This is a genomic window from Sandaracinobacter sp. T42 (assembly GCF_059115405.1).
Map to the genome: position 1 here is coordinate 390,391 of NZ_CM181101.1, position 112,881 is coordinate 503,271.

Annotated in this window: 99 protein-coding genes, 1 tRNA gene and 1 pseudogene (2 of these 101 cut by a window edge); 49 read left to right on the top strand and 52 right to left on the bottom strand. The window is 68.1% G+C overall.

What is annotated here, in order from left to right; all coding sequences use genetic code 11:
• The 4 genes from tsaD to ACW9TV_RS01905 form a co-directional block, all read left to right on the top strand.
• Window positions 1-609, top strand: the 3' portion of a protein-coding gene (tsaD, locus tag ACW9TV_RS01890; RefSeq protein WP_494304175.1) for a tRNA (adenosine(37)-N6)-threonylcarbamoyltransferase complex transferase subunit TsaD. 426 nt of this gene lie to the left of the window's left edge; the window shows 609 of its 1,035 coding nt (coding positions 427-1,035); the start codon falls outside the window, past its left edge; it ends in the stop codon at window positions 607-609.
• Window positions 606-1,586, top strand: coding sequence for an NAD(P)H-dependent glycerol-3-phosphate dehydrogenase (locus tag ACW9TV_RS01895; RefSeq protein WP_494304176.1), 981 nt, complete (start codon window positions 606-608; stop codon window positions 1,584-1,586). Before tsaD ends, ACW9TV_RS01895 begins: the two co-directional genes overlap by 4 nt.
• 87 nt (window positions 1,587-1,673) lie before the next feature.
• Complete coding sequence (locus ACW9TV_RS01900) at window positions 1,674-2,591, top strand: UDP-2,3-diacylglucosamine diphosphatase (protein ID WP_494304177.1); 918 nt, start codon at window positions 1,674-1,676, stop codon at window positions 2,589-2,591.
• A complete protein-coding gene (locus ACW9TV_RS01905) occupies window positions 2,588-3,667 on the top strand; it encodes a glycosyltransferase family 4 protein (RefSeq protein ID WP_494304178.1) in 1,080 nt (359 codons plus the stop codon). The genes ACW9TV_RS01900 and ACW9TV_RS01905 overlap by 4 nt, the downstream gene beginning before the upstream one ends.
• 75 nt (window positions 3,668-3,742) lie before the next feature.
• On the opposite strand, the gene ACW9TV_RS01910 is transcribed toward ACW9TV_RS01905, so the two are convergent.
• The 4 genes from ACW9TV_RS01910 to ACW9TV_RS01925 all read right to left on the bottom strand — a co-directional run bounded on the left by ACW9TV_RS01910 (window position 3,743) and on the right by ACW9TV_RS01925 (window position 11,249).
• The gene (locus ACW9TV_RS01910; RefSeq protein ID WP_494304179.1) at window positions 3,743-6,436 is read right to left on the bottom strand and encodes a TonB-dependent receptor domain-containing protein; all 2,694 of its coding nucleotides are present in this window, start codon (window positions 6,434-6,436) and stop codon (window positions 3,743-3,745) included.
• A 65-nt stretch (window positions 6,437-6,501) separates the two neighbouring features.
• Window positions 6,502-8,049, bottom strand: coding sequence for a beta-helix domain-containing protein (locus ACW9TV_RS01915; protein WP_494304180.1), 1,548 nt, complete (start codon window positions 8,047-8,049; stop codon window positions 6,502-6,504).
• 143 nt (window positions 8,050-8,192) lie between these two features.
• Complete coding sequence (locus tag ACW9TV_RS01920; RefSeq protein WP_494304181.1) at window positions 8,193-10,589, bottom strand: ligase-associated DNA damage response DEXH box helicase; 2,397 nt, start codon at window positions 10,587-10,589, stop codon at window positions 8,193-8,195.
• 6 nt (window positions 10,590-10,595) lie between these two features.
• The gene (locus ACW9TV_RS01925) at window positions 10,596-11,249 is read right to left on the bottom strand and encodes a hypothetical protein (RefSeq protein WP_494304182.1); all 654 of its coding nucleotides are present in this window, start codon (window positions 11,247-11,249) and stop codon (window positions 10,596-10,598) included.
• 345 nt (window positions 11,250-11,594) lie between these two features.
• On the opposite strand from ACW9TV_RS01925, the gene ACW9TV_RS01930 reads away from it, so the two are divergent.
• Window positions 11,595-12,593: a helix-turn-helix transcriptional regulator gene (locus ACW9TV_RS01930; protein WP_494304183.1), complete on the top strand. Its 999-nt coding sequence runs from the start codon at window positions 11,595-11,597 to the stop codon at window positions 12,591-12,593.
• Between the two features lie 25 nt (window positions 12,594-12,618).
• On the opposite strand, the gene ACW9TV_RS01935 is transcribed toward ACW9TV_RS01930, so the two are convergent.
• Window positions 12,619-13,203 (bottom strand): GNAT family N-acetyltransferase, encoded by a 585-nt coding sequence (locus ACW9TV_RS01935; protein ID WP_494304184.1) that lies wholly within the window; start codon window positions 13,201-13,203, stop codon window positions 12,619-12,621.
• Between the two features lie 159 nt (window positions 13,204-13,362).
• On the opposite strand from ACW9TV_RS01935, the gene ACW9TV_RS01940 reads away from it, so the two are divergent.
• Together ACW9TV_RS01940 and ACW9TV_RS01945 are read left to right on the top strand one after the other, a co-directional pair.
• Window positions 13,363-14,148: a helix-turn-helix transcriptional regulator gene (locus ACW9TV_RS01940; protein WP_494304185.1), complete on the top strand. Its 786-nt coding sequence runs from the start codon at window positions 13,363-13,365 to the stop codon at window positions 14,146-14,148.
• Window positions 14,149-14,215: 67 nt separating this feature from the next.
• On the top strand, window positions 14,216-14,599 hold the full coding sequence (locus ACW9TV_RS01945; RefSeq protein ID WP_494304186.1) for a DUF4345 family protein: 384 nt from the start codon (window positions 14,216-14,218) through the stop codon (window positions 14,597-14,599).
• 12 nt (window positions 14,600-14,611) lie between these two features.
• On the opposite strand, the gene ACW9TV_RS01950 is transcribed toward ACW9TV_RS01945, so the two are convergent.
• Together ACW9TV_RS01950 and ACW9TV_RS01955 are read right to left on the bottom strand one after the other, a co-directional pair.
• Window positions 14,612-15,313, bottom strand: coding sequence for an alpha/beta hydrolase (locus ACW9TV_RS01950; RefSeq protein ID WP_494304187.1), 702 nt, complete (start codon window positions 15,311-15,313; stop codon window positions 14,612-14,614).
• Window positions 15,310-15,837, bottom strand: coding sequence for a hypothetical protein (locus ACW9TV_RS01955; protein ID WP_494304188.1), 528 nt, complete (start codon window positions 15,835-15,837; stop codon window positions 15,310-15,312). Before ACW9TV_RS01955 ends, ACW9TV_RS01950 begins: the two co-directional genes overlap by 4 nt.
• A gap of 47 nt (window positions 15,838-15,884) precedes the next feature.
• On the opposite strand from ACW9TV_RS01955, the gene hemB reads away from it, so the two are divergent.
• The 4 genes from hemB to dksA all read left to right on the top strand — a co-directional run bounded on the left by hemB (window position 15,885) and on the right by dksA (window position 19,922).
• A complete protein-coding gene (gene hemB, locus ACW9TV_RS01960) occupies window positions 15,885-16,880 on the top strand; it encodes a porphobilinogen synthase (protein ID WP_494304189.1) in 996 nt (331 codons plus the stop codon).
• Window positions 16,877-18,262, top strand: a complete 1,386-nt coding sequence (locus ACW9TV_RS01965; protein WP_494304190.1) for a leucyl aminopeptidase family protein — start codon at window positions 16,877-16,879, stop codon at window positions 18,260-18,262. Before hemB ends, ACW9TV_RS01965 begins: the two co-directional genes overlap by 4 nt.
• A 2-nt stretch (window positions 18,263-18,264) precedes the next feature.
• A complete protein-coding gene (locus ACW9TV_RS01970) occupies window positions 18,265-19,167 on the top strand; it encodes a C40 family peptidase (RefSeq protein WP_494304191.1) in 903 nt (300 codons plus the stop codon).
• A 305-nt stretch (window positions 19,168-19,472) separates the two neighbouring features.
• Entirely contained in the window at window positions 19,473-19,922 is a 450-nt protein-coding gene (gene dksA, locus ACW9TV_RS01975) for an RNA polymerase-binding protein DksA (RefSeq protein WP_494305016.1), read from the top strand.
• 42 nt (window positions 19,923-19,964) lie between these two features.
• Here the strand turns inward: dksA and ACW9TV_RS01980 are convergent, their stop codons facing one another.
• The gene (locus ACW9TV_RS01980; RefSeq protein WP_494304192.1) at window positions 19,965-20,126 is read right to left on the bottom strand and encodes a YdcH family protein; all 162 of its coding nucleotides are present in this window, start codon (window positions 20,124-20,126) and stop codon (window positions 19,965-19,967) included.
• Window positions 20,127-20,401: 275 nt separating this feature from the next.
• On the opposite strand from ACW9TV_RS01980, the gene ACW9TV_RS01985 reads away from it, so the two are divergent.
• Complete coding sequence (locus ACW9TV_RS01985; protein ID WP_494304193.1) at window positions 20,402-20,599, top strand: YdcH family protein; 198 nt, start codon at window positions 20,402-20,404, stop codon at window positions 20,597-20,599.
• A 121-nt stretch (window positions 20,600-20,720) separates the two neighbouring features.
• Here the strand turns inward: ACW9TV_RS01985 and ACW9TV_RS01990 are convergent, their stop codons facing one another.
• Window positions 20,721-21,956 carry an aromatic ring-hydroxylating oxygenase subunit alpha gene (locus ACW9TV_RS01990; RefSeq protein WP_494304194.1) on the bottom strand — a complete coding sequence of 412 codons (1,236 nt, stop codon included), beginning with the start codon at window positions 21,954-21,956 and terminating at the stop codon, window positions 20,721-20,723.
• A gap of 79 nt (window positions 21,957-22,035) precedes the next feature.
• On the opposite strand from ACW9TV_RS01990, the gene ACW9TV_RS01995 reads away from it, so the two are divergent.
• From ACW9TV_RS01995 to ACW9TV_RS02005, 3 genes are all read left to right on the top strand, one after another.
• Complete coding sequence (locus ACW9TV_RS01995; protein WP_494304195.1) at window positions 22,036-23,349, top strand: AmpG family muropeptide MFS transporter; 1,314 nt, start codon at window positions 22,036-22,038, stop codon at window positions 23,347-23,349.
• A gap of 78 nt (window positions 23,350-23,427) precedes the next feature.
• Window positions 23,428-24,261: a GNAT family N-acetyltransferase gene (locus tag ACW9TV_RS02000; protein ID WP_494304196.1), complete on the top strand. Its 834-nt coding sequence runs from the start codon at window positions 23,428-23,430 to the stop codon at window positions 24,259-24,261.
• Window positions 24,258-25,001, top strand: a complete 744-nt coding sequence (locus tag ACW9TV_RS02005) for a M48 family metallopeptidase (protein WP_494304197.1) — start codon at window positions 24,258-24,260, stop codon at window positions 24,999-25,001. The genes ACW9TV_RS02000 and ACW9TV_RS02005 overlap by 4 nt, the downstream gene beginning before the upstream one ends.
• Here ACW9TV_RS02005 and ACW9TV_RS02010 read toward each other — a convergent pair.
• The 9 genes from ACW9TV_RS02010 to fabD form a co-directional block, all read right to left on the bottom strand.
• Window positions 24,986-25,384 (bottom strand): MerC domain-containing protein, encoded by a 399-nt coding sequence (locus ACW9TV_RS02010; RefSeq protein WP_494304198.1) that lies wholly within the window; start codon window positions 25,382-25,384, stop codon window positions 24,986-24,988. The genes ACW9TV_RS02005 and ACW9TV_RS02010 overlap by 16 nt on opposite strands.
• Window positions 25,385-25,453: 69 nt before the next feature.
• Entirely contained in the window at window positions 25,454-27,061 is a 1,608-nt protein-coding gene (nadB, locus tag ACW9TV_RS02015; RefSeq protein ID WP_494304199.1) for an L-aspartate oxidase, read from the bottom strand.
• Between the two features lie 40 nt (window positions 27,062-27,101).
• A complete protein-coding gene (locus ACW9TV_RS02020) occupies window positions 27,102-28,022 on the bottom strand; it encodes an ABC transporter ATP-binding protein (protein WP_494304200.1) in 921 nt (306 codons plus the stop codon).
• A complete protein-coding gene (leuC, locus tag ACW9TV_RS02025) occupies window positions 28,019-29,428 on the bottom strand; it encodes a 3-isopropylmalate dehydratase large subunit (RefSeq protein ID WP_494305017.1) in 1,410 nt (469 codons plus the stop codon). Before leuC ends, ACW9TV_RS02020 begins: the two co-directional genes overlap by 4 nt.
• 76 nt (window positions 29,429-29,504) lie before the next feature.
• Complete coding sequence (mltG, locus tag ACW9TV_RS02030; protein ID WP_494304201.1) at window positions 29,505-30,503, bottom strand: endolytic transglycosylase MltG; 999 nt, start codon at window positions 30,501-30,503, stop codon at window positions 29,505-29,507.
• A complete protein-coding gene (gene fabF, locus ACW9TV_RS02035) occupies window positions 30,503-31,750 on the bottom strand; it encodes a beta-ketoacyl-ACP synthase II (protein WP_494304202.1) in 1,248 nt (415 codons plus the stop codon). Before fabF ends, mltG begins: the two co-directional genes overlap by 1 nt.
• 147 nt (window positions 31,751-31,897) lie before the next feature.
• On the bottom strand, window positions 31,898-32,134 hold the full coding sequence (locus ACW9TV_RS02040; RefSeq protein ID WP_374386471.1) for an acyl carrier protein: 237 nt from the start codon (window positions 32,132-32,134) through the stop codon (window positions 31,898-31,900).
• A gap of 104 nt (window positions 32,135-32,238) precedes the next feature.
• Window positions 32,239-32,973 (bottom strand): 3-oxoacyl-[acyl-carrier-protein] reductase, encoded by a 735-nt coding sequence (fabG, locus tag ACW9TV_RS02045; protein WP_494304203.1) that lies wholly within the window; start codon window positions 32,971-32,973, stop codon window positions 32,239-32,241.
• 62 nt (window positions 32,974-33,035) lie between these two features.
• Entirely contained in the window at window positions 33,036-33,989 is a 954-nt protein-coding gene (fabD, locus tag ACW9TV_RS02050) for an ACP S-malonyltransferase (RefSeq protein WP_494304204.1), read from the bottom strand.
• Between the two features lie 234 nt (window positions 33,990-34,223).
• On the opposite strand from fabD, the gene ACW9TV_RS02055 reads away from it, so the two are divergent.
• Complete coding sequence (locus ACW9TV_RS02055) at window positions 34,224-35,348, top strand: tetratricopeptide repeat protein (RefSeq protein WP_494304205.1); 1,125 nt, start codon at window positions 34,224-34,226, stop codon at window positions 35,346-35,348.
• 64 nt (window positions 35,349-35,412) lie between these two features.
• Here the strand turns inward: ACW9TV_RS02055 and pgeF are convergent, their stop codons facing one another.
• Genes pgeF through ACW9TV_RS02080 form a run of 5 tightly spaced genes read right to left on the bottom strand, consistent with a single transcriptional unit; the run spans window position 35,413 to window position 40,771 of the window.
• Window positions 35,413-36,168: a peptidoglycan editing factor PgeF gene (gene pgeF / locus ACW9TV_RS02060; protein ID WP_494304206.1), complete on the bottom strand. Its 756-nt coding sequence runs from the start codon at window positions 36,166-36,168 to the stop codon at window positions 35,413-35,415.
• Window positions 36,165-36,692 carry a GNAT family N-acetyltransferase gene (locus ACW9TV_RS02065; protein ID WP_494304207.1) on the bottom strand — a complete coding sequence of 176 codons (528 nt, stop codon included), beginning with the start codon at window positions 36,690-36,692 and terminating at the stop codon, window positions 36,165-36,167. Before ACW9TV_RS02065 ends, pgeF begins: the two co-directional genes overlap by 4 nt.
• A gap of 7 nt (window positions 36,693-36,699) precedes the next feature.
• Window positions 36,700-38,427 carry a class I adenylate-forming enzyme family protein gene (locus ACW9TV_RS02070; RefSeq protein WP_494304208.1) on the bottom strand — a complete coding sequence of 576 codons (1,728 nt, stop codon included), beginning with the start codon at window positions 38,425-38,427 and terminating at the stop codon, window positions 36,700-36,702.
• 9 nt (window positions 38,428-38,436) lie between these two features.
• Window positions 38,437-39,576 carry an acyl-CoA dehydrogenase family protein gene (locus ACW9TV_RS02075; protein WP_494304209.1) on the bottom strand — a complete coding sequence of 380 codons (1,140 nt, stop codon included), beginning with the start codon at window positions 39,574-39,576 and terminating at the stop codon, window positions 38,437-38,439.
• 4 nt (window positions 39,577-39,580) lie between these two features.
• Entirely contained in the window at window positions 39,581-40,771 is a 1,191-nt protein-coding gene (locus tag ACW9TV_RS02080; protein WP_494304210.1) for an acyl-CoA dehydrogenase family protein, read from the bottom strand.
• A gap of 63 nt (window positions 40,772-40,834) precedes the next feature.
• Here ACW9TV_RS02080 and lgt point away from each other — a divergent pair, with 63 nt between their 5' ends.
• The 5 genes from lgt to ACW9TV_RS02105 all read left to right on the top strand — a co-directional run bounded on the left by lgt (window position 40,835) and on the right by ACW9TV_RS02105 (window position 46,425).
• The gene (gene lgt / locus ACW9TV_RS02085; protein ID WP_494304211.1) at window positions 40,835-41,668 is read left to right on the top strand and encodes a prolipoprotein diacylglyceryl transferase; all 834 of its coding nucleotides are present in this window, start codon (window positions 40,835-40,837) and stop codon (window positions 41,666-41,668) included.
• The gene (locus ACW9TV_RS02090) at window positions 41,665-42,723 is read left to right on the top strand and encodes a class I SAM-dependent methyltransferase (protein WP_494304212.1); all 1,059 of its coding nucleotides are present in this window, start codon (window positions 41,665-41,667) and stop codon (window positions 42,721-42,723) included. Before lgt ends, ACW9TV_RS02090 begins: the two co-directional genes overlap by 4 nt.
• Window positions 42,720-44,549, top strand: coding sequence for an aminopeptidase P family protein (locus ACW9TV_RS02095; protein WP_494304213.1), 1,830 nt, complete (start codon window positions 42,720-42,722; stop codon window positions 44,547-44,549). Before ACW9TV_RS02090 ends, ACW9TV_RS02095 begins: the two co-directional genes overlap by 4 nt.
• Entirely contained in the window at window positions 44,546-45,664 is a 1,119-nt protein-coding gene (locus ACW9TV_RS02100; protein WP_494304214.1) for a calcium:cation antiporter, read from the top strand. Before ACW9TV_RS02095 ends, ACW9TV_RS02100 begins: the two co-directional genes overlap by 4 nt.
• A 92-nt stretch (window positions 45,665-45,756) precedes the next feature.
• Window positions 45,757-46,425 (top strand): superoxide dismutase, encoded by a 669-nt coding sequence (locus ACW9TV_RS02105; protein ID WP_494304215.1) that lies wholly within the window; start codon window positions 45,757-45,759, stop codon window positions 46,423-46,425.
• 22 nt (window positions 46,426-46,447) lie between these two features.
• On the opposite strand, the gene ACW9TV_RS02110 is transcribed toward ACW9TV_RS02105, so the two are convergent.
• Window positions 46,448-47,119 carry a potassium channel family protein gene (locus ACW9TV_RS02110; RefSeq protein WP_494304216.1) on the bottom strand — a complete coding sequence of 224 codons (672 nt, stop codon included), beginning with the start codon at window positions 47,117-47,119 and terminating at the stop codon, window positions 46,448-46,450.
• Window positions 47,109-48,458 carry a TrkH family potassium uptake protein gene (locus tag ACW9TV_RS02115; protein ID WP_494304217.1) on the bottom strand — a complete coding sequence of 450 codons (1,350 nt, stop codon included), beginning with the start codon at window positions 48,456-48,458 and terminating at the stop codon, window positions 47,109-47,111. Before ACW9TV_RS02115 ends, ACW9TV_RS02110 begins: the two co-directional genes overlap by 11 nt.
• A 132-nt stretch (window positions 48,459-48,590) precedes the next feature.
• On the opposite strand from ACW9TV_RS02115, the gene ACW9TV_RS02120 reads away from it, so the two are divergent.
• A complete protein-coding gene (locus ACW9TV_RS02120; protein WP_494304218.1) occupies window positions 48,591-51,209 on the top strand; it encodes a M1 family metallopeptidase in 2,619 nt (872 codons plus the stop codon).
• A 3-nt stretch (window positions 51,210-51,212) separates the two neighbouring features.
• On the opposite strand, the gene wrbA is transcribed toward ACW9TV_RS02120, so the two are convergent.
• Window positions 51,213-51,812 (bottom strand): NAD(P)H:quinone oxidoreductase, encoded by a 600-nt coding sequence (gene wrbA / locus ACW9TV_RS02125; protein WP_494304219.1) that lies wholly within the window; start codon window positions 51,810-51,812, stop codon window positions 51,213-51,215.
• Between the two features lie 61 nt (window positions 51,813-51,873).
• Window positions 51,874-52,572: a pirin family protein gene (locus ACW9TV_RS02130; protein WP_494304220.1), complete on the bottom strand. Its 699-nt coding sequence runs from the start codon at window positions 52,570-52,572 to the stop codon at window positions 51,874-51,876.
• A 97-nt stretch (window positions 52,573-52,669) separates the two neighbouring features.
• On the opposite strand from ACW9TV_RS02130, the gene ACW9TV_RS02135 reads away from it, so the two are divergent.
• Window positions 52,670-53,617: a LysR family transcriptional regulator gene (locus ACW9TV_RS02135; RefSeq protein ID WP_494304221.1), complete on the top strand. Its 948-nt coding sequence runs from the start codon at window positions 52,670-52,672 to the stop codon at window positions 53,615-53,617.
• A 91-nt stretch (window positions 53,618-53,708) separates the two neighbouring features.
• Here ACW9TV_RS02135 and mnmC2 read toward each other — a convergent pair.
• A pseudogene (mnmC2, locus tag ACW9TV_RS02140) lies at window positions 53,709-55,265 on the bottom strand (tRNA (5-methylaminomethyl-2-thiouridine)(34)-methyltransferase MnmC2); the annotation flags it as partial.
• On the bottom strand, window positions 55,262-55,918 hold the full coding sequence (locus tag ACW9TV_RS02145) for a peptidylprolyl isomerase (RefSeq protein ID WP_494304222.1): 657 nt from the start codon (window positions 55,916-55,918) through the stop codon (window positions 55,262-55,264). The gene ACW9TV_RS02145 and the pseudogene mnmC2, both read right to left, overlap by 4 nt.
• 47 nt (window positions 55,919-55,965) lie before the next feature.
• Here ACW9TV_RS02145 and phhA point away from each other — a divergent pair, with 47 nt between their 5' ends.
• Both phhA and ACW9TV_RS02155 read left to right on the top strand, forming a co-directional pair.
• Window positions 55,966-56,826, top strand: a complete 861-nt coding sequence (gene phhA / locus ACW9TV_RS02150; protein WP_494304223.1) for a phenylalanine 4-monooxygenase — start codon at window positions 55,966-55,968, stop codon at window positions 56,824-56,826.
• A 75-nt stretch (window positions 56,827-56,901) separates the two neighbouring features.
• Window positions 56,902-60,252, top strand: a complete 3,351-nt coding sequence (locus ACW9TV_RS02155; RefSeq protein ID WP_494304224.1) for a hybrid sensor histidine kinase/response regulator — start codon at window positions 56,902-56,904, stop codon at window positions 60,250-60,252.
• A 28-nt stretch (window positions 60,253-60,280) separates the two neighbouring features.
• Here ACW9TV_RS02155 and ACW9TV_RS02160 read toward each other — a convergent pair whose 3' ends face one another.
• Together ACW9TV_RS02160 and ACW9TV_RS02165 are read right to left on the bottom strand one after the other, a co-directional pair.
• The gene (locus ACW9TV_RS02160; RefSeq protein WP_494304225.1) at window positions 60,281-60,979 is read right to left on the bottom strand and encodes an NAD-dependent deacylase; all 699 of its coding nucleotides are present in this window, start codon (window positions 60,977-60,979) and stop codon (window positions 60,281-60,283) included.
• Window positions 60,980-60,998: 19 nt separating this feature from the next.
• Window positions 60,999-63,041 (bottom strand): amidohydrolase family protein, encoded by a 2,043-nt coding sequence (locus tag ACW9TV_RS02165; RefSeq protein WP_494304226.1) that lies wholly within the window; start codon window positions 63,039-63,041, stop codon window positions 60,999-61,001.
• Window positions 63,042-63,148: 107 nt separating this feature from the next.
• Between ACW9TV_RS02165 and dapB the strand changes: the two genes are divergently transcribed.
• Window positions 63,149-63,928, top strand: a complete 780-nt coding sequence (dapB, locus tag ACW9TV_RS02170) for a 4-hydroxy-tetrahydrodipicolinate reductase (protein ID WP_494304227.1) — start codon at window positions 63,149-63,151, stop codon at window positions 63,926-63,928.
• Between the two features lie 14 nt (window positions 63,929-63,942).
• Here the strand turns inward: dapB and ACW9TV_RS02175 are convergent, their stop codons facing one another.
• Window positions 63,943-64,119 carry a hypothetical protein gene (locus tag ACW9TV_RS02175; protein ID WP_494304228.1) on the bottom strand — a complete coding sequence of 59 codons (177 nt, stop codon included), beginning with the start codon at window positions 64,117-64,119 and terminating at the stop codon, window positions 63,943-63,945.
• Window positions 64,120-64,332: 213 nt separating this feature from the next.
• Between ACW9TV_RS02175 and infA the strand changes: the two genes are divergently transcribed.
• The 6 genes from infA to ACW9TV_RS02205 all read left to right on the top strand — a co-directional run bounded on the left by infA (window position 64,333) and on the right by ACW9TV_RS02205 (window position 67,405).
• A complete protein-coding gene (gene infA, locus ACW9TV_RS02180) occupies window positions 64,333-64,551 on the top strand; it encodes a translation initiation factor IF-1 (RefSeq protein ID WP_194744413.1) in 219 nt (72 codons plus the stop codon).
• Window positions 64,552-64,576: 25 nt separating this feature from the next.
• On the top strand, window positions 64,577-65,617 hold the full coding sequence (locus ACW9TV_RS02185; RefSeq protein WP_494304229.1) for a DUF2332 domain-containing protein: 1,041 nt from the start codon (window positions 64,577-64,579) through the stop codon (window positions 65,615-65,617).
• Window positions 65,614-66,195: a Maf family protein gene (locus ACW9TV_RS02190; protein ID WP_494304230.1), complete on the top strand. Its 582-nt coding sequence runs from the start codon at window positions 65,614-65,616 to the stop codon at window positions 66,193-66,195. Before ACW9TV_RS02185 ends, ACW9TV_RS02190 begins: the two co-directional genes overlap by 4 nt.
• Complete coding sequence (locus ACW9TV_RS02195) at window positions 66,188-67,129, top strand: ribonuclease (protein WP_494304231.1); 942 nt, start codon at window positions 66,188-66,190, stop codon at window positions 67,127-67,129. Before ACW9TV_RS02190 ends, ACW9TV_RS02195 begins: the two co-directional genes overlap by 8 nt.
• Window positions 67,116-67,280 (top strand): DNA gyrase inhibitor YacG, encoded by a 165-nt coding sequence (gene yacG / locus ACW9TV_RS02200; RefSeq protein ID WP_494304232.1) that lies wholly within the window; start codon window positions 67,116-67,118, stop codon window positions 67,278-67,280. The genes ACW9TV_RS02195 and yacG overlap by 14 nt, the downstream gene beginning before the upstream one ends.
• A gap of 49 nt (window positions 67,281-67,329) precedes the next feature.
• Window positions 67,330-67,405, top strand: a tRNA-Phe gene (locus ACW9TV_RS02205).
• Window positions 67,406-67,449: 44 nt separating this feature from the next.
• Here the strand turns inward: ACW9TV_RS02205 and ACW9TV_RS02210 are convergent.
• The gene (locus ACW9TV_RS02210; RefSeq protein WP_494304233.1) at window positions 67,450-68,019 is read right to left on the bottom strand and encodes a manganese efflux pump MntP; all 570 of its coding nucleotides are present in this window, start codon (window positions 68,017-68,019) and stop codon (window positions 67,450-67,452) included.
• A gap of 214 nt (window positions 68,020-68,233) precedes the next feature.
• Window positions 68,234-69,220, bottom strand: a complete 987-nt coding sequence (locus ACW9TV_RS02215; protein ID WP_494304234.1) for an NADPH:quinone oxidoreductase family protein — start codon at window positions 69,218-69,220, stop codon at window positions 68,234-68,236.
• 153 nt (window positions 69,221-69,373) lie between these two features.
• On the opposite strand from ACW9TV_RS02215, the gene ACW9TV_RS02220 reads away from it, so the two are divergent.
• Complete coding sequence (locus ACW9TV_RS02220) at window positions 69,374-69,979, top strand: murein L,D-transpeptidase catalytic domain family protein (protein WP_494304235.1); 606 nt, start codon at window positions 69,374-69,376, stop codon at window positions 69,977-69,979.
• A gap of 27 nt (window positions 69,980-70,006) precedes the next feature.
• Here the strand turns inward: ACW9TV_RS02220 and ACW9TV_RS02225 are convergent, their stop codons facing one another.
• Together ACW9TV_RS02225 and mutS are read right to left on the bottom strand one after the other, a co-directional pair.
• Window positions 70,007-71,245 (bottom strand): L,D-transpeptidase family protein, encoded by a 1,239-nt coding sequence (locus ACW9TV_RS02225; protein ID WP_494304236.1) that lies wholly within the window; start codon window positions 71,243-71,245, stop codon window positions 70,007-70,009.
• Window positions 71,246-71,249: 4 nt separating this feature from the next.
• Window positions 71,250-73,850, bottom strand: coding sequence for a DNA mismatch repair protein MutS (gene mutS / locus ACW9TV_RS02230; RefSeq protein WP_494304237.1), 2,601 nt, complete (start codon window positions 73,848-73,850; stop codon window positions 71,250-71,252).
• A gap of 56 nt (window positions 73,851-73,906) precedes the next feature.
• Here mutS and ACW9TV_RS02235 point away from each other — a divergent pair, with 56 nt between their 5' ends.
• The 3 genes from ACW9TV_RS02235 to ACW9TV_RS02245 all read left to right on the top strand — a co-directional run bounded on the left by ACW9TV_RS02235 (window position 73,907) and on the right by ACW9TV_RS02245 (window position 78,225).
• On the top strand, window positions 73,907-76,174 hold the full coding sequence (locus tag ACW9TV_RS02235) for an NADP-dependent malic enzyme (protein ID WP_494304238.1): 2,268 nt from the start codon (window positions 73,907-73,909) through the stop codon (window positions 76,172-76,174).
• An 11-nt stretch (window positions 76,175-76,185) separates the two neighbouring features.
• Complete coding sequence (locus ACW9TV_RS02240; RefSeq protein WP_494304239.1) at window positions 76,186-76,962, top strand: alpha/beta hydrolase; 777 nt, start codon at window positions 76,186-76,188, stop codon at window positions 76,960-76,962.
• A 138-nt stretch (window positions 76,963-77,100) separates the two neighbouring features.
• Entirely contained in the window at window positions 77,101-78,225 is a 1,125-nt protein-coding gene (locus ACW9TV_RS02245; RefSeq protein WP_494304240.1) for a pyridoxal phosphate-dependent aminotransferase, read from the top strand.
• Here ACW9TV_RS02245 and trmFO read toward each other — a convergent pair.
• Window positions 78,189-79,559, bottom strand: a complete 1,371-nt coding sequence (trmFO, locus tag ACW9TV_RS02250) for a methylenetetrahydrofolate--tRNA-(uracil(54)-C(5))-methyltransferase (FADH(2)-oxidizing) TrmFO (protein ID WP_494305018.1) — start codon at window positions 79,557-79,559, stop codon at window positions 78,189-78,191. The genes ACW9TV_RS02245 and trmFO overlap by 37 nt on opposite strands.
• A 255-nt stretch (window positions 79,560-79,814) precedes the next feature.
• Here trmFO and ACW9TV_RS02255 point away from each other — a divergent pair, with 255 nt between their 5' ends.
• Genes ACW9TV_RS02255 through ACW9TV_RS02280 form a run of 6 tightly spaced genes read left to right on the top strand, consistent with a single transcriptional unit; the run spans window position 79,815 to window position 89,665 of the window.
• Window positions 79,815-80,735: a sulfite exporter TauE/SafE family protein gene (locus ACW9TV_RS02255; protein WP_494304241.1), complete on the top strand. Its 921-nt coding sequence runs from the start codon at window positions 79,815-79,817 to the stop codon at window positions 80,733-80,735.
• Window positions 80,732-81,487, top strand: a complete 756-nt coding sequence (locus ACW9TV_RS02260) for a TIGR02186 family protein (protein ID WP_494304242.1) — start codon at window positions 80,732-80,734, stop codon at window positions 81,485-81,487. Before ACW9TV_RS02255 ends, ACW9TV_RS02260 begins: the two co-directional genes overlap by 4 nt.
• A gap of 59 nt (window positions 81,488-81,546) precedes the next feature.
• A complete protein-coding gene (gene pepN / locus ACW9TV_RS02265; RefSeq protein ID WP_494304243.1) occupies window positions 81,547-84,117 on the top strand; it encodes an aminopeptidase N in 2,571 nt (856 codons plus the stop codon).
• 10 nt (window positions 84,118-84,127) lie between these two features.
• Window positions 84,128-87,007, top strand: coding sequence for a M16 family metallopeptidase (locus tag ACW9TV_RS02270; protein WP_494304244.1), 2,880 nt, complete (start codon window positions 84,128-84,130; stop codon window positions 87,005-87,007).
• Between the two features lie 59 nt (window positions 87,008-87,066).
• Window positions 87,067-88,962: an NAD(P)-binding domain-containing protein gene (locus tag ACW9TV_RS02275; RefSeq protein ID WP_494304245.1), complete on the top strand. Its 1,896-nt coding sequence runs from the start codon at window positions 87,067-87,069 to the stop codon at window positions 88,960-88,962.
• A gap of 4 nt (window positions 88,963-88,966) precedes the next feature.
• A complete protein-coding gene (locus ACW9TV_RS02280) occupies window positions 88,967-89,665 on the top strand; it encodes a VIT1/CCC1 transporter family protein (RefSeq protein WP_494304246.1) in 699 nt (232 codons plus the stop codon).
• Window positions 89,666-89,724: 59 nt separating this feature from the next.
• On the opposite strand, the gene ACW9TV_RS02285 is transcribed toward ACW9TV_RS02280, so the two are convergent.
• Window positions 89,725-92,409, bottom strand: a complete 2,685-nt coding sequence (locus ACW9TV_RS02285) for a TonB-dependent receptor (RefSeq protein ID WP_494304247.1) — start codon at window positions 92,407-92,409, stop codon at window positions 89,725-89,727.
• 239 nt (window positions 92,410-92,648) lie between these two features.
• Between ACW9TV_RS02285 and ACW9TV_RS02290 the strand changes: the two genes are divergently transcribed.
• Window positions 92,649-93,425, top strand: a complete 777-nt coding sequence (locus ACW9TV_RS02290) for a glucose 1-dehydrogenase (protein ID WP_494304248.1) — start codon at window positions 92,649-92,651, stop codon at window positions 93,423-93,425.
• Here the strand turns inward: ACW9TV_RS02290 and ACW9TV_RS02295 are convergent.
• From ACW9TV_RS02295 to ACW9TV_RS02305, 3 genes are all read right to left on the bottom strand, one after another.
• On the bottom strand, window positions 93,350-94,711 hold the full coding sequence (locus ACW9TV_RS02295) for an amidohydrolase family protein (RefSeq protein WP_494304249.1): 1,362 nt from the start codon (window positions 94,709-94,711) through the stop codon (window positions 93,350-93,352). The two genes, ACW9TV_RS02290 and ACW9TV_RS02295, sit on opposite strands and share 76 nt — an antisense overlap.
• A 65-nt stretch (window positions 94,712-94,776) precedes the next feature.
• Window positions 94,777-96,468, bottom strand: a complete 1,692-nt coding sequence (locus ACW9TV_RS02300; RefSeq protein WP_494304250.1) for an MFS transporter — start codon at window positions 96,466-96,468, stop codon at window positions 94,777-94,779.
• Window positions 96,469-96,494: 26 nt separating this feature from the next.
• On the bottom strand, window positions 96,495-97,868 hold the full coding sequence (locus ACW9TV_RS02305) for a DcaP family trimeric outer membrane transporter (RefSeq protein ID WP_494304251.1): 1,374 nt from the start codon (window positions 97,866-97,868) through the stop codon (window positions 96,495-96,497).
• 231 nt (window positions 97,869-98,099) lie between these two features.
• Between ACW9TV_RS02305 and acs the strand changes: the two genes are divergently transcribed.
• Both acs and ACW9TV_RS02315 read left to right on the top strand, forming a co-directional pair.
• On the top strand, window positions 98,100-100,058 hold the full coding sequence (acs, locus tag ACW9TV_RS02310) for an acetate--CoA ligase (RefSeq protein WP_494304252.1): 1,959 nt from the start codon (window positions 98,100-98,102) through the stop codon (window positions 100,056-100,058).
• Window positions 100,055-100,687 carry a response regulator transcription factor gene (locus ACW9TV_RS02315; RefSeq protein WP_494304253.1) on the top strand — a complete coding sequence of 211 codons (633 nt, stop codon included), beginning with the start codon at window positions 100,055-100,057 and terminating at the stop codon, window positions 100,685-100,687. Before acs ends, ACW9TV_RS02315 begins: the two co-directional genes overlap by 4 nt.
• Window positions 100,688-100,710: 23 nt before the next feature.
• Here ACW9TV_RS02315 and ACW9TV_RS02320 read toward each other — a convergent pair whose 3' ends face one another.
• Window positions 100,711-101,403, bottom strand: coding sequence for a glutathione S-transferase family protein (locus ACW9TV_RS02320; protein WP_494304254.1), 693 nt, complete (start codon window positions 101,401-101,403; stop codon window positions 100,711-100,713).
• Window positions 101,404-101,458: 55 nt separating this feature from the next.
• Here ACW9TV_RS02320 and ACW9TV_RS02325 point away from each other — a divergent pair, with 55 nt between their 5' ends.
• Entirely contained in the window at window positions 101,459-102,778 is a 1,320-nt protein-coding gene (locus tag ACW9TV_RS02325) for an MFS transporter (RefSeq protein ID WP_494304255.1), read from the top strand.
• A gap of 7 nt (window positions 102,779-102,785) precedes the next feature.
• Here the strand turns inward: ACW9TV_RS02325 and ACW9TV_RS02330 are convergent, their stop codons facing one another.
• The 8 genes from ACW9TV_RS02330 to ACW9TV_RS02365 are packed head-to-tail and all read right to left on the bottom strand — an operon-like array spanning window position 102,786 to window position 108,119.
• Complete coding sequence (locus tag ACW9TV_RS02330) at window positions 102,786-103,103, bottom strand: hypothetical protein (RefSeq protein WP_494304256.1); 318 nt, start codon at window positions 103,101-103,103, stop codon at window positions 102,786-102,788.
• Window positions 103,085-103,834, bottom strand: a complete 750-nt coding sequence (locus ACW9TV_RS02335; RefSeq protein WP_494305019.1) for a HesA/MoeB/ThiF family protein — start codon at window positions 103,832-103,834, stop codon at window positions 103,085-103,087. Before ACW9TV_RS02335 ends, ACW9TV_RS02330 begins: the two co-directional genes overlap by 19 nt.
• Window positions 103,831-104,277 (bottom strand): dUTP diphosphatase, encoded by a 447-nt coding sequence (dut, locus tag ACW9TV_RS02340; protein ID WP_494304257.1) that lies wholly within the window; start codon window positions 104,275-104,277, stop codon window positions 103,831-103,833. Before dut ends, ACW9TV_RS02335 begins: the two co-directional genes overlap by 4 nt.
• On the bottom strand, window positions 104,270-105,454 hold the full coding sequence (coaBC, locus tag ACW9TV_RS02345; protein WP_494304258.1) for a bifunctional phosphopantothenoylcysteine decarboxylase/phosphopantothenate--cysteine ligase CoaBC: 1,185 nt from the start codon (window positions 105,452-105,454) through the stop codon (window positions 104,270-104,272). Before coaBC ends, dut begins: the two co-directional genes overlap by 8 nt.
• Window positions 105,455-105,463: 9 nt before the next feature.
• Window positions 105,464-105,592: a hypothetical protein gene (locus ACW9TV_RS02350; protein WP_494304259.1), complete on the bottom strand. Its 129-nt coding sequence runs from the start codon at window positions 105,590-105,592 to the stop codon at window positions 105,464-105,466.
• 20 nt (window positions 105,593-105,612) lie between these two features.
• The gene (locus tag ACW9TV_RS02355) at window positions 105,613-106,179 is read right to left on the bottom strand and encodes an ActR/PrrA/RegA family redox response regulator transcription factor (protein WP_494304260.1); all 567 of its coding nucleotides are present in this window, start codon (window positions 106,177-106,179) and stop codon (window positions 105,613-105,615) included.
• Between the two features lie 16 nt (window positions 106,180-106,195).
• A complete protein-coding gene (locus ACW9TV_RS02360) occupies window positions 106,196-107,500 on the bottom strand; it encodes an ActS/PrrB/RegB family redox-sensitive histidine kinase (RefSeq protein WP_494304261.1) in 1,305 nt (434 codons plus the stop codon).
• Between the two features lie 13 nt (window positions 107,501-107,513).
• Window positions 107,514-108,119 (bottom strand): ankyrin repeat domain-containing protein, encoded by a 606-nt coding sequence (locus ACW9TV_RS02365; RefSeq protein ID WP_494304262.1) that lies wholly within the window; start codon window positions 108,117-108,119, stop codon window positions 107,514-107,516.
• Window positions 108,120-108,180: 61 nt separating this feature from the next.
• On the opposite strand from ACW9TV_RS02365, the gene ACW9TV_RS02370 reads away from it, so the two are divergent.
• The 3 genes from ACW9TV_RS02370 to ACW9TV_RS02380 are packed head-to-tail and all read left to right on the top strand — an operon-like array spanning window position 108,181 to window position 109,716.
• Window positions 108,181-108,816 carry an SCO family protein gene (locus ACW9TV_RS02370; RefSeq protein ID WP_494304263.1) on the top strand — a complete coding sequence of 212 codons (636 nt, stop codon included), beginning with the start codon at window positions 108,181-108,183 and terminating at the stop codon, window positions 108,814-108,816.
• On the top strand, window positions 108,809-109,255 hold the full coding sequence (locus ACW9TV_RS02375; protein WP_494304264.1) for a YcgN family cysteine cluster protein: 447 nt from the start codon (window positions 108,809-108,811) through the stop codon (window positions 109,253-109,255). Before ACW9TV_RS02370 ends, ACW9TV_RS02375 begins: the two co-directional genes overlap by 8 nt.
• A 38-nt stretch (window positions 109,256-109,293) precedes the next feature.
• Complete coding sequence (locus ACW9TV_RS02380) at window positions 109,294-109,716, top strand: hypothetical protein (protein WP_494304265.1); 423 nt, start codon at window positions 109,294-109,296, stop codon at window positions 109,714-109,716.
• A 42-nt stretch (window positions 109,717-109,758) separates the two neighbouring features.
• On the opposite strand, the gene katG is transcribed toward ACW9TV_RS02380, so the two are convergent.
• Window positions 109,759-111,948, bottom strand: a complete 2,190-nt coding sequence (katG, locus tag ACW9TV_RS02385) for a catalase/peroxidase HPI (protein ID WP_494304266.1) — start codon at window positions 111,946-111,948, stop codon at window positions 109,759-109,761.
• A 118-nt stretch (window positions 111,949-112,066) separates the two neighbouring features.
• On the bottom strand, window positions 112,067-112,881 hold the 3' portion of the coding sequence (locus ACW9TV_RS02390; protein WP_494304267.1) for a PaaI family thioesterase. 31 nt of this gene lie beyond the right edge of the window; 815 of the gene's 846 nt are visible here — the last part of the coding sequence; its start codon lies beyond the right edge, outside the window; the stop codon is at window positions 112,067-112,069.

The following is a 112,881-nucleotide window of genomic DNA, read 5'->3' on the forward strand; positions in this document are numbered from 1 at the left end:
TTGATCGCGGTGGAGGGCGTGGGCCGATACCGCCGGCTTGCCACCACCATCGACGATGCGGCGGGTGAAGCGTTCGACAAGGTGGCGAAGATGCTGGGGCTGGGCTTTCCCGGCGGCCCGGCCGTGGAACGCGCCGCGCGCGAGGGCGATCCGAAGGCGGTGCCGCTGCCGCGGCCGCTGGTCGGCTCGGGCGAACCGCATTTCAGCTTCGCGGGCCTGAAAACCGCCGTTCTGCGCGCCGTCCAGTCCGGCCGATATTCGGCCCCCGATCTTGCCGCCAGCTTCCAGGCCGCCGTGACGGATTGTCTGGCCGACCGCACACGGCTCGCGCTGCGCGCCATGCCCGAGGCGACCGCGCTGGTCGTGGCCGGCGGGGTCGCCGCGAACACTGCTGTCCGCGCGGCGCTGGAAGCGCAGGCCGCTGCCCATGGCCTTCCCTTCATCGCCCCGCCGCAGCGCCTGTGCACCGACAACGCCGCGATGATCGGCTGGGCCGCGCAGGAGCGTATCGCGGCCGGTTTCACCCCCGAGCCCGATCCGCAGGCGCGTCCCCGCTGGCCGCTGGACCCGTCGGCAGAACCGGTGCGCGGGGCGGGAGTGAAGGCATGACCATCGCCGTCGTCGGGGCAGGCGCCTGGGGCACCGCGCTCGCCAACATCATGGCGCAGGCCGAGGACGTGCTGCTGTGGGCGCGCGAGGCCGAGGTGGTGGACGCGGTGAACAGCGGCCATCGGAATCCGCTGTTCCTGCCCGGAATCGATCTGAGCCCGCGTGTCCGCGCAACCGGAACCATCGCGGATCTGGCCGGCATCGACCTGTGGCTGGTCGTGCCGCCCGCCCAGTTCCTGGGCCGTGTGCTGCAATCCGCGCCATTGGCGCAGCGCCCCACCCTGATCCTGTGCGCCAAGGGGATCGAGGCTGGAACCCACCGGCTGATGGCCGAGGTGTCCGCCGCAGCTGCGGCAGACGCGCCGCTGGCCGTTCTTTCGGGCCCCAGCTTCGCCGCCGAAGCCGCGCGGGGCTTGCCGACGGCCGTGACTCTGGCCGCCGCGACCGAGGCGCAGGCCGCCGCGCTGGCCGAACGGATCGCGCGTCCGACCTTCCGGCCCTATGCCTCTGACGACATTGTCGGCGCCGAAATCGGCGGCGCGGTGAAGAATGTGCTGGCGATCGCCTGCGGCGTGGTGATCGGCGCCGGGCTTGGCGAAAATGCCCGCGCCGCAATCATCGCGCGCGGCTTTGCCGAAATGACCCGCTTCGGCGTCGCCCGTGGGGGCCGGGCGGAGACGCTGGCGGGCCTTTCCGGGCTTGGCGATCTGGTGCTCACCTGCGGCTCCACCCAATCCCGCAACATGTCGCTTGGCATGGCGCTGGGGCAGGGGCAGACGGCGGAACAGGCGCTGTCTGGCAAGCTGAGCGTGGCAGAGGGCGCGGCGACCGCTCCGGTGCTGGTGGAGGCCGCCCGCGCCGCCGGCGTGGACATGCCCATTTCCACTGCGGTGGCGGATCTGCTGGCCGGGCGCGCCAGCGTGCCGGAGGTCGTGCAGCGTCTCTTGAGCCGGCCGCTGAAGACTGAAGGGCTGTAACAGCCCCGCCACAAGGGTGTCACCGGCTGGTCACAACCCCCGGATATAGCGCTCAGGCAATCGCTTACCCACTAGAAGGGGGATTGCATGGCGGCTGTTGCGCGAAGCGAACAAGGGGGCGGGCAATTCCCGCGGCTGGCCCACCCGCTGCCCACGCCCCCCTGGCTGGATGAGCCGGACGAGGAGGCGCCCCGGCGCAAGCTCCGGTTCCGCACGGTGTTCATTTCCGACACGCATCTGGGCACCCCCGGCTGCAACGCCGAGCTTCTGTTCGATTTCCTGCGGTCGATCGAATGCGAGACGCTGTATCTGGTGGGCGACATCATCGACGGCTGGCGGCTGAAGCGCGGCTGGTTCTGGCCGACGCGGCACAATGATGTGGTGCGCCGCGTGCTGAAGATGGCGAAGAAGGGCACGCGCGTGATCTATGTGCCCGGCAACCATGACGAGGTGCTGCGCGACTTCATCGGGCTGGGCTTCGGCGACATCGAGATCCGGCCCGAGGCCGTGCATGTGACGGCGGATGGCCGCAAGCTGCTGGTGCTGCACGGCGACGAGTTCGACGGCGTGGTGCTGTATCACCGCTGGCTGGCCTTCGCGGGGGACAGCGCCTATGTCGCGCTCCTGAAGCTGAACATCGGCTTCAACTGGTGCCGGCGGCAGTTCGGCCTGCCCTACTGGTCGCTTTCGGCGCACCTGAAGAAGAAGGTGAAGAATGCGGTGGAGTTCATCTGCCGCTACGAGGAAGCCGTCGCCCATGCCGCGCGGGAACGTGGGGCCAATGGCGTGGTCTGCGGGCATATCCATTCGGCGGAGATCCGGCAGTTCGGCGACATCACCTACTATAATGACGGCGACTGGGTGGAGAGCTGCACAGCGCTGGTGGAGCATGCCGACGGCCATATGGAGATCCTGGACTGGGCCGAGCGTGTGCGCAGCGAGGCGAATGCCGGGCAGCCGCTGAAGCTGCGCCGATCGAAGGGCGCGCTGGTGCCGGCGGAATGACCCATCTGGCGCTGGTGTCCGATGCCTGGGCGCCGCAGGTGAACGGCGTGGTCCGAACGTTGCAGACCACCGCGCGCATGCTGGAGGAGCGGGGCTGGCAGGTTAGCCCCATCACGCCGGATCTTTTCCCTTCCCTGCCCTGCCCCACCTATCCGGAGATCCGGCTGGCCCTGACCGGGCCCGGAAGCGTCGGCCGGATGATCGAGGCAAGCGGCGCGGGCGCTGTGCATATCGCGACGGAGGGGCCCCTGGGCCTTGCGGCGCGGCGGCACTGCCTGGCGCGCGGGCGGCCCTTCACGACAAGCTTTCACACCCGCTTCCCGGATTATCTGCACGCCCGCTTCGGCCTGCCGGTCGCACCAAGCTGGCGCTATCTGCGCTGGTTCCACGGGCCTGCACGCGCCGTGCTGGTGGCGACGCCCCGGCTGGCGGCGGAACTGGGCGAACAGGGGATTCCGCAGACGCGCCTGTGGTCGCGTGGGGTGGATCTGTCACGGTTCCGGCCGGGCCTGCCCGCGCCGGATGCCTATCATGGCCTGCCCCGCCCGATCCTGCTGAACGTTGGGCGAGTGGCTGTCGAAAAGAATGTGGAGGCGTTCCTGGCCGCCCCGGCGCCGGGCACGAAGGTGGTGGTGGGCGACGGCCCGGCGCTGACGGAGATGAAGGCACGCTTCCCGGACGCGCTGTTCCTGGGCGCGCTTTCGGGCGAGGCGCTGGCCCGGGCCTATGCGGGGGCCGACCTGTTCGTCTTCCCAAGCCGAACCGACACGTTTGGGCTGGTGCTGGTGGAGGCGATGGCGGCCGGGCTTCCGGTTGCCGCCTATCCCGTGCCCGGCCCGCTGGACGTGGTGGGCGACAGCGGCGCCGGCGCGCTGGATCCGGATCTTTCCACCGCGATCCGGCGGGCGCTGCGGGTGCCCCGCGCGGCGGCCATCGCACAGGCGCAGGGCTTCAGCTGGGCGGCCGCCGTCAGCCAGTTCGAATCGGCGGTTTCGGATTGCCTGGAAGCGACACAGGCGCCCAGGCGGAGACTGCAGCGGCCGGATCCCGGAAAAATGGGGCCGGCCACGCGCTAGGCACGTGGCCGGCCAGGGTCCAGGAAGGAACTTGGAAGGGAACGCGGCAGCAGGCCGGCACCGCCGCTGTGCGGCCTAGAATTTCGCCGTCAGCCCGAACGAGAAGCTGGTGCCGACATCATAGCGGTTGTTGTACACCACGCTATCGCCCAGCGACTGGCTTTCGCGATATTCGGTGCCCAGGATATTGCGCACCTCGAACTTCAGTTCCATCGGCAGCGAGCCCATCGCCACTTCCTGCCGCATCACGAAATCCAGCCGCACACCGGGCCGTTCGACGAGATCGGGCGTGCCGTTCGGGCCGCGCTGGGTGACGCGGTCGGAGGCATAGGTGAGCAGCAGCGTCTGTTCGGACAGCTTCTCGTCCTGTTGAAGGCCCAGTTGCAGGTTGACGATATGGTCCGACTGGCCGGTCAGCGGCGCGCCGTTCACGAACAGGTCGGTCGCCGGGGCTTCCGCGCCGCCGCCCTGCACCGGGCGGGTTGTGTCGCCGGCGCGCACCTTCAGCTTCGAATCGGTGAAGGTGTAGTTGGCGCTGACGAACAGCTGGCGATCGGCGAAGAAGCCCGACGTGCCCAGCCCGAACAGCTTCTGCACCTCGGCCTCGAGCCCGTAGAGTTCCGCCTTCGGCGCGTTGGCGAAGGTGGTGAACAGCGTGCCGCCCTGCTGGAACGAGACGGTCTCGATCGGCTTGTCGATCTGCTTGTAGAAGCCGCCGAGGATCAGCCGCTGATCCCGGCCGAGATACCATTCCCAACGGCCTTCGAAGTTCAGCAGTTCGGAATCCACCAGATAGGGGTTGCCGAAGCTGGACCGGTCCGTGTCGGTATCCAGATAGGTCTGCGGGGCGAGTTCGCGGAACTGCGGCCGGGCGATCGTCTTGGAAGCCGCCAGACGCGCCTGCATGTCCTCGGCGAAGTTCCAGGTGAGGGTGGCCGCCGGCAGCCAGTAGCTGTTGCTGAGCCTGGTTGCGAACAGCGTGTCCCCGCCGGTGCCGAAGAGATCGACCGGGGTGACGGACTGGTCAGCCGTTTCGTAGCGGACGCCCGCCGTCAGCCGGAAGCCGTCGAACAGTTCCGCTTCCACCTGACCATAGGCGGCATGAACCGTCAGCGCCGCTTCATAGGCCGCGACACCGGCGGCGGCGCCCACTTCTTCCAAGTAGATGTCATAGGCCTGGATGTTGAAGGGCGACAGCAGATAATCCGGCCGCTGCTGGCTGACGCCGTCTGGCAGGGCGTCCGGCGAGTTGTAGCGGAAGTCGCGGCGGGTCGAGTTGCGGCTGTTGTCGGTATAGGCGTAGCCGGCCGAAAGGGTGACGGGTCGTTCGGTCGGAAGGGCATAGGCGACGTCCGCGGCGCCTGCCCACACCGTGTCCGACAGGTCCGAGAAGGAGACACGCGACGAGGTCTGGGTGCGCAGCGTGTTGACATAGTCGTTGACCGTCGGGTCGAAGAGATAGCTGTTCACCCGCTCGTAGGGGGATTCCCGCTGCGACTTCGCATAGGTGCCGCGCAGGTTCAGGCTGAGCTCGTCGAACTTGAATTCGCCGACGAGCGAGCTGGAGAAGAGCTGCCGCTCGAACCAGCTGGTGTAGCCCCGGTTGACGGGCTGATCCTGGTTGACGTTGACGAGGTCGTAGCCGGCCTGGATGCGGGCTTCCTTCAACACGTCGCGGATGTAGAGGTTGGTGAAGCGGAGCTTATGCTCGCCGAACTCGTAGCCGACGCCGAGCATGCCGTTCAGCTGCAGCCTGTTTTCGGTGGAAAGGAAGCGATAATCTTCCTGCGGATCCAGGAATTCGTTGCCGCTGGCGTCGATCGAGATGCCGAGCGTCGTCTGCTGCATGCCGCCCTTCGTCTGCCAGTTGTTGGACCAGTTGATCGAGCCAATCACGCCCAGCCGGTTTTCACCGATGTCCCAGGCGGTACCGCCGGTGAAGCCCAGCGACATGTTGACCGGGATGGTGTCGTTCGACTGGATCAGGTTCGTCTGGGCGTTGTTCAGGCTGGCGGTGATCGTCTTCAGCTCGTCGAGCGTGAAGTTGGCGAGGCTGAGCGGACGGCCGGAATTGAGCGCGGCGTTGAGCTCGACCGGGATCGAGCGGGTGCCGCCGTCGAAGCTCGTCCAGTCCGAGCGGGAGCCGCGATAGGTGTAGCCCAGCTGACCCGTCGTGACGGTGTCGCCCGAGATCGAGCCCGAGACGTTGAAGAAAGGTTCGTCCGGCACGGCGCGGGTGGTGAGATTGATGACGCCGCCGCCGAATTCGCCGGGATAGTTGGCCGAATAGCTCTTCTGGACCAGCGTGGAGGCGAGCAGGTCCGTCGGGAAGATGTCCAGCGGGACGACGCGCTTCAGCGGTTCGGGCGAGGGGATGGGCAGCCCGTTCAGCAGCGCCAGCGAATAGCGTTCGCCAAGACCGCGCACATAGACATATTTGCCACCGACAACCGAAAGGCCGGTCACGCGCTTCAGCGCGCCGGCGATGTCGCCTTCGCCGGTGCGGGCGAGATCAGCAGCCGACAGCACCGACACGACCGACGGAGTCGCGCGGATGGTGTTGGGAATGTAGCGGCCGATGACGACGATATCCTCGCCCTGAAGGCCGCCGGCGCCGGGCGCGGACACGTCCACATCCTCTTCGGCCTGAGCCGGAACCGGGGGTTCAGCCGGCACGGGCTGGGCCTGGGCGAGGAGCGGTGCGGACGCGATGGCGGAACCGATCGCCGTGGTGGCAAGAAGAAGCCGAGCCAGGTGGGACATGGTCATCAGATACTTTCCCGATTGGGTCCGGGCCGGGGCGGCCCATGCCGCCCCGGCCCGGCAGTGCGTGCTTACTGGATCGGCAGCGGCGCGACGGTGCAGGCGGCGGTGCTGCCGCCCAGGCCGCAGGCCCAGCCGTTGAACCAGGTGTCGGTCGCGCTGCTGAAGCCGCCGATATAGCTGGTGTTGGCAAAGAAGCTGTTCAGGCCGGATGCCGCGAAGGGCGTGACCGCCAGCTCGTTTGCGCCGGGGAAGAAGGTGCCCGTCAGCGTGGACGTGCCGTTGAGCACATTGCCGCGGCCGGTTTCGTTCAGGATGTCCGTCACCTGCTGTGTGGTGATGCCGCCCGAGCCGTTGGCGGGGCCGCCGGCGCAGGACAGGAACACCGAGCGGAAGTTCGGCGGACCGGCCTTCTTCGCGGTGGGGTCCGTCGGCGCGGTGTCGGTGCTGATGGTGAAGGCGTCGGCGAACTGCACGCAGGCGCCGGCGTCCTTCTGGACGATCGAGTTCACCACGTCGAAGTCGGTGCCGCCGCGGAACAGCAGGCCGTTCGGAGCGCGCCGGCCGATGAAGGTGAAGTTCGACAGCATCGGGCGCGACCGCGGGGTGCGGGTGTCGTTGCCGGAAGTTTCCGCCTCGATCATGCGGTCGCCGCCGGTCGAGCGCTGAAGCACCAGGCCGAACTGCGAGGCCCCGCGATAGCCGAGATCGGTATCGAGGCTGTCGTCGTCGGCGCCGGTGATCACCAGATAGCGGTGGTTCACCCGGCCGCCGAACCATTCGATGCCGTCGTCCGAGCTGTTGTGGACCTGGATGTTCTCCGCGAAGGTGCCCGAGCCGACGCCGGCGAAGGTGATGCCGTTCAGCTCGTTGCCGGCCGAGACTTCGAAGCCGGGGAAGCGGACCTGCACATAGCGCAGGCGGCCCGAGCTGTCAGTGGGGGTCGCGCCGCCATAGAGGCCATCGGCGCCTTCGACCCGGCTTTCGCAGTTCACCGCGCCGCCGGTGATGCCCGAACCGATGCAGGTGTGGATCGGCGCGCGGCCGAGGATGACGAGGCCGCCCCACTGGCTGATCGTGTTGTCGCCGGCCGTGCCTTCCATGTTGGTGCGGCTGGTGAAAATGATCGGGCGGGTTGCGGTGCCTTCGGCGAAGATCTGCGAACCGCGCTCGATCAGCAGGAAGTCGGCGCCGGAGGCCCCGAAGATGACCACGCCCGGCTCGATGGTGAGGATGCCCTGGGCACCGCCGGCCTTGTTTCCGTCGCCGCCGACGTCGCGGCCGATCCGCACGCCGCCCGACAGCGAGTAGACGAGGTTCGGCGTGTTGCGCAGCAGCAGGTTGCCGGTGATCACGCCCGACAGCTGGCAGACCCGCACGGACTGGCCGCCGAAGGTGGCGGTGCCGACATTGGCGGTGCCGGTGGGGCAATCGGCCGGAGTCGGGGTGGGCGTCGGCGTCGGAGTCGGCGTCGGCGTGGGCGTCGGCGTGGGAGTCGGGGTCGGCGCCGGCGGGAACACGATCACGCCGTCACCGGGGGACGCCACATCCGTGGCACCAGAGCAGGCGGCGAGCGCCACGGCCGACCCGAGCAGAAGCAGGGCGCGAAGTTGTGACATGAAAATCCCCTTTGCGGATTGCAAATTCCGACTGCGGCGCCGCCCGGCTGGCGGCTCGCGGACGAGGCCCCTCTAGACGGAGGTCGTGTCAGTCCGGTTTCGGAGTGGTTGCGGTTGTCTTGCAGAAATATTGCGGATTGAAGTCAGGCAGGCGCGGTCGGCGCCGCAAGTTCCGCAAGCAGGGCTTCATCCGTTGCGTGCGAGACGCCTTCGCGCCCGATCTCGATCAGGACCGGCACGGCCAGCGGGCTCACACGATCCAGATGGCGGACCAGCAACTGCGATTCCGCACGGGCGATCAGGCGCTTCAGCCGGTCGAGGTCGGTCAGCCGGGCGCTCGCCTCCGTCCAGGCGGCGTCGAGCAGCAGGTGGCCCGGATCGTGGCGCTGAAGCACATCGTAGATGAGGTCCGTCGAGACGGTCATCGCGCGACCGCTCTTGCGCCGGCCCGGCTGCTGGCGTTCGACGAGCCCGGAGATGATTGCGACATCGCGGAAGGCCCGACGAAGGAAGGGGGTGGCCGCGATCCAGTCGCGCAGTTCCTCGGCGATGATGTCGCCCGACAGCAGCGCGGCGGGATCCACGATCCGCTCGAGCCCCCACAGGCCCAGAACATAGTCTGTCGCCACGAAACCCAGCGGTTTCAGCCCGCGCCGTTCCATCCGCTGGGTCAGCAGCATACCCAGCGACTGGTGGGCGTTGCGGCCTTCGAAGCCATAGAGGATCAGATACGACCGTCCGTCGCGCGGGAAGGTTTCCGCCAGAAGCCGGTCTGCCGGGGGCAGAACGGAACGCGCCTGCTGCAGGGCCAGCCAGTCCCGCACGTCCTCGGGCATGCGGCTCCAGCCGGCCGGGTCGGCCAGCATGGCGCGCACGCGGCGGGCAAGATTGGTGGACAGCGGCATCCGCCCCCCCGCGTAGGTGGGGATCAGGGCGGAGCCGCGCCCCAGCCGGGTGTAAAGATCGGTTTCCGACGCGCCGGTCACCTCCAGCACCTGCCCGGCGAACAGGAAACTGTCCCCAACGCGCAGCTGGCTTGCGAACCATTCCTCGATCCGGCCCAGCGTGCGGCTGCGCCCCAGGCGCACCGTCATCGTGGGGGCTTCGACGATGACGCCCGCGTTCAGCCGGTGTTGCAGCGCCAGTTTCGGGTGGCGCAGCCGCCAGCGGCCGGGCGCGTCCTCCACCAGTCGGGCATAGCGCTCATAGGCGCGCAGCGCGTAACCGCCGGTGGCGACGAAGGACAGCACCCGGTCGAACTCACCCCGCGGCAGATCGCGATAGGGGGCGGCGGTGCGGATCTCGGTAAAGAGCGTATCCGCCTCGAACGGACCGGCCAGCGCCACGCCCATCACATGCTGGGCCAGCACGTCCAGACCGCCGGGGCGCATCGGTTCGGAATCCAGCTCGCCGGCCTTCACCGCATCCAGCGCCGCCAGCGCCTCGAGATATTCGAACCGGTTGCCCGGCACGATGACGGCGCGGCTCGGTTCCTCCATCCGGTGATTCGCCCGGCCCACGCGCTGCAGCAGCCGCGCGGCCCCCTTCGGCGCCCCCATCTGGATGACCAGATCGACATCGCCCCAGTCGATCCCGAGATCGAGACTGGATGTGGCGACCACCGCGCGCAGCCGCCCGTCGGCCAGGGCGGCTTCCGTCTTCAGCCGCGCCGCCATCTCCAAAGAGCCATGATGGATGCCGATCGGCAGCCGCTGGTCGTTCACGGCCCACAGATCGTTGAAGATCAGTTCCGCAAGCGCGCGGGTATTCACGAACACGATCGCCTGTCGCGCGCCCTCGATCAGCTTCATCACCTCGCGCGCGGCGTGGCGGCCATTGTGGCCGGACCAGGGGATGCGGCCGTCGGGCACCAGGATGCGGATGTCGGGCGGCGCCGCTGCCTCGCCCGACACGATGCGGGCATCACCCCCCGGCGCCAGCCAGTCTGCCATCGATACGGGATCCGCCACCGTGGCGGACAGGCCGACAAGCCTGAGAACCGGGTTCAGCCGGCGCATTCGAGCGACCGCCAGCGCCAGCAGATCCCCGCGCTTGGTGCTGGCGAAGGCGTGGATCTCATCGACGATCAGCGTCTCGACCGATTCCAGCATCCGCGCCGCCTCTGGCCAGGTCAGCAGGAGGCTGAGGCTTTCCGGTGTCGTCAGCAGGATGTCGGGCGGGTTTTCCCGCTGCCGCTTCTTCGCGTCCGATCCGGTATCGCCGGTGCGGGTTTCCACCTTCAGGGGAAGCCCGGCCTCGCGGATGGGCAGCAGAAGATTTCGCTCCACATCGGCCGCCAGGGCCTTCAGCGGCGAAACATAGATGGCCTTCAGCCCGGGGCGCGGCCCCTGCTCCGCCGCAGCGGCGAGGACAGGGAGGAAGCCGGCCAGGGTCTTGCCCGCCCCCGTCGCCGCGACAAGCAGGGCGTGCTGCCCGGCGCGGGCGGCGGCCAGCATCTCAAGCTGGTGCCGGCGGGGCCGCCAGCCGCGTTGCGCAAACCAGCCGGACAGCTGCGGCGGAAGATCATCGCCCGTCCCCATCGCCCCTCAGCGGCGTTCTGCCTTGCGGAAACCCTGCCCCGCAGGCGCATCGGGCGGGGCGAGCATGTCCCCACGGATAACCAGCGGCCAATCCTGGAAGTCGCGCACACCCGTGTCGGCAGGATCGAATCGGAAGCGGTAACGACGGGCCGCCTTCAGATCGAGCGGGAATTCGGGCGAGACGAGATTGAACACCGGCACTTCGAAGCGGACGGAAACGGGCAGGCGGCTATCCAGATCCGCCTCCAGCCATTCGGCATAGGTCTGGCCCTTCTCTTCGCTGCCGTCGTTCATCCGCACATGGACGGTGATGTTGGGCACGGGCTGGCCGCGCGGATTTTCCAGGATCAGCGCGAAAACCTTCGGGTCACCCGGCTCGGTGCCGACCAGTTCCCATCTGGCAGGCCGGGGCTTCGGATCGGTGGTGAGGAGGATGCGATCGCCCGCCTGCCGCCAGCGGCCCTGCGCCATTTCATCCAGCGCGCCATAGGTGAAGGCATAGCGGAAGCGGCCGTCCGGCAACAGATCGAGCGCGCCGGCGGCCTCCCGCACGCCGGCAAGCACATAGTCGCCAGCCAGCGCATGCCCGCCCGCAGGCTGCGCCGGACAGGGGCCGGCGGCCGCGAGCAGCAAGGCACAGAAGCAGATCAGCGCGCGCATGGCGGAAGGTTGGCACAGAGGACGCGCGGGTGCCAGCGGGCCAGTCGGCTGCAACATGGCAGACCGGCCCGCCGACGTTCCGCCCGGCGGGCCATAACGCACCCGCCGGACGAAAGCCGTCCGCCCCTGAAAGCTGGGCGAGTCTGGCGGACCGCCCACAGCCGTTCTGCCAGACTGACATGCCAGTTCGGGACATGGCGGAAGCCGCTGTCCGGAAAGTGAAAAATGCAGATGTGTCCCCGTTTGTCATGGACAAAAGGGGAACATCCGGCCGTAACCCTTGCGGACGCCAGCCGGACGCCCCAAGGTTCGACCGGTTGGTGCGATGCGTTGGGGGTTTCAGGGGTGCGGTACGCACGGGCAGATCGGTTGATCCAGCTGGCGCTGGAAATGCAGGCCGCGCGCGGCGGCCTGACGCTGACGGATATCGAACAGCGATTCGGCGTGTCGCGGCGCACCGCGATCCGCATGCGCGATGCCGTGCTGGCGGCCTTTCCCAATGCCGACGAGGTGCCGTCGAACGATCGTTCCAAGCGATGGCGGCTGGATGGGGCAGGCGCGCGCACCCTTTCCCCCACCACGGCAGACGAACTGGCGGCACTGGAAACAGCGGCGGCCCTGTTCATCCGCGAAAACCTGCCGGATCAGGCCGACCTGCTGCGCGGGATCGGTTCGCGGCTGAAGGCGGCCATGGCCGCCGACCTGATGCGGCGGGTGGAGCCGGATCTGGCCGCCCTTGCCGAGGCGGAGGGCCTTGCCCTGCGCGCCGGCCCACGCCCCGCCATCCCCAATTCGCTGTTCGCCACGCTGCGCACGGCGATCAAATCCTGCCGGAAGCTTTCATTCAGCTATGCCGGGCGGGTGAAGGGGCAGACGGAAACCCGGATCGTGCGGCCGCTGGGCTTCCTGTACGGCCACCGCCATTATCTTGTGGCCGCGACAGACGGTGACGGAGCAGCCGGGGCGGACGGAACCATCCGTTTCTTCAGCCTGCCGCAGATCACGCGCCCCCGGCTGCTGGAGCAAGGGTTCGAACGCGATCCCGCCTTCGACCTTCGCCGGCTGGTCGCGCACAATTTCGGCGTGTTCCAGGAACCGGCGCAGGATATCCGCTGGAAGTTCAGCCCAGCCGCCGCCCCGATCGCGCGCCAGTTCGAATTCCACCCCGACCAGACGATGGAAACCCTGGCCGACGGAAGCCTGCTGGTGCAGTTCCGGGCCGGCGGGCTTCTGGAAATGGCCTGGCACCTGATGTGCTGGGGCGATGCGGTGGAGGTGGAGGCGCCGGAGACGCTGAAGGCGATGCTGCCCGCCGAACGGCCGAACTGGCCCGCCCTGCCCTGAACCAGCTCTGCCCTGGCTGCCGTACTCAGGGCCTGAGCGCCGGTTCGATCCGCGCCCAGTCCCGGTCGAGGATGGCGAAGACATGGGTGTCCCGGACATGGCCGTTGTGGGTAATCTTGTGGTGGCGCAGGATCCCGTCGCGAACGGCGCCCAGCTTCAGCACGGCGGCCTGCGACCGCCGGTTGCGACCATCCACGCGGAACTCCACCCGGTGGAAGCCGCAATCGAACAGGAACCCCAGCAGCAGCCACTTGGCGGTGCGGTTGACGGGCGTGCCCCGCGCATCCGGCCTGAGGTAGGTGCCGCCCAGCTCGACGACGCCGGGCGTGCGGTCTTCCGGCCAGACGCCGGTGCAGCCGACCAGCCGCCCCCGCCACAGGATGGCCCAGTAGCGCCAGCCGGTTCGGCCCGCGGCGGTATTGCCCCACCAGCGGTCGAAGCCCTCGCCCAGCAGGGAATAGCTGTAGATCTGCCAGATTTCCGGATCCTCCGCCGCGGCCCGGCGAAGCGCGTCCGCATGGGCGTCGGCCAGTGGCTGCAGCCGGATATCGCCCTGCGCAAGCAGGGGCAGGGCCGCCGGAAGTGCGGCAAGGGCTGCGTTCACGTCCACTCTCCCGCCCGGGTGCGACCGCGGCACCCCTTGCAATCTGTCCGTCGGTGCGTAAGCAGGCGGCGACTGGAATCTCAAGCCCTGTCCGGGGTTCTTGGCGAATGGTGAAGGAGACACCATCTGCCATGTAAGTGAGGTCGTGATTTTGGGGAGACAGGAATGGGCGAGAGGAGCGCCAGCCTGAAGGAAGATCTGGCCCGGGTGAATGTCACCTCGGTCAAGGATATCCGTTCGGCTGCGGAAGCGCTCAGGGACATCGCCTGGGAACGGGCAAACCTGAGGGTGGCGCTGGCGGACAACATCGCCAGCAAGAATCCGCTGATGGACGAGGATGGCGGCATCCTGGCTGCCGAGGTCTTCGGCTGGAACGCACCCGACGAACGCTGGTGGGCCGATACGCGCCTTGCGCTCTCCTCTCCGGTGCCGCGGGCCTGCCGCTATGAATCGGAACCCTTCTGGGTGAACGCGGACGGCTTCCGCACCCGCCAGCCCAACCGCTATCTCGAGGCGATCGACCTGTCGAACTTCGAGAAGCGCGCGCTGTGCAAGGCGGCCATCGGCATCCCGGTTCACCTGCCTTTCGGCCAGATCGGTCTTGCCAGCTATGGCGTGGCGGATCCGGATCGCACCGATCTTTCGGTCGAATATGAAGCCCATGCCGACGAACTCTACCTGCTGTCGCACCGCTTCATCGCCGGCTGCGTGAAGGCGCTGCGCACCCGGCAGTGGCTGCCGGCGGATTGCCAGCTGACCAAGCGGGAAGTCGAATGCCTGCGCTGGGCCTCCATCGGCAAGACGGACAAGGAAATCTCCATGATCCTTGGCCGATCCCACGCGACGGTGCGCTTCCACATCCAGAACGCCGGCGAGAAGCTGGATGCGGTGAACCGCAGCCAGACGATCTTCAAGGCCGCGCAGCTGGGCTATCTGGGCTACGCCGCCTGACGCATCCGGCTCCCTTCGGGCTGGAAGAACCGCCTGCGCCTGCTAGGCTGCGCGCAGGGAGGATAACATGACATTCGTGATGCGCCTGATTGTGGGCCTTCTGGGCCTGTTCCTTGCCGGCATGGGGCTGATGTTCCTGATCAATCCGGCTGAAATGGCGGCCGATTTCGCGCTGACGCCGCTGGGCAGCCAGGGGCTTGCCAGCCTGCGGGCCGATTTCACCGCCTTCTTCCTGGTGGGCGGGCTGTTCGCGCTGCTGGGCGCCTGGCGCACGGATCCGGCGCCGCTGAAGGTGCCGATCCTGCTGCTGGCGGTCGCGCTGTTCGGGCGCACGGTCAGCCTGGTGCTGGATGGCGCGGGTCCGATGGCCTGGCCGCCCATGGTGGCGGAAGCCGTGATGATCGCGATCCTGCTGCTGGGCCAGCGCGTCTTCGCCCGCGCGTCCTCCTAGGGCGGAGGGCAGCTAGGCGAAGGCCAGCAGCGCCGCGATGGTTTCATCCGGCGCGGTCACCATCAGGTCATGGCCGCTGTCGATCGCGGGCATCGGCCAGCCCTTCGCGCGGGCTTCCTCCGCCCCCTGCGCCGGCCCTGCCAGCGTGTTACCCAGCGCCAGCACATATGCCTTCGCAACGGATTCGAATCGGGCCGGCAGCGCCGGTTGCTCTTCCGCGAGGCAGCGCCAGGGCATCGGAGTCTGGCGGCGGTTGACCCAGCCATGGTCCGGATGGTCGGCCGGCACGCCGATCACCTCTGCCGGATAGGGCGGCATGGCCCTGGCCCCGATATGGATCGCCGCCGCCTCGGCGGCTGCGATCGCGTCGGGCGGCGCGCCGTCGAACAGGGTGCAGCCGGGGCTGACGGGCACGCCATCCAGGGAAACCCACTGGCGCACCGCCGGATGATCGCACGCCAGCGCGGTGGGCCGCGCGCCATAGCTGTGGCCCACCAGAACCACGTCGGTCAGCTCCTCGCAGTCCAGCACGGCCAGAATGTCGGCGCGGTGCGTTTCGACACCCGTTTCCGGGTTCAGCAGATGCGCCCGCTCGCCAAGGCCAGTCAGCGTCGGCGTGAACACACGATGCCCGCGATCCCTGAGGCCATCGGCGACATGCCGCCAGCACCAGCCGCCATGCCACGCACCATGAACGAGTAGGTATTGGGTCATTTTCTGTTCTTTCCTCCGCTTCGCTCCGGGCGCGCGGTCGCGCTTGCGGCCCCTTCAGGGCCGGGTTGCCCGGTGTTTCCTCCGCTTCGCTCCGGGCGCGCGGTCGCGCTTGCGGCCCCTTCAGGGCCGGGTTGCCCGGTGTCTCCTCCGCTTCGCTCCGGCTCAGGGCCGGGCGGAGCTGGATCCTGCCAGTGATCGAAACAGCGTTGCTGGTGGCGCTTCACGAATCGGGCGGCTTCGGGGCCGGTGAATGGCCCTTCCCACGCGTCATGGGCTTTCGAAAGCCACCAGCCCTGCCCGGGCAATCCATCCGACTGCCGGACGACAAGGCTGGCAAGCACGGGCCTGTCCAGCGCGCGCTGGCGGCTGTCCACCTCTTCCAGCGCGGCGCACAACTGGCCCACCTGGAAGCGCACGAAGGGAAGGCCGAACCAGCGGAACACATCGCCATAGCTGATCGATTCGCCATTGCGCGCCTTCAGGATCAGCTGGGCTTCCAGCTCGTCTGCCGGGAACAGGGCCATGGCGGATGGCTAGCGCATGGCGGAGGCAGGCGCTACACGCCGGTTTGATGAGCATTGGAGAATATCCGGGAACCCGAATGCGGCGGCTGCGGCGGCAGCCCTGGTCCCGCGCGATGGTGGCTGAAACCGTGGTGACGCCCGCCGACCTGATCTGGCCCGTCTTCGTGCGGGACGGGGTGGGCATCGCCGAACCCATCGCCACGATGCCCGGCGTCTTCCGCCATTCGGTGGACAGGCTGCCCGGACTTGCGAAAGAGGCGGAGGCGCTGGGGATCCCGGCCATCGCACTGTTCCCCTACACCCAGCCCGAACGGCGCTCCGAACGGGGGGAGGAAGCGCTGAACCCGGAGAATCTGGTTTGCCGCGCGCTGCGCGCCGTGCGCGATTCGGGGGCGAATGTCGGCCTGCTGACGGACGTGGCGCTGGATCCCTACACCAGCCATGGCCACGACGGGCTGGTGGATGCGCACGGCCATGTGCTGAACGACCCGACTGTCGAGATGCTGGTGGGCCAGGCGCTGAACCAGGCGCGGGCCGGGGCCGACATCGTCGCCCCTTCCGACATGATGGACGGCCGCGTGGCGGCGATCCGCCGCGCGCTGGAAGCCGACGGCCACACCGACGTGCAGATCATGGCCTATTCGGCCAAATATGCCTCCGGCTTCTATGGGCCCTTCCGCGATGCAGTGGGCGCCGGCGGCTATCTGAAGGGCGACAAGAAGGGCTACCAGATGGATCCCTCCAACGCGCGGGAGGCCCTGCGCGAGGTGGCGCTGGATATCGCCGAAGGCGCTGATTCGGTGATGGTGAAGCCCGGCCTGCCCTATCTGGACATCGTGCGCCGCGTTTCGGAACGGTTCGACGTGCCGGTGTTCGCCTACTGCGTATCCGGCGAATATGCGATGGTGGAAGCCGCGGCCGCCGCCGGCATGCTGGACCGGGACCGGGTGATGCTGGAAATCCTGACGGCCTTCCGCCGTGCCGGCGCCTCCGGCGTGCTGACCTATCATGCCCCTGATGCCGCGAGGCTGCTGAACGAATGACCGATTTCGACCGGCTGCTGGCGGCTGACCAGGGCGCCGAGGCGCAGACCATCCACCTGGTCGGCGAGGCCGGGCTGGAAACATTCCTGAAGACGCTGTCGGAACTGGGCCGCACCGCAGCGGCCGCCGCCGGCTTCCGCGGCCGGGCGGATACGGCAGTGTTCCTGCCAGGCGGCGCCGGCCCGGACTGGTCGCTGGCTGTCGGGCTGGGCGATGCCGCGGAGGCCGGGCGATGGACGCTGGCGGCTGCGGCGAACCAGTTGCCCGAGGGGCGCTACCGGCTGTCTGCCCCGGTGCCGGCGCAGGCGCTACACGGCTGGCTGATGGCGCAGCATCGCTTCGGCCGCTATCGCAAGGCAGAGGATGGGCGGGGACCGAGGCAGTTGCTGGTTGCCGACCCGGCGGCGATCGGCCCGGCGCTGGCAGACGCGCAGGCGGCCGCCGACCTGAGGGACATGATCGACACGCCGGCCGAGGACATGGGCCCTGCCGAGGTGGAGGTGGTGATCCGCGCGCTGGCCGACGCGGTGGGCGGCAAGGTGCAGTCCGTCATGGGCGAGGCCCTGATCGAACAGCGCTTCCCGGCGATCCACGCCGTCGGGCGCGCCTCTCCGCGCAAGCCGCGCATCATTTCGATGGACTGGGGCGATCCGGCCCATCCGCTTGTCGCCATCATCGGCAAGGGTGTCTGTTTCGATACGGGCGGGCTGAATCTGAAGCCGGGCAGTGCCATGGCGCTGATGAAGAAGGATATGGGCGGCGCCGCCCATGCCATCGCGCTGACACGGCTGGTGATCGCGCGCAGGCTGCGCGTGCGCGTGAAGCTGGTGGTGGCGGCCGTGGACAACGCCGTTTCCGGCGACGCCATCCGGCCCGGCGACGTGATCTCCACCCGCAAGGGCCTGACGGTGGAGGTGGGGAACACCGATGCGGAGGGGCGGCTTGTTCTGGCCGATGCGCTGGCGTTCGCGGCCGAAAGCACGCCGGCGCTGATGATCGACTTCGCCACGCTGACGGGCGCCGCCCGCGTGGCGCTGGGACCCGACCTGCCCGCGCTCTTCACCAACGACGATTCGCTGGCCGGGCAGCTGATGGCGGCCGGAACAGCACTGGACGACCCGCTGTGGCGCCTGCCGCTGTGGCGACCCTATGACCGGCTGTTCCGATCCGACATCGCCGACCTCAACAACAATGCGGAAGGCGGCTTTGCGGGCGCCATCGTGGGCGGACTGTTCCTGGAGCGGTTCGTGCCCAGGGGGACGCCCTGGGCGCATGTGGACACCTATGCGTGGAACGGCACGCCGCGCCCCGGCCGGCCCAAGGGCGGCGCGGCGCTGTCGCTGTTCGCAGCGCTGGGGCATCTGGAAGAGCGCTTCGGATGATCATGTCGAGGATTTCAGGCCCGCGGATCGCCGAGCCGCTGGGGCCGCTGGACCGCCGCGTGAACGCCTGGCGCGAAGATCTGGCCGACATCGCACTGGCGGGATTGGTGGCGGTTCCGCATTATGCCCGGCCGGTGCCGCACCGCGCGCTGCGGCAGGTGCCGATGCTGAGCGCGGACAACAGCGGCTCCGTCGCGGTCAGCGAACTGCTGCCGGGCGAGCACTTCGCGGTGCTGGATAGCGGGCATGGCCATGCCTGGGGCTTTTCCATTGCCGATCATTATGTGGGCCATGTGCCGCTGGATGCCCTGGCGCCGCTGACGGATGCGTCGGCAGCCAGCAGCCAGCAGGGCATGATCGGCCCGGGCGACGCGCTGCTGTTCCGCGCCCCTTCCATCAAGTCCGAAATCGCCGCGACCCTGCCACTTGGCGCGCGCATCGGCTGGCAAGCCCATGACGATCGGTTCGTGACGGTGACGGACGGGCCCTGGGCCGGCTGTTTCCTCGCGCGCCGTCACCTGCTGCCGGCAGAGGGCGATACCTCGCTGGACTGGGTGGATGTCGCGCTGTCGTTTGTGGGCGCGCCCTATCGCTGGGGCGGGCGCAGCAGGGCCGGGGTCGACTGCTCGGGGCTGATCCAGCTTTCGCGGCAGGTGGCCGGCCAGCCCTGCCGGCGGGACAGCGACATGCAGTTCGCCGATCTGGACGAGGATGTGTCACCCGGCGCCGCGCGGCGTGGCGACATTGCCTGGTGGCCGGGCCACATCGGCATCCTGCTGGATCGGGAAACCCTGCTGCATGCCAATGCCCACTGGATGTCGTGCCGCATCGAGCCGCTGGCGGACGTGGTGGCGCGCGCGTCGAATGGCACCGGGCCTGCAGAGCCGCGAATCCGCCGGCCCTGAGGCTCGTGCCGTTGCACATGCGGGCCCCCGTCTGATCCAATTGCGCAACAGCTTCGTTAATTTTCATCGCAACTGAGGTGCTTCGCCTTGCCCCGCCCCCAATGGCTGGAGTAAGGCGCGGCACGACACGATCGGGGAGTTCGGCCGATGACCATTCGACCCGGAGTGTTCGGGTGACCGCAAATGACAAGACAGCCGACAAGGCTGTGCGGTCAGATGCCCTGGGGAGGGCGGACGTTTGGGCTGCGGGCGGTGAGGAGGTTGCTGGCGTGTCGAATGTGCAATCAAAGCAGGGCGAGGCGGATATCTACGGGCATGAAAGCCTGATCGCCGAGCTTGAGCGGCTGGAAATCCCGAGGGATTACCGCCCGACCGATGAGGAGCCGTTCATGAACGAGCGGCAACTCGCTTATTTCCGGGCCAAGCTGCTGAAGTGGAAATCGGATATCTCCGCAGAGGCGAAGGCGACGCTGGACACCCTGAAGGAAGGCCCCATCCAGGAGCCCGACCAGACCGACCGCGCATCCTCGGAAACCGACTGGGCGCTGGAGCTTCGCACGCGCGACCGGCAGCGCAAGCTGATTTCGAAGATCGACGCGGCGCTGCGTCGGATCGAAAGCGGTGACTATGGCTATTGCGAGATCACGGGCGAGCCGATCTCGTTGCAGCGGCTGGAAGCCCGGCCCATCGCCACGATGACACTAGAGGCGCAGGAGCGCCACGAGCGGGAAGAACGGATCAGTCGCGACGACTAGGGCTGTTCGGGTCAGCCGTGACGGCTGACCCGGCTGCCGCCGCTAGTGGGGCTGTTTCTGGATCTCTTCCTTCAGCTTCAGCTTCTGCCGTTTCAGGCTGCTGAGCCGGGCGGGATCCGGAAGCGGACGGCTCATCTCGGCAGAGATCATCCCGTCAAGCTGGGCGTGACGGGCGTTCAGGGCTTCGAGATGCGCACTGGCCATATTGCATGTCCTTTCGCTGTCCGTCCGGCCCGAACCATTCGGGCCGGATTACCAGTAGACCATGGCTTTGCGCGTCTGTGAACGGCCCTTTCGTCATATTCTGCGATTGCCGGATATTGTGTGACGATTCCCGGACAGGCACCAGATACGAGTCGGCGCAGGCTGAAGGCGATCGCCGCAGGCTCCGCCGACTCGGGAACGGCGTTGACGGAACCCCGCCAAGCCGCCAAATCCGGACGGGATCCGGACTCAGGCGACAGGATGCAGGAGCGGCGATGGACGAGGCGGAGCTGAAGGCCAGGTTGAATGCGCTCTCGCAGGAGCATCGCGACCTGGACGCGGCGATCGACGCGCTCGCACGGTCTGCCACGGCCGACATGCTGCAGATCGCCCGGTTGAAGAAGCGAAAGCTGCGCCTGAAGGACGAGATGGCGCTGGTTCAGGATCTGCTGATCCCGGACATCATCGCTTGAATTTGTTTTAGTCCCTCAGGTGCCGGGCGCGGCCCATCCGGGCCGCTTGGCTTCGCGCCATAAGGCGCGGCGGCCGGTCGGCCTTGCGGCGGCTCTGCCGCCGGCAGTTGTTTTGGGGCCCTCAGGCTTCTGTCATGTAGCGCTCCACTGTTTCGTGGAAGGCGCGGATTCCCTGTTCCAGCCCGCCCAGTTCCAGCGCCGGAACCGCGCCGGAAGCGAGGCCCTTCTGCCCGGCCTCGGCTGCGCCGAAATCCTCCACGCCGAACACCCGGCCGTCCAGCAGTTCCCAGCTGCGTCGCCAGTGATCCTCGGCCTTTTCCGTGACAGGCCGTTCGGGGATCAGCATGAAATCTTCAACCAGCGTTTCGCCCACCGCCTGCGGCATCAGCACCATCAGGTTCACATAATCCGGGCTGGCCACCAGCACCGTTCCGGGGAACAGCTGATAGGCGTAGGTGACGATCCGGCGCAGCGCCGGCCAGTCCGCAAGGTCCACCCCGTCCAGCCCGCCGAGGCGCGCGACGGCGGATCGCATGTGCGGCCCCACCCTATCCCCTGCGGTGACCCCGTCCTCGAAGAATTTTGCGATCGTGTCCTGGTGCAGCCGCTGGACATGATAGCTTTCCAGAAATGCATCCATGATCAGCTTCCAGTTGGATGCGACCCGGTGCGTGCGGCGCGCATAGAGGTGCATCTCCCGAAGCCCCAGCGCATCGAAATCTGCCGCCAGCGGCCCTTCCGCCAGCGAGAAATCCGCATCGAAAGGCCAGTGCGGCGCGGGTGAGTCCTTGATCTGGCCGCGAATTCCGGGCGCGGCTGGGTCCTTGATCTGGCCGCGAATTCCGGGCGCGGCCCAGATCAGGCCGCCTGCCTCGGTGGAGGGAACCGGCACCAGCCCCATCGCACCCTTGTCCAGGCCGGGAAAGGTTTCCGGCCGGGGCAGGCCCTTCAGCCGGCCATCCAGCGCATAGGCCCAGGCGTGATAGGGGCAGACGACGAGCGGCTCCTTCACCGGCTCCGGCGCGTCGATCAGGCGGGTGCCGCGATGGCGGCAGGCGTTCAGGAACACGCGCAGGGCCCCCTGCCTGTCGCGCATCAGGATCAGCGGCGCACCGAAGCCGTCATGCGTCATCAGGGTGCCGGGATCTGGCAGCATGGCCGACGGGCCGATCACCAGCGGCAGGGCGCCGAACATCTTCGCCTGCTCGGCCGCGAAACGATCCGGGCAGAGATAGACCGACGCGGGCACGCGGGAGCGGATGAACTGCCGGGGCGGCCCGCCATCCCGGCACTGGGCGGCGAGCGCGATCTGCGCGGCTGTCGGCGTGCGGCGCCGGGGCTCGAATGGCGCGTTCATGCGGGCGATTGTGCGCCCCCGCGCCTGCCCTCGCAATCCTGTTTCATTTGCCCGGGAAAGCGGGCAGACAGGGCCCCGCATGACCGAAACCGAACGACAGGGCCGCGACTGGGGCGGCGCCATCCGCCCGTATCTGGAACGGGAACCGATCGGGGCGCTGCTGCTGGGCCTTTCCTCCGGCGCGCCCTTCGCGATGATCGCCTCCACGCTGACGACGCGGCTGGCGGAATCCGGGATCGACAAGAAGACGGTGACGGCCTTCGCGCTGACCTTCCTGCTGTATAACTTCAAGTTCCTCTGGGCGCCCTTCATCGACCGCATCCGCATTCCGGGGCTCGCCCCCGCCTTCGGCCAGCGCCGCGCCTGGCTGTTCGTGATCGCGGCCTGCACGCTGCTCGCCATCATCTGGATGGGGCAGGTGGATCCGGTCGCCGATATCCAGCTGATGGTGATTGCCGCGCTGACGGTCGCCTTCTTCGGCGCGACGTTCGACATCATCATCGACGCCTTCCGCATCGACAGCCTGAAGCCCGAACAGCTGGGCGCGGGGTCGGGGATGAGCCAATATGGCTGGCGGCTAGGTTCGAACGGCGCCGGTGCCATCGCCCTGTTCGTCGCCAACCGGGCCGGATGGGACATCGCCTATCTGGCGGCCGCCTTCTTCGCTGTCCCTGCCGTGATCGCGGGCTTCCTGCTGGGCGAGCCCGTCCGCCGCACCGCCGTGCTGGCGAAGGAAGGGGCCGAACCCTTCCTTAAGCGGGTGCGATCCACCTTCATCGCCCCGCTCGCCGATTTCATGACCCGCCCGAACGCCATTCTGGTGCTGCTGTTCGTGCTGATCCACAAGATCGGCGACACGCTGGCCAATCTTTCGTTGCGCATCCTGCTGGCCGATCTGGGCTTCGACAAGGACGCCATCGCCATCTACGATGTGATGTTCGGCCTTGTCGCCTTCCTGATCGGGGTGTTCGTGGGCGGCATCGTCTATGCGAAGCTGGGCATGATGCGCGCGCTCATGCTGTGCCTGATCCTGATGGGTGTCTCCAACCTGATGTTCGCCTGGCTGGCCACCATGGGGCCGGTGAACTGGGCGCTGGCGGCGACGATGGGCTTCGAGAATTTCGCCAGCGGCATGGGCGGCGTCGCGGTTGTCGCCTATCTCAGCTGGCTGTGCGACCTGCGCTTCACCGCAACCCAGTTCGCGCTGCTTTCGGCGATGTCCTCCATCCTGGGGCGCTTCGTGCAGGGCACGACGGCCGGTGCGCTCATCGAATCGCTTGGCTTCGTGAACTTCTACCTGCTGACAACCCTGCTGGCAGTGCCCGGCGTGTTGCTGTTCTGGCTGCTGATGCGGCGTGATCCCCCCACGCCAGAGACGACCGCCGCCACCTGACGGACGCGCCGGATTGTCATATTAGGCGGCTAGTGGCGGCTTGCCGGGCGGGTGGCCCGGCCAGGAGGCAGGATCCAGATGCTGCACCATTCGCTTGCGACGACATCCATCGCGCCGCACCTGCTGGCCGATGCCCCCCACATCCACCGGCAGGGCCAGCTGGACGTGCGCATCGCACGCAGTGAAGCGGAAATCGCAGCCGCACAGGCGCTGCGCTATCGCATCTTCTACGAGGAAATGGGGGCGAAGCCGACGCTGGCGATGCAGGCCGTGCGACGCGACATCGACGATTATGACGATGTCTGCGACCATCTTCTGGTGGTGGATCATGGCCTGGATGGCCGGCCGGAAGTGGTGGGCACCTACCGACTGCTGCGTCAGCAGGTGGCCGAACGGCATCGCGGTTTCTATTCTGCCGGAGAATATGATCTCGCCCCACTGATCGCCTCCGCCGGGGGCCAGTTGCTGGAACTGGGCCGCAGCTGCGTGGCGCCCGAACATCGCAACAGCACCACGATCAGCCTGCTGTGGCGCGGCATTGCCACCTATCTGGCGCAGCATCGCATCAGCCACATGTTCGGCTGCGCCTCCCTCCACGGCACCGATCCAGCGCATCATGCCGCCGAGCTCAGCTACCTGTTCCACCACCACCTCGCCCCGCCCCCGCTGCGCACCCGCGCGCTGGATCATGCGCCCATGGATTTGCTGCCCGCCGGCAGCTATGACGTGCGGGCGGCGCAGCGCGCGCTGCCGCCGCTCGTGAAAGGCTATCTGAGAGTCGGGGCCATGGTTGGGGACGGCGCGTTCGTGGACAGGCAGTTCAACACGGTCGACGTGTTCGTGCTGATGCCTGTCGATGGCATAACGCGCCGCTATCTCGACAGGTTCGCCACCGCCAACGACGCGGTTTGATCGCGGCCTTCCGATCCCTTCTGGGCCCCAGCCGGCGGGAGGCGCTGCCCGATCATGTCCGGCTGCCCGGCGGCACGCTGCCGCTGGTCGCCCGGGTAAACCCCCGCGCGCGCCGCCTGTCCCTCAGGGTGTGCGCGGCAAGCCGGACGGTCCGGCTGACGCTGCCGCCACGGGCCAGCATCGCCCATGCGCGCGCCTTCCTGGAAGGCCATCAGGGCTGGATCGAGGCGCAGGCCCTGCGCCGGCTGCCGCCACCGCGCCCCTTCGTGCCCGGTGCGCTGATCCCGGTGTGCGGGGCAGAGATGCGCCTTGTGCCGGGAAGCGGCCGGATCGCGCGACGCACGGGCGATACGCTTCTGGTGCCGGGCGAAGGCCCCCTGTTCGCAGCGCGCGTGCAGCGCTGGCTGAAGGCGGAGGCGCTGGCCCTGATGGCAGAGGAGACGCGCGCCCTCGCCACCTGCATCGGCCGCGAGGTGCCCGAGGTGCGCGTGGGCGATCCGCGCAGCCGCTGGGGCAGTTGCGCCGCCGACGGCCGCATCGCCTACAGCTGGCGGCTGATCCTGGCGCCGGAACCTGTGCGCCGATCCGTCGTGGCGCATGAAGTGGCGCATCTGGTGGAGATGAACCATGGCGTCCGCTTCTGGCGGCTGGCGACGGAACTTCTGGGAGAGCCGCATGACGCGGCGCGCGGCTGGCTGCGGGCGAACGGCCCGCTGCTGCTGAGTTACGGCGCGACCTGACGCGCCTTCCAGTTGCGCCAGTGGGCGAAGGCGACGACCAGTCCGCCGGCCACCGTCAGTGCGGGCTCCAGAACCTCTCGCCCGTGGGCGAGCGCGCCGGCCGCCATCAGTGCAAACCCCAGCATGGCCATCAGCCAGGGCATGCGGCTGTGGTGAATGGCGGCGCCCCGCACCAGAGCATAGATGGAAACCGGCGCTGCCAGCGCGATCAGCAGCCAGTGCACCCACACGGGGCCATGCAGCAGCTCATCGGCAACTCCGGCGGCGAGCATGGGTGAAAGCGCGAGCCCCAGTGGCAGCAGCAGGCAATGCACCAGGCACAGGCTGGACATCAGCGCCGCGGCCCCGTCGATCGATGGATCGTCCCTGTGGTGGACTGTCACTTGCGGTTTGCCCTGCTGACTCTTGCGGGATGTGATAATGTAACATCCCACATTCGTCAAGGGCGGGCCTCAACCGATCGAGGGGTAGAGGATCGTGTCACGCGGGGGATCGGCGAGGCCTGGATAATCGGTGGTGTAGTGCAGGCCCCGGCTTTCCTTCCGGCTCTGTGCCGAACGGACGATCAGGTCGGCCACCTCCACCAGGTTGCGAAGCTCCAGCAGATCCGGTGTCACGCGGAAATTGCCATAATAATCCGCGATTTCCTGCCGCAGCAGTGCCACGCGGTGGGCGGCGCGTTCCAGCCGCCTGTCGGTGCGCACGATGCCGACATAATCCCACATGAAGCGCCGGAGTTCGTCCCAGTTGTGGGTCACGACGACTTCCTCGTCCGAGATCGTCACCCGGCTTTCATCCCAGGGGCGGATGTCGGCGACGGGCGGCGTGTCGGGGAACCGGGCAAGGATCTCGTCGGCTGCAGCCGCGCCGAAGACCAGGCATTCGAGCAGGCTGTTGGACGCAAGGCGATTCGCCCCATGCAGGCCCGACTGGCTGACTTCGCCGATGGCATAGAGGCCGGGCAGGTCCGTTCGGCCATGAAGATCCACCAGCACGCCGCCGCAGCTGTAGTGGGCGGCCGGCACGACGGGGATGGGCTGGGTGACGGGGTCGATGCCCAGTTCGCGCAGCCGCTTCACGATCGTCGGGAAATGCTCTTCCACGAAGCCGGCCGGCTTGTGGGTCATGTCCAGCAGGACATGCGGAATGCCCAGGCGCTTCATCTCCGCGTCGATGGCGCGGGCGACCGCATCGCGCGGGGCCAGTTCACGACGCGGATCATGGCTTTCCATGAATGCCGTGCCATCGGGCAGGCGCAGGATTCCCCCTTCGCCGCGCATGGCCTCGGTGATCAGGAAGTTCTTCACCTGCGGGTGATAGAGGCAGGTGGGATGGAACTGGTTGAATTCCATGTTGGAAACACGGCAGCCGGCGCGCCAGGCCATGGCGATGCCGTCACCTGTCGAGCCATCCGGGTTGGTGGAGAAGCGATAGACGCGGGATGCGCCGCCCGTTGCCAGCACCACCGCGCGGCCCAGCAGGCGGCGGACATGGCCCGATTCGCGATCTAGCACATACAGGCCCATCGCCCGCCGCTCGGCGAAGCCGCGGCCCACCGCATGGCGTTCGGTGATGATGTCGATCGCCACCTGCCCGGCCAGGAAGCGGATGCCGGGCGTGGCGAGCGCCGCCTTTTCCAGCGCCTTCTGCACCGCCCAGCCGGTCGCATCGTCCACATGCACGATGCGCCGCGCGCTGTGCCCGCCCTCCCGTGTGAGGTGCCAGCGATCAGAGACGGTTTCGCCCGGATTGAAGGGCACGCCCAGCGCGGCCAGCCGCTCGATCGCCGGGCCGGCATTCTCGACGACGAATTCCACCGCCCGCCGGTCGTTGAGGCCGGCGCCCGCCACCATCGTGTCCTCGATGTGGCTTTCGAAGGTGTCGCCCTCGTCCAGCACGGCGGCGATCCCGCCCTGCGCCCAGCTGGTGGAACCGGCCGAGATGTCGGCCTTCGAAAGCACCAGCACATTCAGGCCGCCACCCGCGAGGTTGAGTGCGGCGGTCAGGCCGGCCGCACCGGAGCCCACAACCACCACGTCCGCCTCGATCAGTTCGGTCATCCGCGTCGTCCTGCCATCCTGCCGGCGAACAGCTGCAGCCTCATGCCGCCCCGCCCGTCAGTTCAAGGAACACGTCTTCCAGATCCGCCTCCCGCGTGGTGACGTCAACGACAGAGAGGCCCGCCGCCTGCAACCGGGCGAGGATGGCGCCCGCCTGCACGGCCTGCTTGTCGTAGAGGATGTCCAGCCGGCGCGGATCGGTCAGTTCCACGCGGGTGACGCCCTCGATCTCCGGCAGGGCGGTCACATCATTCGCCACCGTCACCTGCACGCGCTTCTCCCGCGCCTGGGCGAGGAGATCAGACTTGGATTTGTCGGCGACGATGCGACCATGGTTCACGATCGCGATGCGGTCGCAAAGTTCTTCCGCTTCTTCCAGATAATGGGTCGTCAGTACGATGGTGGTGCCCGCCGCGTGCAGTTCGCGCACATAGGACCACAGCATCTGGCGAAGCTCGATGTCGACGCCCGCGGTCGGCTCGTCGAGAATGACGACGGGGGGGGCGTGCACCAGTGCCTTGGCGATCAGCAGGCGGCGCTTCATCCCGCCCGAAAGCTGGCGCGTATAGACATGCGCCTTGTCCGCCAGCCGGACCTTTTCCAGCAGCTCCATGGAGCGGCGCTTTTCCTTCGGCACGCCATAGAGCCCGGCCTGAAGCTCGAGCGTCTCGAACGGGGTGAAGAAGGCGTCGAACAGAAGTTCCTGCGGCACCACGCCGATGGAAGCCTTCGCGTTGCGGGGGTGGACATCGATGTCGAAGCCCCACACCTCGGCCTTGCCGCCCGTCTTTGTCACCAGCCCGGCCAGGATGTTGATCAGGGTGGATTTCCCGGCCCCGTTGGGCCCCAGCAGCCCGAACATCGAACCGCGCGGGATGTCGAGGCTGATCCCGTCCAGCGCGCGCTTGCCGCCGGCATAGGTCTTTTCCAGACCCTGCAGGCGAATGGCGGGCTGGCTCATGCCAGTTGCCGGACGTCGGTGAGGCGGCCGGTCACGGCGGCCGCTGCCGCCATCGCGGGCGACATCAGGTGGGTGCGGGCGCCCGGCCCCTGCCGCCCGACGAAATTGCGGTTGGAGGTGGAGGCGCAGCGTTCCCCCGAAGGCACCTTGTCCGGGTTCATGCCCAGGCACATGGAACAGCCGGGTTCGCGCCATTCGAAGCCGGCCTCGACGAAGATGTGATCCAGTCCTTCCTGTTCGGCCTGCCGCTTCACCAGCCCCGATCCGGGCACCACCAGCGCCTGCCGCACATTGGCGGCGACACGGCGGCCCTTCACCACCCCGGCCGCGGCGCGCAGATCCTCGATCCGGCTGTTGGTGCAGCTGCCGATGAAGATGTTCTCCACCGCCACATCCTCCATCCGGGTGCCGGGGGTGAGGCCCATGTAGGCGAGCGATTTTTCCGCCGCCGCGCGCTTCGACGGATCGGCGAAGCTGTCAGGCGAAGGGACGACGCCCGTGACCGGCACGACATCCTCTGGGCTGGTGCCCCAGGTGACGAGCGGGGCGATGGCCGTGCCGTCGATCACAACTTCGCGATCGAACCGCGCGCCCGGATCGGACGGAAGCTGCCGCCACCAGGCGATCGCCCGTTCCAGATCGGCGCCCCTGGGCGCGCGCGGCTTGCCGGCCACATAGGCGAAGGTCTTTTCATCGGGCGCGACAAGCCCCGCGCGCGCGCCGGCCTCGATCGACATGTTGCAGAGCGTCATGCGCCCTTCCATGCTCAGCGCCTCGATCACGGCGCCGCGATATTCCAGCACATGGCCCGTGCCGCCCGCCGTGCCCAGCGCGCCGCAGATCGCCAGCGCCACGTCCTTGGCGGTGATGGAATAGCCAAGGCTGCCCGTGACCGTGACGGCGAAGTTGCGCGACTTCTTCAAGAGCAAGGTCTGCGTGGCGAACACATGCTCCACTTCCGACGTTCCGATGCCGAAGGCCAGCGCCCCGAACGCGCCATGGGTGGAGGTGTGGCTGTCGCCGCAGACCATGGTGACGCCCGGGAGGGTGAAGCCCTGCTCCGGCCCGATCACATGGACAATCCCCTGTTCCGGCGCGTCGATCTCGAAATATTCCACCCCGAATTCAGCGCAGTTCGCCTTCAGCGCCGCCAGCTGGGCGACGGATTCGGGATCGGTGATGGGCTGCCGCCGGTCGGTCGTCGGCACATTGTGGTCCGGCACCGCCAGCGTCAGATCCGGGCGGCGAAGGCGACGGCCCGCCGTCTTCAGCCCGCTGAACGCCTGCGGCGTCGTCACCTCGTGGATCAGATGCCGGTCGATGAAGATCAGGGATGTGCCGTCGTCGCGGGTGGAAACGACATGGTCGTCCCAGATCTTGTCGTAGAGAGTGCGTGGCGCTGTCATCACAAGGCTGGCGTTAGGCCCCCCGCTCCCGCCGGGTCAAGCGGGCGGACGCCCCTGCCTGGCGGGCGGGGCCGCTTCAGATCCCGCGCTCGAGGCGAATCTGGCGCCAATTGCCCACATTGGCCTGATGCTCCTCGTAGGTGCGGGCGAAAGCGTGGCCGCCGGTGCCGTCGGCCACCATGTAGAGATAGTCGTGCACTTCCGGATCCAGCACGGCAGCGATGCTTTCCCGCCCCGGGTTGGTGATCGGCCCCTGCGGCAGGCCGTCGCGCACATAGGTGTTGTAGCCGTTGTTCGCGCGCAGCTCCGACTGGCGGATGCGCCGCTGCAGCGGCTTGCCCTTCGTGACGGGGTAGATCACCGTCGGATCGGCCTGCAGCCGCATGCCCTGCTTCAGCCGATTCGAATAAAGGCCCGCGATACGCCGCCGTTCGGACGGGTCGCCGGTTTCCTTTTCCACGATGCCGGCCAGGATCACGGCCTCGTCCTTTGTCTTCACGACGGCATGTTCCGAGCGCCGCTCCCACTGGCGGTCGAGTTCCTCTGTCATCGCCTGCTGCATGCGCTTCAGCACGTCGGCGCGGGATTCCCCGATCTTCGCCTCATAGGTCGCGGGCAGCACGCTTCCTTCGGCGGGCGGTTCCACCTGGCCCTTCAGCCGGCCCACGGAATTCAGCCGTTCGGCCACCTGGATGGACGGCATGCCTTCGGGGATGGGAATCCGCACGATCAGCGTGTCCCCGCGCTTCAGGCGCTCCAGGATGGAGCCCCAGCCCTCGCCCTCGAAGAAGCCGTAGGTGCCATACTGGATTTCGCGGCTGTCCCCCAGCGTGCGGGCCAGAAGCTCGAACGCCTCGGAGCTGTCGATCACGCCGGCCTGCTCGAGGATGTCCGCCGCCTGCCCGATGGAGGCGCCGCGCGGAATCTCCACCTCGATGCGTTCCGCGCCCGGCAGCGGGGCGCGGCGCCACATGGTCGCCGTCCACAGGCTGAGCGTGAGCATCGCGAGAAGCGACAGCGTCGCCCCCCAGACGATCCAGCGCGGCTGCCCCGCGACCTTTGCGCCTGAGGCCATCAGACCTTCTTGAACACGACGGTCGCGTTGGTGCCGCCGAAGCCGAAGCTGTTGTTCAGCACGGCTTCCACCTTGCGCTCCTTCGCCTTCCACGGAACCAGGTCAACGCCTTCCGCGCCGTCGCACGGATCCTCGAGGTTCAGCGTGGGCGGCACGATCTGGTCGCGCATGGCCAGCAGGGTGAAGATGCTTTCCACCGCGCCCGCGCCGCCCAGAAGGTGGCCGATGGCGGACTTGGTGCTGCTCATGGAAACCCGGCCGATGTCGGCGCCGAACAGCCGCTTCACCGCGCCCAGCTCCAGCTCGTCGCCCATCGGGGTGGAGGTGCCGTGCGCGTTCACATAATCGATGTCGCCGGGGTTCAGGCCGGCGCGCTTCAGCGCCATCTGCATGGAACGGAACGCCCCGGATCCTTCGGGGTGCGGCGCCGTCACATGATAGGCGTCTCCGGTCAGGCCATAGCCCACCACTTCGCCATAGATCTTCGCGCCGCGCTTCTTCGCGCGCTCATACTCTTCCAGCACCACGATGCCGGCGCCTTCGCCCATCACGAAGCCGTCGCGCCCCTTGTCCCAGGGGCGGCTGGCGCGGGTCGGCTCGTCGTTGAACCCGGTGGACAGCGCGCGGGCCTGTGCGAAGCCGGCGATGCCGATGGGGCAGATGGTGGCTTCGGTGCCGCCGGCCACCATCACGTCGGCGTCGTCCAGCGCGATCAGCCGGGCGGCGTCGCCAATGGCGTGCGCACCGGTGGAGCAGGCGGTGACGACCGCGTGATTCGGGCCCATCAGGCCATATTTGATGGACACCTGACCCGAGACGAGATTGATCAGCCGGCCATGCACGAAGTGCGGAGAGACGCGGCGCGGGCCGCGTTCGAACAGCACGATGGATTCCTCGGCGATGCCCGGAAGACCCCCGATACCCGATCCGATCAGCGTGCCGGCGCGCAGGCGGTCTTCCTCCGGCATGTCGGTGAGGCCGGCGTCCTCAAGGGCCTGGCTTGCCGCATCGATGCCATAGACGATGAAGGGATCGACCTGGCGCTGGATCTTGTGGTCGACGCGCAGGTTCGGGTCGAAATCAGCCGGCTTGACTTCACAGGCGATGCGGCAGCTGTAGTCGCTGGCGTCGAAGCGGGTGATCGGGCCTGCGCCCGACTGGCCCGCGATCAGCCGCGACCAGGTCTGCTCCACACTTCCACCCAGCGGGGTCACAAGCCCCAGGCCTGTCACGACAACGCGGCGCATCCTTGTCTCCCAGTTTCTGCACCCCGCCTTTGCGGCCGGGCTGTCCCTGCTGCCGCCCATAGCGATGGTGAGCAGATATGGAAACGGCCTCGTGGAACCCACGAGGCCGTTGCAGGGCCGCGCACGCGCGCGCGGCCCGGATCGTCTTTACTTGCCGTTTGCGGCGATGAAGGCGATCGCGTCCTTGACGGTCAGGATCTTCTCGGCCGCGTCGTCGGGGATTTCCACGCCGAACTCGTCCTCGAAAGCCATGACCAGCTCGACGGTGTCGAGGCTGTCCGCACCCAGATCGTCGATGAAGCTGGCTTCTTCCGTCACCTTTTCGGCGTCAACGCCAAGATGTTCGACCACGATCTTCTTCACCCGTTCGGCGACGTCGCTCATTCCTCTAACCCTTTCATTCGGGTTCCGCGCAAATCGGCGGGCCCCCGTGGATATGCCAATCCGCACTAGCCGTCCCGATGGCCCCATGCAAGCGGGGCCGCCCCTCAGGCCATGTGCATCCCACCGTTCACATGAACGGCCTGACCCGTCACATAGCCGCCCTCGTCGCTGGCCAGCCACAGCACGGCCGCCGCCACGTCCGCGCCTTCGCCGAAGCGGCCGGCCGGAATGCGCTCGAACATCTTCGCCTTCTGGTCGTCCGTCAGCGCGTCGGTCATCGCGGATGCGATGAAGCCCGGCGCGACGCAGTTCACGGTGACGCCCCGGCTGGCGACTTCGGCTGCCAGGCTGCGCGTCATGCCCTCCAGCCCGGCCTTGGCCGCTGCATAATTGGCCTGGCCGGGGTTGCCGATGGATCCCACGACCGAACTGATCGAGATGATGCGCCCGTGGCGCGCCTTCATCATCGGGCGCAGGGCCGCGCGCGACAGCCGGAAGGCAGCCTCCAGGTCCACCTTCAGCACGGCGGCCCAGTCCTCGTCCTTCATCCGCATGGCGAGGCCGTCGCGGGTGATGCCGGCATTGTTCACCAGGATGTCGAGCTGGCCCAGCCTTTCCACGGCAGAGGGCACCAGCGCCTCCACCTCTTCGGCGACATCCAGCCGGCAGGGCAGGATCTCGGCCCCGCCCAGTTCATCCGCCAGCGCCCGGAGCGCCTCTGCCCGGGTGCCGGAAAGGGCCAGCTTCGCGCCGCGCGCCTTCAGAGTCCGGGCGATGGCCCCGCCGATGCCGCCGCTGGCCCCGGTGACGAGCGCGGTGCGCCCTGAAAGGTCGAACATTCTCGTATCTCCTCGCCCCTCATGTGTCTCGAATCAGGCCCGCGCGGGCCGGGGCCCGATCCCTAAAGCGCCTTCAGCACCGCCTCGACATCGTCGGGCTTCACGACAGACAGATTCTGGATGTCGGGCGCGATGCGCTTCACCATCGGCCCCAGCACCTTGCCGCCGAATTCGACGAGCCGGGTGACACCCGCTTCCTGCAGGGCGAGCACCGATTCGCGCCAGCGCACCGTGCCCGTCACCTGGCTGACCAGCAGGCCGCGGATCGTATCCGGATCGGTCACCTGCGCCGCAGTGACATTGGCAAACAGCGGCACCAGCGGAACGGCGATCGGAACAGCGGCGAGCGCTTCGGCCATGGCGTCTGCGGCGGGCGCCATCAGAGGGCAGTGGAAGGGCGCGGAAACCGGCAGCAGGACGGCATGGCGGCTGCCCTTCGCCTTCGCCAGCACCAGCGCACGCTCGACGGCGCCCTTGTGGCCGGACACCACCACCTGCCCCGGCGCATTGTCGTTGGCGGCAGTGCAGACTTCCCCTTGCGCGGCTTCGGCCGCGATCGCCTGCACATCCTCCAGTCCCAGCCCCAGGATCGCCGCCATGGCGCCCTCGCCGGGCGGAACGGCCGCCTGCATCGCCTCGCCCCGGCGGCGCAGAAGCTTCGCCGTCACGTCCAGCGGCATCGCGCCGGCCGCCGACAAGGCGGAATATTCGCCAAGGCTGTGCCCGGCGACGAACGCGGCCTTTTCGGCCAGCCGGATGCCGCCTTCGGTTTCCAGCACCGCAAGCGCGGCCAGGCTGGAGGCCATGATCGCGGGTTGGGCGTTCGCGGTCAGGGTCAACTGATCTTCCGGCCCTTCGAACATCAGGCGCGTCAGATTCTGCTGCAGGGCGTCGTCCACCTGTTCGAAGACGGCGCGGGCGGCGGGGCTCATCTCGGCCAGGGCCTTGCCCATGCCGACGGACTGGCTCCCCTGACCGGGGAAGATGAAGGCTGTTGTCACCTGCTGTGCTCGCATGGCTGTTGAGAAACGGGACATGGCCAGTAGCGCATTCGACCGCGCTGTCAAAACCGTCTGCCCGATGTCCGGAAATTGCGCCAACAGGCACCTTTTCTTGCGCGTTTCCTTCCCCTATTGCTGCCCCTGCACTGGGAGCGGGGGCTCCTTTTCCGGCTGTTCAGGCGCGCGCCATGCGCGGCGTGGCAGGGGGCGTTGAGTGCCTTTGCGTTCCATCGACAAGAAAGGTCGTCAATGAATCTGATTTCCAGGCTTCCGCTCGTCGCTCTCGGGCTGGTCACTGCCCTGCCGATGGCGGGGCTTCCTGTCGCCGGAAGCGCAGCGTTCGCGCAGGCGATTTCGCCTGCTGTCGGCAAGCCGCTGCAACAGGCGCTGAACGCGGCCAAGGCCGGCAATACCGCCGCCGCCACCAATTATGTGAATCAGGCCCGTTCGGCCGCGAGCACCGCTGCGGAGCGCACGAAGGTTTCGCAGACGGCCGCCTATGTCTACACCCGCGCCGGTAACTACGGCGCCGCCGCCGCCGAGCTGGAGCGCGTCGGCGCCCCGGCCTCGCAGCTGGCCCCGCTCTATTATCAGGCCCGCCAGTACGACAAGGCGATCGCCGCCGCCCGCAAGTCCGGCCAGACGACGATTGTCGCCCAGTCCTATCTGCAGCAGGGCAAGCCCGCCGAAGCCGCCAAGATCTACCAGGACATGGTGAGCCGGAACCCGAACAATGTGAATGCGCTGCAGAACCTTGCCGCCGCGCAGAGCAAGATGGGGGACAAGAAGGGTTCGCTGGCCACCATTCAGAAGCTGATCCGGCTGGATCCGACCCCGGCGCGCTGGCGCGCCCTGCTGGTGGACATGAAGTCGGGCGCGATGTCGCGCGATTCCAAGCTGGCACTTTATCACCTGATGCGCGAGACGGGGAACCTGACGACGGCTGCCGACGTGCAGGAATTCGCCAAGCTGGCGATCGTGGCCGGCCAGCCCGGCGTCGCCGCGGACGTGGTGAAGACGGCCGGCGGTTCGGGCGTTCTGCCTGCCACCGATCCGATGACGGCAAAGCTCGTCGAAGCCGCCGCCAAGCGGCAGGCTGCGGCCCTTGCCGCTGCCCCGGCCGGTGCGAAGAACCCGGCAACCGCGCTGGCGGCCGGCAACGCCTTCCTCGGCGCTGGCCAATATCCGCAGGCGATCGCCGCCTTCACCACCGCACAGAAGGGTCCGAACGCGGGCGAAGCCGCCCTGTTCAAGGGCATCGCCCAGATCCGCGCCGGTCAGGCCGCGGCCGCCCGCCAGTCGTTCAAGGCGGTTCCCGCCGGTTCGGCCAGCGAGATCGCGGGCCTGTGGGATCTCTACGCCTCCACGAAGTAAGGCGTTTCGGTACCGGAAATCGAAGAGGGCCCCGGTTCGCGCCGGGGCCCTTTTTCTTGTCCTGTCAGCCCGGAAGGGCGATCAGGCTGATCTGGCGGCCATAATCCGCCTCGCCGGCAAGGGTTTTCCGGCGATAGCTGAAGAAACGGGCCGCATCCGCCTTCGTGTCCGCGCCAAGGCCTTCCGCCCGGGCAACCCCGGCCTCGGCCAGCCGTTTCAGGCAAAAGCCTTCCAGATCGAAGAAGGCGTGGCCGGCCCGGCCATCGGTGAAGAAGGCGCCATTGTCCGGGTCCGCCTGTTCGAAGCGGGCGCGGAAGGCATCGTCCACCTCGTAGGATCTGCGGCCGATGCAGGGGCCGACGGCGGCTGCGATCCGGTCGCGCCTCGCGCCCAGCCGCTCCATCAGATCGATGGTCGCGCCGATCACGCCGGTGAACGCGCCCTTCCAGCCAGCGTGGCACGCCCCGATCACCCGGGCCTCGACATCCTCGAACAGCAGCGGGGCGCAATCGGCGGTCAGGATACCCAGCACAAGGCCAGGGCGGTTCGTGACAAGGCCGTCAGCTTGTGGCCGCGCGTCATCCGGCCAGTCGCCGGCCTCCACGGCGTGCGCGCTGTGCACCTGGTGCAGCGTGACCAGCCGGGCCGTGGGGGCCACGGCATCCCGTGCGCGACGGCGATTCTCGTGCACATGCGCCGGATCATCGGAGGATCCCAGACCCACGTTCAGGCTGTCGAACAGGCCCTGTGAAACACCGCCCGTGCGGCCGAGAAATCCATGGGGAAAGCCGAGGGAGCCGGCGGTCAGGCGTGTGATCAAAGGGTCAGCCTCAGAATGCGGTCGTCATCGACGGTGGTGCCGACCACATAGGGATATTTCCCCACTTCCTCAAAGCCGTGGCGGTCATAGAAGCGCCGCGCCCGGTGATTTTCGACCCAGACGGTCAGGTACAGATCCTGAATGGCCCGCGCGCGGGCTTCCGCGATCGCCCATTCCGTCAGCGCGTCGGCGATTCCCGCGCCCTTGGCCGCCTCCGTCAGATAGAGCTGGCGCAGAACCCACCAGCGCCGCCCTTCCAGCAGATGGGGGATATGATCCTTCAGATCATAGGGGCCGAGCATGCAGTAGCCCAGCGGTTCGCCCCGCGGTCCTTCGGCCAGCATCACGGCATGGTCGTCGGCTGCGCAGGCCGCGCGGAAGCGCGCTTCGGAAGCATCCGCGAGGAATGCCGCGAGTTCCTCCGGTGGATAGAGATGGCCGAAGGTCGCCGTGAAGCTTTCGTGGAACAGTTGCCGCACGATTGCTGCATCGGGGGCGCCTGCGCGCCGAAGGGTGAAGCTCATACGCGGGTCATGCGACGGCCCGCCCCTGATGCACCTCGCGGTAATGCGCGCGCAGGCTCACCTTGTCGATCTTGCCGGACCCCAGCTTGGGCAGCGGCTGATCCACGACCCACACGCGCGCCGGTACCTTGAAGGCCGCCAGGTCACGCGCCACGAACTGCATGATCGCCTCGCCCTCCAGCGGTTCCCCACCCTTCGGATAGACGACCGCGCCGACGATTTCGCCCAACCGCTCGTCCGGCAGGCCGAACACCGAGGCTTCGGCGACGGCCGGATGGCTGTAGATCGCGGCCTCCACTTCGGCGGCTGCGATATTTTCGCCGCCGCGGATGATGATGTCCTTCTTGCGGTCGACGATGAAAAGATAGCCGTCCTCGTCGAGCCGGCCGAGATCGCCGGTGCGGAACCAGCCGTCGCGGGTGAAGGCGGACGCCGTCGCTTCCGGCTTGTTCCAGTAGCCGCGCACATTGGCGACGGAACGGATGCACACCTCGCCCACTTCGCCCGCGCCCAGCGGGTTCATCCCGTCGTCGAAGATCGCCAGCTCCACGAGCGGCTTCGAGGCGCGGCCGGTGGACTCGGGCCGCAGCCGGTAGTTCTCGCGGATGTTGCCCGCGCCCACGCCGTTGGTTTCCGTGAGGCCGTAGCCGATGGCCGGGTTCTTGCCGGGGAAGGCCTCCGCCAGCCGGCCCACATGCTCGGCCGGGCGCGGCGCGCCACCGCCGGCGATGTCCAGCAGGGAGGAGAGATCATATTTGTCCCGGTCGGGATGCTGCATCAGCTCCAGGCTCATGGTGGGCACGCCCACGAAATAGGTGGCGCGCTCCTTCTCGATCAGTTGCAGCGCCTCGCCCGCATCCCAGCGATACATGATCACCAGCTTGCGGCCGATGGCGATGGAAACCAGAAGCACCGGCACCAGGCCTGTGATGTGGAACAGCGGCACGTTCAGCAGCATCACCTGCTGCGCCGGCAGTTCCGTGCCGGCCGCCTGCGCCAGCTGCAGCATGGAAAGGCCCTGCACCAGATAGTTCATCGAACCCGACACGATGGCGCGATGGGTGGAAACGGCCCCCTTGGGCGCACCGGTCGAGCCCGAGGTGTACATGATCGTCGCGTCATCTTCCGGGTAGATCGGCGGCAGATACCAGGGCGCGGGCGGCGACGCGGCAATCGCATCCTCCAGCGTTTCCGCGCCCAGCTGCGCGGCCACCTGATGGCTGGTGCGCACGGCGACAACGGTGACGTCCAGCCCCTCGATCTCGCGGATCCGGCGCAGCCGTTCTTCGTCCGCAAACACCAGCCGGGTGCCCGAATCGCGGATGCCATAGGCCAGCTCGTCGGATTTCCACCAGGCGTTCATCGGCACCACCACCGCGCCCACCATCACGGCGGCCAGGAAGGTGGAAACCCATTCCGGATAGTTGCGCATGGCGATCGCGATGCGATCGCCCTTGGCGATGCCGTGGCGCGCCTGAAGCGCGGCCGCGATCTTCACCGATTGCGCCTGCACATCGGCAAAGGTGAACCGCTCGCCCTGATAGACGATGAACTCCTTGTCGGCGTTGGTCGCCAGGAAGAAGGCCAGATAGTCCCGCAGCGACTGCGGCGCCGCTTCGAACACGGGATAATCCACACCCCGGATGTTGGCGGTGCCCAGCGCAAGCTGGCCGCCCGGCGCGGTGATGGCGGCGGTCGCCGCGTCGATTGCCTTGTCGAGATCGGTCAGGGCCATGGTCGTCCTCTAGTAATTCAGCAACTGGGCGACGCGGTCGCCGTGGAAGGCATTGTCCCCGAAGGTTTCGGCCGCGGCGCGCGCCCGCTTCATGTAGAAGCCGATGTCGAATTCGTCCGTCATGCCGATGCCGCCGTGCATCTGCACCGCCTCGTTGGTGGCCAGCTTCGCGACATCGCCTGCCTTGGCCTTCGCCAGCGCCACGAACAGGGCGGCGCGCTCGTCGCCCTCGTCCAGCGCGGTCAGCGCCTTCAGGGTCACGGAACGGGCCAGCTCGATTTCGCAGAACAGGTGCGCGGCGCGATGCTGCAGCGCCTGGAAGGTACCGATCTTCACGCCGAACTGTTCGCGCTGCTTCAGATAATCCACCGTGGTGTCGAAGCTCTGCGCGGATACGCCCAGCATTTCGGCCGCCAGACAGGCCCGTCCGGCGTCCAGCGCGGCTTCCAGGATCGCGAAGCCGCCGCCGATGGCGCCCAGCACGTCCGCGCCATCCACCTGCGCGCCGTCCAGCGTCACCTCGGCGGCGTTGCGGCTGTCCACCATGGAGCGGCGCTTCACGCCCACGCCCGCCGCCTTCGGATCGACGAGGAACAAGGTGATGCCGGCCTTCTCGTCGTCCGCGCCGGATGTACGGGCCACGACGATCAGCCTGTCGGCCACATGGCCGTCCAGCACGAAGGGCTTGGCGCCCGTCAGCCGGAACCCGTTGCCCGATGCTTCCGCCTTCGTGGAGACGGCAGCCGGCTGGTGCCGGGCCTTCTCGTCGGCGGCCAGCGCCACGATCAGCTCGCCGGCGGCGATCTTCGGCAGCAGCGCCGCCTTCTGATCCTCATTGCCGCCCCTCGCGATCGCGGTGGCGGACAGGATGGCGGCCGACAGGAAGGGGGACAGCGAAAGATTGCGGCCGATCGCTTCCTGGATCAGCCCGGCGGCCACCATGCCCAGCCCGGCACCGCCGAACTGCTCGGGAATGGCGACACCGGCGAAGCCCATTTCCGCCATCTTCGCCCACAGACCGCGGTCGAAGCCGTCGGCGTCTGCGGTGTCGCGCAGCTTCCGCAACTGCGACACCGGGGCATGTTCGGCGAAGAAGCCGTCTGCGGATTCCTTCACCATCCGCTGTTCGTCGTTCAGGACCAATGCCATCTGATCAGGCCCCCGGAAGCTGGAGAACGCGCTTGGCGATGATGTTCAACTGCACTTCCGATGTTCCTCCCTCGATGGAATTGGCGCGGCTGCGCAGCCAATCGCGCGCAAGTGCGCCGTCGTAGCGTTCCTCCCCCTCCCAGGTGAGGCCGTCCGAGCCCTGGATCGACATCAGCAGTTCCTGCCGGTTCTTGTTCAGCTCGGTCCCGTAATATTTCAGCATGGAGGAAAGGGCGCCCACGCCCTGCCCTGCCTTCGCTTCGTCCTTCACCCGCTCCATCGTCAGCGCGAAGGCGAAGGCGTCGATCTCGTGCCGGGCGATATCGGCCCGCAGCAGGCTGTCCTTCAGCCGCCCCTCGCCGTCGGTGCCGATCGCCTTCTTCGCGATCTGGTGCATCGAATCCCGCCCCGGGGATCCCATATCGCCGATCATCTCCCGCTCGTGCGTGAGGAGATATTTGGCGATGTCCCAGCCCTTGCCGCGCGTGCCGACCAGATTTTCGGCGGGCACGCGGACATTGTCGAAGAAGGTCTGGCAGAAGGGCGAATAGCCCGAGATCAGCTTGATCGGGCTGGTGGAAACGCCGGGGCTTTCCATGTCGAACAGCAGGAAGCTGATTCCCAGATGCTTGGGCGCGTCCGGATCGGTGCGGACAAGGCAGAAGATCCAGTCCGCCTTGTCGGCGTAGCTGGTCCAGATCTTGGAGCCGTTCACCACATATTCGTCGCCCTCCAGAATGGCGGAGGTGCGCAGGCTGGCAAGGTCAGACCCGGCGCCCGGTTCGCTGTAGCCCTGGCACCAGCGGATCTCCCCGCGGGCGATCTTCGGCAGATGTTCCTTCTTCTGCGCCTCGTTGCCATATTTCAGCAGGGCCGGGCCCAGCATCCAGATGCCGAACGAGGAGAGCGGCGGCCGCGCCCGGATGCGGCGCATTTCCTGCAGCAGGACCTTGGCCTGGTCCTTCGAAAGGCCGCCGCCGCCATATTCCGTCGGCCATTCGGGCACCGTCCACCCCTTCGCAGCCATGCGCTCCAGCCACTGCTTCTGCGCCTCGCTGCGGAACTTCCACTTGCGCCCGCCCCAGCACATGTCGTTGTCGCCGCCGGGCGGCGTCCGCATCTCGGCGGGGCAATTTTCCTCCAGCCATGCACGGGTTTCCGCGCGGAAGGCCGCGAGTTCGGGCGTTTCGTCCATTATCCTGTCTCTCTCCCAAAAGCGCTCTCGCGCTCTCTCCTTACAGCCGATATGAAGCGCGGCATGGAATTTTTCCAGACACCTGTCGAATGGGCGAGCCTCGGGCTCGACCCTGTCGCCCTCCAGATCGGGCCGCTCGCCCTGCGCTGGTACAGCCTCGCCTATATCGTCGGCATCGTCGCCGGCTGGTGGCTGCTGCTGCGCATGGTCAGAAGGCCCGGTTCCCCCATCACGGCGAAGCATGTGGACGACCTCGTCACCTGGTGCACGCTGGGCGTCATCCTGGGCGGGCGGCTTGCCTATGTGATCTTCTACAACCCGTCCCAGTATCTCCAGAACCCGATGGATGTCTTCAAGCTGTGGGAAGGCGGGATGAGCTTCCACGGCGGACTGGCGGGCGTGATCCTCGCCATCCTCCTCTATGCCCGGTCGCAGGGGCTCTCCGCGCTCAGGATCCTCGATTATGTGGCCGTCGTCACGCCGATCGGCCTGCTGCTGGGGCGGTTCGCCAATTTCGTGAACGGGGAATTGTGGGGCCGGCCGACGGACGGCACCTGGGGCATCATCTTCCCGGATGCCGGGCCCGATCCCCGCCACCCTAGCCAGCTGTATGAAGCCGCGCTGGAAGGCGCGCTGCTGCTGATCGTGCTGACCTTCCTGTTCTGGGGCACAAGGGCGCGGCTGAAGCCGGGGCTGCTGGGGGGCGTGTTCATCCTGGGCTATGGCCTGTCGCGCTTCGCCATCGAATTCTTCCGCGAACCCGACGCCCAGCTCGGCGTCCTGTCGTTCGGCCTCACCATGGGGCAGGTGCTGACGCTGCCGATGATCCTGGCCGGGTTGTGGCTGCTGGCCACGCTGAACCGGCGGGAAACCGCCGCCGAGACAGCCCCGGCGTGAACCCGGACATCGCCGACCTGCTGCGCCGCGAAGGGCCGCTGCCGCTGGCGCGCGTGATGGCGATCGCGGCGGATCATTATTACGCCACGCGGGAACCCTTCGGCGTGGCGGGCGATTTCGTGACGGCGCCCGAAATCAGCCAGATGTTCGGGGAACTGATCGGTCTGTGGCTGGCCGATCTGTGGCTGCGCGCCGGATCGCCCGCGCCCGTGATCCTGGCGGAGCTGGGGCCGGGGCGGGGAACGCTGATGGCGGATGCGCTGCGCGCCATCGACCGGGCCGCGCCGGGGTTGCGGGCCGCGCTTTCGGTGCATTTCGTGGAAAAGAGCCCCCGGTTGCGCGCCCTTCAGGAAAAGGCGGTGCCCGGGGCCAGCTGGCACGACGATCTTTCCACCCTGCCCGCCGACGCGCCGCTGCTGCTGGTGGCGAACGAGTTCCTCGACGCCCTGCCGCTCACCCAGTTCGAGCGGGTGGAGGATGGCTGGGTGATGCGCCGCGTGGAGATGACCGCGCGCGGGCCGCGCTGGGATCGCAGCGTCGGCGCCAATCTGGCCTTCCTGCCGGCGGAAATCCGCGATGCGCCGCCGGGGAGTGTGCATGAACGCAACTTCGGCGCCGAGCAGGTGGCCGCCGCCGTGGCGCGCCGGCTGGCGGCGCAGGGCGGCGCGGCGCTGTTCATCGACTATGGCTATGCCGGCCCCGCCACCGGCGACACGCTGCAGGCGCTGAAGGGCGGGCGCTTCGCCGACGCGCTGGAGACGCTGGGCGAGGCGGACATTTCCGCCCATGTCGATTTCGCCGCCATCGCCCGGGCGGCGGCGGCGCATGCCCGGGTTTTCGGCCCTGAGGCGCAGGGGCTGTTCCTGAATGCGATCGGCCTTCCCGACCGGGCCGAGGCGCTGAAGCGGCTGGCCAGCCTGGAGCGCCGGGCCGAGATCGAGGCGGCGCGGGTGCGCCTGTGCGCCGCCGGCGCCATGGGCAGGCTGTTCCAGGTGCTGGGAATTATCGGCCGTGACTGGCCAGTTCCGGCCGGATTCCCTACATTGCAGGAATGACAGATTCTGCCGCCAAGCTCGCCGCCCTCCGCGCCACCCTGAAGGCCGAGGGCCTCGATGGGTTCATCGTTCCGCTGACGGACGAGCATATGTCGGAATATGTCGGCGCCTATGCCCAGCGACTGGGCTGGCTGACGGGCTTTCAGGGCAGCGCAGGGTCGGCCGCCGTGCTGACGGCGGGCCCGGCCGATGCGGGCCCGGCCCGCGGCGCCGCAATCTTCGTGGACGGGCGCTACACGATCCAGGTGCGGGCGCAGGTGGATGGCGATCTGTACGAATATCGCGCCGTCCCGGCCGAGCCGCTGCACCTGTGGCTGGCCGAAAACGCCGCCCCCGGCGCGCGCATCGGCTATGATCCCTGGCTGACGACACGCAACTTCCTGCGCACGGCCGAAGCCGCGCTTGAGGCGAAGGGCATCCGGCTGGTGCCCGTTGCGACGAACCCGGTGGATGTCGTCTGGACCGACCGGCCCACGCCTCCGATGGGCGCCGCGGAGATTCACGGCGCGGAATTCTCGGGGCGCAGTTCAGCCGACAAGCGTGCGGAGATCGCCGCAGACCTGAAGAAGGCCGGCGCGAACGCGGTGCTGCTGACGGCGCTCGATTCGATCGCCTGGACCTTCAACATCCGCGGTCGTGATGTCGCCCGGACGCCCGTGGTCCGTGCCTTCGCGATCGTGCGCGACGATGCGACCGCCACGCTGTTCACCGCGCCCGCGAAGATCCCGGCCGAGGTCGCCGCGCATCTGGGGCCGGACGTGACGATCCAGCCCTATGAAGCCTTCGGCCCCGCGCTGGAGGCGCTGGAGGGCGCGGTGATGCTGGACCCGGCCTGGTCGGTCGCCGCGATCTTCGAGGCCCTGGGGCGCGGACAGGCCCGGATCATCGAGGCGCGCGACCCCACCATCCTGCCCAAATCCGCGAAGAACCCGGTGGAGCTGGACGGCATGCGCGCCGCCCATGTGCGCGACGGCGCGGCCATCGCCAAGTTCCTGCACTCGCTGGAAACGGCGCTGCCCGCCGACGAGATCGATGCGTCGGACCGGCTGGAGGCCTTCCGCCGGGAATCGAACCTGCTGAAGGACCTGTCGTTCGACAGCATTTCCGCCGTGGGGCCGAACGCGGCCCTGCCGCACTACCGGTCCGAGCCGGAAACGAAGCGCGCTTTCGCGGGCGAGACGATCTACCTGATCGATTCGGGCGGCCAGTATCCCGACGGCACCACCGACATCACGCGCACCGTGGCGCTGGGTACGCCGACGGCGGAAATGAAGGACCGCTACACCCGCGTGCTGAAGGGCCATATCGCGCTTGCCGTTGCCCGCTTCCCCCGGGGCACACGCGGCGGGCAGCTGGATATCCTGGCGCGGCAGTTCCTGTGGTCGGCCGGGCTGGATTACGCCCATGGCACCGGCCATGGCGTCGGCCACTTCCTGGGCGTGCATGAAGGCCCGCAGCGAATCGCGGCTGCTGTCGGCGCGCCGGGGGTTGAGGAAGTTCTGCTGCCGGGCATGGTGCTTTCGAACGAACCGGGATTCTACAAGGCCGGCGACTATGGCATCCGCATCGAGAATCTGGTGATCGTCGTGGAAGACAGCCGCCCGTCGGACGAACAGCCGATGCTGGCCTTCGAGACAATCACCCTTGCCCCCATCGACAAGCGGCTGATCGACCCGGGGCTGCTGACACCTGCCGAGGTCGGCTGGCTCGACGATTACCACGCCCGTGTCCGCACTGCGCTTGAGCCCCAGCTGGACGGTCCAGCGCGGGACTGGCTGCTTGCCGCGACCGCTCCGCTCCTCGTCGAGGCGCGGGCGGCGGCATGAGGGAACTGGCAGAGACCCTCGTCCGCCCCCTCGACCTCGCGCGCACGGCGCCATTCTGGAGCTGGCTGGCGCCGGCGGCCGCCGTGCTTGCGCTGGCGCTGCTTCATGGCCGTTCGTCGGAGATTTCCATCGCGCTGTTCCTGGGGGCGCTGCTGATCCCTGCGGTTCTCGCCGCCGTCCACCATGCCGAAGTGATCGCGGTGCGAGTGGGGGAACCGTTCGGCACGCTGGTTCTGGCGCTTGCCGTCACCGTGATCGAATGTGCCCTGATCGTGACGCTGATGCTGGCGAAACCCGATACGTCGGCCGCGCTTCTGCGTGACACAGTCTATTCTGCGGTGATGATCATCCTGGCGGGCGTCGTGGGGCTGTGCATCACCGTGGGCGCCGCGCGACATCATGTGCAGCGCTTCGGCCTGCACGGTGTCTCGGCCGCCACGACGACGCTGGCGGCCCTCGCGGTGCTGGTGCTGGTGCTGCCGAACTTCACCACCTCCACGATGGGGCCCACCTACACCAGTTCGCAACTGATCCTGGTGGGGGCGGCCAGCCTGGTGCTGTGGCTGCTGTTCGTGGTGGTGCAGACGGTCCGCCACCGGGATTATTTCCTGCCAGAGGATGGCGGCGCGGACGATCACCATGACGCCGGCAGCATCACCGCCAGCCAGATGTGGCTGGCGCTGGGCTTGCTGCTGGTCAGCCTGGTGACGGTGGTTCTGCTGGCCAAGACCCTGTCGGACCCGCTGGCCGCGGCCATCGTGAAATCGGGGGCGCCGCTGTCTGCCGTCGGCGTGGTGATCGCCGGCGTTGTCCTGCTGCCCGAAGGGATCGCGGCCGTCCGCGCAGCCCGGAACAACCGCCTGCAGACCAGCCTGAACCTCGCGCTGGGGTCCGCGCTCGCCACCATCGGCCTGACGGTGCCGATCATCGCCGGGCTGTCCGTCTTCTTCGACTGGACCCTTGTGCTCGGCCTGGACGCCAAGGGCATCACCCTGCTGTCGCTCACGCTGCTCGCTTCGTCGATGTCGCTGTCGACAGGGCGGACGACCGTGCTGCAAGGGGCGGTGCATCTGGTGATCTTCGCCTTCTTCCTGTTCACGTCGTTCGCGCCCTGATCCGCGCCGGCCGGGTGATTTCCATCCATCGAACGGAAACCTCGCCCGGCTATTTCAACCATCTCCCCCCCCCAAACAGACGGAGACTTCGCATGCCTGCAAACTTCTCGCTTCCCCCGTTGCCGTTCGCGCCCGACGCGCTGGCGCCCGCGATCTCGGCTGACACCTTCGCCCAGCACCATGCCGGCCACCACAAGGCCTATGTGGACAAGCTGAATTCGCTGGCCGACGCGAACGGGTTCACCGATGCCAGCCTGCTGGACATCATCCGGGAAACCGCCGACGCCGATCCGCAGGACATTTCCGAACAGGTTTCGGCGGGCGACATCTTCGTGCACGCCGCGCAGCACTTCAATCATGCCTTCTACTGGAAGAGCCTGAGCCCCGACGGGGGCGCGCCCGAAGGCAAGCTGCTGGCCGCCATCGAGCGGGACTTCGGCTCTGTCGAGGATCTGAAGGCGGCCATCGTGGCGGCCGGCGTGGATCATTTCGCCAGCGGCTGGGTCTGGCTGGTGGCCGACGAGGACGGCCGGCTGGAAGTGATGGGCGGCCATGACGCCCAGACACCGGTGATCGACGAGGATCTGAAGCCGATCCTGGTGCTGGATGTGTGGGAACATGCCTATTATCTGGATCACCAGCGCGCCCGGAAGGCCTATCTGGATGCGGTCACGGCAAAGCACCTGAACTGGGCGTTCGCCGCCGAGGCCTATGCCGCCGACAGCGTCGAAGACCTGGACCTGGGTATCGGAAACGGCTGATCCGACCTGCGGTTCGCGGCCTTCAGGTAAGCGCCGCGAACCGCTCCACGGAAACCGTCGGGCCGGAAACGATCAGCAGGTCCGACAGATAGACGACTGTATCCGGAACGGCCTGGATGAAGGGCTCCCGCGGGCGCTTCACGCCCACGATCGTCACGCCATGGGCCTTGCGCACATCGGTCGCCATCAGGCTCTTGCCCGCCATGAAGCGGGGCACGCGCGTCTTCACGATGGCGAAGCCGTCGTCGAACTCGATGAAATCCATCATCTTGCCTGTCACCAGATGGGCGACGCGTTCGCCCATTTCGGCTTCGGGATAGACGACATGCGCGGCCCCCACCCGTTCCAGGATGCGACCGTGATTGGCGTTCACCGCCTTCGCCCAGATGTCGCGGCAACCGGCATCGGCCAGCGCCACCACCGTCAGCACGCTCGCCTCGATGTCCGATCCGATGCCGACCACGGCATGCGCCATTTCCCCGGCGCCCAGTTTTCGCAGCGCCGCGGGATTGGTGGTGTCCGCCTGAACCACATGGGTCAGTTCCTCGGACATCGACTGGACGACCTCCATCGCCTGATCCACGCCCAGCACCTCGTGCCCCATGCGCGTCAGCGACCGCGCGACCGACGTGCCGAACCGGCCCAGGCCGATCACCATCACCGGCGGGGCGCCCCTTGCTGCGTCAGCCGACAATCGGTTTCTCCTCTGGGTAGCGGATGGGCGAATGACGCATCCGGGTTGCAAGCGCGGTGGCGAGCGACACGGTGCCGACACGTCCCACATACATCATGATCACAAGCACCAGCTGCCCGCCGGGCGGCATGCTGGCGGAAAGCCCGGTCGACAAGCCGACGGTTGCGAAGGCGGAAATCACTTCGAACATGATCTTTTCCACCGGGGCGTCCACGAAGCTGGCCAGAACCAGCAGCGCGAGAGAGACGGCGCCGACCGCGGTGAGTGTGACGGCGACCGCCTGGCGCTGCACATTCGGGCAGATACGGCGGCGGAAGGCGACGGAATCGGACTGGCCCCGGATCTCGCTGAGCACCACGAAGCCCAGCAGCAGGAAGGTGGTGATGCGGATGCCCCCCGCAGTTGAGGCGCTGCCCCCGCCGATCAGCATCAGCGCGGAAGAGATCAGCGTGGAATCCGCCCCCATCGCCGCCGTGTCGTGCAGGTTGAACCCGCCGGATCGCGTCATCACCGAATGGAACAGCGCGCCCAGCAGCCGTTCCGACAGGCCGGCCTTCCCGAGGGTCGCGGGATTGTTCCATTCGAACAGAAGGATCGCGGCCATCCCGATCAAGGTCAGCCCAAGGCTGCCCCACAAGGTCAGCTTGGTATGGATCGACCAGCCCTGCGGCCGGCGCCATTCCCGCCTGAGTTCCAGCAGCACGGGAAAGCCGATGCCGCCCAGGATCACGCCGATCATCAGCGGAATGCCCAGCAGCCAGTCACCGGAATGGGCGGCCAGGCCTTCGGGCAGGGTGGAAAAGCCGGCGTTCACATAGGCCATCACCGAATGGAACAGGCCCTGCCAGAGGGCCTGCCCCGGCGGCATGCCATAGCCGAGGAAGCGCAGCGTCAGCCACAGGGCGAGGATCGCCTCCGTCACCAGCGTCACCGCCAGCACCAGCCGCAGCACGGTGCGCACGTCGCCAAGATCAAGGCTCTTCATCTCGCTCTGCGCCAGCAGGCGGCTTTTCAGCCGAAGCTGCCGGGTGACGAGAAGGCCCAGCAGGGTGGCGCCCGTCATGATGCCGATGCCGCCCGCCTGCGCCAGAAGCAGCAGAACGAAATGCCCGAAGGGGGACCAGTAGGTGGGCGTATCCACCACCGTCAGGCCGGTCACGCAGAAGGCCGACGTGGCCGTGAACAGCGCCACGATCAGCGGGGCCCCGCCTTCGCCCGAAAGCCCGCCTGCGCGCGAAACCGGAAGCGCCAGCAGCAGCGTGCCAACCGCGATCCCGATGAGGAAGGCGAGCGGGATCGCACGCTCCGGGTGCGCGACGGCCCGGCGGCCTTGTCCCAACGATGCGGAAGCCCCTGTCACCACGGCCAAGCCGTGCCACGACGGCGGGCCTGGCGCAACGGACGACAGCTGCGGTTCGGGCCTTGCCAGGCGGCCTTTGCAACCGGCGCGCTGCATCCTAGGCTGGTTGCCATGCTGTTCAAACGACTCGCGCAGGCCGCGCTTTTCGCCATTGCCTTCACCCCGGCGTCCGCAGCCGACATTCCCATCGGCGAGCTGCCCGACATCGCCCGACCGACGGCCTACCGGCTGGATCTCGCCATTGATCCGCGCAAGGCGGATTTTTCCGGCGTGGCAGAGATCGATATCGAGACGAAGGCTCCGCTCAGCCAGCTCCACCTGCATGGCAACGGTCTGGAAATGCTGTCGGCCGAAGCGATCACGGGCCGGATGGCGCCCAATCCGGCCAGCTACCGGCAGGTGCACCCCACAGGCGTCGCGCTCGTCAGCTTCCAGAGACCTCTTGCCCCCGGGCGCCACACCCTGCGCTTCCGTTACACCGCCCCCTTCATGACCAGCACGGCGGGCCTCTACAAGGTGGAGGTGGGCGGCGCGCCCTATGCCTGGACACAGTTCCAGGCCATTGATGCGCGGCGCGTCTTCCCGGGCTTCGACGAGCCGCGCCACAAGACGCCCATCCATGTGCAGATCACCGCGCCCGAAGGAATGAAGGCCTTCTCCAACGGCCCGGAAACGACCGCGACGCCGCAGCCCGGCGGCATGGTCCGTCACGCATTCGCCGCGATCGGCCCGATGCCGACCTATCTGGTCTCGCTCGCCGTGGGGGATTTCGACGTGGTGGAAGGCACGATCCCGCCCAACGCCGTGCGCAAGACGGCGTTGCCGTTCCGCAACATCGCCACGAAGGGCCAGGCCGGACGCCTGGGTTTCGCAACGGCCGAAACGCCCAAGTTGCTGGAGCGGCTGGAGACCTGGTTCGGAACCCCCTATCCCTGGCCCAAGCTCGACCAGATCGCCTCGCCGATCCACGGCGGCGCGATGGAGAACAGCGGCCTGATCGTCTATGATGACACCCTGTTGTTGCTGGGCAGGGATGCGCCGCCATCACAGGCACGGCAGTTCGGCATCGTGGTTGCCCATGAACTGGCGCACCAGTGGTTCGGCAACGCCGTCACGCCGCGCTGGTGGGACGACATCTGGCTGAACGAGAGTTTTGCCGAATGGATGGGCAACGAGATCGCCGGCCAGTGGCGGCCGGATCTGGGGGTCGGCGCCGACCAGCTGGCGGGCGCCCTTGGCGCGATGGACGAGGACAGCCTGGAAGTGGGCCGGCCCATCCGGCAGCCGATCACCGACTCCGCCGAGATCAATGCCGCCTTCGATTCCATCACCTACCAGAAGGGCGGCCAGACCATTCGCATGATGTCGGCCTATGTCGGCGACGGAAAATGGCAGCAGGGCGTTCGTCTGCATCTGGCGCGCAACTGGAACGGCACCGCGACTGCCGACAATTTCTTCGCGAACATCGCCGAAGGCGCAGGTGATCCGCGGCTGGTGCCGGCCTTCCGCAGCTTCGTGGACCAGCAGGGCGTTCCACTGGTGACCTTCCGTCCGGGCTCGGACGGCGGCTATTCGCTGGCCCAGTCGCGCTATCGCCCGATCGGGGTGAACACCCCGGATGCGCTGTGGAAGGTGCCGGTCTGCGCCTCCTCGGGCGAGGGGCGGCAGTGCACGCTGCTCGACCAGCCGGCCGGGACGCTTGCGCCGGTGCGCGGCACGGCCCCCTGGGTTGCGGGCAATGCCGCAGGCGCCGGTTATTATCGATACGATCTGCCCGCCGCAGACTGGCAGCGCCTGATCGCGGCCGGCCCTTCGCTGCCCACGCCAGAGGCGCTGACCAGCCTCGACAGCCTGTGGGCCAGCTTCCGTGCCGGCGGCGCCTCGTTCGAGGAACAGATCCGCGCGGCCCGCGCCTTCGCCACGCACGACGAGCGCCTGGTGGCGACCTTCCTGCCCTTCGAGATCATGACCCATGTGAAGCGCAGCGGTTCGGCCGCCGATATCGCGGCCGCGCGCGCGTTCGTGCGGGGACTGGCGGTGGCGCGGCTGGACGGGCTCGGTGTCGATCCGGCGCGGGGAAGCCATGGGTCCGACAGCACCGAAAAACGGCAACTGCGCCAGTCGCTGGTGCTGATGGCCGTGGGCGAAGGACAGGATCCGGCCCTCAGCGCGCGCCTGTCGGACGCTGCGCGCAAGGCGCTTGCCGGCGACGCCGCCGCTCTGGATCCGGGGATGCGCACAACCGCGCTGCGGGCGGCGCTGCGGGCGGATCCGGCGCTTGCCGACCGGCTGTTCGAGGCGTTGGTGCAATCCGACGAGCCGCTGTTCCGCCGCCAGGCCGCGAACGCGCTCGGCCTGGATGGCGGCCGCGCGATCCTTGACCGCATCGGCGACAAGCGGCTGCAGAATCTGGAAGCCACCGCCATCATCGGCGGCATGTTCGCCAACCCGGCGACCCGGGACCAGGCGATGACATGGCTGGAGCGAAATCTGGATGGCCTGAAGCCCCGCCTCGGCGGACTGCTGGGCCAGTTCGTCTCGATCACGACCAGCCTGTGCAGCGAAGCGGATGCAAAGCGGGTGGAAACCCTGTTCCGGCCGCGTCTTGCCGAACTGGGCATGGGCGAACTGGATCTTGTGCGCCCGCTGGGCACCATCCGCCAGTGCGCCGCGATCAGGGCGAAGCGCGGCGCCGAAGTCAGCGCCGCGCTGGCCCCTGCGGGGCGCTGAGGGTCAGGCCTTCAGCTTCGCCGCGATTTCGGCGGCGTGGCGGCCCAGGAAGCGGGCGCCATCCAGTTCATTCTGGCTGGGCTGGCGGCTGCCGTCTCCGTTTGCGATGGTGGTGGCGCCATAGGGCGCGCCGCCCGTAACTTCATCGTTCCGCATCTGCCCCTGGAAGCTGTAGGGCAGGCCGGTGATCACCATTCCGTGATGCATCAGGGTGGTCAGGATCGAGAAGAGCGTGGTTTCCTGCCCGCCATGCTGGGAAGCGGTGCTGGTGAAGGCGGCGCCCACCTTGCCGATCAGCTTGCCCTGGAACCACACGCCGCCGGTCTGGTCCCAGAAATTCGCCATCTGCGCGGCCACACGGCCGAAGCGGGTCGGGCTGCCCACGATGATCGCGTCATAGTCTTCCAGTTCGGCAACGGTGGCGACGGGCGCCTTCTGGTCCAGCTTGAAGTGGCTGGCCTTCGCCACTTCGTCCGGCACAAGCTCGGGCACGCGCTTCACCGCCACCTCGGCGCCAGCCGAACGCGCGCCCTCGGCGACGGCGTCCGCCATCGTCTCCAGATGGCCGTAGGACGAATAATAGAGGACGAGAACCTTGGTCATTGCAATTCTCCTTGCTTGAGAAACCGGGGCCCCACCGGCATGGCAGGGCCCGGGAAACGCTTCATTTCAGGGCATCGACGAGGACGATCTCGCTGTCGGCCAGCGCCTCGATCGTGATTTCATCGACATCGCGGATCGCCACGCCGTCGCGGGCCCGGGCTTCCTTCCCGTTTACGCGGAACGCCCCTTCGGCCCCGACAAGATAGCCCACCCGCCCCGGACCGAACCGGTAGCTTGTGCGGGTCCCCGCCTTCAGCGTGGCGCCCAGCACCCGCGCCGGTGTCTGGATCGGCAGCGCACCCTCGTCGCCCATCCCGCTCGCAAGCGGCACGAAAACGCCGGCGCGATCGCTCTTCGGAAACGGGCGCGCACCCCAGGCCGGTTTCGCATTCAGCGCTTCCGGAAGGATCCAGATCTGGAAGATGCGGGTCTCCTCGTCCTCCAGATTATATTCAGCGTGGCGCACGCCGGTTCCCGCGCTCATCACCTGCACGTCGCCCGCCTGGGTGCGGCCGCGATTGCCCATGCTGTCTTCATGGGTGATCGCCCCTGAACGGACATAGGTGATGATCTCCATGTCGCGGTGCGGATGCGGCGGAAAGCCGGATTGCGGCGCGATCACATCATCGTTCCACACCCGGATCGCGCCCCAGCCCATGCGGGCGGGTTCGTAATAATCGGCAAAGCTGAAGTGATGGTGCGCGTCCAGCCAGCCATGATTGGCGGCGCCGAGGGTTTCGAACGGACGGACTTCGATCATCTTTCGTCTCCTTGCATCCGGTTGCCCGGAACGGCCCTTCATTTGCGCATCCATTTGCGTTAGAAAAGTGGAAGGATCGAAAGGGATCGTTGCAGAAATGTTGGTTCCGGATTTCGAGGCATGGGATCTGTTCGTCGCCGTTGCCGAAGCGGGCAGCTTCGCGGGCGCCGCACGGGCCCGGAACCTGTCCGTCCCCACGGTTTCCCGCGCCGTCGCCCGGCTGGAGCAACGGCTGGGCGCGACCCTCTTCCATCGCACGTCGCGCCGCCTCTCCCTGTCGGCCCTTGGGCAGGAGGCCCTGGGCGAAGCGCAGGCGCTGGTGCTGGCGGCGCAGAGGATGGAAGAGCGGCTGGGCGAGGCGACGAGCGTGCCGGCCGGGCAGATCCGGCTGGCGGCGCCGCTGGAATTCGGCCGCGCCCATATCGCGCCCCTGCTGCCCGAATTCCTTGCCCGTCATCCCCAGGTCTCGATCGACCTCAGCCTTGATGACGCGCGGATCGACATCGTTGCCACAGGGCATGATGTGGTGCTTCGGATCGGCCAGCTTGCGGATTCCAGCCTGATCGCCCGGCGTCTGTGCCCGGTGCAGCGCATCCTTGTGGCCAGCCCGGCCTATCTTGAGGCGCATGGACGCCCACGGCATCCGGCCGATCTCGCGAAACACCAGTGCCTGCTCTATTCGAACATGATGCCGCCCGATGTGTGGCGCTTTTCCGGGCCGGAGGGCGCGGATTACAGCGTGACGGTTTCCGGCCCCCTGCGCGCCAACGGCGGCGGGGCGCTGAACCCGGCCTGTCTGGCGGGCGCGGGTATCGCGCTGCAGCCCGATTTCCTGATAGCGGACCTGCTGGCGGACGGGCGGCTGGAGCCTTTGCTGTGCGACTGGCGGCCGCCGCCGCTCGGGCTCTACCTGATCACCCCACCAAGCCCGCTTCGCCCGCTGCGGGTGCGGTTGCTGATGGACTGGTTGTCGGAGCGGCTGCGTCAGCCGCCCTGGGCATGGGAGCCAGCCTCAGGCGGGCGGGATCGACCAGCCGCGCCATAGCCGCCGACAGCGGAGAGGCGACACCGCAGACAAGGGCCGCCACATGTTCGGCCAGCAGCGGTGCCAGCGCAAAACCGCGCCCGCCGAAGCCGCCCAGCACGAAAAGCCCATCGCCCAGCGCGCCCGCCACAGGCTGATGGTCGCCCGCGGCGGCGCGAACGCCCGCCGCGCCCCCCAGCGGCTTGCCCGCCAGCCGTGCGGCAATGTCCGGCATCCGCCGTGCCAGCCCCTCCAGATTGCGATCCTGATCCTCCGGGCGCACCGATGGATCGGAATCGCCCCGGTCGTGCGTCGCCCCGAACAGCAGGCCGTCATCCGTCGGCACGACATAGCCGCCCCAGCTGGCAGGAAGCCGATCGAGGGGGATTCCGGCGGTCGTCACCTGACCCCGGATCGGTCGCAGCGGCAATCCGGCCAGCGCCGCCGTTCCGAAGCCGGCGGCGATCACAACGGCGTCGAACGGGCCCACTCCGCCGATCCGCCAGCCGTCGGGTCCCCGCCTGGGCGCTTCCACCCGGGCAGCCTTCACATTCCCCAGCCAGCAGGCCCGCAGACGCGCAGGCGCCACCACCAGCGCATCGCCGAGAATCAGCCTGTCACCGTGCAGGGACAGGCTGCCCGGCGGAAACAGGCCGGAAGCTGAGGTTGCATCCGCCCGTCCGATCTCGCCCGGCTTCAGCAACCGTTCCGCCCCGCGCGCGATCACTGCGTCAGGGGCGGTGCGCTCGATCCGCTCGACTGCCCGGCGGAACGCCAGCGCATGCAGCGCCGCCCCGGCTTCGCTGCCCGCCGCCAGCCGGGGCGAAACCAGCGCGGCCGGATTGCCCGACGCCATCGGGCCATCGGCTACCATCACCGGTTCCAGGCCAAGGTCGCGCAGCGCCAGCGCCAGCGAGGCGCCCGCGATTCCTGCGCCGATCACGGCGACACGGGGGCGCGGCGGATCGGCGGCGGTACCGGGGCGCACGGCCTCCAGCCGTTCGCGCTTTCCCGTGAAGCCCGGCATCCGCATCACGGTGAAGCCCGCATCCGCCAGCCCGCGCCGCACCGCGCCCGCAACCGACCATGTGGCCGCCCGCCCGCCCGGCGCAGTCCGCGCCCCCACCAGCCGCAGGATTTCGGGCGTCCACATATCCGGGTTCTTCGCGGGGGAAAAACCGTCGAGGAACCAGGCGTCGGCCTGCCCTTCCCAGTCGGAAAGCGCAGCCGCCACATCATCGACAACCAGATCCAGCACGGCCCCCAGCCCCGGAAAGTCGATCCGGTGCAGGCCGCGCGCCCCCCTTGGCCATTGTGCCAGAAGCCTGGCGGACAATCCGGCAAGTTCGGGAAAGGCGGCCAGTGCGCGTGCCGCATCCGCCTTCGACAGCGGATACCCCTCCACCGAAAACAGGTGGAGGGTCTGGCCCGATTCCCGGCTTTCCGCCCACGCCGCCAGTACCGCCAGCATGTTCAGCCCGGTGCCGAAGCCCAGTTCCGCAACGGTGAAGCGCTGTCGCCCCCGCCAGCGATCCGGCAGACCGCAACCGGCCAGAAACACGGCCCGGCTCTGCGCCAGTGCCCCGCTTCGGGATGCATAGACATCCCCGAACCGGCGCGACACCAGCGCCCCCTCCTCCCAGGCGGCACCCGGGTCGGTCCCGGTCACTTTGGCGCGCGGCGCGCCGTTTCCACGGGCACGGGCTTCGCGATCATCTGCCCCTTCATCGCGCCCACGCCCTCGGTCGCGGAAACAGGGGCGGCAAGGATCTTCTTCACCACGTCCATCCCTTCCACCACGCGCCCGAAGGCAGCGAAACCGGCATTGTCGCCCTTGGCGGCCGGGTTGGCATCCAGCGTGGACAGATTGCCGATGATGATGAAGAAATCCGCCGCCGCCGTGCCGGGTGCAAGCCGCGCCATGGAAATGGTGCCATCCGTATGGCTCAGGCCCGTCTTCGTCGTCGGCTCGTGCGGGATCGGCGGCAGCAGCTTCTTCTGGTCGCGCTGGCCCGCCTGAATCAGGCCCAGATCGGGGCGCCCCGGAAAGGTCAGCGCGCGATAGAAGCTGATCCCGTCGAAGCGCTTCTGGTCCACATATTTCAGGAAATTGGCCGAGGTGACCGGCGCGCGCTCCACCTCCAGCTCGATCAGGATGGGGCCATGCGCCGTCTGCAGCTTCACGCGCTCGGTCTTCCACTGTTTCTCGGGCAGGGGCGGGGGGGCTTCCGAAACGGGTTGCGCAGGGGGCGTTTCGGCCTGCTGCGCGGCGGCGGGAAGGGCGAACAGCAGCAGCGCTGCGGAAAGGAACGGGCGAATCATGGCCCCAAGCGTAGTCGCGCAGGTCCGGCTCTGCTATCCTGCCCGGCATGACGCATGTGCTGACCGCGCCGCCGGAGGGAGCCGCGCCGGACTGGACGATCCCGCAGGGCTGGGAAGCCTATGCACCGGCCGAACATGCCCTCTGGGACCGGCTCTATGCCCGGCAGACGGCGCTGCTGCCCGGCCGCGCCCATCCCGATTTCCTGGATGGGCTGGCGCGGCTGGATCTGGGCGCGGGCGGAATCCCCGATTTCCGCCGCCTGTCCGAACGGCTGATGAAGCTGACCGGCTGGCAGGTCGTGGCGGTGCCGGGGCTGGTACCGGACGACGTGTTTTTCGAACATCTGGCGAACCGCCGCTTCGTCGCGGGCAACTTCCTGCGACGGCCCGACCAGATCGACTATCTGGAAGAGCCGGACGTGTTCCACGACGTGTTCGGCCATGTACCGCTGCTCGCGAACCCGGTGTTTGCGGATTACATGCAGGCCTATGGCGAGGGCGGGCTTCGCTCCATGCGGTTCGGCGCGCTGCACAAGCTGGCCAGGCTTTACTGGTACACGGTGGAATTCGGGCTGACGGCAACGGTCGACGGGCTGCGGATCCATGGTGCGGGGATCGTTTCCTCGTTTGGGGAAAGCCGCTTCGCGCTGGACGATCCAAGCCCGAACCGGCTGGGTTTCGATCTGAAGCGGGTGATGCGCACGCCCTATCGGATCGACGATTTCCAGCAGGTCTATTTCGCCATTCCCGACTTCGAGCATCTGCTGGACGTGACGCTGAACACCGATTTCGCGCCACTGTACGCCGATCTGGAAACCCTGCCCGATCTGGCGATCGACACGATCCTGCCGGAAGACCATGTGCTGACGCGCGGCACGCAAGCCCATGCGAAGGCACGCGCCGCCTGACTTGACCGCGCCGCCAAAGACGCGTTCCTTCCATGCCATGGATGGCCGGTGTTCCGGCCCGATGGAGAGCATCGAGTGCCCGACGGCCCCGACGGCCTGACCCTGCTGCCCGCCTTCGCCGTGCTCCTCTATGGGGCCGGGCTGATCTGGCTCGCAGCCCGCACGGACCGGCGGGGCATCCCGCCGCGGTTCCAGCCCTGGGTCTTCCCGCTCAGCCTTGCCGTCTACTGCACCAGCTGGACCTTCTTCGGCGGCGTCGGTTCGGCCGCGACGTCGGGTCTGCCCTATCTCTCCATCTATCTTGGCCCGGCGCTCGTCTTCCTGCTGGCGCCCGGATTCCTGTCCCGCCTCGCCGCCCGCACCGCCGATGGCCGGGCCTCTTCCATCAGCGACTTCATCGGCCAGCGTTATGGCCGCAGCCGAAGCCTTGCGGCCCTGGTTGCCGCACTCGCGCTGCTGGCCGCAACGCCCTACATCGCGCTCCAGCTCCGCTCCGTGGCGATGAGCTTCGAGGCCGTCACCGGTTTCGGCCGCTCGGCGGAACTCACCTTCCTGATCGCGGCCCTCCTCGCCGCCTTCTCCATCAGCTTCGGCGCGCGCCGGATCGAAGTGACGGGCCGCAACCCCGGCATCGTCGCCGCGCTCGCCGCGGAAAGCCTTGTGAAGCTCGTGGCCTTCCTCGCGCTCGGCCTGTTCGCCGCCTGGCTCCTGTGGCGGGAACCCGCCTCTGCGGTCGGGATCGAAACGCTGGCGGCCCGGATGGGCGGCAGCTTCGGCCCCGATTTCCTCATCACCACCCTGCTGTCCGCGCTGGCGATCCTGTGTCTTCCCCGGCAATTCTATCTCGGCTTCGTGGAGGCCCCCGACGCGGCCGCGCTTCGCCGGGCCCGCTGGCCGTTCATCGCCTATCTGGCGCTGATCTCGCTGATGGTCCTGCCGCTGGCGGCCGCCGGCCTGGCCCTGCTGCCCCCCACCACCCTGCCAGACCTGTTCGTGCTGTCGCTGCCGCTGTCGGAAGGCGCGAACGGTCTGGTTCTTCTGGCCTTCCTCGGCGGCTTTTCGGCTGCGACAGGCATGGTCATCGCGGAAACCCTGGCGCTGTCCACCATGGCGGCGAACGATCTGCTGGCGCCATTGCTGATCCGCGCCCGGCTGCGCGAAGGCGCGGATCTGGGGCGGCTGATGCTGATGGCGCGGCGGGTGATCATCGTGCTGATCGTCGCGGCGGCCTGGGGCTATGCCGAAGCGATCGACGACAGCGCCACGCTGGCCGCGATCGGCCTGATCGCCTTTGCCGGCGTGGCGCAGTTCGCCCCCGCGCTGATCGGCGCCATTTCCTTCGGGTTCGAAAACAAGCGCGCCGCCCGCGCCGGGCTGATGGCCGGGATCGCGCTGTGGGCCTACACGCTGTTCCTTCCCTCCTTCGCCGGAGACGATCTGGTGACGGCCCTCGATGCCGCCTCCGGGGGGCTCCTGCATCCGCAGCGGCTGCTGCGGATCGACCTCGGTTCCCCGCTCGTGCACGGAACGCTGTGGAGCCTGGGCGCCAATATCCTCGCCCTGCTGGTGACCGTGCGCTTCGGGCGCGCAAGCCGCGACCATGGCTATCGCGATTCCAGCTTCGGCCATGTCACCACGCTGGGCGAACTGACCGGGCTTGCCGGCCGCTTCGCGGGCGACCGCGAAGCAGAGATCGCACTGGCCCCCTTCGGCGGGCCGGACAGCCCGATCAGCGGCCCGGCGGCCCGCCGCGCGGAACAGATGATCGCGGATGTCATTGGCGCGCCATCTGCCCGGCTGATCGTCACCTCCACGATGGCGGGCGCCAGCCTTGGTGTGGGCGAGGTGGTGAAGCTGCTCGATCGTTCGGGCCAGTCGCTGCAGTTTTCCCGGCAGCTGCTGGAAGCAACACTGCAGGCGATCGATCCGGGCGTCTCCGTGATCGACCGGCGCCTGCGGCTGGTGGCCTGGAACCAGCGCTATCTCGATCTGTTCGACTATCCGGCGGGGCTGGTGGAAGTGGGGCGGCCGGTTGCCGATCTCATCCGCTACAATGCGGAACGGGGTGATTGCGGCCCCGGCGAGGTGGAAGCGCATGTGGAGCGCCGCCTGTACCATCTGGCGCGCGGGCTGCCGCACAGCTTCGAGCGGCTTCGCCCCTCGGGTCGCTGGATCAAGACGGTGGGCGCCCCGATGCCGGGGGGCGGCTATGTGATGAGCTTCACCGACATTACCGCCGAAAAGGCGCAGCAGGTGGAACTGGAAGCGCGGGTGGCCGAACGAACCGCCGACCTCGCCGCCGCGAACGCCGCGCTGGCCGACGCGAAGGCGGCCGCCGAAACCGCCACGCGGGAAAAGACCCGCTTCCTCGCCGCCGCCAGCCATGATCTGCTGCAACCGCTGCATGCCGCGCGGCTGTTCCTGTCCGCGCTCGAACGGCAGACGCCGGATGCGGCCCGCCCGCTGCTCGATTCGACGGCGCAGTCCATCGCCTCGGCCGACGCCCTGCTGCGGGCGCTGCTGGATGTCTCCAAGCTGGATGCGGGCGGCATCAAGCCCCGCCCCACGCGCTTCTCCGCACGGGACCTGGTGGCGGAACTGGGCCGCGAGTTCGAACCGCTGGCGGCCGAAAAGGGGCTTCGACTGAGGGCGATCGCTGTCGACGCCAGCGTGGAGACGGATCGGGATCTGCTGCGGTCCATCCTGCTCAACTTCCTGTCCAACGCGGTGCGCTACACGCCGCGCGGCAGCATCGCCTTCACCGCCCGGCGCCGACAGGGGCAGATCCGCTTCGCCGTGGCTGACAGCGGCCCCGGAATCGCGGCGGACGCGCAGGCGCGCATTTTCCGGGAATTCGAACGGCTCGACGGCGACTCCCCCGGCGTCGGCCTTGGCCTTGCCATCGTTGAGCGGACGGCGCGCCTGCTGGACATCCCCGTCACGCTGCGTTCCCGGCCGGGCGGGGGTTCGCTGTTCGCGGTGGACGTCGCCCTGGCGGCGGATGGCCCGCCCGCCAGGCAAGCCGCGCCCACACCGGCCCGCGCCCAGGCGGGGGGGCTCTCAGTCCTGTGCGTCGATGATGATCCGGTCGTGCGGGATGCAATCATCGCCGCGCTGGCCGCACAGGGGCATCGGCCCCTTGCAGCAGCGTCGGCGGCAGACGCGCTCGAACTGGCGAAACGCCACCGGCCGGCTGCCGCCATCCTGGATTTTCAGCTGGGCGACGGGCCGGATGGGTTGGTGCTTGCCCGGCAGCTTCGGCGGCACGCCCCGGGCCTGCCGATCGCCATGGTCACGGCCGATCCGCGCGCCCCGACGGACTGGCGGCTGCGGCGGCTTTCGATTCGGGTGTTCCCGAAACCGGTGGATCCGGTCGCTCTGTTCGCCTTCCTCGCCGAACGGGGCTCGCGGGCGGCGGCAGAATAGCGCGAGCCCCGCGCTGGCGCCGAATGGCTCAGCCCAGCAGTTCGTCCACCAGTTGCGGCACCAGCGTGCCCGCCGGCCCAAGCCGGCTTTCATGGAATCGCCCGCTCGTCATCGACGGATCCAGGTTCAGCTCGATGCAGCGCGCGCCCGCATGGCGGGCGAGATCGACGAACCCGGCGGCCGGATAGACATTGCCGGAAGTGCCGATCGACACGAAAAGGTCAGCCGCCATCAGCGCCGCTTCGATCCGGTCCATATGGTAGGGCATCTCGCCGAACCAGACGATGTCCGGCCGCATGTGGCCGGAAAGGCCGCAGGCCGGGCAGGAGGGGGCATCCAGCAGGCTTTCCGCCCAGGAATGCCGGCGGTCGCAGGCCAGGCACCAGGCGGATTTCAGTTCGCCATGCATGTGCAGCATCCGCCTCGAACCCGCCCTGTCATGCAGGTCATCGACATTCTGCGTGACCAGGAGAAGTTCGCCCGGCCATTCGGCATCGAGGCGGGCAAGCGCGCGATGTGCGGCGTTGGGTTCCACACGGCGCAGCGCCGCACGGCGCGCATCATAGAAGCGCTGCACCAGCACGGGATCCCGGCGGAAGGCCTGCGGCGTCGCGACATCTTCCACCCGATGCCCTTCCCACAGCCCGTCCGGGCCGCGGAAGGTCGGCACGCCCGATTCCGCCGAAACCCCGGCGCCCGTCAGGATCACGATGCGCCGGGGCGGCATGGTCAGCGCGCGCGGGCGATCAGTAAGCCGGCACCAGCGCCGCGCCGGACACAGCCGGAACGGCGGTGAAGGGCTTGATGCCCAGCCGCTCATAGGCTTCCGTCGGGAAATAGACGGTGCCGTCCTTTACCACCATCGAGATGGTCTTCACCGCCCGGATGTCCTTCACCGGATCGCCCGGCAGCAGCATGAAGTCCGCGACGAGCCCCGGCTTCACAGCGCCGAAGCGGTCGCCTCTGCCCATGTAGCGGGCGGTGTCGAAAGTGGCCCGGCGCAGCACCTGCGCGCTGGAAAGGCCGGTCTTGGTGAACAGCTCCAGTTCCCGATGATACCAGAAGCTGCCGCCCATGTCGGTGCCGGGCAGGATCAGCGTGCCCTGCCGGTTCAGCTGGCGCATCACTTCCAGCGTGGTGTCGAATGCGCCGCGATAGGCGGCGTCGTCCTCGGGGCTGGAAATGTCGAGCATCGGCTGCTTCAGCTGGCGCTGAAGCCCGATGGGCAGATGCGGGGCCCAGTCCACCGTCCCGGGCGAGAATTCGCCCTTTCGGCCCTGAGTCGCATGTTCGATGATCACCAGCGTGGGGTCGTGCGCGGCGCCATGCGTGCGCATCAGCTCCAGCGTCTTCTTCGGCGCGGGCTGGTTCAGGTCGAAGCCGTCGAAGCGCTTCAGCGCGGTGATGCGCAGCAGGGTGCGCGTGTCGTCGCCGGGCTTCAGAACCCAATTCAGCATCAGCTGGTTGGAATGGGTGATCTCGTCATAGCCGGCTTCCAGCATCGCATCGGTCGTGGTGAACGCCGGGATGTGGCCCGCCACGCGGATCCCCGCCTTGTGCGCTTCCGCGATCATCGCGGGCACCCATTCGGGATTGATGCTGTTGTAGATCTTGATCTGGAACACGCCACGCTTCGCGGCGTCCTGAACCGCCTTCACGGCATCGGCCTGATTCTCGACCACCACGCCGTTCTGCGCGTTGGTCTTGCTCTTGCCTTCGATGAAGGCCGAACGGACCACGCGCGGGCCGGCCAGTTCGCCCGAATCCATGCGCTGCACCAGCCGGTCCAGCACGGCATCGTCATTGCCCATGTCGCGCACAGTGGTGATCCCCGCCACCAGGTTCAGCAACGCATCGGACTGGCCCAGATGGCCGTGCATCTCGTTGAAGCCGGCCAGCAGCGTGCCGCCCTTGCCGTCCACCACGGTCTCGCCCGCGCTGCCCGCGCCGGGCGCGTCGATGCTGACGATACGGTTGCCCTTCACCAGAACCGACGCCGGGGCCGACAGCGCCAGCCGTTCCGGATCGAAGATGCGGACATTGGCGATCCTCAGCGCCGTCGGCGCCTTCTTCGCCAGCGCCTTCTGCGCGTCCGTCAGCCTCTTCGTGTCCCACCCCGCGACAAGGTCGCGCAGCTTCTGGTCCTCCGCCTCGAACCCTTCGCGAAGCACGGCGAATTCCGGGGAGGCGACACCAACAAGTTCCTTGTCCGGCCCGAGGAACAGGGTGGTCGGGTCCAGATCGAGGCCGACAAGTGCGTAAGCCGTCAGCGTCACCGGCCCCGCAGGGCCTTTCGCGGGCACAGGGCCAAGCGGCTCCAGCCGGAGTTCCCCACCCGGCAGCGCAGGCAGCCTGCCCCCCGCCTTGAGCAGCGCCCGGGCATAGACCCCCAGGCCATAAGGGCTTCCATTCTGCGCAACATAGAGCGCCGGCCCCCGCACCGTGGCGGAACCGGGACCCGTCGCATCCACCCATTCGGCCTTGTCGCCGCTGCGGCTGAAGCGTTCGTCCACCTTGCTTCCGAAGGTGGTGCTGCCGCTGACCGTCCAGCTGGTGGGAATGCCCGCCGGGTCCAGCGCCAGATGCTCCTCGATCGTGGGGCCGCGCCCGTTGTTCTTGTAATCAAAGACGATCTTCGTCGCCCCGCCCGTCTCGTCCGTGACGAGGCTGCCCACGTTCCGGCCGCTGAACAGCACCGCGAAGCGTTCGGCCGCGAAGGCGGGGGTGGAAAGAAGAAGGGCGATCAGCGCGGCGCGTCCGCCCGCGCGGAAGAAGGTCTTTGTCTGCATGGCCGCCTGTTGAGCATGGAAGCAGGCCGGTTCGCAAGCGCCGATCCTGCACACTTGCCAACGCCCCCCGCATTTGCGCTACTGCCGCCCGAGGAGAGCGCGTCGTCATGATCAAGATCGGGGTTCTGGGGGCCGGGGGCCGCATGGGCCAGGCCATCATTGCGGAAATCCAGGCAACGCCTGACTGCTGGCTGGCGGGCGGCGTGGAACGCCCGGGCCACCCGCTTTGCGGAAATCCGATCGGTCAGGGCATGGTGATCTGCGCCAACGCCGCACCTGTCGCGCACAAGGCCGATGTGCTGATCGATTTCACAACGCCTGCCGCGCTGGATGAACATCTTCGCGCCGCCCAGGACGGCAAGGCCGCGATCGTGATCGGCACCACGGGGCTGGAAGCGCACCACCATGCCGCGATCGACGCTGCAGCCCGCACCATCCCGGTCCTTCAGGCCGCCAATACCGCGCTGGGCGTCACGCTGCTGGCCGCGCTGGTGGAACAGGCCGCCCGCGCCCTGGATAGCGGTTGGGATATCGAGATCGCCGAACTGCATCACCGGCACAAGGTGGATGCCCCTTCGGGCACTGCCCTGTTCCTGGGTGAAGCCGCAGCGAAGGGGCGCGGTGCGCCGCTGGAAACGCTTCGCCTGCCGCCCCATGAAAGCAGCCCCGGCCCGCGCCGCGCCGGCGGGATCGGCTTCGCCTCCCTGCGGGGCGGATCTGCCGCCGGGGATCATCATGTGATGCTGGCGGGCGAAGGCGAACGGATCACCCTGTCGCATGTGGCGGAAAGCCGGGACATCTTCGCCAGGGGCGCGGTGAAGGCCGCGCGCTGGCTGTCGGGGCGCAGCCCCGGCCGCTATCGCATGGCGGATATCTTCGGGCTCTAGCAGGCTCCGGAAGGTCAGATCAGGATCAGGATCCGACCCGGCAGCGGAAGCAAGACGCCCTGACGCACATGATCGATCGCGGCGCCGGGGCGAAGGCCTGAGGTGGATGCCAGCTGCGCGCCGGAATCCCGCAAACCGGTCAGGCGCAGAACGCCCACCAGCGCAAATCCCAGAATGAAGCCGACAACCAATGCCCGCAACACTGCGAGACCCCCCAAGCCCAAGCTGTAACAGGTCCGACCCTGTTGCCGCCCTGTAGCGAACGGGCCCCTGCAATCATTGCACAAATCCGACAAAAGCTTGCCGGACTTGAATATGAATGCGGGTTGAGGCATGGCGCGCGCACTGCAAACCGGGGTAGAAGCGCAGGCCAACGCCCCGAAGAAAGGTCAACCAAGCCACCCATGCCCAAGGAAGAACTTCTCGAGATGCGGGGCACGGTCGTCGAACTGCTCCCCAACGCGATGTTCCGGGTGCGGCTGGAGAACGACCATGAGATCCTCGGCCATACCGCCGGCAAGATGCGCAAGAATCGCATCCGTGTGCTGACGGGTGATGAAGTGCTGGTGGAACTCACGCCGTATGACCTGACAAAGGGCCGGATCACCTATCGCTTCAAGTGAGCCCCCTGATGGACAGGCTCCGGTCATGAACGAAAGCGCCTTCCGCAAGCATGCGCGCTGGCAGGCGGGATGGTGCCGCATGCTCGGTTCGCCGTTCAACGCCCTGGTCTGCGACCTTCTCGCCGAAAGGCTCCCGCCGGAAACCGCGCTGGGCAGGCGGCTGGATGGCTGGTCGGGCAATACAGAGGCCGAAATGCTCGCTCTTCGCGTGGCGGGCGGGCTTCATGCCCATGTGCGCAACGGCAAGGCCCCGGGGCTTGCCGCGCTCTACCCCCCGGCCCCCCTTCCCGATGCAGACGCGCTGTGGGCCGCGATGGAACCGGTTCTGGCCGCGCCCTCCATCTGTCGCTGGCTGGATGTGGCGCCGCAGACGAACGAGGTCGCCCGCTCGGCGGCGCTGATGCCCTGCTTCCTGACCGTAGCGGCGGAAACCGGCCTGCCGCTCGCACTGGTGGAACTGGGGTGCAGCGGCGGCCTGAACCTGATGCCGGATCATTATGCCTTCCAGCTGGGCAATGTGCGGGCCGGCAACGCAGACAGCCTGCTGCGGCTGGAGCCCGAATGGATCGGGCCGGACCCGCCGGACGTTCCGATCACCTTCGCCAGTCGCATCGGTGTCGATGTGCAACCGATCGACCTGTCCGAGCCTGCCGAACGCGCGCGCATGCTCGCCTATGTCTGGCCGGATCAGTACGCACGGCTGGAGCGCATGGCGACCGCGATGACGATCATATCCGAAATCCCGCCCGAAATCGTGAAGGGGGACGCCGCCGACTTCGTGGAGCAGCGCGTCTGGCCGCAGCCGGGCCTTGCCACCACCGTGTTTCATTCCATCGCGCTGCAATATTTCAGCCTCGGGTCGCAGCAGCGGATCGCAGACCATATGGAACAGGCCGGCGCAGAGGCCAGCGTCAATGCGCCGCTGGCCTGGGTCCGGATGGAGCATGACACGCCCAGCGCCGGCGAACCGCCGACGCTGCGCCTGACGCTGTGGCGCGGGCAGGGCGCGGAGGACCGATTGCTGGGCCGCGCCCACCCGCATGGCAGCATGGTGGCCTGGCTATGACCGCCGCGCCCCGCTTCATCCTCGCCTCCGCCTCGCCCCGGCGCCTGGAACTGCTGGGCCGGCTGGGGCTGGTGCCGGATGCCGTCGATCCGGCCGACATCGACGAAACCCCCCGGAAGGCGGAGCGGCCCGCCCCGCATGTCTCTCGGCTGGCTGCGGAAAAGGCCGCCGCCGTCGCCGCGCGCCATCCTGGCGCGGTGGTGCTGGCCGCCGATACGCTGGTGGCCGCCGGCCTGCGCATCCTGCCCAAGGCCGAGGACGAGGCGACCGCCCGCGCCTGCCTGAAGCTGCTGTCCGGACGGCGGCACCAGGTGCTGACCGCGCTGACCGTGGTGGACGCCAGCGGTACGGCCCGCCACCGCCTGAGCCGTTCCACCGTGCGCGTCGCCCGGCTGGATGGCGCGGATGTCGAGGCGTACATCGCCAGCGGCGAATGGCATGGCAAGGCGGGCGGCTATGCCATCCAGGGCCGGTTCGAGGCCCATGTAGATTGGATGCAGGGCAGTTTTTCCGGAATCATGGGCCTGCCGCTCGCCGATGCGCGCGCCATGCTGCGGACAGCCGGCCTGAATGGCTGATCTGTTCCTGCAGCACCGGCTCGGTGAAACCCGCGCGGCCGTGATCGAGAATTTCCGCCTGGTCGAGATGCATGTGGCGCGGGACGGCGACGGGCTGTCCGCCGGCGCCCGCCTGCCCGCGCGGCTCGCCACGAAACTGGGGCGGCGCGGGATCGCGGACGCGGGCGGCGAAGACCTGCTTGTCGAGCCATGGCCGACCGGCGCCACCGAAGGCCAGACCGTCGCGGTCGAGATCACCCGCGCCGCCTGGCGGGAGCGCGGGCGCGACCGGCTGGCGAAGGCGCGGCCCACCCAGCTTGCGCCCTGGCCATCCCCCACCCTCGAATCGCAGATGCACGCACGAGGCCATGTGCTGAAGCCAGGCTGGCCGGCCGACGTGGCCGAGCAGTGGGACGAGGCGTTCGAAGCCGCGCGGATCGGTCGCCTCGTCTTCGAATCGGGCGCGCTGGTGCTGGCGCCGACGCCGGCCTTCCTCGCCGTCGACGTGGACGGCCACGGGCTTGCGCTCGCCGTTCCAGCCGTCAGGGCGCTGGCCCGGGCCATCCGGCTGTGGGGCCTGGGCGGCAGCATCGTCATCGACCTGCCCACGACAGACCGGGAGCAGCGGGCCCAGGCAGCCGACGCATTCGACGCTGCGATGGGCAAGCTGCCGTTCGAGCGCACGGCGATCAACGGATTCGGGCTGATGCAGGTGGTGCGGCCACGCCCCGGCCCGTCAATCCTGGAACGCGCCCAGCTGGACCGCGCCGGAACCGAAGCGATCGAACTGCTGGAATCCGCGCTGGCCGACAGCGGCACCACACCCCTTTCACTCACCCCCCGTCCGGCGGTCAGGCGCTGGCTGGAAGCCCGCCCGCACCTGCTGGATGCGCTGCGCCAGCAGACGCACCGCGAAGTGAAAATCCTGACAGGACCGTCCGATGCCGAAGCCTGACCCGCGCTGCCCCGTGTGCCGCAAACCGGCCGTTCCGGAACATGCGCCCTTCTGTTCGGAAGCCTGCCGCAACCGCGACCTGATCGCCTGGCTGGACGAACGCTATGTGGTGCCCGGCCGCCCGGCAGGGGAGGATGACGAAACCGGTTGAGAAGCCGGTTGACCGCGCCACGGACTTGCGCCTATAGCGCGCCTCCCGTGCCTAGGTAGCTCAGTTGGTAGAGCATGCGATTGAAAATCGCAGTGTCGGCGGTTCGATCCCGTCCCTGGGCACCATTTTCCCCTCCGTTGGTATCGCGCCCCGCGCAGTTCGCCTTTTGTCAGGCCATCCAGCCCATGTGATCGGCCAGGATCAGCGTGCCGATCACGATAAGGGCGATCCCCCCCAGCAGTTCCGCGCGCTTGCCGAAGCGGGCACCGACAGCCCCGCCGATCCGAAGGCCGATGCTGGTGAGAATGAAGGTGGAAACGCCGATGGCCGCCGCGACAACCCAGATGTTCACGCCGATGAAGGCCAGGCCCACGCCCACGGCCGCCGCATCGATGCTGGTGCCGATCGCCGTCAGCACCAGACCCGCCGGGCCTGCCCGCCTCGGCGTTTCGGCTGCGTCCTCGTCCGGTGCTTCGAAGGATTCGCGGATCATGTGGCCGCCCACCAGCCCCAGCAGGGCAAAGGCGATCCAGTGGTCCACCGCCTGCACATATCCGGCCGCCAGCAGGCCCAGCCCATAGCCGATCAGGGGGGTGGTCGCCTCCACCAGGCCGAACACCAGGCCCCATTTCAGCGCGACCGGCCATGCGGGGCGGTGTGCCGCGCCGCGCGCCACGGCGGCGGCAAAGGCGTCGGTGGACATGCTGAGCGAGAGGATGAGGATCGCAAGCGGGGTCATGGCAGGCTCCACCGGGCAGGCGAGACACGCGATCCACGCCGCCCGGTGCGGCGGTGGGTCGCGCTGGTCTCGCAATGCGGGGCGGAACAAGCCCTGCCGGCGGCGCCACGCGGGGCGGGGGAAAACCCGGCCGCGAGCCTGTTGACGCCACCCCGGCTTTCGCGCCGGATGCTACTCCCCAACGGGTGAGCGGGCCCTACAGGCGAACCGCGGATCAGACAAGCCCGGCGTCCACCTCCAGCACCACCTTGCCCAGCCCCTTGCCGGAAATCGCGGCATTCAGGGCTGAGCCGAAATCGGAAAAGCCGTATCGCGCCCCGACAGGCGGACGGATCCGACCCTCTGCGGCCCAGCCCAGCAACCGCGCCATCTGGCCGGGTACCTCGCGGCCGTCGAACTGCAGGTGCTGACGCACATCGACGCCCACCAGCGCCGCGCCCTTCATCAGCGTCAGGTTGGCGGGCAGGGCCGGGATCGGCCCGCCCACGAAGCCAACCACCAGATGCCGCCCCCGCCAGTGCAGCGACCGGAACGCCGGCTCGAACAGGGGGCCGCAAACGGGGTCGAACACCACATCCGGGCCCCTGCCACCACAGGCTGCCTTCAGCCGGTCGCGCCAGCCCTCCACCGCTGTATCCAGCACGGCGTCCGCCCCCTGCGCCAGCGCGAAGGCCCGCTTCTCCTCCGTGGAGGCGGCCGCCACCACCCGCGCGCCCAGCGCCTTGCCGACCTGCACCGCGGCCGAGCCCACGCCGCCCGCCGCCCCCAGCACCAGCAGCGTCTCCCCGGCCGCCAGCCGGCCACGGTCCGCCAGCCCGTGCAGCGCCGTCAGATAGTTCAGGGGCAGGCTCGCGGCCTCCGCGAAGGGCAGGCCATCGGGGATCGGCCAGGTCAGCGCGGCGGGCGCAGCGGCCAGCTCCGCAAAGCCGCGCTGCGTCATCGCCACCACCCGCTGGCCGACGGCAAGGCCGGTCACCCCACCGCCCACCGCTTCCACCACACCCGCCACTTCCTGCCCAGGCACATGCGGCAGCGGCGGCTTCACCTGATAGCGCCCCAACGCCACCAGCGAATCGACATAGCCCACCCCGCAGGCCGCCACCCGGATCAGCACGCCGTCGGGGCCCACCTCCGGCTCCGGCACCTCGCGTACGGCATAGCTGTCCAGGGATTCCAGCGTCTCGGCAAGGATGGCGCGCATCGGGGGCTCCTTCGCAAAGCCCCTGCCTAGCGGGCCGCCAGCCAGCGCAGACCTGCGAAAAGCGGCAAGATCAAACGATCTGCCGAAGCCGGCAAACGGCCTGCCGATAGAAGCTTGATATACGCCCCCGCCGGGTCGTTAGTCCTTGATCCAATGAACGGTCGCTCCTTTTCCCTGTCTCGCCGGGCGCTGATCGGCGCTGTCGCCGCCCTTGGCACGGCCCCTGCCCTTGCCTCCGGCCGCAGCGCGGTCGATGTCGCGCGGGAAGGCCTGCAGCGGCACAATGGCGCCATCCGCCACCGCGACGTGGTCGGCATTGCGGATTTCGCCTCCCCCTCGAACGCCCGTCGCTTCCACCTCGTCGATCTGGCAGGCGGTCGCGTCAGCAGCCACCTCGTCAGTCACGGCCGTGGCTCCGATCCGGCGCACAGCGGCTGGGTGGAGCGCTTCTCCAACGAATTCGGCTCCAACGCCTCCTCGCCCGGCGGCTATCTCACGGGCGATTACTACAGCGGCAAGCATGGCCGGTCCCAGCGGTTGATCGGGCTGGATCCCACGAACAACAATGCCGAACCCCGCGCCATCGTAATCCATGGCGCCTGGTATGTCTCTGACGCGATGGCCCGCCAGCATGGCAAGATCGGCCGCTCCGAAGGCTGCTTCGCCTTCGACGAGACCAACGGCAGCCTCGACGAGATGCTGGCCCGCCTGGGGCCGGGCCGCCTGCTCTATGCGGGGCGTTTCGGCCTGAGCGCCTGACGCCCGCCGGGCGCCGTCCGTCTCCCGCTAACGCGACAGTGCCGCCACGACGGCTTCATCCCTGCCATAGACATCGACGTAGGTCTGCACTGTTCCGCCTTTCGCAGGCACCATCGTGAAATAGCCGACATGCACCGGCACCTGCTGCGGCAGGTCGATACGGGTGGTGATGTTCGTCGCCGCGGTGGCGTCGATGCGGGCGGCATCCCATTCGGGCAGATCTTCCAGCAGCCGCAGCGCCAGGCCCAATATGCCCTGCGTCCGCATGCAGCCGTGCGACAGCGCGAGATCCTGTCCGTTGAACAGATGCTTGGCGGGCGTGTCATGGAAGAAGATGGCGTAGGGGTTGGGCATCTCGATCTTCAGCGTGCCCAGCGAATTGCGGTTGCCGGGCATCTGCACCACCTGCAGGCCATCCGCCGTCTCGGTCCAGCGATACCCCCGCGCCCGCGCCACGGACGGGCTCCGGCGGATCAGGCTGCCGACGGATTCCGCCACGATGCTCTTCGGAAGCACCCAGGGGGGATTGATCGTGATGGCCGTCGCCACGGCCGAAAATTGCGGTGTCGGCGTCTTGCGGGCGCCGACAATGATCTTGTGGCGCGCCACGGGAACGCCGCCGTCGACAAGGTCCACGGTATTGCCTGCGACATTGGCGAACAAATGCCGCTCCCCCAGCTGGCGCGGCATCCAGCGCCAGCGGTCCATGTTGGCGCGCAGCCGGTTCAGGGTGTCCGGATCGGTCGTGGCCGGAAGCGCGGCCTGAAGCGCCCGGTAATGCGGATGCGTCGGCAGCAGCGCACGAAGCGCCTCGCCCGGCGTTCCCGCGCCAAGCCCTTCGGCCAGCTTCGCCCGCAGCCACGCCGGATCCGATCGCGGCGGTGGTGATTTCCAGCCGATCCGCGCCTCGATGGGCGTGCGTCCGGCGGCATAGTCCCTTGCCAGCGCCATCCAGCTTGCCTCAGCGGCAGTGGCGATCGCGGCCTGATCGCCGGATGCCAGCGCGGCTTCCAGCGCGGCCGGCGCATAGTCGGCGGGGTTCAGCCCCTCTCTGGCGGCGGCCAGCACTTCGGCAAGCGTTTCGCGGGCGGCCGCCTCTGTCCAGTTCAGCGGCGCCGGGGGCAGCGGCGCGGGCGGGGCGGGCGGTGCGGGTGCTGGTTCGATCGAAGGCGCACCCTGCGGCGCGCTTTCCTGCGCAGACAAAGCCTGCTGCGCGGCGAGGGGGCCTGAAAGGCCCAGCAGCAGGGCGGGGATCAGCGCACGCATCGCCTCAATCATCCGCCAGCCCCTTCAGTTCGTAAAGCAGGTCCAGCGCGGCGCGCGGGGTCAGACTGTCGGGCTGGATCCCGGCCAGCCGCGCCCGCAGCGCGTCTGCGGCGGGCGCGGCCGGCGGGGCCGCCGCGAACAGCGGCAGGTCCGCCAGCGCTTCCTTCGCACCTCGGCCCGCTTCGCCTGCCTCCAGCCGCGCCAGGATTTCCCCCGCGCGCGCCAGCACATCGGCGGGCACGCCCGCCAGCCGCGCCACGTCCAGCCCGAAACTGCCCGGCGCCGCACCCTCCCCCACCTCGTGCAGGAACAGCAGGTCGCCCTGCCATTGCCGCGCCTTCATTGTGCGCAGCGAAAGCCCATTCAGACGCGCCTTCAGCGCCGCCAGTTCGTGATAATGGCTGGCGAACAGCGCCCGCGCGCCAATCCTGTCATGGATGGATTCCAGGATGGCCCAGGCCAGCGCCAGCCCGTCCCAGGTGGCGGTGCCGCGCCCCACTTCGTCCAGCAGCAGCAGGGACCGCTGCGTGGCGCCGTTCAGGATCGCCGCCGTCTCCACCATCTCCACCATGAAGGTGGAGCGCCCCTCGGCCAGGCTGTCGGATGCGCCGACCCGGCTGTACAGCCGATCGACAAGGCCGATCGTCGCTTCCGCCGCCGGCACGAAGCTTCCCGCCTGCGCCAGCACCGCCATCAGCGCATTCTGGCGCAGGAAAGTGGATTTCCCCCCCATGTTCGGCCCCGTCACCAGCCACACCCGCGCGTCGCTTTCCAGCGCGCAGTCGTTGGGCACGAAGGCTTCGCCCTTGCGCCGCAGCGCGGCCTCCACCACCGGGTGCCGGCCCGCGACGATGCGGAACTCATGCCCGTCAGTCAGCCGGGGCCGCACCAGCCCTTCCCGCACGGCAAGCTCCGCCAGCGCGGCCGAGCGGTCGATCGCGGCCAGCGATTCGGCCACCCGGCTGATCCCGGCCGCGTCCGCCAGCACGGCTTCGCGCAGGGTTTCCAGATGCGCGGCCTCTGCCGCCAGCGCATGGGCCTGCGCCTGCGCGATCCGGCTGGCGAGGCCGCGCAGCGCCTCCGTATCGAAGCGCATCGCATTGCCCAGCGTCTGCCGATGGAAGAAGCCGGGATGCGCCATCAGCGGATCGGCGGCCTTCTGCGCCACCTCCACATGATAGCCGATCACATTGTTGTGCTTCACGCGCAGGGTCTGGATGCCGGTCTGGTCGCGAAGCTCGCTCTCCAGCGCCGCGATGGCCGCCCGGCTGTCGGCCGCCAGCAGTCGCAGTTCATCCAGCGCCGGATCATGGCCGCTCGCGATCACGCCCCCGTCGGCCGCCTGAAGGGGCGGGCTGTCCACCAGCGCGGCTTCCAGCAGGTGGAGCAGCGCGGGCGGCGGCTCCACCCCCAGCCGCAGCGGGTCCAGCGCGGCGGGCGCGCCGCCGCCGGACGCCGCATCCAGCAGCAGGCCCAGCGCGCGCGCCGCCCGTAGCCCGTCGCGCAGGGCGCCAAGGTCGCGCGGGGATCCGCGCCCCGCCGCGATCCGACCCAGCGCGCGGGCGGCATCGGGCGCGCCCTTCAGCAGCGCCCGCGCCTCGTCGCGCAAGCCCGTGTCCCCGCTGAACCACTGCACCAGGTCCAGGCGCGCCTCGATCGCGGGCAGATCGGCCAGAGGGGCCGCCAGTTCGGCCGCCAGCAGCCGGCCGCCGGCGGCCGTCACCGTCAGGTCGATGGCGGACAGAAGGCTCGTGGGGCCTTCGGTCAGCTCAAGGCTTCGCCGTGTCGCACCGTCGATCGCCATCACGGCGCCGGGCAGATGCAGCCTGGGCGGCTTCAGCAACAGCGGGGCGCCGCGCGATGTCCGATCAATGTGCGCCAGCAGCCCGCCGGCCGCCGCCAGCGCCGCGCGCGGGAACTGGCCAAAACCCTCCAGCGTCGAAACGCCCAGCCGCGCCGCCAGCCGCTGCTCGGCGGACCGGCTGTCGAACGCGGCGCGCGGCACATCGGCATGGCCCGCCCCGTCCGGCCGCAGCACCTCGGCGGGCGCGATCCGCGACAGTTCATCCGGCAGGCCTTCGGGCGGCACGCTGCCCAGCCACAGCTCGCCAGTGGAAATGTCCGCCCAGGCCATTCCCACTTCCTCAGGCCCGGGAAACAGGCTCAGCAGCCAGTTGGCGCGGCGGCCGTCCAGCAGTCGCTCTTCCGTCAGGGTGCCGGGCGTGATCACGCGCACGATGGCGCGGTTCACGATGGATTTCGATCCGCGCTTCTTCGCCGCCGCCGGATCCTCGGTCTGCTCGGCGATCGCCACGCGATGGCCGGCCTTCACCAGCCGCGCCACATAGGCTTCATGCGAATGCACCGGCACGCCGCACATGGGCAGCGGCTGGCCCAGATGCTCCCCCCGGTGCGTCAGCGCGATATCCAGCGCGGCGGCCGCGATTCCGGCATCGGCCAGGAAAAGCTCGTAGAAATCGCCCATGCGGAACATCAGCAGCGCATCGGGCACCTCGGCCTTCAGCCCCAGATACTGCTGCATCATGGGGGTCGGGCCGGGTGCGGAACCGGACGCGGGACTGGAAGTGGCAATTGCCGCCGTCATGGCAACAGCCTATCAGCCGGTGAGAGGCGCGAGACAAGAGAGAGACGGACAGCCCGGTGAGCGACGATAAAGACAGGCCGATTTTTTCCGACCGTGAAGCCCTTCTGTTCCACTCGGCCCGAAGGCCGGGCAAGCTGGAGATCATCGCCTCGAAGCCGATGGCGACCCAGCGGGACCTGTCGCTTGCCTATTCCCCCGGCGTCGCGGTGCCCGTCCAGGCGATCGCGGACGATCCCGCCGCAGCCTATGATTATACCGTCAAGGGCAATCTCGTCGCCGTCATCTCCAACGGAACGGCGATCCTGGGCATGGGCAATCTGGGCGCGCTTGCCTCCAAGCCGGTGATGGAGGGCAAGGCCGTCCTGTTCAAGCGCTTCGCCGACGTCGATTCGATCGACATCGAGCTGAAGACCGAGGATGTGAACCGCTTCATCGACGCCGTGGAACTGATGGAGCCCACCTTCGGCGGCATCAACCTGGAGGACATCAAGGCCCCCGAATGCTTCATCATCGAGCAGACCCTGCGCGAGCGCATGAACATTCCCGTCTTCCACGATGACCAGCACGGCACCGCCATCATCACGGCTGCCGGCCTGATCAACGCCTGCCATGTCACGGGCCGCGAACTGAAGGACATCAAGGTGGTGGTGAACGGCGCGGGCGCGGCGGCCATCGCCTGCACCGAACTGATCAAGGCGATGGGCGTGCCGCACGATCATGTGATCATGTGCGACCGGGAAGGGGTGATCTGGCAGGGCCGGGAAAAGGGCCTGGACCAGTGGAAATCGGCCCATGCCTCCACCACCAGTGCGCGAACGCTGAAGGAAGCGCTGGTCGGCGCCGACGTGTTCCTGGGCCTGTCCGCCGCGAAGGCGCTGTCCGCCGATGACGTGCTGGCGATGGCGCCCAGACCCATCATCTTCGCCATGGCGAACCCCGAGCCTGAGATCAGGCCCGAAATCGCGAAGGCCGCCCGGCCGGATGCCATCATCGCCACGGGCCGGTCGGATTATCCGAACCAGGTCAACAACGTCATCGGCTTCCCCTTCATCTTCCGCGGCGCGCTGGACGTGCGCGCCACCAAGATCAACGAGGAGATGAAGGTGGCCGCGGCAGAGGCCATCGCCGCGCTGGCGCGCGAATCCGTGCCCGACGAAGTGGCCGCGGCCTATGGCTCCAGCCAGGTGTTCGGACCGGACTACATCATCCCCGCCCCCTTCGACCCGCGCCTGATCGAGCGCGTCCCCGCCGCCGTCGCGCAGGCCGCCATGGATTCGGGCGTCGCCAAGAAGCCCATCTTCGACATGGAAGCCTACAAGCTGGAACTGCGCGCCCGGCTGAACCCCACCTCCTCCGCACTCGCAGCCAGCTTCGAAGCGGCGCGCGCGCGTGACAGCCGCGTGGTCTTCGCAGAGGGCGAGCAGGAAGTGGTGCTGCGCGCCGCCGTCACCTTCCGCACCCAGGGCTATGGCACGCCGCTGCTGGTGGGGCGCGAAGAGCCCATCCTGGAAGGCTTCCGGCGCATCGGTGTCACCGATCCCGAAAACTATCCCATCCACAACAGCGCCAACTCGCCGCTGGTGCCACACATGGTGGAGCGGCTCTACGGCCGGCTCCAGCGGCAGGGCTTCCTGAAGCGCGACGTTCAGCGCATGGTGAACAACGAGCGCAATGTGTTCGCGGCGCTGATGCTGGAACTTGGCGAAGCCGACGCGATGGTCTCGGGCGTCACGCGGCACTTCCATCAGGTGCTCTCGCAGGTCCGCCTTGCCGTCGATCCGCTGGATGGCCACACGCCCTTCGGCTTCCACATCTTCGCGGGCCGCTCGCAGACGATCCTGATCGGCGACACCACCGTGAACGAGCGTCCGCAGGGCCGCCAGCTGGCCGACACCGCGATCAAGATGGCGGCCGCCGCCCGCCGGCTGGGGATGGAGCCGCGCGTCGCCTTCATGTCCTATTCCAATTTCGGCAACCCGCCGGGCAGCTATCTGGGCGCCCTGCACGAAGCCGTGCACATCCTCGACGAACTGAAGCCCGGCTTCGAATATGAAGGCGAGATGTCGGTGGATGTGGCGCTCAACCGCTCGCTTGCGGATGTCTATCCCTTCAACCGGCTGACGGGGCCCGCCAACGTGCTGGTGATGCCCGGCCTGCAATCGGCCAACATCGCCGCCAAGCTGCTGAAGGAACTGGGCGGCGGCCGGGTTATCGGGCCTGTGCTGGTCAACATGTCGAAATCGGTGCAGATTGCCCCGATGACATCGGGTGCAACGGATCTCGTCACGCTGGCCGCGCTCGCGGCTGCCGGCGTCGTGCAATAGGCCCCGCCGGGATGAGCCCGCCGCCCATCCTGATGATCCACGGCATGTGGAGCCGGCCTTCCACCTTCGCGCAGCTCCGCGCGGAACTGGAACCCGCAGGCCTCCGCAGTGCGGCCGTCACGCTGCCCCATCACGACATGCCGCCGGGCAGCCCCGCGCCCGCGCCGCTGGCCGGCGTGAAACTCGCCAACTATCTGTCGGCACTGGAACGCGATGCGGCGGATATGGGCGAACGGCCGGTGATCCTCGGCCATTCGATGGGCGGTATCCTCGCCCAGCTGCTGGCGGCAAAGGTGCAGCCGAAGGGCCTCATCCTCCTCTCCACCGCGCCGTCCATGCAGGCCTCCACCACCAGCCTCGCCACGCTGCGCACCATGTGGGGCGTCACCAGCCGCTGGGGCTGGTGGAAGCAAGCCACGCTGCTCGACGAGGAAAGCGCGCGCTTCGGCGTCTTCAACGGCGTTCCCGAGGCGGAGATGCGCCCGGCCCTTGCCGAGCTCACCTGGGATTCGGGCCCCGTCCTCGCCCAGCTCGCCGCCCCCTTCCTCGATCCGGACAAGGCCAGCCGGGTGGATTATGCGAAGCTCAGGATGCCCGCCCTGGTGATCACGGGCCTGGACGACCGGATCGTGCCGGCGGCCGTTTCGCGCAAGACCGCCCGTCTGTTGGGCTCGGCCGGCGCCCGCGTCGATTATGAGGAATGGGCGGGCGTGGGCCATTGGCTGTTCCACGATGCCGTTCGTCCGCGCCTGGCATCCGCCATCTCGCGCTTCGTCGCCTCGCTCTGACACCGCCCGGACGCGCGATTGACAGCGCGACATCCGCCCTTCTAGCCTTGCCCCCGGTGCTGCCGACAGAGCAGCCGCGCGCACGGGAATGGTTCGGCACCTTCGGGAAAGCCTATCGGAGCAAGGAGAACTGCGCCCATGACTGCCGCCGTTTCGCGTCGCACGCTATTCGCAATCGGCGGGAGCGCCACGCTCGCCCTGGCCTCGGCGCCGGTTCGGGCGGTCGCGCCACAGCCTTCACCGCCTGCCGATCCCTTCGCGCCGCCGTCGGGGGTGGCCTTCCTGGCCCGCAACGAAAACCCCTATGGCCCCTCGCCCCGGGCCCGGCAGGCCGTCGCGGATCTCAGCGGTTCCGGCTGCTACTACGCCTCGGGCGGGGAAGACCGGCTTGCCGCCATGATCGCGGAAGCGAATGGCCTCACCCCCGATCATGTGCTGATCGGCGCCGGCTCGTCAGAGGTGCTGAACTGCGCGACCATGGGCCTGACGGCGGGTGGGCACATCCTTTCGGCCGATCTCACCTTCGATCCGCCCGTCCGCTACGCCGAGGCGAAGGGCGTCGCGGTGAAGCGGGTGCCGCTCGCCGCCGACATGCAGGTCGATCTCGCCGCGATGCAGGCGGCGGTCGGGCCGGATACGCAGCTCGTCCATATCTGCAACCCCAACAACCCGACGGGCCTGCTGCTGCCAAACGCCGCGCTGCGCCGCTTCGCCGCCGCCGTCTCGCCCAAAGCCATCGTTCTGGTGGACGAGGCCTATAACGAACTCACCGCAGATTCCGCCGGGGAATCGCTCGTCGATCGCGTCCGCGCAGGCGACAATCTGGTGGTCGCCCGCACCTTCTCGAAGATCTACGGCCTTGCCGGCATGCGGGTCGGCTATGCGCTGGCCCGGCCCGACATCATCGCCCGCATGCGACCCTGGAGCATGAGCGTCGGCGGCAACACCGGCGGCCTCGCCGCCGCTATCGCAAGCTACCCGGACAGCGCCTTCCTCGCCTATTCCAGGGGCCGCATCCTCGAAGCGCGCGAGATGATCGAGGCCGCCGCGAAATCCGCCGGCCTGCCCGTGCTGAAATCCGCCACGAATTTCGTCTTTGTGAAGGTGCCCGATGCCGATGCGGTGCAGAAGCGGCTGGAGGCGAAGGGCATCCTCATCCGCGGCCCCTATGGCAAATGGACGCAGTGGAGCCGGGTTTCCTGCGGAAGGATCGAGGATGTCGCCCGCTACGCCGCCGCCCTGCCGGAGGCCGCGAGGGCCTGAGGCAGCCAGTCGCCAAGGGCCCGCTTCGCCCGCGCGGCAATCTTCGCCTTTCGTTCCCGCCCCCGTTCCGCCCCCTCGATGGGCGGGAACAGGCCGAAATTGATGTTCATCGGCTGGAAGCTGTCCGCCACCGCTTCCCCGGTGATGTGCGCCAGCAACGAACCCAGGGCAGTGTCGCGCGGCGGGCGGACGGGCGCATCCCCCCTCGCCCGCGCCGCCAGGAACAGCCCGGCCATCAGGCCCACGGCCGCGGATTCCACATAGCCTTCGCAGCCGGTGATCTGCCCGGCAAAGCTGATTTCCGTCGCCGCCTTCAGCCGTAACGTTTCATCCAGAAGGATGGGGGATCGGATGAAGCTGTTGCGGTGCAGCCCGCCAAGACGCGCAAACTCCGCCTTTTCAAGGCCGGGAATGGTGCGGAACAGCCGGGTCTGCTCGCCATGCTTCAGCTTGGTCTGGAACCCCACCATGTTCATCAGCGTGCCGGATGCATTGTCCTGCCTGAGCTGCACCACCGCCCAGGCCCCCTTTCCGGTACGGGGATCGCGCAGGCCCACCGGCTTCATCGGCCCGAAGCGCAGCGTGTTCGGGCCGCGCTCCGCCATCACCTCGATCGGCATGCAGCCTTCGAAATAGGGGGTGTCGCGCTCCCAGTCCTTGAAGTCCGCCTTTTCGGCAGCGTTCAGGGCGGCCACGAATTCCAGATACTGCGTCTTGGAAAGCGGGCAGTTGATGTAATCGCCCTCGCCCTGCGGCAATATCTCCCCGTCCGGACCCTTGTCGTAGCGGGATTGCCGCCAGGCGATGCCCATGTCGATGCTGTCGGTGTGAACGATGGGCGCGATGGCGTCGAAGAAGGCCAGATGCTCCTCGCCCGTCAGCCCCTGGATGAAGGCGGCGAGCCCCGGCGCCGTCAGCGGCCCCGTCGCGATCAGCACCTGCTTCCAGGCCGGATCAGGGGTTCCCACCTCCTCGCGCACGATCGTCACCAGTGGGTGACCATGGAGCGCCGCCGTCACCGCGTCGGCGAAGATGTCCCGGTCGACGGCAAGGGCAGAGCCCGCCGGCACCTTCGCACCATCGGCCGCCCGCATCACCAGGCTGCCCAGCGCACGCATTTCCGCGTGCAGCAGGCCCACGGCATTGTAGTCGGCATCGTCCGAACGGAAGCTGTTGGAACAGACCAGCTCGGCCAGCCGGTCCGTCTGGTGCGCGGGCGTTGTCCCGCCGCCGCCGCGCATCTCGTGCAGCACCACCGGAACCCCGCGGGTCGCAAGCTGCCAGGCTGCTTCCGAACCGGCGAGCCCGCCCCCGATCACATGCACGGCATCCATCATGCCAGCCCTTTGCCGCGCCCTTCCGCCAGCCGCAAGGCGTCAGGCAGCCCCTTGCACGGCGGCAAGACGGCAACAGATGTGACAATATTTCTCGGTTCGCCGCCGGAAACAGGCCCCCTGCCCCTTGTAACATGGGCCGATTCATCTGATATCGACAGCGCCCGGCCAGTCCGGGCTGAAAGCGACCCGACTGGCCGGCGAGCATTGCTCGCCGGCCCTTTTATTGGCCGAATTGCAGGCTATGGGTTGGTCGTGGATCTTTATCTTCCCATCGCCGAAATGTCCGTGAACGCGCTCGTCATCATCGGGCTGGGCGCGCTTGTCGGCTTTCTGTCCGGCATGTTCGGCGTGGGCGGCGGGTTTCTCACCACGCCGCTGCTCATCTTCTACGGCATTCCGCCGGCGATTGCGGTCGCCTCGTCCGCCACGCAGGTCACGGGCTCCAGCGTGTCTGGCGCCTACAGCTATTTCCGCCGAGGGCAGGTGGACGTGAAGATGGGGGCCGTGCTGGTGTCCGGCGGCCTGATGGGCTCCGTGCTCGGTTCCTTCCTGTTCCGCTGGCTGAAATCGCTGGGGCAGATCGATGTCACCATCGGCCTCATCTATGTGCTCTTCCTGGGCACGATCGGCGCCCTGATGCTGAAGGAGGCGCTCGCCGCGCTGAAGGCGCAGCGCGCAGGTCACGCCCCGCCCCGGCGCGGCCGGCGGCACCACCCGCTGGTGGCCGCGCTGCCGATGAAGATGCGCTTCCCCCGGTCGGGCATCTACATCTCGCCGCTGGCCCCCTTCCTCGTCGGGGCGGGTGTCGGCGTCCTCACCGTGATCATGGGCGTGGGCGGCGGCTTCATCATGGTGCCCGCCATGCTCTATCTGCTCGGCATGGCGGCGGGCGTGGTGGTGGGCACCAGCCTGTTCCAGATCCTGTTCGTCACTGCGGCCGCCACACTGCTGCACGCCACGCAATCGCAGACGGTGGATATCCTGCTCGCCGCCCTGCTGCTGGTGGGCGGTGTCGTCGGCGCCCAGCTCGGTGCGCGTGCGGCGATGCGGCTGCCGCCTGAAAAACTGCGCCTGTTCCTCGCCCTGCTCGTCCTCGCCGTCGCGATCCGCCTCGCCATCGGCCTCACCTGGACTCCGAAGGAGCTTTTCTCCATCCAGACGGCGCTGGCATGAAGTGGCTGGCCGCCCTGCTGTTGCTGCTGGCGGGCGCCGCTCAGGCGCAGCAGCCCCGGCTGGTGACGGATCTGTCGCAAAGCCGCATCGACATCTCCTACCGCTTTGCCGGCGCGGAACTGCTGATCTTCGGCGCGATCCAGTATCCGGGCGGCGTCGTTCCAACCGACCCGCCGGGAATCGCGGTCATCCTGCGCGGCCCGGTGGAACCGATCACCGTGCGGAAAAAGGCGCGGATCGCGGGCATCTGGGTCAACACCGAAGCGCTGCGCTTCGAATCCGCCCCCGGCTATTACGCCGTCGCCACCACGAAACCGGTGCGCGACCTGCTGGATGAACGCAACGCCGCCATCTACGAAATCGGCCTGCGCCACCTGCAACTGTCCCCCGCGACGGCGACGGACGCCGAAACGACGGGCCGGTTCCAGGAAGGGCTGGTGAAGCTCAGGGTCAGCGAGGGGCTGTTCGTGGAACAACCCTATGGCGTGCAGGTCACGGACCGCATCCTCTATCGTGCCCGGCTTCCGATCCCGTCCGCCGTGCCGGTCGGCAACTATCAGGCCGAAATCTATCTCATCAGCGACGGCCGGGTGCGCGCCCGATCGACCGCACCCGTCATCATCGACAAGACCGGCTTCGAACGAAGCCTCTATGTGTTCGCGCAGGACCATGGCTTCCTCTACGGGCTGTTCGCCGTCGCGCTCGCCGTCGCCATGGGGGTCGCAGCAGGCCAGATCGGCCGCCGCGCCTAAGCCGTCGCGCCCAGTCCGTCACGGTTGCCTGCCGCCGCGCAGCACCCTAGGTCTTGGCGATGGACTCGCCAGCCCCGCTCGCCCCGCCCCGCAAGCACCTTAAGGATTATGCCCCGCCGGGCTGGCTGGTGCCCGATATGGCGCTCCGGTTCGAGCTGGATCCGGATCGCACCCTTGTCCATGCGCGGCTGAATGTGCAGCGCAACGGCCGCCATCCGGCGCCGCTGAAACTCGATGGAGAGGATCTCGAGCTTCTGTCGCTCAAGGTGGACGGCGTCAGCCGGCCCGCCAACACCACGCCGGAGGGCCTGCTGCTTGAGATCGAGGGCGACGAGGCCGTTATCGAAACGACCGTCGCCATCCATCCGGCGGGCAACAGCCGGCTGATGGGCCTCTACAGTTCCGGCGGCAACCTCTGCACCCAGTGCGAGGCCGAAGGCTTCCGCCGGATCACCTTTTTCCCCGACAGGCCCGATGTCCTCACCCGCTACCATGTCCGGCTGGAGGCGGATGCCGCGCACTATCCGGTGCTGCTGGCGAACGGCAACCCCGGCGCGACCGGTCCGCTGCCCGGCGGCCGCCACTTCGCCGAATGGGATGATCCCTTCCCCAAGCCCAGCTATCTGTTCGCGCTGGTGGCGGGCGACCTGTCACCGCTCAGGGACAGCTTCACCACCTGCTCCGGCCGGACGGTGGATCTGGCGATCTGGGTGGACCGGGCAGACGTGTCGCGCTGCCGGCACGCGATGGACAGCCTGAAAGCCAGCATGACCTTCGACGAACAGGTCTATGGCCGGGAATATGATCTGGATGTGTTCAACATCGTGGCCGTGCAGGATTTCAACTTCGGCGCGATGGAAAACAAGGGCCTCAACATCTTCAACGCCAAATATGTGCTGGCCGACCCGGATACCGCGACGGACTGGGACCATGACGCGATCGCGGCCATCGTGGCGCATGAATATTTCCACAACTGGTCCGGCAACCGCGTCACCTGCCGGGATTGGTTCCAGCTCAGCCTGAAGGAAGGCTTCACCGTCTTCCGCGATCAGCAGTTCTCGGCCCATATCGGCTCGGCGGCGGTCAAGCGGATCGAAAGCGTGCGCCAGCTGCGCGCCAGCCAGTTCCCGGAAGACGAAGGTCCGCTCGCGCACCCCGTCAGGCCCGACAGCTATGCCGAGATCTCCAACTTCTACACCGCCACCGTCTACGACAAGGGCGCCGAGCTGATCCGGATGATGGCGACGCGGCTGGGCCCGGACAGGTTCCGTGCCGCGACCGACCGCTATTTCGAGCGCAATGACGGCACCGCGGCCACGGTCGAGGACTTCCTGGCCGCCCTCGCGGCGGAGGGGCTGGAATCCGATCTCTTCCGCCGCTGGTACGAACAGCCGGGCACGCCACGCGTCACCGTGGAATCGACGCATGATGCGCAGGCCGGCAGGCTCAACCTCGTGCTTCGCCAGTCGAACCCCAAGGCGCCGGGTGCGCCGCCCCTGCCCATTCCCCTGCGCCTCGCCGCCTTCGCGCACGACGGCCGGAAGCTGGCGCAGCTTGACGACCTGCTGCTGACGGACACCGAAACCTGCCTGTCCCTCGAAGGCATCACACAGGCTCCGATCCTGTCGCTGAACCGGGGTTTCGCCGCCCCCATCCTTGTGGAACCCGCCCCCGCCCGTGCGGATCTGCTGATCCTTGCCGCGCACGAGGACGACAGCTTCGCCCGCTACGAAGCGGTGCAGCAGTTGATGCTCTCCGCGCTCACGGCATCGGCTGCCAGCGGATCGCCGCAGGGGCATCAGGATGTCGTGAACGCAGCCGCCGCCCTGCTCGCCACGGCCGGGCAGGATCCGGCCTTCGTTGCCGAGGCGCTGCTGCTGCCAGGCGAGGCGCTGATCGGGGATCACATGCCCAGCGTCGACCCGGAGGCGATCCACGCCGCCCGCGAGGGCCTGCGCCGCAGCCTGCTGTCCGCCCTGCGCGAACCGCTGTGGACAGCCTGGCACGACTGCGATGCGCCATCGGATCAGAGCCCGCGGGCGAAGGGCATTCGCCGCCTGAAGGGCATCCTCCTGTCGCTGCTGCTGGCGGACGACGACCATGAGGCGACCGCCGCCGCCTTCCTCCAGTTCACCGGCGCCACAGGCATGACCGACAGGATGTCGGCGCTCACCGCCCTGTCCCATTCCAACGCGGTGGAACGGATCGAGGCGCTGAAACTGTTCGAACGGCGCTACGATGCACGGCCCGAAGTGCTCGACAAATGGTTCCTGGCCCAGGCAACCTCAACCCGCCCCGACACGCGCGCGGTAGTGGAACATCTTGCCACGCACCCGCGCTTCGATCCGCGCAACCCCAATCGGCTGCGGGCGCTGGTGCTGGGTTTCGCCATGAACCAGACACGCTTCCACGACCGCGCGGGCGCGGGCTATGCCCTGCTCGGCCGCCATGTGCTGGCGGCGGACCGGATCAACCCGCAATCCGCTGCGCGGCTTGTCCAGCCGCTCGCCCGCTGGCGGCGGCTGACCGCCCCCTGGGGGCCGCTGATGAAGGCGGAACTTGAACGGATCGCCGGCACGCCGGGTCTCTCGCGCGACCTCGCCGAAGTCACCACCACAAGCCTCGCCTGAAAGCCGCCCGATGCGCCGCACCAGCCTCCTCCCCCTGCTTGCCGCAGCCCTCGTGGCGGCCTCCCCGGCCGTCTTCGCCGCAAGCGAGCGCCCGGCCCCTGTTCCCGCGCCTGGTGCGCCCCGGCTGCAGGCCCCGGCCCCCCTCTCCGAACTCGTCCGCAGCGTCGACATCCCCTACGAGCAGTTCACGCTGGCCAACGGCCTGCGCGTGATCGTGCACACCGATCGCAAGGCGCCCATCGTCTCGGTCAATGTCTGGTACCATGTGGGCTCCGTCGACGAACCGAAGGGCCGCTCGGGCTTTGCCCATCTGTTCGAGCACATCATGTTCCGGGGCTCGGAACACAGCCGGGTCGATCACTTCAAGCCGCTTGAGGAAGCGGGCGGCAGCCAGTTCAACGGCACCACCGATTTCAACCGCACCAACTATTTCCAGACCGTGCCGACGCCCGCGCTGGATCTCGCCCTGTTCCTGGAATCCGATCGGATGGGCTGGCTTCTGCCGGCCATCGACACGAAGGTGCTCGAGTCCGAACGCGAAATCGTGCTGAACGAAAAGCGGGACGGCGAAAACCAGCCCGGCGGGCTGATGTTCCCGGCGCTGCTCGCCGCGCTCTATCCGGCCGATCACCCCTATTCGATCCCCGCCATCGGCCGGGAACCCGATCTCCGCGCCGCGTCCGTCGAGGATGCGAAGCGCTGGTTCCGCACCCATTATGGCCCCAACAATGCCGTGCTGGTGCTGGCCGGTGACATCGATGCCGCCACTGCGCGCCCGATGGTCGAAAAATGGTTCGGCCAGATCCCGCCAGGCCCCACCCCCGCCCGTTTCGCAAGCCCGGTGCCCGTGCGCCCCGGCCCGACGCGCCAGACGCTGGCCGACAAGGTGGCGACTGTGCAGCTGATCCGGGCCTGGCCCCTGCCCGGGCAGGACACGCCCGGGCTGGCGGCGCTCGAAGTGGGCCTTGCCACCCTGGGCGGCGGCCCCACCTCCCTCCTCTATGACCGGCTGGTCCGCCGCGAGCGCCTTGCCGTCGGCGTCTCCGCCTCCGTCTATGGCTGGGAAGGCGCAAGCCTCGCGCTGATCGGGGCCGATGTGCGGCCCGGCGTGGATCCGGCGGTGGTTGAAAAGCGCATCGACGAACTTCTGGCCGAATGGAAGGCCAGCGGCCCCAGCGCGGACGAACTTGCGCGCATCGCCACCCGCTCCGTCAGCGGAACGATCCGAGCGCTCGAACAGGTGGGCGGCTTCGGCGGCAAGGGGCAGACCCTGGCGGAAGGCGCGGTCTTCGCCGGCGACCCGGCCGATTACAAGCGCCAGCTGGCCGAAATCGCGACCGCCACGCCCGAATCCGTGAAGGCCGCCGCTGCCCGCTGGCTGACGCCGAACGACCATCGCATCACGCTGGTCCCGGGGGATCGCAACCCGACCCGCATCGATGCCCCCCAGGCCGAACGGATCATTGCCGAAGCCGCGCGCCCGCCCGCGCCCGGATTCCGGCCGCAGGGCATCCCGGCAGACCGCAGCAGGGGCGCGCCGGCCGCCGGGGAGATCACCCGGCTCGCCACGGCGAAGATCGAGCGGGCGACATTGTCCAACGGGATGAAGGTGCAACTGGTCGCCAATCCGGCGGTGCCCGTGGTGCGGATCCAGCTCGCGCTCGATGGCGGCGTCTCCGCCGACAGCGCCGACAGGCCCGGAACCCAGCGGCTGATGCTGGGCCTGCTGCGCGAAGGCACGAACGGCGCCCTCGGCCCCCTTGACGGACCCGAAATCGCGCGCCGGCTCGAACGGCTGGGGGCGTCCGTCTCGGCCTCCGCCGCGCTCGACAGGACGCGCATCACCCTGAATGCGCTCGCGCCCAACCTGGCCCCTTCGCTGCAGCTGTTCGCCGACATCGTGCAGGCGCCGGCCTTCCCGGAAGACCAGCTTGAACGCATCCGCGCGCAGGTGCTGGCGGATCTCGCCAACGAAGCCACCGAACCCGGCGGAATCGCCCTGCGCGCCGCGCCGCCGCTGATCTATGGGCCGGATCACCCCTATGGGCGCAGCTTCAACGGCAACGGCACGCCGGAGGGGGTGAAGGCCGTGACCCGCGCGGACCTTTCCGCCTTCCATTCGGCCCTGCTGCAGCCGGCAGACTCCATGCTGTTCGTGGTCGGCGACACCAGCATGGCCGCCATCCTCCCGCTGCTGGAACAGCATTTCGGCCGCATCAGGGCCGCCGCGCCGCCGCTTCCGCTGGTGAAGGCGGCCACGCCCGCGCCGCAGGCAGCCGGCCGGATCGTCCTCTACGATCGGCCGGGGGCGCCGCAGGCCTTCATACTCGCCGGTGCGCCGCTGCCGCTCACCGGGCGGGACGACATCCTGCCGCTGACGCTCGCGAACGACGTGTTTGGCGGCCTGGCGACCAGCCGCCTCAACCGCCTCCTGCGAGAGGAGAAGGGCTGGTCCTACGGCGCGTCCTCCTCTGCCGCGCCCACACGGGGCAACATGCCCTTCCTGCTGACGGCTCCGGTCGACAGCGCCCGCGCAGGGGACTCGATCGCCGCCATCCGCGGCCTGCTGGCGGAATTCCGAGGCGCCCGCCCGCCCGAAGCTTCGGAAGTGGACCGCGCACGGGCCGCTTCCGTCCGCAGCCTGCCCGCCGAGTTCGAGACGGGAGGCGCCATCCTTGCCGCCATGGAACGCGCCGTGGTGCTGAACCGGCCGGACGACTACCTGACGACCCTGCCCGAAAGGATCGACAGGGTTCCGCTGGATGCCGTGCGCGCCGCTCCGATGCCGGCGGCCGGGGATCTGGTGTTCATCGTCGTGGGGGACCGCGCAACCATCGAGCCGCAGCTCAAAACGCTTGGCCTGCCCGTCGAAATTCGCAGCCTCCCCTAAAGCCGTAGCTTGCCGCCCGCCCCCCATCCCGGTGCATTGGCCCCCTGAAGGAGAGGACTATGGCCAGCAAGCTTTCGCGCGCCGATTTCGAAGCCGCGCTCGTCACCACCCATCTGCCGACGCTCGCCGTCTGCGTGGCGCAGGCGAGCGGCGACCTGTCGCTGCTCGATCTGGGCACCCCCGTCTATGATTTCTTCGGCGACGGCATGGGCGACTTCCCGGAAGACGTGCAGGCAAGGATCCGCGCAGAGGCGGACCGCATCCTGTGGCCGATCCTCAGCGGAGAGGCCGGCATGGCCGCGCCGCCAACCGATGCCGAAGTCAGCCGCATGATCAGCTGGATCGCCGGCGGCGAGGTTCCGGCCCACTATCTGCCCTTCCTGCTGGATGAGCTCGCGCTGGACGGACAGGATCGCAAGGCCCCCGCCCCCATCGAAGCGCCGCGCAGGCTTTCGGCGCTGATCGTCGGCGCGGGCATGTCGGGCCTTCTCGCCGCGCACCGGCTGCGGCAGGCGGGCGTCGATGTCACCATCATCGAGGCGAACGAGGATGTCGGCGGAACCTGGCTCCTGAACCGCTACCCCGGCGTCCGGGTGGACACTCCCAACCACCTCTACAGCTACTCCTTCGAGCCGAATCACGACTGGCCCGAATTCTACAGCCAGGGCGAGGTTCTGCTGCAGTATTTCCAGCGGTTCGCCACGCAGCACGGCCTGCGCGAGCTCACCCGGTTCAACACCCGCGTGGAAGAGGCCCGGTGGGACAATGCACGCGGCAAATGGGCGGTGCAGACTTCGGCGGGCCCCATGGAGGCGGACATGCTGATCTCAGCCGTCGGCCAGCTGAACGAGCCGCGCTATCCCGACATTCCCGGCATCGACAGCTTCCAGGGCCCGGCCTTCCATTCGGCCCGCTGGCGGCATGATGTGGACCTGAAGGACAAGCGCGTCGCGGTGATCGGCACCGGCGCTTCCGCCTTCCAGTTCGTGCCGGAAATCGCCCCGCAGGTCGCCCATATGGATGTGTTCCAGCGCACCCCGCCCTGGCTCGGCCCGACGGACAATTACCACGACCCCGTGCCCGAAGCCTTCCAGTGGGCAGTGGAACATATCCCCAACTACGACAAATGGTACCGCTTCTGGCTGTTCTGGATGCTGACGGACGGGGTGATCCCGAATGTCCGCGCGGAAGAAGGCTGGAATGGCCCTGAAGGCACAATCGGCGCCGCCAATGCCGAGCTGCGCGCGGCGCTGGTGGAAAAGATCGGGGAACAGGTGAAGCAGAAGCCGCACCTGCTGGATCATGTGATCCCGAAATACCCGTTCGGCGGCAAGCGGTCCCTGCGCGACAACGGTGTCTGGCTGAAGGCGCTGCAGCGCGACAATGTCGACCTCGTGACCGAAGGCATCGACCACATCGAGGCCGACGCCATCGTGACAGCCGACGGCCGGCGCCACCCGGCCGACGTGCTGATCTACGGAACCGGTTTCCATGCCTCGGACTTCCTGCGCAGCTTCCGCGTGAAGGGGGTGGACGGCAAGGATCTGCACGAGACATGGGCCGGCGACGCGCGCGCCTATCTGGGCATGTTGGTGCCCGGCTTCCCCAATTTCTTCATGATCTATGGCCCCAACACCAACATCGTGGTCAACGGCTCCATCATCTTCTTCTCGGAATGCGCCGTGAACTACATCGCCGAAACGGCGCGATTGATCGCGGCCCAGGGGCCGGTTACTGTCCGCGCGGATGTCCACGACGCCTTCAACGCGAAGGTGGATGCGGAGAATGCGAAGATGGCCTGGGGGCAGCAGGGCTTCACCAGCTGGTACAAGAACGCCACAGGCCGCGTCAGCCAGAACTGGCCCTTCGCGCTCGTCGATTACTGGCAGGCGACCCGCGCGCCCGACCCGAAGGACCTGGAGCCGGTGACGCCCGAAAAAGCCAGAGCGGCCTGACGTCTTGCGAAGCGCAGCCCATCCGGAGCCCCATGCCGCGGACCGGATCGGATGGCTGCGCGCCGCCGTGCTGGGCGCCAACGACGGCATCCTTTCAACCGCAGGCCTCGTGATCGGCGTCGCCGGCGCCGGCACGGGGCGGAGCGAGATCCTGCTGGCGGGAATCGCCGGGCTGGTGGCCGGCGCGCTGTCGATGGCGGCCGGCGAATATGTATCCGTCAGCTCCCAGAAGGATGCCGAACGGGCAGACCTCGACCGGGAGGCAGGAGAGCTGGCCACCCAGCCCGAAACGGAGCTGGCGGAACTGACCGCGCTCTACAGGGCGCGGGGGCTGGATCCCGAAACCGCCGCAAAGGCCGCCGAGCAGGCAACCGCGCATGATGCGCTCGCCGCCCATGCCCGGGCCGAACTGGGCATCACGTCCGAAACCGTCGCCCGACCACTACAGGCGGCGCTTGCCTCTGCCGCGACCTTTTCCGCAGGCGCGCTTCTGCCGCTGCTTGCCGTACAACTGGCACCGCAACCGCTGATCGTCGCCACCATCGCCGTTTCCACCCTGCTGTCACTCGCCCTGCTGGGCTGGCTTGGCGCATGGGCGGGCAAGGCCCCGCCCGGCCGGGCGGTTCTCCGCGTCACCTTCTGGGGGGCCGTGGGCATGGCCCTCACCTACGGGATCGGAATGCTGGCCGGTACCACTGTCTGAGCAACGAAAAAGGGCGGGGTTTCCCCCGCCCTTGCATTGCCGTTCGGATCCGGCTCGGATCAGAACTTCGTGCGGAGCGTCAGCCCGAATGTACGCGGTTCGGCGAGGAAGCTGCCGAACAGCGTGGTCGCCGGCGTACCATTGGCAACCGTCTGCGCGATGCTGCCCGAACCCTGCAGCGGCGCGTTGAACGCCACCTGCTGATACTGGGCATTGAACAGGTTCTGCGCCCAGGCCTCCACCTGCCACTTGCGGTCGTTGCCGTTCAGCCCCAGCCGCGCGTTCACCACGAACACCGATTGCTGGCGCTTTTCCGGGAACAGATCGGATCCCGTGTTCACCTCGGATTGCAGCCGATAGTCGAGGTAGACCAGCGCACCCAGATCATCGGTCACAGCCGGCGTCCAGGTGACAGCGGCCGTATGCACCAGCTTCGGCGCGTTCGACATCTGCTGGCCGGGAATGTTCGCCAGCGTCGGCGGCAGGGGCCGCCCGCCCACGCCCACCAGATTTCCGCGATACTTGCTCTCGGCATAGGTCAGGCCCAGGTTCACGGAAACGTCGGGCGCCGGGAACAGCAGCCCTTCCACTTCCACCCCGGTCGAGGTGACGCCGCCCTTCACCCGGTCCGCCGCGCAGGCGCCCGTCGCGGCGCTTCCGTCCTGATCCGCGCCGTTCAGATCGTCGCGGCAGGCCTGGATGTTCTCCACCACGAAGTTCGTGCCGTTGAAGGTGTTCAGCTGGAACTGATCATAGACGGCGCGGAATGCGGCGACATTCAGCTGCACGCTCCGCAGGTCCAGCTTCGCGCCAAGCTCCATGCTCTTCACCGTTTCCGGCTCGAACTTCAGCTGGTCCAGATCGGGCGCCGCCACGTTCAGCGCGGACCGATCCAGGTTGAAGCCGCCCGCCTTGTAGCCCAGCGAATAGCTGGCATAGGTCATCAGCTCTTCGATCGGCTTCCAGCTCAGCACCACGGTGCCCGTCCACTCATCCTCTTTCTTCGACGCGCTGTCGGACAGCGTCAGCGGATTGATCGCGCACGGCGCAGTTGCCAGGCTCGCGAACGCCGGGCTGGACGCGATCGCGGCGCACAGCGTGTTGTTGCCGACAAGGTCGACATCCAGCGTCTTCTTCTCGTTGGTATAGCGCGCGCCCACCGTCAGCTGCAGCGTGTCCGGCACAAGATCGAACACATTGTGCGTGAAGATGGCGAAGTTCCGGCTGCTCTGGGCATAGCGGTCCTCCACGATGCCCCGGCCGTTCAGCGTGTCGCCCGGACGGCCGACTGCGGTCGCCACCGCGTCATAGCCATATTGCCCCGGCACGGCGAAACCGCCCCAGATCGCGACCGGCGTGCGCAGCGCCGCCGGCAGCAGCGGGTTCGTCACGATGGACGCCGCGACCGCACTGTTCACGCAGCCGTTCGACGTGGGCGACAGCAGGCCGTTGATCCCGATGGACGAAGCGGTGGACGAAAGGCTGTTGGCGACCAGGCAGTTCGCATAGCGCATATAGTCCTGACCAAATCTCAGGTCGTCGCTCATGTTCAGCCGCTCATGCGCGTAATAGCCGCCCACCAGCCAGTCCAGCCGGTCGTCGAACGCGCGGCCATTCAGCCGCAGTTCCTGGCTGAATGTGCGGAAGCGGCGGACCTGATTGTCGCGGGACAGGATGTCGAGATTGTTGAAATCCCCGTCCTGGCTGGCCGAGACCTTCCAGTCGCGATAGCCGGTGATGGCGGTGAGGTCGCCGAAACCAAGGTTCCAGTTCAGTTCGCCTGACAGGCCCCAGTCCGTCACGTCGGAGCGGTGGCTGCGGCCGGGCGTGATGGAGGTTTCGCGCGCGAAGGTGTCGTCGGAAATCACGCCACCGAGGCCGCGGATGATGTTCACGATCGGGTTGTTCGCCGTGGTCTGCACATTGCCCTGCGCGTCGCGGAACGCCATCCGGAACGGAAGATAGGTGTTGGCGCAGCACTCCTCGGCCCGCTTCGCGAAATCGCCCGTCACGCGGATCTCAAGATCGTCATTTGGCGTGTACAGAAGCTGCCCGCGCAGCAGCCAGCGGTCGCGGTCGTTCACGGTCCGGCCAGAGATCACATCGGTCAGATAGCCGTCGCGGCGGGTGAACACGCCGTCCAGCCGGTACGCCAGCTTGTCCTCGATCAGCGGGCCGGTGATGCCGCCCGCCAGGCGCCAGTAGTCATAGTTTCCGTAGGTGACTTCGGCCGTGCCTTCGGTCTCGAACTTCGGCTTCGCCGTCACGATGTTGATGAGGCCAGCCGAGGCGTTTCGGCCGAACAGCGTGCCCTGCGGCCCGCGCAGCACCTCGATCCGTTCGATGGCGCCCAGTTCGGTCAGGCCCACGCCCGAACGGCTGCGATAGACGCCGTCGATGAACACCGCGACGGAGGCTTCGAGGCCGGGGTTGTCGCCCACCGTGCCGATGCCGCGGATCCGCGCCACGCCCGCGCCCGCTTCGGACGAGGTGGAACTGACCAGCAGCGACGGGCTGATCTGGTTCAGCTGGCGGATGTCGGTCGCGCCCGAATTCTGCAGGCTTTCCGCAGTCACCGCGCTCACCGCGATCGGAACATCGCTGAGCGCCTGCGCCCGTTTGGTGGCGGTGATGATGATGTCGCCGGCATCAACCGGGCTGACGGGTTCGGCGGTCTGCGCATCCTGCGCATGAACCGGAATGGCGCAGAGCATCGCAGCGGATGCCAGAAGGATGGAACGCATGATGTCTCCCAGGAACTGTGGAATGCAGCCCGGAGCTCCCGCCGGGCGCTTATTGATCGGGCAGCTAGTCTTCGGACAGGCCGGGTTCAACCTTTGCTGTGCTGCACAAGCGCGGTTTGCCGCCGTGCATGTGGCAAAAGCGTCACAAGTCCGCCGTCCGGCCGCCATGCCCGCACCCCCGGCCACCCCTTGGCAACGGCCCGCGCCTTCCCTAGCGAAAACCCCGAGGGAGAGGTTGAATGGCACGACTGAAGGGCAAGATCGCACTCGTCACCGGGGCAGCTTCGGGGCTGGGATTGCGCATGGCGCAGCGTTTCGCCGGCGAAGGCGCCCGCGTTCTGCTCACCGACATCAACGGCGAAGGCGCAGCGGCGGCCGCGGCCGCCATCGGCCCTGATGCGGCGGGCTTCGCCCATGATGTCACCAGCGAGGATCAATGGATCGCAGCCATCGCGGAAGCGAAGCGCCGCTTCGGCGGGCTTCATATCCTCGTCAACAACGCCGGCATCGGCACACCTGGCAGCGTGGAGGACACCAGCCTCGAAAGCTGGCGGCATGTCCATGCCATCGATCTGGACGGCGTATTCCTGGGCTGCAAGCACGCCATCCCGCTGATCCGCGAAACCACCCGCGCGGATGGCGGCCGGGGCTCCATCCTCAATATCTCGTCCATTGCGGGCGTCATCGCCTCGGGCCGGATGGCCGCCTACAACAGCGCCAAGGCCGGGGTGCGCCACCTCACGAAATCGGTCGCCCTCCACTGCGCTTCGAAGAAGGACCCGATCACCTGCAATTCCATCCACCCCACCTTCATGGACACCCCCATCCTCGACAATTTCCAGGCCGCCGGCCTGACGAAAGAGGATGTGAAGGCGAAACTGGGCCGGCAGGTGCCGCTCGGCATCATCGGAGACCCGGACGACGTCGCCTGGGGCGCTGTCTATCTCGTCTCGGATGAAGCCCGCTTCGTGACGGGGGCGGAACTGTTCATCGACGGCGGCATTTCGGCCATGTAGTCGGCGCGGGCATAGGCGCGCCCGCGCTTCACCACCGTCTCGATGCTGCGGATGTTGGCGATGTCGGCCAGCGGATCCTTCGCCAGCACCACGAAGTCCGCGAGCTTCCCTGGCTCCAGGCTCCCGCGTTCCGCTGCCTGCCCGGCTGCCACCGCCCCCATCAGCGTGGCGGCGCGGATCACCTCCAGCGGCTTCATCCCGACGTCGCGGGCCAGGAACAGCAGTTCTTCATGCACCTCGGGCCAGGGGTCAGACGGCGGCAGGGTGAAATCGGTGCCGGTCGAAATCGGCACCCCAGACGCATGCGCCTGCCGCGTCAGCGCGATCACCGCCTTGCCGGTGCAACGCAGCGGCTTCGCCTTGGGGTCCGCCTTGCGCGGCGCCTCCTCCCGCACGAACAGGCTGCCGGTCGCGTCCACCAGCGTGCCCTTCGTCAGCATGGCGCGGAACAGGCCGGCCATCACCGGGTCGTCGGGGGTCAGCCTCTGTTCGGCCACCGGCGTCCGGTCCTCATAGGCGGGGTGGATGCCCGGCCCGGCCTGATAGCCCAGATAGCAGATGTGGCTCACGCTGTCGGCGCCGGCCGCGATCCCGTCCGCCGGCCGCGCCGGGAAGATCGCGCTGTGCGCCCAGATCATCACGCCCTGCCGGTGCGCCTCAGCCGTCAGCGCCGAAACAAGCCGCGACGGCAGATTGGCATAGACCTTGATCGCAGCCGCCCCGGTCCCGCGCGCCAGCGTCACGGCGGTCCGAAGGTCGGTGCCGTCGTCGATCGCCTGCATCCAGGGGGCGGTGCCGGGCGTCCACCCCTGGCTGGCGGCGGCCACGCGCGGATCAGCGAAAAAGGAAGGCCCGGCCATCAGCGCGGCAAAGCGGATGTCCGGCGCGGAGATTTCCCCCTGCTGCGCCGCCCGCGCCAGTTCCGCCACCGGCCGCACATCATCCGCCATGCTGCGCACCAGCGTAACCCCGCCGAACAGGTTCCGCCGCAGCAGCGCCTCGGCCTTCGGCCTGTCGGGCGGGGTCGCCAGATGCACATGGCTGTCAACAAGCCCGGGGATCAGGGTGCGGCCCGTCAGGTCCACCCGCTTCGCGCCGGGCGCGGCAAGGCTGCCGCGCGGCCCCGTCGCCACGATCCGCTCGCCCTTCACCAGCAGATCCTGATCAGTCCGCGGCGGCGCACCCGTGCCGTCGATCAGCGTGGCTCCGGAATAGAGCGTGAGGGCCTCACCCTCGGCGGCCGCAGGGGCTGCGATCAGCAACAGGGCAAGAAGGAAGCGCTTCATCCCCCCGGCATAGAAAAGGGGAGGGCGCCGCACAACGCCCTCCCCTCTCTCCTTCTGGATTCCGCCTAGTCGTCGATGTTGCGCCGGAAGGTTTCCGGCAGGAACAGCAGGCCGATCACGAAGGTCAGCGCCGCCACCCCGATCGGGTACCACAGGCCGAAGGTGATATCCCCGCTGGCCGCCACCATGGCGAAGGCGATGGTTGGCAGGAAGCCGCCAAACCAGCCATTGCCGATGTGATAGGGCAGCGACATCGCCGAATAGCGGATGCGGGTGGGGAACAGTTCCACCAGCAAGGCGGCGATCGGCCCATAGACCATGGTCACATACAGAACCAGGATCGTCAGGATCAGCACCACCATCGGCTTGTTCATGGTGGCGGGGTCCGCCTTCGCCGGATAGCCGGCCGCTTTCAGCGCCGCCTTCGCCTCGTCCGCAAACGCCGTGATCGCGGCCTTGCGGTCATCGCCCGCCAGCAGCGACGGATCGCCCATGGACAGCGTCTGCCCGCCGATGGCGATGGTCGCGCCCTTGCCCGTGCCCGGCGCTTCCACATTGGCATAGGAAATGCCGTTCTTGGCAAGGAAGCTCTTGGCGACATCGCAGCCGGTGGTGTCGAACTTGTTCTTGCCCACCGGATCGAACTGCACCGAACAATGCGCCGGGTCGGCCGTCACCGTGACCGGCGCATTGATGCGCGCCTGCGCCATCGCCGGGTTGGCATACCGCTCCAGCGCGTTGAACAGCGGGAAATAGGTGGCCGCCGCCAGCAGCAGGCCCGCCAGGATGATCGGCTTGCGCCCGATCCGATCGGAAAGCCAGCCGAACACCACGAAGAAGGGCGTCGCGATGGCCAGCGCGATGGCGATCAGCACGTTGGTCGTCGCCCCGTCCACGCCCATCATCTTCTCGAGGTAGAACAGCGCATAGAACTGCCCGGTGTACCACACGACCGCCTGGCCGGTGACGGCGCCGAACAGCGCGATCAGCACCACCTTCAGGTTCGCCCACTGGCCGAAGGCTTCCGTCAGGGGCTTCTTGGATGTCGTGCCTTCCTCCTTCATCTTCTTGAAGACGGGGCTTTCCTCCAGCTGCATGCGGATCCACAGCGAAACGCCCAGCAGCAGCACGGAAACCAGGAACGGCACGCGCCAGCCCCAGTCCTTGAAGGCGTCCTCGCCCACGATCAGCCGGGTGCCGATCACCACCAGCAGCGCCAGGAACAGGCCCAGCGTCGCGGTGGTCTGGATGAAGCTGGTATAAAGGCCGCGCTTGTTGTTCGGCGCATGCTCGGCGACATAGGTGGCCGCCCCGCCATATTCGCCACCCAGCGCCAGCCCCTGCGCCATGCGCAGCAGCACCAGCAGGATGGGCGCCGCAACGCCGATCGCGGCATAGCTGGGCAGGATCCCCACGGAAAAGGTCGCAATGCCCATCAGCCCCATGGTGACGAGGAAGGTGTATTTCCGCCCCACCATGTCGCCCAGCCGGCCGAACACCAGCGCCCCGAACGGCCGGACCGCAAAGCCCGCCGCAAAGGCCGCCAGCGCGAAGATGAAGCCGGTTGTCTCGTTCACGCCCGAAAAGAACTGGGCGGTGATGATGGTGGCCAGCAGGCCGTAAAGATAGAAGTCATACCATTCGAACACGGTGCCCAGCGAAGATGCAAGGATCACCTTCTTCTCGCTCTGGGTCGCCTCGTGATGCTTGGGTAAGCCCACCGCCCCGAGGGCGGCTTCTCCTGTTGGCGGTGTCATTTCGCTCTCCCTCTCAGTCCATCTCATCAGAAGCTGTATTTCGCGGCAAGCTCGAACCGGTCCAGCCGGCCGCGCGCGCCGGACATGATCTCGCGCGCGCCGTGGCGATATTCGATCCCCACATCCAGCGCCTTCACCGGGGTCCAGAACAGGTTGCCGGCCACGCTCCACGCGGCCTTGTTCGCGGCCGCTGGAACCAGCACATCGGGGTAATCCACGTCCTGGAAGCTCGCCATGAAGGTGGATCGCACCGTCGGCGTCCAGCCCAGTTTCACGGCCGCGAACCCCGCCAGCGTTTCCACCGTCCGCAGGTCTGCGCCCGCCAGAACCGCATCAGGCGCGAAGTTCAGGCCCAGATAATGGCCGATCCCCTGCCCCCAGGTCAGCATGAAGCGGATGTCGTGCCGGGCATCCGGCCCGAACGGAATCCTGCCCGCGCCCGAAAGTCCGAAGCCCAGCTGGCTTTCGCGGTCGCCCGCGTCGTTCACCACCCGCACATCATGCATCACCCCGGCCAGCGAGAACTCCGCCTTGCCGGGCTTCAGCGTCAGCTTGGCCGTCAGGTCTGGAAGGGCATCATCGTCATTCTCGACCAGTACGGCAGAGGCGCTGGTGATCGTCGCGGATTCGGGGTTCTCCACCGCCACCGCCAGCTGCGCCGTAGGTGAGAGGTTCGCGGTATAGCGCAGCATCGGCTGCCGCACGAACACGCTGCCTTCGGTCGGGCCGATGAAATCGGTCGTTTCCGGCAGGACGGCGACATTCTGGAAGGTGGACCAGTCCTGCCCCAGCAGCAGCTGGCCGGATCTGCCCGTCAGCGTGAAGAAGGCCCGGCGCAGCGCCGGGTTGTAGCCGTTGGTCGTCCGTTCCGACCCCTGGGCGCCCTGCGCCGTCTGGAAGTCGATCTCCGCATAGACGGCCGCCGTCCGCTCGCCCAGCGGCGTCGTCGCCCCAAGCCAGAAGCGGCTCTGCTTCACATGCATGTTGGTATGGGTGGTGGCCTCGCCGCCCACGGGGATCTGCTGCGGCAGGTAGAAATCCTTCAGCAACTGCCCCGCCGCCGTGGAGCCCGCGGAATAGCGCGACACGGCGGACCACAGCTTCACATAGCCGCCGATCTTCAACGTTGCCGCCCCCGATCGGAAGCCGTCCGGCGCCGGCTTCGCCGCCTTTTCCTCCAGCGCCGCGACGCGCGTTTCCAGCGCGGGCGCGGGGGCAGCCTCCGCGCTGGAAACGGCAGGCATTGCTGCACCCTTTGCTGCGGCGAGTTCCGCCTTCAGGCGGCCGATCTCGGCCTCCATCGCGGTCAGGCGGCGCTCGATGTCGGCAGTGGTCTGCGCGGCGGCCGGCGCCGTCAGGGCGCTCGCGGCCATCAGCACCGTGGCAAGGTGGCGTGACATCATCAAAGGTCTCCCCGCCCGCCGCCAGTCTCCCCACCGGCGTCCGGGCAGCCTTGATCATCGCGCCGGGCCCGTGCCGGGAAACAGTCCGCAAAAGGTCGTGCCAGACCAAAGTCCTGAATCCCGACCAATGTCGGGGCTCCCCCGACGCGTCGATTGCCGCTAGCCTGCCGACAACTTGCCGGATGCGCGCCGTGGGAGTCGGCGCCCCGCCACTGGGAGGATTGGGTGATGAGCGAACATGTCTATCCCGTGCCCGCGGACTGGGCCCGTCGCGCCAAGATCGACAAGGCGCGCTATCAGGAACTCTACCGCGAAAGCCTCGACAATCCCGACGCCTTCTGGCGCCGCGAAGCCCAGCGGCTGGACTGGATCCGTCCCTTCACGAAGGTCTCGGAGTGGAGCTACGACGAAGCGACGTTCGGCATCAAATGGTTCGAGGACGGGCAGCTCAACGTCTCCGTCAACTGCATAGACAGGCACCTCGCCGAACGCGGCGACCAGCCGGCGATCATCTGGGAACCGGATTCACCGGGGGAAGGCCGCATTCTTTCCTACCGGCAGTTGCATGAAGCGGTCTGCCGGCTTGCGAATGGCCTGCTATCCCTGGGCGTCCGCAAGGGTGACCGGGTGACGATCTACCTGCCGATGATCCCTGAAGCGGCCATCTCCATGCTGGCCTGCGCCCGGATCGGCGCCATCCACTCGGTCGTGTTCGGCGGCTTCTCGCCCGATTCCATCGCAAACCGGGTGCAGGATTGCGATTCGAAGCTGATCATCACGGCCGACGAAGGCCTGCGTGGCGGCAAGATCGTGCCGCTGAAGGCCAATGTCGATGAAGCGCTGAAGCTGCTGCACGGCCCCACGGTCGAAAAGGTGGTGGTGGTGAAGCGCACCGGCGCCGGCGTGTGGATGGAAGAGGGCCGCGACGTCGCCTATGAGGAGCTCGTCGCCGCACAGTCGCCCGATTGTCCGCCGCAGACCCAGGATGCGGAAGATCCGCTGTTCATCCTCTACACGTCAGGCTCCACCGGAAAGCCCAAGGGCGTGCTGCACAGCACGGGCGGCTACCTGACCTGGGCCTCGATGACGCACGAATATGTGTTCGATTACCGCCCCGGAGAGATCTTCTGGTGCGCCGCCGACGTGGGCTGGGTCACGGGCCATTCCTATGTCGTCTATGGCGCCCTCGCCAACGGGGCCACCACGCTGATGTATGAAGGTGTGCCCAACTACCCCGATTTCAGCCGCTTCTGGCAGATCATCGACAAGTATCAGGTGCAGATCTTCTACGCCGCCCCCACCGCGCTGCGCGCGCTGATGCGTGAAGGCGATCACTGGGTGACGCAGACCAGCCGCGCCTCCGTGCGTCTGCTGGGCACGGTCGGCGAACCGATCAATCCCGAAGCCTGGGAATGGTATCACCGCGTCGTCGGCGAAGGCCGCTGCCCCATCGTGGATACCTGGTGGCAGACGGAAACCGGCGCGGCCATGATCACGCCGCTGCCCGGCGCGACCGATCTGAAGCCCGGCTCGGCCAGCTTCCCCATGTTCGGCGTCGAACCGCAACTCGTCGATGGCGAAGGCAATGTGCTGGAAGGCGCGACAGAGGGCAACCTCGTCCTCACCCGCAGCTGGCCGGGGCAGATGCGCACCGTGTGGGGCGATCACCGCCGCTTCTTCGAAACCTATTTCACCACTTATCGCGGTAAATATTTCACCGGGGATGGCTGCCGCCGCGACGCCGATGGCTACTACTGGATCACTGGCCGCGTGGACGACGTCATCAACGTCTCCGGTCACCGCATGGGGACAGCAGAGGTGGAAAGTGCGCTCGTCGCCCACGCCAAGGTCGCCGAGGCCGCGGTCGTCGGTTATCCGCACGATCTGAAGGGCCAGGGCATCTATGCCTATGTCACGCTGAATGCGAACGACGAGCCGTCCGAAGCGCTGCGCCGGGAACTTGTGCAGTGGGTCCGCAAGGAAATCGGCCCCATCGCCACGCCGGATGTCATCCAGTTCGCGCCAGGCCTACCCAAGACGCGCTCCGGCAAGATCATGCGCCGGATCCTGCGCAAGATCGCGGAAAATGACGTGTCCAACCTGGGCGACACGTCCACGCTCGCCGATCCGTCGGTGGTCGCGGACCTTGTTGCCAATCGTGCAGGCGCCGCCGATAAGGCGGCATGACCAATGTCGTCATCGCGGATGACCACCCCATGTTCCGTGCGGCCCTCAGGGTCGCCGTGCAGGGCGTGGCCCCGTCAGCCCTGATCCGGGAAGCGGGCACCCTGGATCAGGCGCTTGAAGCGGTGCGGGCAGACCCCGCCCCGGATCTCATCCTGCTCGACCTGCGCATGCCCGGCGCAGAAGGCTGCTCCGGCGTCGCCATGGTGCATGCCGAACGGCCGGACACGCCGATCCTTGTGGTGTCCGCCGCCGATCCGCGCTCTGCGGCCCCCCAGGCCCGCGCCTGGGGCGCGATCGGATTCCTGTCCAAATCCGCCGACCTGCCCGCGATCGAGGCCGCCGTCGCCCGGGCGCTTCGCGGAGAGGCCGAGCCGGAACCCGAACACCCCGGCACAGATGCCGAACTTCAGGACATGGCCGACCGCATCGCCAGCCTCACGCCCACGCAGCTGAAGGTCCTGCTGGGGGTGCTGAAGGGAAAGCTGAACAAGCAGATCGCCTACGAACTCGACATCTCGGAAGCGACTGTGAAGGGCCACATGACGGCGCTGATGCGCAAGATGAACGTGATGAACCGCACCCAGGCCGTGCTGGCGGCCCAGGCCCTCCAGCTCGACCTTCCCGCCTGATCCCCCCCGGGCCGGCCCCGGGATCATCGGCGCACTGTCGCCGCCCCCTGCTGGAACAGCATCTTCTTCTGCGCTTCCGTCGGCTCCGGCACCTTGAACTCGGGGCGGTCCGCGATGGCATAGGCCCGCACCGTCGCCGGCCGCTCCGCGATCGCCGCAACCCAGCGCTCAAGGTTGGGCATCGGCGTGTCGGCCAGCAACGGCGCGCCCAGCTTCGCCCAGGGGTAGGCCGCCATGTCGGCGATCGAATAATCGCTTCCGGCCAGGAACGGACGATCGGCCAGCCGCTGGTCCATCACCGCCAGCAGCCGCGCGGATTCATTGGTATAGCGCTCGATGGCGTAAGGAACCTTCTCGGGCGCATAGCTGCGGAAATGGTTTGCCTGCCCCATCATCGGGCCCAGACCAGCCATCTGCCAGAACAGCCACTGCAGCACCTCCGCCCGCTTCTGAGCCTGGCTGGCCGGTGCGATGAAGGCCTCGTGCTTGTCCGCCAGGTAGAGGAGGATCGCGCCCGATTCGAACAGGTGCACGCCGTCGGCCAGATCCTCCAGCGCCGGCATCCGGTTGTTTGGCGCGATCTTCAGGAAATCCGGCCGGAACTGGTCGCCCGCCCGGATGTTCACCGGAACGATCTCGTAGGGCAGGCCCATTTCCTCAAGGAACAGCGTTACCTTGTGCCCGTTCGGCGTCGGCCAGTAGTGCAGGCGGTACATGTGTCTATCTCCCCAAAGAGGTGCAATTCCGCTTCAAACATTCTAGCGGTGTTTTGTGACGACCGCGCCCCAGAAACTGCCCCCGAAACACTTCGCCCTGGTGTTCGCCGCGCTTCTGGTCACGGCGGCCGGCAACACGGCGCTTCAATCCGTGCTGCCCGTGATCGGCCGGGAAATCCGCATCCCGGACATGGCGATCGCCGTCATCTTCTCGCTGTCGGCCCTGTTCTGGACCTTCAGCGCCCCCTATTGGGCGCGCCAGTCGGATCGTCGCGGCCGTCGCAGGCTGATGCAGGTGGGCGTCACCGGATTCGGCATTTCCATGCTGCTGTGCGCAACCGTGATCCTGCTGGGCATCAAGGGCATCCTCGCCCCGCTCGTCACCTTCGCGCTGTTCACCATCGCCCGCGGCCTTTTCGGCATCTTCGGTTCGGCCGCCAACCCGGCGGCGCAGGCCTATGTCGCAGCCCGCACCTCGCCCGCTGAACGCACCGCCTCGCTTGCGGTGCTGGCCTCGGCCTTCGGGCTCGGCACCATCCTTGGCCCGGCGATCGCCCCCATCTTCATCCTGCCCTGGGTGGATCTGTCGGGCCCGATGTTCGCCTTCGCGCTGATTGCGCTGGGCGTCGTGATCTGGCTGCAGCTGGGCCTGCCGGATGATACGCCCGGGGGCGAAGAAGCGGATGGCGGCGGGGCGGAAGCCTCCATGCCCTCCATCGGCGGAATGCCCACAGGGGCGACGGCGATGGCGGCAGAAGAAACCACCTCCACCGGTCGTCGGCAACGGATGCGGGTGACAGACCCGCGGATCAAACCCTTCATGATCTTCGGCTTCGCGGCGGGTTCGCTGCAGGCGGCCACAGGCCAGGCCATCGGCTTCTTCATCATGGACAGGGTTTCGGGCAATGCCGGGCTGCATGCCACGCAGTTGATTTCCATCGCCTTCATGGCCGGCGCGGGCGCCACGCTGCTGGCCCAATGGGGCATCATCCGCCTGCTCGATCTATCGCCTTCGCAACTGATGCGCTGGGGCACGCTGATCGCGGCGGCAGGCACGCTGGGCATCGCCTTCGCGCCGAATTTCCATGCCCTGGTGCTGGCGTTCGCCGTGGCATCCGCCGGCTTCGGCTTTGCCCGGCCGGGCTTCACTGCCGGATCGTCGCTCGCCGTCGCGCGGCATGAACAGGGCGGAGTTGCGGGCGCGGTGACGGCCGTGAACGGGGCCTGCTTCATCCTGGCCCCCGCCGTCGGCATCGGCCTCTATGAACTGAAGCCGGAACTTCCCTACTGGCTCAGCGCACTGGGCCTCATGGCGCTTGCCGTCTATGCCTGGACCAACCGTCTGCTCAGGCACAGCGTGATCCTCAAGGACTAGCGCGCCCCTAGGCCAGAACCAGTTGCCAGTCCTCGCGGCCGGCCAGGAAGCCGGCCATGGTCACGGCCTCGATCCCGCCTGAAAGATCCCGTGGGGTCAGCCCGTGCGCGAGCATCGCCGTCTGGCAAAGGCTCACGCTGGCCCCCATCTCGAACAGCAGGTCATAGACCCTTGCAACCTCCGGGCGCCCCGTCGCGCTGACAGCGGGCCCGCGCAGCAGCACCGCGACCGGCCGGTCGAGCGCGGCGGCGGCCGCCGCCAGTTCGACGGCAGCGGAAAAGCGCTCGCCAACCGCTTCGGTCAGGATCAGCAACAGACCGGGCATTGCGGATCCTTGCGCACCCGGACGCTGCGGCTTTCGACGCTCAGTGCTTCGTGCAGCCACAGGGTGCCGATCCGGCTGGTCCCGAAACCGGCGATCAGCCGCAGAACCTCCAGCGCCTGCGCGGCGCCGATCAGGCCGGCCACCGCCCCCAGCACCCCGATGTCGGCGCAGCTGGTGCCCGGCACATCGGCGGGCAGCCCCGCGAAACAGGCGTAGCAGGGCTGATCCGGCAGATGGCCCGCGAACACCCCCAGCTGGCCTTCGAACGGCCCGATCGCGGCGGAAACCAGCGGAATGCCCAGCCGCACCGCTGCCCGGTTCACCGCGCTGCGGGTGCGGAAATTGTCGCAGCCATCCGCGATCACATCCTGCTGGGACAGCAGCATTTCCGCCGTCTCGGCCGTCAGCCGGGCACGGATCGGCTCGATCACCACATGCGGGTTCAGCGCTTGCAGCCGCTCGGCTGCCGCCTCCACCTTGGGCCGTCCGATGTCGGCCGTCGAAAACAACGTCTGCCGCTGCAGGTTCGACAGGCTGACGACATCATCGTCGATGATCGTCAGCTGCCCCACCCCGGCTGCCGCCAGATACTGAAGGCAGGGGCTACCCAGCCCGCCCGCGCCGATCACCGCCACCGTGGCGGTCCGGAAGCGCCGCTGGCCCTCGCCGCCCACCTCCTTCAGAACGATGTGCCGCTGATAACGATCCAGCTCCGCGTCGGAAAACATCAGTGCCGGCCCGTCGAGCCAAATCCGCCCTCGCCGCGCGCGGTTTCATCCAGCGTCGTCACCTCGGCCCATTCGGCGCGCACACAGGGGGCCAGCACCAGCTGGGCGATCCGCATCCCGCGCGTCACGGCAAAGCTGGTGTCGCCCAGGTTCGCCAGAATGATCTTCACTTCCCCACGATAATCGCTGTCGATGGTGCCGGGCGCATTCAGAACCGCCAGCCCCTCGCGCAGGGCCAGGCCGGATCGCGCCCGCACCTGCATCTCATGCCCGGCCGGCACCGCCATCATCAGCCCCGTCGGGATCGCCGCCCTTGCACCGGGCAGCAGCACCAGATCCTCGTCCACGGCAGCCAGCACGTCCATGCCGGCCGCGCCGGCCGTCGCATAGGCGGGCAGATCCAGCCCGGCCGCGTGCGGCATGCGCACCACCCGCACCTCAGCCATTCAGCAACTCCGCGAAATGCGCCGCCAGCCGCCGGGCCACCTCGTCCTTCGGGCCTTCCGGCAGTGTCTCCACCCCGGCGGCGCTCACCAGGTGCACAAGGTTCCGGTCGCCCCCCATCACGTCGCCAGACACGTCATTGGCGACAATCAGGTCGCAGCCCTTCTTCGCCAGCTTCGCCCTGGCATGGGCGATCACGTCGTTTGTTTCGGCCGCGAAGCCGACCACCAGATCCGGGCGCTGCGGATGGCGCGACAGCATCGCCAGGATGTCGGGGTTTTCCTTCAGCGCCAGCGCGGGCGGCCCGCCGCCATCCTTCTTGATCTTCACCGGCGCCGCATCCACCGCCCAGTCCGCCACGGCCGCCACCATCACGGCGGCATCCGCCGGCAGCGCGGCTTCCACCGCCGCCGCCATCTGCCGCGCCGTTTCCACGTCCACCCGCGTCACGCCCGGCGGCGTCGGCAAGGCCACCGGCCCCGCCACCAGCGTCACCCGTGCCCCCAGCGCCGCCAGCGCGCCCGCCAGCGCAAAGCCCTGCTTCCCCGAGGACCGGTTGGCGATATAGCGCACCGGATCGATCGGCTCATGCGTCGGCCCGGCCGTCACCAGCAGGTGACGCCCCTTCAGCGGCCCGTCTGCGACCAGCGCGGTGATTGCATCCAGGATGCGGGGGATTTCCGGCAGACGGCCCGGGCCGAACTCGCCACAGGCCATCGCGCCCACGTCGGGCTCCATCACCGTCACGCCGCGTCCGCGCAGGGTCGCGACATTGGCGACCGTCGCGGCGTGGCCCCACATCCGCACGTTCATGGCCGGCGCCAGCAGCACCGGCGTGTCCGTCGCCAGCAGCAGCGTCGTCGCCAGATCGTCCGCAAGTCCGGCCGCCATCTTCGCAACAAGGTCCGCCGTGCCGGGGCAGACAACCAGCAGGTCGGCCGAGCGGGACAGCTGGATATGCCCCATCTCCGCCTCGTCCGTCAGGTCGAACAGGTCGCAATAGGCCCTGTTCTCCGCCAGCGCCGCCGCCGACAGCGCCGTCACGAACTGCTGCCCGCCCTTCGTCAGAACGGGCGTCACGCTGCCGCCCGCGCGCCGGATTTCCCGGATCAGCTCCAGCGACTTGTAGGCGGCGATGCCGCCGCCGATGATGAGAAGGATTCGCCTGTCCGCCAGCATCTGCCCTGCCTAGCGGCTGGCCGCCGCGAATCCAACCGGCGCCTTGTTTCCCCGCTCTGATCGCGCCTTTTCCAGCCAGCCGCGCAGCGCACCCAGCATCTGCACATAGGTCGGTATCAGCAGGTTCGTCCGCACCATCGGGCCTCTCCCTCGCGGGCTCAGCGCGGGCTGCGCTTCGCCAGGATCCGCTGCAACGTCCGCCGGTGCATCTTCAGCCGCCGCGCGGTTTCCGACACATTGCGGTCGCACAGCTCATACACGCGCTGGATATGCTCCCACCGCACCCGGTCCGCGCTCATCGGCTCGGAAGGCGGCTCGGGCCGCTCGCCCGCCGGCGTCAGCAGAGCGTTCACCAGATCGTCCGGGTCGGCAGGCTTCGCCAGATAGTCGATCGCGCCTTCCTTCACCGCGGCCACCGCCGTCGCCAGATTGCCATAGCCCGTCAGCACCACCACCCGCGTTTCCGGGTGCATCCGGCGCAGCTCCGCCACCAGGTCCAGGCCGTTTCCGTCGCCCAGGCGCAGGTCCAGCACGGCATATTCGGGCTCGACCTGCTGCATCAGGGCGCGCGCCTCTGCGGCAGACGCGGCGGCGCGCACGTCGAAGCCACGTCGGCCCAGCGTCACGGCAAGGCGCTGGCGGAAGCTGGAATCATCATCCGCCAGCAGCAGCAGGCCATGTTCGGGCACGGGGCCCGGATCGGAAGGAATGGGCGGTTCGACCATCGGACTTCGCTTCTCCTCAGGCGCGGGACACGGCCACTGCCGGCGCCCGCCGCACTTCGATATCGGGACGCGACCAGCGAATGTCCACCTCGGCGCCACCATCCGCACGATTGGCGAAAGACAGGCGCGCGCCGGTCCGTTCCAGCAGCGTCGTCGCAATGAAGATGCCAAGGCCGGTGGACCCCGAGCCCGACACGCTGGGCCCAAGGAATGGTTCGCCCAGCCTTGGCAGCAGTTCTGCCGGAAACCCCGGCCCGTCGTCGCCGATGCGGATCCAGATCTGCCCCGGCGCCTCCCCCGCCTCCACGCGGATCCGCGCTGCGGCGTGCCGCAGCGCGTTGGACAGGATGTTGGAAAGGCCGTGCAGCAGTTCCGGGCCGCGCCGCACCACCGGCCCGCCGCCCGGCGGCCAGGCGAATTTCAGCTCCACCGGCACGCGCGTCGGTTCATAGCCGGCCACCACCTCGTGCAGCAAAACGGGAAGCGGCAGTTCGGGGAAGGGATCATCCGCCTCCGCATGTTCGGAAATGCCGGTCAGGATGTCGCGGCAGCGCAGCGCTTCCTGCAGCAGAAGCTGTACGTCCGGCCCCAGTGCGGGATCGCTGCCCATCGCATCCTTGAGATCGCGCGCGATCAGCGTGATGGTGCCCAGCGGCCCGCCCAGTTCATGCGCGGCGGCCGCCGCCAGAGACCCCAGCGCCCCCATGCGGGTCTCGCGGTCCAGCGCCGCCTGCGTGGCGATCAGCGCCGCCTGTCGCCGCCGGCCCTCGGCCGAAACCTGCCAGGCATAAAAGGCAAGGAAGCTCATGCTGAACCCCACGGCGACAAGAACGCCCAGGCTGTAGACGGGCGGCAGCGCCATCTGCCCGCCACCCCCCCATGGCAGCGGCAGATGCCAGCGCCACAGCACCGCCAGCAGCGCCAGCGCGACCGCCAGCAACAACACCGTCGCCCGCGCCGAAAGCAGCGTGGCCGAAATAGTGACGGGCACCAGCATCAGCACCACGAACGGGTTGGAAAGCCCGCCCGTCAGATAGAGAAGCACGGAAAGCTGGACGAGATCGAAGCCCAGATGCAGCAGGGCGCCCCGGCCATCCAGCCGGTGGGCGGGCCGGTAGAAGGCCGCCAACGCAAGGTTCAGCGCAAACGAAACCGCGATCGCCGCCAGCGCGGGCACCCAGGGCAGGGGAAAGCCCAGCCCCAGGCCGACGACCAGCAACGCCACAAGCTGCCCGGCGATGGCCGCCCAGCGCAGCAGCACCACCGTCTGCACCCGGACGCCCGGACGCCCGATGTCCGTCAACAGGCGCGGCAAAACCATGTCGGCGTGGTCCCTACAGGCTGGGGCCCATGGATTTCTTCGCGCCCTTCTTCGGCGCTTCCGCCAGCGCCTTGGCGATCGGGCCGCTGCGGATGTCGCGCGCGGCATAGTCCCGCGCGGACATGCCGGCCAGATTGTCGGTGCGATCCGGATCGGCGCCCGCGTTCAGCAGATACTGGACAGACAGGGCGTCGCGCATCTGCACCGCCTTGATCAGCGGGGTTTCCCCCCGGCTGTTGGCGCCATCCACCTGCGCCTTCGCCGCGATCATCACCCGCACGCCATCGGGAAAGGCGTTCAGCGCGGCGATTCCCAGCGGCGTGTTGCCTTCGCGGTCCCGCAGGTTCGGATCGGCGCCATTCTGCAGCAGAAACCCCATCCAGGGCGTGTCGCGGCGCCGGATGGCGATCATCAACGCGGTTTCGCCGGTGTCGCCGTCACGCGCGTTGATGATGGTGGAGCCCGGCTTGTCGATCAGACTCTTCGCCTTCAGCACGTCCTTGTCGCGCACGGCCTTCAGGAAGTTGTAGCCATCCGAAAACTGCGCGGCCGCCGGCGTCGCCACCACGGCGATCGCCGTGCCCAGCGCCAGTCCCAATCCTGTCCGAAATCCGTTCATCTTGTGTCCCCGATGTCGCACACCGCTCGCATCGCTTTCGGATAGCGGATATGTGCCCCTCATGAACAGCCGCCAATCCACCCGTCAATCGTCCCTGAAGTCGCGCCTGCCGCTGATCCTGCTGGCGCTCGCCGCGCTGGCGGCGGGCCTGATCTTCGTACTGAAGCCATCGGCCGCGCCACAAGGCAACCTCAGCGGCTCGGCCGTGGGCGGCCCCTTCACGCTGCAGGACGAATCCGGCAACACCGTCACCTCGGACAGCTACGACGGCAAATGGCGGCTGATGTATTTCGGTTTCACCTACTGCCCCGATATCTGCCCGACGGACACGGCCAAGCTGGCGGCCGGGCTGAAGGCGTTCGAAGCGAAACACCCGGCCGCCGCCGCGAAGGTGCAGCCGCTGTTCGTCACCGTCGATCCCGAACGGGACACGCCGGCCGCGCTCGCCGAGTTCACCGACCAGTTCCACCCCCGCCTGGTGGGGCTGACGGGCACGCGCCCACAGATCGATGCGGCGCTGAAGGCTTTCCGCGTCTATGCGGCCAAGGTGCCGGGATCCGTGCCGGAGGCCTACACCTTCGATCACCTCGCCATCATCTACCTGATGGATCCGAAGGGCCGCCCGGTGGAGTTCGTCGCGGGATCGACCGCGACCCCCGAAGGTATCGCCGCCATGCTGGAGCGTTTCGTTGCGTGACAGACTGCGCGAGCGCTTCTGGGAACGCTATCCGCTGCGGCAGCTGAACCGTGCGGAATGGGAAGCCCTGTGCGACGGCTGCGGCAAATGCTGCCTGCACAAGCTGGAGGACGAGGAAACCGGCCGCATCTATCGCACGAACGTCGCCTGCCGGCTGCTGAACCGGGAAACCGGCCGCTGCTCCGATTACCGCAACCGCCGCGCCTTCGTGCCGGATTGCGTGCAGCTGCGCCCGGAACTCGTCGGCCAGCTGGACTGGCTGCCCGGCACCTGCGCCTACAGGCGGGTGGATGAAGGCCGCCCGCTGCCGGCCTGGCACTATCTGATCAGCGGCGACCGGGAGGCCGTGCACGAAGTGGGCGCCTCCGTGCGCGGCTGGACGATATCCGAGGTGGACGCCAGCGCGGACCTGGAGAATCATATCATCGACTCTGATTGAGGCGGACAAGATCCCGATTGAAGCGGAAGGGCGCGCAGATGCAGCCGGATGAAGCGTTGATCGAGCATGTGCTGGAGCGTCTGGCCGGGCAGGACGATGCCTTCCGGCAACGGCTGTTCGACCGCTTCTTCCACGCTTTCCCGGCACGGCGGGAAAGCTTCCTGGCGTTCGGAACAAGTTCGCGCCGGATGGCGGATGAAACGCTGCAACTGCTGCACGGGCTGGCTGCCGGGGCTGAATGGGTCTGGCCGCACATCGCCGATCTGGTGGATCTGCACAGGGCTTATGGCGCCCTGCCGGATGCCGAATATGACAGCTTCATCGATCTCGTGGCGGAAACGGCCTGCGAACTCGGCGGCGCTTCGACTGAAGCCGACGCCGCGTGGCGGCGCCAGGCGAGCGCCCTGAAGGGGCTGGTGCGCCGGGCCGGTGCGGATTGGGCGGCGGCGCTTCCCCGCTAGAAGGAAGCCCGCCGCCCGGCCCGAAGCCTGCCCTGCCCGATCTCAGGCGAGATCGAAGCGGTCGGCGTCCATCACCTTCGTCCACGCCTTCACGAAGGCATTCACGAAATGCTGCGCAGCATCAGCCGTGGCATAAGTCTCCGACACCGCGCGCAGTTCCGCATTCGAGGCGAACATCAGATCCACCCGCGTCGCCGTCCAGTCCGCCTGCCCGGTCTTGCGATGCTTCGCCACATAGGTGCCGTCGCCCGCAGGCGCCCAGCTGTGGCTGAAGCTGGAGCCGAGAAGGTTCACGAAAAAGTCGTTGGAAAGCGTTCCGACCCGGTTCGTGAACTGGCCATGCCGCGAGCCGCCATGGTTGGCGCCCAGCACCCGCAGGCCGCCGATCAGCGCCGTCATCTCGGGCGCCGTCAGCGTCAGCAACTGGGCCCTGTCCACCATCTGCTCCTCCAGCGAACGGGTCGACGAACCGCTGGCGTAGTTGCGGAAGGCATCCACCTTCGGCTCCAGAACGGCGAAGCTGTCCACGTCGGTTTGCTCGATGGTCGCATCCGTGCGGCCGGGATGGAAGGGAACCGAAACATCGAATCCGCCGCGCTTCGCGGCTTCCTCGACGGCGGCAACCCCGCCCAGCACGATCATGTCCGCCACGGAGATCTTCCGGCCGCCCGGCGCCTTCGCATTGAACGCCGCGCGGACCGCCTCCAGCTTCGCCAGCGTCGCCGCCAGTTCCGCCGGCTCGTTGACAGCCCAGTCCTTCTGCGGGGCCAGCCGCACCCGCGCCCCGTTCGCGCCACCGCGCTTGTCAGAGCCGCGGAAAGTGGAAGCCGACGCCCAGGCCGCCTTCACAAGCTGCGGGATCGTCAGGCCGGAACCCAGGATCTCGGCCTTCAGCGTCGCGATGTCGCCCGCTGTCACCAGCGGGTGATCCACGGGCGGCACGGGATCCTGCCAGATGCGCGGTTCCGACGGAACTTCGGGGCCGACATACCGGCTCAGCGGCCCCATGTCGCGGTGGGTCAGCTTGTACCAGGCTTCGGCGAACGCCCTGGCGAACGCATCGGGGTTCTGGTGGAAGTGGCGGGAAATCTTCTCATAGGCCGGATCCATGCGCAGCGAGAGGTCGGTCGTCAGCATGGTGGGCTTGCGGAACTTGCCGGCCACGAACGGGTCGGGAATGTCGGCGGGGGCGTCCTTCGCTTCCCACTGGTGCGCGCCGGCCGGGCTCTTCGTCAGCACCCACTCATATTTGAAGAGATTGTCGAAGAAATGGTTGCTCCACTTCGTCGGCGTCTGGCTCCAGATCACTTCAAGGCCGCTGGTGATCGCGTCCGCGCCCACCCCGCTGCCGTGGCGGCTGGCCCAGCCCAGCCCCAGCGCCTCGATCGGGGCGGATTCGGGATCGGGGCCCACAAGCGCCGCGTCGCCCGCGCCGTGCGTCTTGCCGAAGGTGTGGCCGCCGGCGATCAGCGCGACCGTCTCCTCGTCGTTCATGGCCATGCGGGCGAAGGTTTCCCGGATGTCGCGCGCCGCAGCGACCGGATCCGGATTCCCGTTGGGGCCTTCGGGGTTCACATAGATCAGGCCCATCTGCACCGCGCCCAGCGGATCTTCCAGATCCCGGTCCCCGCTGTAGCGTTCGTCACCCAGCCAGGTGCCTTCCGGGCCCCAGTAGATGTCGTTCTCGGGCTGCCACACGTCGGCGCGGCCGCCGCCGAACCCAACCGTCTGCAGCCCCATCGATTCCAGCGCGCAGTTGCCCGTCAGGATCAGCAGATCCGCCCAGGACAGCGCCCGGCCGTATTTCTGCTTCACCGGCCACAGCAGCAGGCGTGCCTTGTCCAGGTTAACATTGTCCGGCCAGGCATTCAGCGGCGCGAAGCGCTGGGTGCCGGATCCGCCGCCCCCGCGTCCGTCAGAGATGCGATAGGTGCCCGCGCTGTGCCAGGCCATGCGGATGAACAGCCCGCCATAATGGCCCCAGTCAGCCGGCCACCAGTCCTGCGAATCGGTCATCAAAGCGTAGATGTCGGCCTTCACCGCCTTCAGATCCAGCTTCGCGAATTCGGCGGCATAGTCGAAGTCGGGGCCCATCGGATCGATCAGCGGCGAATTCTGGTTGAGAATGGAAAGATCCAGCCTGTCCGGCCACCACATGTTGTTGGTCATTCCGCGCACAAGCGCAGTGCGGCTGACCTTGCTCCCCATCGGGCATTTCGTTTCGGCGTTCATCCGACATCCTCCTCGCTTGTTGCTTATCGACTCTCCCACAAGAGGTTTGCACTCCGGTTGCGGCCTGTCCAATCATGAATGCCCATCACTCTCATCGAACGGGCCGCAATTGCCGGGTTCAGCCGAAGCGATGCACCTGCCCCGGCAGGGCCGGCACGCCGGAAAACAGTGCGCGCGCCGTCGCCACCAGCGTCTCGCCCTGCCGGGCATCGGCCTCCAGCACGCTGGCCATCTGCCCGGCCCGCACCGCCCGCGCCGCAACCCGCATCGGCAGGTCGGCGCGGGCCGGGCGCAGATAGCGGATCTCGAAATCGACAGCCCGGTGCCCGTCGGCCAGCCGGGCGCAGGCGGCGTCCAGTGTCGCGGCGACAAATCCGCCATGATAGGCCGGCACCGCCCGTGCCCCCACCAGCGCCGGTTCGGGCGACACCAGCCAGCCGTCGCCATCCGCCTGCAGCGCCATCAGCGCGTCGAAATCGCCTGCAGCGGAGGGGGCCATCCCCAGCGGCTCCGTCGGGCGATCCGTCGTGCGGCCGCCGGGCATCGCGCCCACCAGGAACCGCGCAGAGCCGGAGGCGACCTCCCGCCCGTCCGCCGTCAGCACCCCTTCCACGAAGCAAAGCGCGCCTTCCCTGACCGCGCGCACCGTGCCGAACGCCACCTCGGCGGCCGCCGGCATCACCCCGTGCCAGTCCAGCCGCAGGTCCAGCGTCATCATCGCCGACATCTCGTCCAGAACGGCGAACACACCGCGCGCCAGCGCCTGATCGGCCAGGATCAGCGCCGCGCCCCGGCTCAGCCGCCCGTCCGCCGTGCAGACCGCCGGCAGGCGCCCATCCATGCGGCAACCCGGCAGCCCGCCCGGCCCGCCATCCGCCAGCCCGACGGTCAGGCAGGCGGGAATGTTCAGGATCATGTCGCGGTAATCGGGGG

What these genes read in the sequence shown, in the direction of transcription:
- ACW9TV_RS01995 (WP_494304195.1), top strand. Translation starts at nt 22,036, where the DNA reads ATGACCGAAACCGAACGACAGGGCCGCGACTGGGGCGGCGCCATCCGC.
- mutS (WP_494304237.1), bottom strand. Translation starts at nt 73,850, where the DNA reads ATGACGGCGGCAATTGCCACTTCCAGTCCCGCGTCCGGTTCCGCACCC.
- ACW9TV_RS02100 (WP_494304214.1), top strand. Translation starts at nt 44,546, where the DNA reads ATGAGGGAACTGGCAGAGACCCTCGTCCGCCCCCTCGACCTCGCGCGC.
- ACW9TV_RS02160 (WP_494304225.1), bottom strand. Translation starts at nt 60,979, where the DNA reads ATGCCGCCCCGGCGCATCGTGATCCTGACGGGCGCCGGGGTTTCGGCG.
- ACW9TV_RS01945 (WP_494304186.1), top strand. Translation starts at nt 14,216, where the DNA reads ATGACATTCGTGATGCGCCTGATTGTGGGCCTTCTGGGCCTGTTCCTT.
- ACW9TV_RS02245 (WP_494304240.1), top strand. Translation starts at nt 77,101, where the DNA reads ATGACTGCCGCCGTTTCGCGTCGCACGCTATTCGCAATCGGCGGGAGC.
- katG (WP_494304266.1), bottom strand. Translation starts at nt 111,948, where the DNA reads ATGAACGCCGAAACGAAATGCCCGATGGGGAGCAAGGTCAGCCGCACT.
- ACW9TV_RS01925 (WP_494304182.1), bottom strand. Translation starts at nt 11,249, where the DNA reads ATGCGCGCGCTGATCTGCTTCTGTGCCTTGCTGCTCGCGGCCGCCGGC.
- ACW9TV_RS02380 (WP_494304265.1), top strand. Translation starts at nt 109,294, where the DNA reads ATGCAGCCGGATGAAGCGTTGATCGAGCATGTGCTGGAGCGTCTGGCC.
- ACW9TV_RS02130 (WP_494304220.1), bottom strand. Translation starts at nt 52,572, where the DNA reads ATGATCGAAGTCCGTCCGTTCGAAACCCTCGGCGCCGCCAATCATGGC.
- ACW9TV_RS02365 (WP_494304262.1), bottom strand. Translation starts at nt 108,119, where the DNA reads ATGAACGGATTTCGGACAGGATTGGGACTGGCGCTGGGCACGGCGATC.
- ACW9TV_RS02300 (WP_494304250.1), bottom strand. Translation starts at nt 96,468, where the DNA reads ATGACACCGCCAACAGGAGAAGCCGCCCTCGGGGCGGTGGGCTTACCC.
- ACW9TV_RS02070 (WP_494304208.1), bottom strand. Translation starts at nt 38,427, where the DNA reads ATGGCCCTGACCGATCTCGACAAGGCAATCGACGCGGCGACCGCCGCC.
- ACW9TV_RS02000 (WP_494304196.1), top strand. Translation starts at nt 23,428, where the DNA reads ATGCTGCACCATTCGCTTGCGACGACATCCATCGCGCCGCACCTGCTG.
- ACW9TV_RS02220 (WP_494304235.1), top strand. Translation starts at nt 69,374, where the DNA reads ATGAACGGTCGCTCCTTTTCCCTGTCTCGCCGGGCGCTGATCGGCGCT.
- ACW9TV_RS02260 (WP_494304242.1), top strand. Translation starts at nt 80,732, where the DNA reads ATGAAGTGGCTGGCCGCCCTGCTGTTGCTGCTGGCGGGCGCCGCTCAG.
- fabG (WP_494304203.1), bottom strand. Translation starts at nt 32,973, where the DNA reads ATGTTCGACCTTTCAGGGCGCACCGCGCTCGTCACCGGGGCCAGCGGC.
- ACW9TV_RS02165 (WP_494304226.1), bottom strand. Translation starts at nt 63,041, where the DNA reads ATGCAGACAAAGACCTTCTTCCGCGCGGGCGGACGCGCCGCGCTGATC.
- ACW9TV_RS02360 (WP_494304261.1), bottom strand. Translation starts at nt 107,500, where the DNA reads ATGGTTTTGCCGCGCCTGTTGACGGACATCGGGCGTCCGGGCGTCCGG.
- ACW9TV_RS01990 (WP_494304194.1), bottom strand. Translation starts at nt 21,956, where the DNA reads ATGAACGCGCCATTCGAGCCCCGGCGCCGCACGCCGACAGCCGCGCAG.
- ACW9TV_RS02320 (WP_494304254.1), bottom strand. Translation starts at nt 101,403, where the DNA reads ATGTACCGCCTGCACTACTGGCCGACGCCGAACGGGCACAAGGTAACG.
- ACW9TV_RS02145 (WP_494304222.1), bottom strand. Translation starts at nt 55,918, where the DNA reads ATGATTCGCCCGTTCCTTTCCGCAGCGCTGCTGCTGTTCGCCCTTCCC.
- ACW9TV_RS02020 (WP_494304200.1), bottom strand. Translation starts at nt 28,022, where the DNA reads ATGAGCCAGCCCGCCATTCGCCTGCAGGGTCTGGAAAAGACCTATGCC.
- ACW9TV_RS02290 (WP_494304248.1), top strand. Translation starts at nt 92,649, where the DNA reads ATGGCACGACTGAAGGGCAAGATCGCACTCGTCACCGGGGCAGCTTCG.
- ACW9TV_RS01980 (WP_494304192.1), bottom strand. Translation starts at nt 20,126, where the DNA reads ATGGCCAGTGCGCATCTCGAAGCCCTGAACGCCCGTCACGCCCAGCTT.
- lgt (WP_494304211.1), top strand. Translation starts at nt 40,835, where the DNA reads ATGGAATTTTTCCAGACACCTGTCGAATGGGCGAGCCTCGGGCTCGAC.
- dut (WP_494304257.1), bottom strand. Translation starts at nt 104,277, where the DNA reads ATGGCTGAGGTGCGGGTGGTGCGCATGCCGCACGCGGCCGGGCTGGAT.
- infA (WP_194744413.1), top strand. Translation starts at nt 64,333, where the DNA reads ATGCCCAAGGAAGAACTTCTCGAGATGCGGGGCACGGTCGTCGAACTG.
- ACW9TV_RS02350 (WP_494304259.1), bottom strand. Translation starts at nt 105,592, where the DNA reads ATGGTGCGGACGAACCTGCTGATACCGACCTATGTGCAGATGCTGGGT.
- fabD (WP_494304204.1), bottom strand. Translation starts at nt 33,989, where the DNA reads ATGCGAGCACAGCAGGTGACAACAGCCTTCATCTTCCCCGGTCAGGGG.
- ACW9TV_RS01965 (WP_494304190.1), top strand. Translation starts at nt 16,877, where the DNA reads ATGACCGATTTCGACCGGCTGCTGGCGGCTGACCAGGGCGCCGAGGCG.
- ACW9TV_RS01905 (WP_494304178.1), top strand. Translation starts at nt 2,588, where the DNA reads ATGACCCATCTGGCGCTGGTGTCCGATGCCTGGGCGCCGCAGGTGAAC.
- ACW9TV_RS01985 (WP_494304193.1), top strand. Translation starts at nt 20,402, where the DNA reads ATGGACGAGGCGGAGCTGAAGGCCAGGTTGAATGCGCTCTCGCAGGAG.
- ACW9TV_RS01900 (WP_494304177.1), top strand. Translation starts at nt 1,674, where the DNA reads ATGGCGGCTGTTGCGCGAAGCGAACAAGGGGGCGGGCAATTCCCGCGG.
- ACW9TV_RS02185 (WP_494304229.1), top strand. Translation starts at nt 64,577, where the DNA reads ATGAACGAAAGCGCCTTCCGCAAGCATGCGCGCTGGCAGGCGGGATGG.
- ACW9TV_RS02315 (WP_494304253.1), top strand. Translation starts at nt 100,055, where the DNA reads ATGACCAATGTCGTCATCGCGGATGACCACCCCATGTTCCGTGCGGCC.
- ACW9TV_RS02055 (WP_494304205.1), top strand. Translation starts at nt 34,224, where the DNA reads ATGAATCTGATTTCCAGGCTTCCGCTCGTCGCTCTCGGGCTGGTCACT.
- ACW9TV_RS02285 (WP_494304247.1), bottom strand. Translation starts at nt 92,409, where the DNA reads ATGCGTTCCATCCTTCTGGCATCCGCTGCGATGCTCTGCGCCATTCCG.
- fabF (WP_494304202.1), bottom strand. Translation starts at nt 31,750, where the DNA reads ATGCGCCGCGTTGTCGTGACAGGCCTGGGGCTTGTGACCCCGCTGGGT.
- ACW9TV_RS02355 (WP_494304260.1), bottom strand. Translation starts at nt 106,179, where the DNA reads ATGGTCGAACCGCCCATTCCTTCCGATCCGGGCCCCGTGCCCGAACAT.
- ACW9TV_RS02075 (WP_494304209.1), bottom strand. Translation starts at nt 39,576, where the DNA reads ATGGCATTGGTCCTGAACGACGAACAGCGGATGGTGAAGGAATCCGCA.
- ACW9TV_RS02195 (WP_494304231.1), top strand. Translation starts at nt 66,188, where the DNA reads ATGGCTGATCTGTTCCTGCAGCACCGGCTCGGTGAAACCCGCGCGGCC.
- ACW9TV_RS02330 (WP_494304256.1), bottom strand. Translation starts at nt 103,103, where the DNA reads ATGCCCGGTCTGTTGCTGATCCTGACCGAAGCGGTTGGCGAGCGCTTT.
- wrbA (WP_494304219.1), bottom strand. Translation starts at nt 51,812, where the DNA reads ATGACCAAGGTTCTCGTCCTCTATTATTCGTCCTACGGCCATCTGGAG.
- hemB (WP_494304189.1), top strand. Translation starts at nt 15,885, where the DNA reads ATGAGCATTGGAGAATATCCGGGAACCCGAATGCGGCGGCTGCGGCGG.
- ACW9TV_RS02065 (WP_494304207.1), bottom strand. Translation starts at nt 36,692, where the DNA reads ATGAGCTTCACCCTTCGGCGCGCAGGCGCCCCCGATGCAGCAATCGTG.
- ACW9TV_RS01940 (WP_494304185.1), top strand. Translation starts at nt 13,363, where the DNA reads ATGGGCGAGAGGAGCGCCAGCCTGAAGGAAGATCTGGCCCGGGTGAAT.
- ACW9TV_RS01910 (WP_494304179.1), bottom strand. Translation starts at nt 6,436, where the DNA reads ATGACCATGTCCCACCTGGCTCGGCTTCTTCTTGCCACCACGGCGATC.
- ACW9TV_RS01955 (WP_494304188.1), bottom strand. Translation starts at nt 15,837, where the DNA reads ATGGCCCTGTTCCCGGCAGACGAGCTGGAAGCCCAGCTGATCCTGAAG.
- ACW9TV_RS02240 (WP_494304239.1), top strand. Translation starts at nt 76,186, where the DNA reads ATGAGCCCGCCGCCCATCCTGATGATCCACGGCATGTGGAGCCGGCCT.
- ACW9TV_RS02040 (WP_374386471.1), bottom strand. Translation starts at nt 32,134, where the DNA reads ATGAGCGACGTCGCCGAACGGGTGAAGAAGATCGTGGTCGAACATCTT.
- ACW9TV_RS02080 (WP_494304210.1), bottom strand. Translation starts at nt 40,771, where the DNA reads ATGGACGAAACGCCCGAACTCGCGGCCTTCCGCGCGGAAACCCGTGCA.
- pepN (WP_494304243.1), top strand. Translation starts at nt 81,547, where the DNA reads ATGGACTCGCCAGCCCCGCTCGCCCCGCCCCGCAAGCACCTTAAGGAT.
- trmFO (WP_494305018.1), bottom strand. Translation starts at nt 79,559, where the DNA reads ATGGATGCCGTGCATGTGATCGGGGGCGGGCTCGCCGGTTCGGAAGCA.
- acs (WP_494304252.1), top strand. Translation starts at nt 98,100, where the DNA reads ATGAGCGAACATGTCTATCCCGTGCCCGCGGACTGGGCCCGTCGCGCC.
- coaBC (WP_494304258.1), bottom strand. Translation starts at nt 105,454, where the DNA reads ATGCTGGCGGACAGGCGAATCCTTCTCATCATCGGCGGCGGCATCGCC.
- leuC (WP_494305017.1), bottom strand. Translation starts at nt 29,428, where the DNA reads ATGACAGCGCCACGCACTCTCTACGACAAGATCTGGGACGACCATGTC.
- ACW9TV_RS02225 (WP_494304236.1), bottom strand. Translation starts at nt 71,245, where the DNA reads ATGCGTGCGCTGATCCCCGCCCTGCTGCTGGGCCTTTCAGGCCCCCTC.
- ACW9TV_RS02190 (WP_494304230.1), top strand. Translation starts at nt 65,614, where the DNA reads ATGACCGCCGCGCCCCGCTTCATCCTCGCCTCCGCCTCGCCCCGGCGC.
- ACW9TV_RS02305 (WP_494304251.1), bottom strand. Translation starts at nt 97,868, where the DNA reads ATGTCACGCCACCTTGCCACGGTGCTGATGGCCGCGAGCGCCCTGACG.
- ACW9TV_RS01970 (WP_494304191.1), top strand. Translation starts at nt 18,265, where the DNA reads ATGTCGAGGATTTCAGGCCCGCGGATCGCCGAGCCGCTGGGGCCGCTG.
- ACW9TV_RS02270 (WP_494304244.1), top strand. Translation starts at nt 84,128, where the DNA reads ATGCGCCGCACCAGCCTCCTCCCCCTGCTTGCCGCAGCCCTCGTGGCG.
- phhA (WP_494304223.1), top strand. Translation starts at nt 55,966, where the DNA reads ATGACGCATGTGCTGACCGCGCCGCCGGAGGGAGCCGCGCCGGACTGG.
- ACW9TV_RS02370 (WP_494304263.1), top strand. Translation starts at nt 108,181, where the DNA reads ATGAACAGCCGCCAATCCACCCGTCAATCGTCCCTGAAGTCGCGCCTG.
- ACW9TV_RS02135 (WP_494304221.1), top strand. Translation starts at nt 52,670, where the DNA reads ATGTTGGTTCCGGATTTCGAGGCATGGGATCTGTTCGTCGCCGTTGCC.
- ACW9TV_RS02210 (WP_494304233.1), bottom strand. Translation starts at nt 68,019, where the DNA reads ATGACCCCGCTTGCGATCCTCATCCTCTCGCTCAGCATGTCCACCGAC.
- ACW9TV_RS01895 (WP_494304176.1), top strand. Translation starts at nt 606, where the DNA reads ATGACCATCGCCGTCGTCGGGGCAGGCGCCTGGGGCACCGCGCTCGCC.
- nadB (WP_494304199.1), bottom strand. Translation starts at nt 27,061, where the DNA reads ATGACCGAACTGATCGAGGCGGACGTGGTGGTTGTGGGCTCCGGTGCG.
- ACW9TV_RS02295 (WP_494304249.1), bottom strand. Translation starts at nt 94,711, where the DNA reads ATGAAGCGCTTCCTTCTTGCCCTGTTGCTGATCGCAGCCCCTGCGGCC.
- ACW9TV_RS02105 (WP_494304215.1), top strand. Translation starts at nt 45,757, where the DNA reads ATGCCTGCAAACTTCTCGCTTCCCCCGTTGCCGTTCGCGCCCGACGCG.
- ACW9TV_RS02215 (WP_494304234.1), bottom strand. Translation starts at nt 69,220, where the DNA reads ATGCGCGCCATCCTTGCCGAGACGCTGGAATCCCTGGACAGCTATGCC.
- yacG (WP_494304232.1), top strand. Translation starts at nt 67,116, where the DNA reads ATGCCGAAGCCTGACCCGCGCTGCCCCGTGTGCCGCAAACCGGCCGTT.
- ACW9TV_RS02095 (WP_494304213.1), top strand. Translation starts at nt 42,720, where the DNA reads ATGACAGATTCTGCCGCCAAGCTCGCCGCCCTCCGCGCCACCCTGAAG.
- ACW9TV_RS01920 (WP_494304181.1), bottom strand. Translation starts at nt 10,589, where the DNA reads ATGGGGACGGGCGATGATCTTCCGCCGCAGCTGTCCGGCTGGTTTGCG.
- ACW9TV_RS01915 (WP_494304180.1), bottom strand. Translation starts at nt 8,049, where the DNA reads ATGTCACAACTTCGCGCCCTGCTTCTGCTCGGGTCGGCCGTGGCGCTC.
- ACW9TV_RS02120 (WP_494304218.1), top strand. Translation starts at nt 48,591, where the DNA reads ATGCTGTTCAAACGACTCGCGCAGGCCGCGCTTTTCGCCATTGCCTTC.
- ACW9TV_RS01950 (WP_494304187.1), bottom strand. Translation starts at nt 15,313, where the DNA reads ATGACCCAATACCTACTCGTTCATGGTGCGTGGCATGGCGGCTGGTGC.
- dapB (WP_494304227.1), top strand. Translation starts at nt 63,149, where the DNA reads ATGATCAAGATCGGGGTTCTGGGGGCCGGGGGCCGCATGGGCCAGGCC.
- mltG (WP_494304201.1), bottom strand. Translation starts at nt 30,503, where the DNA reads ATGGCCTCAGGCGCAAAGGTCGCGGGGCAGCCGCGCTGGATCGTCTGG.
- ACW9TV_RS02275 (WP_494304245.1), top strand. Translation starts at nt 87,067, where the DNA reads ATGGCCAGCAAGCTTTCGCGCGCCGATTTCGAAGCCGCGCTCGTCACC.